The 99,471-nt window shown below is 66.4% G+C and carries 86 protein-coding genes, 3 tRNA genes and 2 rRNA genes (1 of these 91 cut by a window edge); 46 read left to right on the top strand and 45 right to left on the bottom strand.

Features of this window, described 5'->3' with window-relative positions; genetic code table 11:
- Nucleotides 1-96: 96 nt before the first annotated feature.
- The 5 genes from AC13F7_RS14955 to tyrS form a co-directional block, all read right to left on the bottom strand.
- Nucleotides 97-2,975 (bottom strand): 23S ribosomal RNA (locus AC13F7_RS14955).
- A 230-nt stretch (nt 2,976-3,205) separates the two neighbouring features.
- A tRNA-Ile gene (locus tag AC13F7_RS14950) sits at nt 3,206-3,282 on the bottom strand.
- Between the two features lie 47 nt (nt 3,283-3,329).
- Nucleotides 3,330-3,405 (bottom strand) — tRNA-Ala (locus AC13F7_RS14945).
- A gap of 95 nt (nt 3,406-3,500) precedes the next feature.
- Nucleotides 3,501-5,047, bottom strand: a 16S ribosomal RNA gene (locus tag AC13F7_RS14940).
- Together the 16S and 23S rRNA genes with 2 tRNA genes alongside form the textbook arrangement of a ribosomal RNA operon.
- 573 nt (nt 5,048-5,620) lie before the next feature.
- Nucleotides 5,621-6,832 (bottom strand): tyrosine--tRNA ligase, encoded by a 1,212-nt coding sequence (gene tyrS, locus AC13F7_RS14935; protein ID WP_346471450.1) that lies wholly within the window; start codon nt 6,830-6,832, stop codon nt 5,621-5,623.
- A 168-nt stretch (nt 6,833-7,000) separates the two neighbouring features.
- On the opposite strand from tyrS, the gene AC13F7_RS14930 reads away from it, so the two are divergent.
- On the top strand, nt 7,001-8,464 hold the full coding sequence (locus AC13F7_RS14930) for a M23 family metallopeptidase (protein ID WP_259260450.1): 1,464 nt from the start codon (nt 7,001-7,003) through the stop codon (nt 8,462-8,464).
- 66 nt (nt 8,465-8,530) lie between these two features.
- Nucleotides 8,531-9,658 carry an anhydro-N-acetylmuramic acid kinase gene (locus AC13F7_RS14925; protein ID WP_483001777.1) on the top strand — a complete coding sequence of 376 codons (1,128 nt, stop codon included), beginning with the start codon at nt 8,531-8,533 and terminating at the stop codon, nt 9,656-9,658.
- A gap of 66 nt (nt 9,659-9,724) precedes the next feature.
- Here the strand turns inward: AC13F7_RS14925 and AC13F7_RS14920 are convergent, their stop codons facing one another.
- The 3 genes from AC13F7_RS14920 to AC13F7_RS14910 form a co-directional block, all read right to left on the bottom strand.
- Nucleotides 9,725-9,952 carry a hypothetical protein gene (locus AC13F7_RS14920; RefSeq protein WP_259260452.1) on the bottom strand — a complete coding sequence of 76 codons (228 nt, stop codon included), beginning with the start codon at nt 9,950-9,952 and terminating at the stop codon, nt 9,725-9,727.
- An 81-nt stretch (nt 9,953-10,033) separates the two neighbouring features.
- On the bottom strand, nt 10,034-11,329 hold the full coding sequence (locus AC13F7_RS14915) for an AmpG family muropeptide MFS transporter (RefSeq protein ID WP_346471453.1): 1,296 nt from the start codon (nt 11,327-11,329) through the stop codon (nt 10,034-10,036).
- Entirely contained in the window at nt 11,326-12,126 is an 801-nt protein-coding gene (locus tag AC13F7_RS14910; RefSeq protein ID WP_019183958.1) for an exodeoxyribonuclease III, read from the bottom strand. The genes AC13F7_RS14915 and AC13F7_RS14910 overlap by 4 nt, the downstream gene beginning before the upstream one ends.
- 207 nt (nt 12,127-12,333) lie before the next feature.
- On the opposite strand from AC13F7_RS14910, the gene pyrE reads away from it, so the two are divergent.
- From pyrE to AC13F7_RS14870, 8 genes are all read left to right on the top strand, one after another.
- Nucleotides 12,334-12,993 (top strand): orotate phosphoribosyltransferase, encoded by a 660-nt coding sequence (pyrE, locus tag AC13F7_RS14905; RefSeq protein ID WP_046272987.1) that lies wholly within the window; start codon nt 12,334-12,336, stop codon nt 12,991-12,993.
- 18 nt (nt 12,994-13,011) lie between these two features.
- Nucleotides 13,012-13,674, top strand: a complete 663-nt coding sequence (locus AC13F7_RS14900) for a hypothetical protein (protein WP_483001774.1) — start codon at nt 13,012-13,014, stop codon at nt 13,672-13,674.
- Nucleotides 13,675-14,286: 612 nt separating this feature from the next.
- Nucleotides 14,287-14,379, top strand: a complete 93-nt coding sequence (locus AC13F7_RS14895) for a potassium-transporting ATPase subunit F (protein WP_019183961.1) — start codon at nt 14,287-14,289, stop codon at nt 14,377-14,379.
- 12 nt (nt 14,380-14,391) lie between these two features.
- Nucleotides 14,392-16,110: a potassium-transporting ATPase subunit KdpA gene (kdpA, locus tag AC13F7_RS14890; protein WP_483001772.1), complete on the top strand. Its 1,719-nt coding sequence runs from the start codon at nt 14,392-14,394 to the stop codon at nt 16,108-16,110.
- A gap of 11 nt (nt 16,111-16,121) precedes the next feature.
- Nucleotides 16,122-18,173 (top strand): potassium-transporting ATPase subunit KdpB, encoded by a 2,052-nt coding sequence (gene kdpB / locus AC13F7_RS14885; RefSeq protein ID WP_483001770.1) that lies wholly within the window; start codon nt 16,122-16,124, stop codon nt 18,171-18,173.
- Complete coding sequence (gene kdpC / locus AC13F7_RS14880; RefSeq protein WP_483001768.1) at nt 18,170-18,814, top strand: potassium-transporting ATPase subunit KdpC; 645 nt, start codon at nt 18,170-18,172, stop codon at nt 18,812-18,814. Before kdpB ends, kdpC begins: the two co-directional genes overlap by 4 nt.
- Before the next feature lie 37 nt (nt 18,815-18,851).
- A complete protein-coding gene (locus AC13F7_RS14875) occupies nt 18,852-21,512 on the top strand; it encodes an ATP-binding protein (RefSeq protein ID WP_483001766.1) in 2,661 nt (886 codons plus the stop codon).
- A complete protein-coding gene (locus tag AC13F7_RS14870; RefSeq protein WP_346471460.1) occupies nt 21,493-22,212 on the top strand; it encodes a response regulator transcription factor in 720 nt (239 codons plus the stop codon). Before AC13F7_RS14875 ends, AC13F7_RS14870 begins: the two co-directional genes overlap by 20 nt.
- Before the next feature lie 30 nt (nt 22,213-22,242).
- Here AC13F7_RS14870 and AC13F7_RS14865 read toward each other — a convergent pair whose 3' ends face one another.
- Genes AC13F7_RS14865 through coaBC form a run of 3 tightly spaced genes read right to left on the bottom strand, consistent with a single transcriptional unit; the run spans nt 22,243 to nt 26,333 of the window.
- Complete coding sequence (locus AC13F7_RS14865; protein ID WP_483001764.1) at nt 22,243-24,591, bottom strand: phosphomannomutase/phosphoglucomutase; 2,349 nt, start codon at nt 24,589-24,591, stop codon at nt 22,243-22,245.
- 12 nt (nt 24,592-24,603) lie between these two features.
- On the bottom strand, nt 24,604-25,077 hold the full coding sequence (gene dut, locus AC13F7_RS14860) for a dUTP diphosphatase (RefSeq protein WP_046272982.1): 474 nt from the start codon (nt 25,075-25,077) through the stop codon (nt 24,604-24,606).
- Complete coding sequence (gene coaBC / locus AC13F7_RS14855) at nt 25,074-26,333, bottom strand: bifunctional phosphopantothenoylcysteine decarboxylase/phosphopantothenate--cysteine ligase CoaBC (RefSeq protein ID WP_483001762.1); 1,260 nt, start codon at nt 26,331-26,333, stop codon at nt 25,074-25,076. The genes dut and coaBC overlap by 4 nt, the downstream gene beginning before the upstream one ends.
- A 194-nt stretch (nt 26,334-26,527) precedes the next feature.
- Here coaBC and radC point away from each other — a divergent pair, with 194 nt between their 5' ends.
- The 3 genes from radC to AC13F7_RS14840 all read left to right on the top strand — a co-directional run bounded on the left by radC (nt 26,528) and on the right by AC13F7_RS14840 (nt 29,892).
- Complete coding sequence (gene radC, locus AC13F7_RS14850) at nt 26,528-27,217, top strand: RadC family protein (protein WP_483001759.1); 690 nt, start codon at nt 26,528-26,530, stop codon at nt 27,215-27,217.
- 101 nt (nt 27,218-27,318) lie between these two features.
- On the top strand, nt 27,319-29,007 hold the full coding sequence (gene argS / locus AC13F7_RS14845) for an arginine--tRNA ligase (protein WP_483001757.1): 1,689 nt from the start codon (nt 27,319-27,321) through the stop codon (nt 29,005-29,007).
- A gap of 18 nt (nt 29,008-29,025) precedes the next feature.
- A complete protein-coding gene (locus AC13F7_RS14840; protein WP_481469379.1) occupies nt 29,026-29,892 on the top strand; it encodes an SPOR domain-containing protein in 867 nt (288 codons plus the stop codon).
- Between the two features lie 118 nt (nt 29,893-30,010).
- Here the strand turns inward: AC13F7_RS14840 and AC13F7_RS14835 are convergent, their stop codons facing one another.
- A complete protein-coding gene (locus AC13F7_RS14835) occupies nt 30,011-30,760 on the bottom strand; it encodes an SDR family NAD(P)-dependent oxidoreductase (RefSeq protein ID WP_483001755.1) in 750 nt (249 codons plus the stop codon).
- 97 nt (nt 30,761-30,857) lie between these two features.
- Entirely contained in the window at nt 30,858-31,343 is a 486-nt protein-coding gene (locus AC13F7_RS14830) for a hypothetical protein (protein ID WP_481469377.1), read from the bottom strand.
- A gap of 157 nt (nt 31,344-31,500) precedes the next feature.
- Between AC13F7_RS14830 and AC13F7_RS14825 the strand changes: the two genes are divergently transcribed.
- Nucleotides 31,501-31,971 (top strand): YehS family protein, encoded by a 471-nt coding sequence (locus AC13F7_RS14825; RefSeq protein WP_088432353.1) that lies wholly within the window; start codon nt 31,501-31,503, stop codon nt 31,969-31,971.
- Here the strand turns inward: AC13F7_RS14825 and AC13F7_RS14820 are convergent.
- Nucleotides 31,937-32,872, bottom strand: coding sequence for a LysR family transcriptional regulator (locus AC13F7_RS14820; RefSeq protein ID WP_483001752.1), 936 nt, complete (start codon nt 32,870-32,872; stop codon nt 31,937-31,939). The genes AC13F7_RS14825 and AC13F7_RS14820 overlap by 35 nt on opposite strands.
- Nucleotides 32,873-32,971: 99 nt before the next feature.
- On the opposite strand from AC13F7_RS14820, the gene AC13F7_RS14815 reads away from it, so the two are divergent.
- Nucleotides 32,972-34,153, top strand: coding sequence for an MFS transporter (locus tag AC13F7_RS14815; protein WP_483001749.1), 1,182 nt, complete (start codon nt 32,972-32,974; stop codon nt 34,151-34,153).
- A gap of 13 nt (nt 34,154-34,166) precedes the next feature.
- On the opposite strand, the gene AC13F7_RS14810 is transcribed toward AC13F7_RS14815, so the two are convergent.
- A complete protein-coding gene (locus AC13F7_RS14810; protein WP_483001789.1) occupies nt 34,167-34,805 on the bottom strand; it encodes a TorF family putative porin in 639 nt (212 codons plus the stop codon).
- 235 nt (nt 34,806-35,040) lie between these two features.
- Between AC13F7_RS14810 and AC13F7_RS14805 the strand changes: the two genes are divergently transcribed.
- Entirely contained in the window at nt 35,041-35,430 is a 390-nt protein-coding gene (locus AC13F7_RS14805) for a DUF6165 family protein (RefSeq protein ID WP_353085067.1), read from the top strand.
- Between the two features lie 21 nt (nt 35,431-35,451).
- On the opposite strand, the gene AC13F7_RS14800 is transcribed toward AC13F7_RS14805, so the two are convergent.
- A complete protein-coding gene (locus tag AC13F7_RS14800) occupies nt 35,452-36,195 on the bottom strand; it encodes a FadR/GntR family transcriptional regulator (RefSeq protein ID WP_088432357.1) in 744 nt (247 codons plus the stop codon).
- A gap of 90 nt (nt 36,196-36,285) precedes the next feature.
- A complete protein-coding gene (locus AC13F7_RS14795) occupies nt 36,286-39,159 on the bottom strand; it encodes a TonB-dependent receptor (RefSeq protein ID WP_483001747.1) in 2,874 nt (957 codons plus the stop codon).
- A 341-nt stretch (nt 39,160-39,500) separates the two neighbouring features.
- Between AC13F7_RS14795 and AC13F7_RS14790 the strand changes: the two genes are divergently transcribed.
- The 6 genes from AC13F7_RS14790 to AC13F7_RS14765 are packed head-to-tail and all read left to right on the top strand — an operon-like array spanning nt 39,501 to nt 48,285.
- Nucleotides 39,501-41,684, top strand: coding sequence for a polysaccharide lyase 6 family protein (locus tag AC13F7_RS14790; RefSeq protein ID WP_483001745.1), 2,184 nt, complete (start codon nt 39,501-39,503; stop codon nt 41,682-41,684).
- Nucleotides 41,681-43,885 (top strand): oligoalginate lyase, encoded by a 2,205-nt coding sequence (locus tag AC13F7_RS14785; protein ID WP_483001743.1) that lies wholly within the window; start codon nt 41,681-41,683, stop codon nt 43,883-43,885. The genes AC13F7_RS14790 and AC13F7_RS14785 overlap by 4 nt, the downstream gene beginning before the upstream one ends.
- A complete protein-coding gene (locus AC13F7_RS14780) occupies nt 43,882-45,174 on the top strand; it encodes an MFS transporter (protein ID WP_483001741.1) in 1,293 nt (430 codons plus the stop codon). Before AC13F7_RS14785 ends, AC13F7_RS14780 begins: the two co-directional genes overlap by 4 nt.
- 43 nt (nt 45,175-45,217) lie before the next feature.
- Nucleotides 45,218-45,973, top strand: coding sequence for an SDR family NAD(P)-dependent oxidoreductase (locus tag AC13F7_RS14775; RefSeq protein WP_483001739.1), 756 nt, complete (start codon nt 45,218-45,220; stop codon nt 45,971-45,973).
- 30 nt (nt 45,974-46,003) lie between these two features.
- Entirely contained in the window at nt 46,004-47,185 is a 1,182-nt protein-coding gene (locus AC13F7_RS14770; protein ID WP_483001737.1) for a GDSL-type esterase/lipase family protein, read from the top strand.
- A complete protein-coding gene (locus AC13F7_RS14765) occupies nt 47,182-48,285 on the top strand; it encodes a sugar kinase (RefSeq protein ID WP_483001735.1) in 1,104 nt (367 codons plus the stop codon). The genes AC13F7_RS14770 and AC13F7_RS14765 overlap by 4 nt, the downstream gene beginning before the upstream one ends.
- Before the next feature lie 19 nt (nt 48,286-48,304).
- On the opposite strand, the gene AC13F7_RS14760 is transcribed toward AC13F7_RS14765, so the two are convergent.
- Nucleotides 48,305-48,730: an NUDIX domain-containing protein gene (locus AC13F7_RS14760; protein ID WP_481469359.1), complete on the bottom strand. Its 426-nt coding sequence runs from the start codon at nt 48,728-48,730 to the stop codon at nt 48,305-48,307.
- A gap of 132 nt (nt 48,731-48,862) precedes the next feature.
- Nucleotides 48,863-49,435 (bottom strand): OmpO family porin, encoded by a 573-nt coding sequence (locus AC13F7_RS14755; protein WP_478056471.1) that lies wholly within the window; start codon nt 49,433-49,435, stop codon nt 48,863-48,865.
- Between the two features lie 619 nt (nt 49,436-50,054).
- On the opposite strand from AC13F7_RS14755, the gene AC13F7_RS14750 reads away from it, so the two are divergent.
- A complete protein-coding gene (locus tag AC13F7_RS14750; protein WP_483001732.1) occupies nt 50,055-50,414 on the top strand; it encodes a DUF1428 domain-containing protein in 360 nt (119 codons plus the stop codon).
- 143 nt (nt 50,415-50,557) lie between these two features.
- On the top strand, nt 50,558-52,999 hold the full coding sequence (locus AC13F7_RS14745; RefSeq protein ID WP_483001730.1) for a S9 family peptidase: 2,442 nt from the start codon (nt 50,558-50,560) through the stop codon (nt 52,997-52,999).
- 15 nt (nt 53,000-53,014) lie between these two features.
- On the opposite strand, the gene AC13F7_RS14740 is transcribed toward AC13F7_RS14745, so the two are convergent.
- A complete protein-coding gene (locus AC13F7_RS14740; protein ID WP_483001728.1) occupies nt 53,015-53,707 on the bottom strand; it encodes a hypothetical protein in 693 nt (230 codons plus the stop codon).
- 190 nt (nt 53,708-53,897) lie between these two features.
- Nucleotides 53,898-54,899, bottom strand: coding sequence for a histone (locus tag AC13F7_RS14735; protein ID WP_483001726.1), 1,002 nt, complete (start codon nt 54,897-54,899; stop codon nt 53,898-53,900).
- A gap of 567 nt (nt 54,900-55,466) precedes the next feature.
- Here AC13F7_RS14735 and AC13F7_RS14730 point away from each other — a divergent pair.
- From AC13F7_RS14730 to AC13F7_RS14685, 10 genes are all read left to right on the top strand, one after another.
- Complete coding sequence (locus tag AC13F7_RS14730; protein WP_481469352.1) at nt 55,467-56,894, top strand: Do family serine endopeptidase; 1,428 nt, start codon at nt 55,467-55,469, stop codon at nt 56,892-56,894.
- Between the two features lie 111 nt (nt 56,895-57,005).
- Nucleotides 57,006-57,371 carry a hypothetical protein gene (locus AC13F7_RS14725; protein ID WP_019185548.1) on the top strand — a complete coding sequence of 122 codons (366 nt, stop codon included), beginning with the start codon at nt 57,006-57,008 and terminating at the stop codon, nt 57,369-57,371.
- Between the two features lie 8 nt (nt 57,372-57,379).
- The gene (locus AC13F7_RS14720) at nt 57,380-57,880 is read left to right on the top strand and encodes a phage holin family protein (protein ID WP_483001724.1); all 501 of its coding nucleotides are present in this window, start codon (nt 57,380-57,382) and stop codon (nt 57,878-57,880) included.
- Complete coding sequence (locus AC13F7_RS14715) at nt 57,877-58,353, top strand: protein sip-5 (RefSeq protein WP_483001723.1); 477 nt, start codon at nt 57,877-57,879, stop codon at nt 58,351-58,353. The genes AC13F7_RS14720 and AC13F7_RS14715 overlap by 4 nt, the downstream gene beginning before the upstream one ends.
- A 136-nt stretch (nt 58,354-58,489) precedes the next feature.
- A complete protein-coding gene (locus AC13F7_RS14710) occupies nt 58,490-59,581 on the top strand; it encodes an AI-2E family transporter (protein WP_483001721.1) in 1,092 nt (363 codons plus the stop codon).
- 85 nt (nt 59,582-59,666) lie between these two features.
- Nucleotides 59,667-60,143: a hypothetical protein gene (locus AC13F7_RS14705; RefSeq protein ID WP_483001719.1), complete on the top strand. Its 477-nt coding sequence runs from the start codon at nt 59,667-59,669 to the stop codon at nt 60,141-60,143.
- A gap of 64 nt (nt 60,144-60,207) precedes the next feature.
- Nucleotides 60,208-60,918 (top strand): HAD family hydrolase, encoded by a 711-nt coding sequence (locus AC13F7_RS14700; RefSeq protein WP_481469343.1) that lies wholly within the window; start codon nt 60,208-60,210, stop codon nt 60,916-60,918.
- Nucleotides 60,919-60,946: 28 nt separating this feature from the next.
- Nucleotides 60,947-62,314 (top strand): leucyl aminopeptidase family protein, encoded by a 1,368-nt coding sequence (locus tag AC13F7_RS14695; RefSeq protein WP_483001716.1) that lies wholly within the window; start codon nt 60,947-60,949, stop codon nt 62,312-62,314.
- Nucleotides 62,315-62,482: 168 nt separating this feature from the next.
- On the top strand, nt 62,483-63,595 hold the full coding sequence (locus AC13F7_RS14690; RefSeq protein WP_483001714.1) for a catalase family peroxidase: 1,113 nt from the start codon (nt 62,483-62,485) through the stop codon (nt 63,593-63,595).
- A complete protein-coding gene (locus AC13F7_RS14685) occupies nt 63,592-64,152 on the top strand; it encodes a cytochrome b (protein WP_483001712.1) in 561 nt (186 codons plus the stop codon). The genes AC13F7_RS14690 and AC13F7_RS14685 overlap by 4 nt, the downstream gene beginning before the upstream one ends.
- A gap of 37 nt (nt 64,153-64,189) precedes the next feature.
- Here the strand turns inward: AC13F7_RS14685 and AC13F7_RS14680 are convergent, their stop codons facing one another.
- From AC13F7_RS14680 to AC13F7_RS14665, 4 genes are read right to left on the bottom strand one after another with little or no spacing between them, the layout of a single operon-like run.
- The gene (locus AC13F7_RS14680) at nt 64,190-64,792 is read right to left on the bottom strand and encodes a response regulator transcription factor (protein WP_123731154.1); all 603 of its coding nucleotides are present in this window, start codon (nt 64,790-64,792) and stop codon (nt 64,190-64,192) included.
- Nucleotides 64,789-66,024 (bottom strand): sensor histidine kinase, encoded by a 1,236-nt coding sequence (locus AC13F7_RS14675; protein ID WP_483001710.1) that lies wholly within the window; start codon nt 66,022-66,024, stop codon nt 64,789-64,791. Before AC13F7_RS14675 ends, AC13F7_RS14680 begins: the two co-directional genes overlap by 4 nt.
- A gap of 6 nt (nt 66,025-66,030) precedes the next feature.
- The gene (locus AC13F7_RS14670) at nt 66,031-66,801 is read right to left on the bottom strand and encodes an ABC transporter permease (protein ID WP_483001707.1); all 771 of its coding nucleotides are present in this window, start codon (nt 66,799-66,801) and stop codon (nt 66,031-66,033) included.
- Nucleotides 66,798-67,697, bottom strand: coding sequence for an ABC transporter ATP-binding protein (locus AC13F7_RS14665; protein ID WP_483001705.1), 900 nt, complete (start codon nt 67,695-67,697; stop codon nt 66,798-66,800). Before AC13F7_RS14665 ends, AC13F7_RS14670 begins: the two co-directional genes overlap by 4 nt.
- A gap of 205 nt (nt 67,698-67,902) precedes the next feature.
- On the opposite strand from AC13F7_RS14665, the gene AC13F7_RS14660 reads away from it, so the two are divergent.
- The 5 genes from AC13F7_RS14660 to AC13F7_RS14640 all read left to right on the top strand — a co-directional run bounded on the left by AC13F7_RS14660 (nt 67,903) and on the right by AC13F7_RS14640 (nt 75,755).
- Nucleotides 67,903-69,138 (top strand): efflux RND transporter periplasmic adaptor subunit, encoded by a 1,236-nt coding sequence (locus AC13F7_RS14660; protein ID WP_483001703.1) that lies wholly within the window; start codon nt 67,903-67,905, stop codon nt 69,136-69,138.
- Nucleotides 69,139-69,304: 166 nt separating this feature from the next.
- On the top strand, nt 69,305-69,994 hold the full coding sequence (locus tag AC13F7_RS14655) for an ABC transporter ATP-binding protein (protein ID WP_176990924.1): 690 nt from the start codon (nt 69,305-69,307) through the stop codon (nt 69,992-69,994).
- 14 nt (nt 69,995-70,008) lie between these two features.
- A complete protein-coding gene (locus AC13F7_RS14650) occupies nt 70,009-71,169 on the top strand; it encodes an ABC transporter permease (protein WP_353085098.1) in 1,161 nt (386 codons plus the stop codon).
- Between the two features lie 10 nt (nt 71,170-71,179).
- Complete coding sequence (locus tag AC13F7_RS14645; RefSeq protein ID WP_121044514.1) at nt 71,180-72,490, top strand: ABC transporter permease; 1,311 nt, start codon at nt 71,180-71,182, stop codon at nt 72,488-72,490.
- 442 nt (nt 72,491-72,932) lie between these two features.
- Nucleotides 72,933-75,755, top strand: a complete 2,823-nt coding sequence (locus AC13F7_RS14640) for a TonB-dependent receptor plug domain-containing protein (RefSeq protein ID WP_483001699.1) — start codon at nt 72,933-72,935, stop codon at nt 75,753-75,755.
- A gap of 765 nt (nt 75,756-76,520) precedes the next feature.
- Here the strand turns inward: AC13F7_RS14640 and rarD are convergent.
- Together rarD and yedA are read right to left on the bottom strand one after the other, a co-directional pair.
- Nucleotides 76,521-77,441, bottom strand: a complete 921-nt coding sequence (rarD, locus tag AC13F7_RS14635) for an EamA family transporter RarD (RefSeq protein WP_483001697.1) — start codon at nt 77,439-77,441, stop codon at nt 76,521-76,523.
- Nucleotides 77,438-78,340, bottom strand: coding sequence for a drug/metabolite exporter YedA (gene yedA, locus AC13F7_RS14630; protein ID WP_481469320.1), 903 nt, complete (start codon nt 78,338-78,340; stop codon nt 77,438-77,440). Before yedA ends, rarD begins: the two co-directional genes overlap by 4 nt.
- 144 nt (nt 78,341-78,484) lie before the next feature.
- Here yedA and AC13F7_RS14625 point away from each other — a divergent pair, with 144 nt between their 5' ends.
- On the top strand, nt 78,485-79,852 hold the full coding sequence (locus AC13F7_RS14625; protein WP_481469404.1) for an MFS transporter: 1,368 nt from the start codon (nt 78,485-78,487) through the stop codon (nt 79,850-79,852).
- Between the two features lie 161 nt (nt 79,853-80,013).
- Here AC13F7_RS14625 and AC13F7_RS14620 read toward each other — a convergent pair whose 3' ends face one another.
- The 4 genes from AC13F7_RS14620 to AC13F7_RS14605 form a co-directional block, all read right to left on the bottom strand.
- Nucleotides 80,014-81,666 carry a M28 family metallopeptidase gene (locus AC13F7_RS14620; protein ID WP_483001787.1) on the bottom strand — a complete coding sequence of 551 codons (1,653 nt, stop codon included), beginning with the start codon at nt 81,664-81,666 and terminating at the stop codon, nt 80,014-80,016.
- A 71-nt stretch (nt 81,667-81,737) separates the two neighbouring features.
- Nucleotides 81,738-82,670, bottom strand: a complete 933-nt coding sequence (locus tag AC13F7_RS14615) for an MBL fold metallo-hydrolase (protein ID WP_483001695.1) — start codon at nt 82,668-82,670, stop codon at nt 81,738-81,740.
- A 40-nt stretch (nt 82,671-82,710) separates the two neighbouring features.
- Nucleotides 82,711-83,040 (bottom strand): hypothetical protein, encoded by a 330-nt coding sequence (locus tag AC13F7_RS14610; protein WP_121044217.1) that lies wholly within the window; start codon nt 83,038-83,040, stop codon nt 82,711-82,713.
- An 81-nt stretch (nt 83,041-83,121) separates the two neighbouring features.
- A complete protein-coding gene (locus AC13F7_RS14605) occupies nt 83,122-84,411 on the bottom strand; it encodes a tryptophan--tRNA ligase (RefSeq protein WP_481469316.1) in 1,290 nt (429 codons plus the stop codon).
- Nucleotides 84,412-84,519: 108 nt separating this feature from the next.
- Here AC13F7_RS14605 and AC13F7_RS14600 point away from each other — a divergent pair, with 108 nt between their 5' ends.
- Entirely contained in the window at nt 84,520-85,323 is an 804-nt protein-coding gene (locus AC13F7_RS14600) for a hypothetical protein (RefSeq protein ID WP_481469315.1), read from the top strand.
- 101 nt (nt 85,324-85,424) lie between these two features.
- On the opposite strand, the gene AC13F7_RS14595 is transcribed toward AC13F7_RS14600, so the two are convergent.
- The 7 genes from AC13F7_RS14595 to birA all read right to left on the bottom strand — a co-directional run bounded on the left by AC13F7_RS14595 (nt 85,425) and on the right by birA (nt 89,856).
- A complete protein-coding gene (locus AC13F7_RS14595; RefSeq protein WP_483001692.1) occupies nt 85,425-85,646 on the bottom strand; it encodes a CsbD family protein in 222 nt (73 codons plus the stop codon).
- Between the two features lie 201 nt (nt 85,647-85,847).
- Nucleotides 85,848-85,985 carry an entericidin A/B family lipoprotein gene (locus AC13F7_RS14590; RefSeq protein ID WP_123731139.1) on the bottom strand — a complete coding sequence of 46 codons (138 nt, stop codon included), beginning with the start codon at nt 85,983-85,985 and terminating at the stop codon, nt 85,848-85,850.
- A gap of 191 nt (nt 85,986-86,176) precedes the next feature.
- The gene (rocF, locus tag AC13F7_RS14585) at nt 86,177-87,097 is read right to left on the bottom strand and encodes an arginase (RefSeq protein ID WP_259260502.1); all 921 of its coding nucleotides are present in this window, start codon (nt 87,095-87,097) and stop codon (nt 86,177-86,179) included.
- Nucleotides 87,098-87,190: 93 nt separating this feature from the next.
- Nucleotides 87,191-87,266, bottom strand: a tRNA-Thr gene (locus tag AC13F7_RS14580).
- A gap of 41 nt (nt 87,267-87,307) precedes the next feature.
- Nucleotides 87,308-88,147, bottom strand: coding sequence for an SPOR domain-containing protein (locus AC13F7_RS14575; protein ID WP_483001689.1), 840 nt, complete (start codon nt 88,145-88,147; stop codon nt 87,308-87,310).
- A gap of 9 nt (nt 88,148-88,156) precedes the next feature.
- On the bottom strand, nt 88,157-88,894 hold the full coding sequence (locus AC13F7_RS14570; protein ID WP_483001687.1) for a type III pantothenate kinase: 738 nt from the start codon (nt 88,892-88,894) through the stop codon (nt 88,157-88,159).
- Nucleotides 88,891-89,856, bottom strand: coding sequence for a bifunctional biotin--[acetyl-CoA-carboxylase] ligase/biotin operon repressor BirA (gene birA / locus AC13F7_RS14565; protein ID WP_483001685.1), 966 nt, complete (start codon nt 89,854-89,856; stop codon nt 88,891-88,893). Before birA ends, AC13F7_RS14570 begins: the two co-directional genes overlap by 4 nt.
- Before the next feature lie 129 nt (nt 89,857-89,985).
- On the opposite strand from birA, the gene AC13F7_RS14560 reads away from it, so the two are divergent.
- The gene (locus AC13F7_RS14560) at nt 89,986-90,261 is read left to right on the top strand and encodes a hypothetical protein (protein ID WP_481469305.1); all 276 of its coding nucleotides are present in this window, start codon (nt 89,986-89,988) and stop codon (nt 90,259-90,261) included.
- The gene (locus tag AC13F7_RS14555) at nt 90,228-91,013 is read left to right on the top strand and encodes a M90 family metallopeptidase (protein ID WP_483001683.1); all 786 of its coding nucleotides are present in this window, start codon (nt 90,228-90,230) and stop codon (nt 91,011-91,013) included. The genes AC13F7_RS14560 and AC13F7_RS14555 overlap by 34 nt, the downstream gene beginning before the upstream one ends.
- 4 nt (nt 91,014-91,017) lie before the next feature.
- Here AC13F7_RS14555 and AC13F7_RS14550 read toward each other — a convergent pair whose 3' ends face one another.
- The 5 genes from AC13F7_RS14550 to AC13F7_RS14530 all read right to left on the bottom strand — a co-directional run bounded on the left by AC13F7_RS14550 (nt 91,018) and on the right by AC13F7_RS14530 (nt 95,581).
- The gene (locus tag AC13F7_RS14550) at nt 91,018-92,442 is read right to left on the bottom strand and encodes an ATP-binding protein (protein WP_483001681.1); all 1,425 of its coding nucleotides are present in this window, start codon (nt 92,440-92,442) and stop codon (nt 91,018-91,020) included.
- 20 nt (nt 92,443-92,462) lie between these two features.
- Nucleotides 92,463-93,146 carry a response regulator transcription factor gene (locus tag AC13F7_RS14545; protein WP_019185514.1) on the bottom strand — a complete coding sequence of 228 codons (684 nt, stop codon included), beginning with the start codon at nt 93,144-93,146 and terminating at the stop codon, nt 92,463-92,465.
- A 77-nt stretch (nt 93,147-93,223) separates the two neighbouring features.
- Complete coding sequence (locus AC13F7_RS14540) at nt 93,224-93,592, bottom strand: hypothetical protein (protein WP_313208862.1); 369 nt, start codon at nt 93,590-93,592, stop codon at nt 93,224-93,226.
- A 212-nt stretch (nt 93,593-93,804) separates the two neighbouring features.
- Complete coding sequence (dusA, locus tag AC13F7_RS14535) at nt 93,805-94,824, bottom strand: tRNA dihydrouridine(20/20a) synthase DusA (RefSeq protein WP_483001678.1); 1,020 nt, start codon at nt 94,822-94,824, stop codon at nt 93,805-93,807.
- A gap of 76 nt (nt 94,825-94,900) precedes the next feature.
- Nucleotides 94,901-95,581 (bottom strand): hypothetical protein, encoded by a 681-nt coding sequence (locus tag AC13F7_RS14530; protein ID WP_483001676.1) that lies wholly within the window; start codon nt 95,579-95,581, stop codon nt 94,901-94,903.
- A 94-nt stretch (nt 95,582-95,675) separates the two neighbouring features.
- On the opposite strand from AC13F7_RS14530, the gene AC13F7_RS14525 reads away from it, so the two are divergent.
- Together AC13F7_RS14525 and AC13F7_RS14520 are read left to right on the top strand one after the other, a co-directional pair.
- Nucleotides 95,676-96,344 (top strand): Crp/Fnr family transcriptional regulator, encoded by a 669-nt coding sequence (locus tag AC13F7_RS14525; RefSeq protein ID WP_483001674.1) that lies wholly within the window; start codon nt 95,676-95,678, stop codon nt 96,342-96,344.
- Nucleotides 96,345-96,384: 40 nt separating this feature from the next.
- On the top strand, nt 96,385-97,341 hold the full coding sequence (locus AC13F7_RS14520) for a cation diffusion facilitator family transporter (RefSeq protein ID WP_483001672.1): 957 nt from the start codon (nt 96,385-96,387) through the stop codon (nt 97,339-97,341).
- A 21-nt stretch (nt 97,342-97,362) separates the two neighbouring features.
- On the opposite strand, the gene AC13F7_RS14515 is transcribed toward AC13F7_RS14520, so the two are convergent.
- A complete protein-coding gene (locus tag AC13F7_RS14515; RefSeq protein WP_483001670.1) occupies nt 97,363-98,199 on the bottom strand; it encodes an AraC family transcriptional regulator in 837 nt (278 codons plus the stop codon).
- Between the two features lie 110 nt (nt 98,200-98,309).
- Here AC13F7_RS14515 and AC13F7_RS14510 point away from each other — a divergent pair, with 110 nt between their 5' ends.
- The gene (locus AC13F7_RS14510) at nt 98,310-98,735 is read left to right on the top strand and encodes an organic hydroperoxide resistance protein (RefSeq protein ID WP_483001668.1); all 426 of its coding nucleotides are present in this window, start codon (nt 98,310-98,312) and stop codon (nt 98,733-98,735) included.
- A gap of 96 nt (nt 98,736-98,831) precedes the next feature.
- On the opposite strand, the gene mmsB is transcribed toward AC13F7_RS14510, so the two are convergent.
- Nucleotides 98,832-99,471: the 3' portion of a 3-hydroxyisobutyrate dehydrogenase gene (gene mmsB / locus AC13F7_RS14505; RefSeq protein WP_483001666.1), read on the bottom strand. Its footprint extends 251 nt past the window's final position; the window shows 640 of its 891 coding nt (coding positions 252-891); its start codon lies off the right edge, out of view; its stop codon occupies nt 98,832-98,834.

The raw sequence follows: 99,471 nt of genomic DNA, 5'->3' as shown, positions 1-99,471 counted from the left end.
AACGGATTAAGGCGCCTGCCTCTCGTAAGTCTTGTGACGTAGCGTGCACTTGGGATCTATCGACATGTCATGTCGGCCAAGGCAACTTGAGGTTATATGGTCAAGCCACACGGATCATTAGTATCAGTTAGCTCAATACATTGCTGTACTTACACACCTGACCTATCAACCACATAGTCTATATGGTTCCTTCAGGGGGCTTGTGCCCCGGGAGATCTCATCTTGAGGCGCGCTTCCCGCTTAGATGCTTTCAGCGGTTATCGCTTCCGAACATAGCTACCCGGCAATGCCACTGGCGTGACAACCGGAACACCAGAGGTTCGTCCACTCCGGTCCTCTCGTACTAGGAGCAGCCCCTCTCAAATCTCCAACGCCCATGGCAGATAGGGACCGAACTGTCTCACGACGTTCTGAACCCAGCTCGCGTACCACTTTAAATGGCGAACAGCCATACCCTTGGGACCGACTACAGCCCCAGGATGTGATGAGCCGACATCGAGGTGCCAAACACCGCCGTCGATATGAACTCTTGGGCGGTATCAGCCTGTTATCCCCGGAGTACCTTTTATCCGTTGAGCGATGGCCCTTCCATACAGAACCACCGGATCACTAAGTCCTAGTTTCCTACCTGCTTGATCCGTCGATCTTGCAGTCAAGCACGCTTATGCCTTTGCACACAGTGCGCGATGTCCGACCGCGCTGAGCGTACCTTCGAGCTCCTCCGTTACTCTTTAGGAGGAGACCGCCCCAGTCAAACTACCCACCATACACGGTCCCCGATCCAGATTATGGACCTAGGTTAGAACGTCAAGCACGACAGGGTGGTATTTCAAGGATGGCTCCACCACAGCTAGCGCCATGGTTTCATAGCCTCCCACCTATCCTACACAGACGAACTCAACGTTCAGTGTAAAGCTATAGTAAAGGTTCACGGGGTCTTTCCGTCTTGCCACGGGAACGCTGCATCTTCACAGCGATTTCAATTTCACTGAGTCTCGGGTGGAGACAGCGCCGCTGTCGTTACGCCATTCGTGCAGGTCGGAACTTACCCGACAAGGAATTTCGCTACCTTAGGACCGTTATAGTTACGGCCGCCGTTTACTGGGGCTTCGATCAAGAGCTTCGCCTTGCGGCTGACCCCATCAATTAACCTTCCAGCACCGGGCAGGCGTCACACCCTATACGTCCACTTTCGTGTTTGCAGAGTGCTGTGTTTTTGATAAACAGTCGCAGCGGCCTGGTTACTGCGGCCCTCTTCAGCTATAGCTCGCATGAGCCACCAAAAAGGGCGCACCTTCTCCCGAAGTTACGGTGCCATGTTGCCTAGTTCCTTCACCCGAGTTCTCTCAAGCGCCTGAGAATTCTCATCCTACCCACCTGTGTCGGTTTACGGTACGGTCTGCGTAAGCTGAAGCTTAGGAGCTTTTCCTGGAAGCGTGGTATCAGTGACTTCGCCTTAAAGGCTCGTCTCGGTGCTCGGTCTTAAAGGATCCCGGATTTGCCAAAGATCCAAACCTACCGCCTTTCCCCCGGACAACCAACGCCGGGTACACCTAACCTTCTCCGTCCCTCCATCGCACTTACGCGAGGTGCAGGAATATTAACCTGCTTCCCATCGACTACGACTTTCGTCCTCGCCTTAGGGGCCGACTCACCCTGCGCCGATTAACGTTGCGCAAGGAAACCTTGGGCTTTCGGCGTGCGGGTTTTTCACCCGCATTATCGTTACTCATGTCAGCATTCGCACTTCCGATACCTCCAGCAGACTTCTCAATCCACCTTCAACGGCTTACGGAACGCTCCTCTACCGCGTACATATAAATATGCACACCCCAAGCTTCGGTTCACTGCTTAGCCCCGTTAAATCTTCCCCGCAGACCGACTCGACCAGTGAGCTATTACGCTTTCTTTAAAGGGTGGCTGCTTCTAAGCCAACCTCCTGGCTGTCTGTGCCTTTCCACATGGTTTTCCACTTAGCAGTGAATTTGGGACCTTAGCTGTGGGTCTGGGTTGTTTCCCTTTTCACGACGGACGTTAGCACCCGCCGTGTGTCTCCCATACAGTCCGTCTCGGTATTCGGAGTTTGCAATGGTTTGGTAAGTCGCGATGACCCCCTAGCCATAACAGTGCTCTACCCCCGAGAGGATACATATGAGGCGCTACCTAAATAGCTTTCGAGGAGAACCAGCTATCTCCGGGTTCGATTAGCTTTTCACTCCTAATCACAGCTCATCCCCGTCTTTTGCAACAGACGTGGGTTCGGGCCTCCAGTACCTGTTACGGCACCTTCACCCTGGCCATGACTAGATCACCCGGTTTCGGGTCTACTGCCCGCGACTATGCGCCCTTATCAGACTCGGTTTCCCTTCGCCTCCCCTATACGGTTAAGCTTGCCACGAACAGTAAGTCGCTGACCCATTATACAAAAGGTACGCAGTCACTCTTTCGAGCTCCTACTGCTTGTACGCACACGGTTTCAGGATCTATTTCACTCCCCTCTCCGGGGTTCTTTTCGCCTTTCCCTCACGGTACTGGTTCACTATCGGTCGGTCAGTAGTATTTAGCCTTGGAGGATGGTCCCCCCATGTTCAGACAGGGTTTCACGTGCCCCGCCCTACTCGTCTTCACTGGAGTGGCCCTTTTAAATACAGGGCTATCACCTTCTATGGCCAGCCGTTCCAGGCTGTTTTTCTAGAACCATTCCAGCTTAAGGGCTAGTCCCCGTTCGCTCGTCGCTACTCAGGGAATCTCGGTTGATTTCTTTTCCTCTGGTTACTTAGATATTTCAGTTCACCAGGTTCGCTTCCAGCAGCTATGTATTCACTGCAGGATACCCGCAAGCGGGTGGGTTTCCCCATTCGGACATTACCGGATCAAAGCTTGTTGCCAGCTCCCCGATACTTTTCGCAGGCTGCCACGTCCTTCATCGCCTCTGACCGCCAAGGCATCCACCGTGTGCGCTTATTCGCTTGACCATATAACCGCAAGTTGCCTTGGGTTACATATATGACCTGGGGGTACAAAGCCCAGATACGAAATATAACGACTCAATTAATAAGAAGACATTTAAGTCTTCCGCCTTAGCCTCACGACACGTCTAAGATAGAATCTCAAAACGCTCGCTACGTCACAAGTTTTAAAAGAACACGTACCAGCCACAATGCTGATCCGTAATAAATTCTTTGTATGCGCTAATCATTCAGAGTGGTGGGTCTGGGTAGACTCGAACTACCGACCTCACCCTTATCAGGGGTGCGCTCTAACCACCTGAGCTACAGACCCAATGTCCGTTCAGCTCATTGCTACCGCGTCGATAAACTCGCGGCGTGTGGTGGAGCCTGTCGGGATCGAACCGACGACCCCCTGCTTGCAAAGCAGGTGCTCTCCCAGCTGAGCTAAGGCCCCATATACGGGACTATCCACACCGGCCTGGCCGGCGTGAAACTCTGAATGCAGGTTACTTGTGAAGACGCCCGACAGGACGATGCTGTCTTTGCTCAAAAGGAGGTGATCCAGCCGCACCTTCCGATACGGCTACCTTGTTACGACTTCACCCCAGTCATCGGCCACACCGTGGCAAGCGCCCTCCCGAAGGTTAAGCTACCTGCTTCTGGTGCAACAAACTCCCATGGTGTGACGGGCGGTGTGTACAAGGCCCGGGAACGTATTCACCGCAGCAATGCTGATCTGCGATTACTAGCGATTCCGACTTCATGGAGTCGAGTTGCAGACTCCAATCCGGACTGAGATAGGGTTTCTGGGATTGGCTTGCCCTCGCGGGTTTGCAGCCCTCTGTCCCTACCATTGTAGTACGTGTGTAGCCCTGGTCGTAAGGGCCATGATGACTTGACGTCATCCCCACCTTCCTCCGGTTTGTCACCGGCGGTCTCCTTAGAGTTCCCACCATTACGTGCTGGCAACTAAGGACAAGGGTTGCGCTCGTTGCGGGACTTAACCCAACATCTCACGACACGAGCTGACGACAGCCATGCAGCACCTGTGTTCGAGTTCCCGAAGGCACCAATCCATCTCTGGAAAGTTCTCGACATGTCAAGACCAGGTAAGGTTCTTCGCGTTGCATCGAATTAAACCACATACTCCACCGCTTGTGCGGGCCCCCGTCAATTCCTTTGAGTTTCAGTCTTGCGACCGTACTCCCCAGGCGGCGAACTTAACGCGTTAGCTTCGATACTGCGTGCCAAATTGCACCCAACATCCAGTTCGCATCGTTTAGGGCGTGGACTACCAGGGTATCTAATCCTGTTTGCTCCCCACGCTTTCGTGCCTCAGTGTCAGTGTTGGTCCAGGTAGCTGCCTTCGCCATGGATGTTCCTCCCGATCTCTACGCATTTCACTGCTACACCGGGAATTCCACTACCCTCTACCACACTCTAGTCGCCCAGTATCCACTGCAATTCCCAGGTTGAGCCCAGGGCTTTCACAACAGACTTAAACAACCACCTACGCACGCTTTACGCCCAGTAATTCCGAGTAACGCTTGCACCCTTCGTATTACCGCGGCTGCTGGCACGAAGTTAGCCGGTGCTTATTCTTTGGGTACCGTCAGAACAACCGGGTATTAGCCGACTGCTTTTCTTTCCCAACAAAAGGGCTTTACAACCCGAAGGCCTTCTTCACCCACGCGGTATGGCTGGATCAGGCTTGCGCCCATTGTCCAATATTCCCCACTGCTGCCTCCCGTAGGAGTCTGGACCGTGTCTCAGTTCCAGTGTGGCTGATCATCCTCTCAGACCAGCTACGGATCGTCGCCTTGGTGGGCCTTTACCCCGCCAACTAGCTAATCCGACATCGGCTCATCTATCCGCGCAAGGCCCGAAGGTCCCCTGCTTTCACCCGAAGGTCGTATGCGGTATTAGCGTAAGTTTCCCTACGTTATCCCCCACGAAAAGGTAGATTCCGATGTATTCCTCACCCGTCCGCCACTCGCCACCCATAAGAGCAAGCTCTTACTGTGCTGCCGTTCGACTTGCATGTGTTAGGCCTACCGCCAGCGTTCACTCTGAGCCAGGATCAAACTCTTCACTTAAAAACGCATAGTCCGAGGACTAAAAATTTAAAGCTGCAGATGCTTGACCGCTGGCAACGTTTCGCTTGCTTTAAAACAATTGATATGTTGCTTGATCAAACGTCTGCAAGATGGACATACATCCTTCCTGCAGGCGCCTTCACAAGATACCTGCGCATACTGTCAAAGAACTTTGGAGTCGGCCTCAGCGCCTTCCTCCGTGTGCCCCGACGTTTCCGTCGTTGCGAGCCGCCCATTATAGCCGGCTTATCTGCTTCGTCAACACCTTTTTTCAAGGCCGTTTCACCGAAGTGAGACGTTGTTGCCGATGCCGCTTCGTCGTTCGCCTAAGAGGCTTTCGTCGTTGCGAGCCGCCTATTATGTCAGGCTTTTCGTTTCCGTCAACACCTTCTTTCGAAGAAGTTGAAGTCCTGTTCCTTCGCGGTTGCCGCCTTGCGGTGGCCCCTGCGTCGGGGGAGGGAAAGTATGTCCCTATCGGGGTCGTTTGTGAAGGGGGTAGACGACTTTTTTTCACGCCGCCTCCCTTCCATTCATGCTGGACGGGGTCCGGATCGCCCGAACCCCTTGTGCCGCTTAGGCCGCGACCAGCAACACGCGTGCGAAGGTCCGCTTGCCGACCTGCAGCAGGCCTTCAAAGCCGGGCACGAACACCTGCTGGGCATCCTCCACGACCTCGCCATCCACCTTCACCGCACGCTCTTTGAGCTTGCGGGAGGCCTCGGAGTTGCTCGGGGTGAGGCCTGCCGCCGTCAACAAGGCACCAATACGCAGGCCTTCAGCGGGGATGCTCACTTCCTGCAGCGGCAGCAGGGTCACATCGCCCTGCCCGGTCACTGCGGCATTCCAGCCGGCAATCGCCTGTTCGGCCGCTGCGGCATCATGGAAGCGGGTGGTCAGCTCACGGGCCAGGCGCAGCTTCACCTCGCGCGGGTTCAACCCGCCCGCCTCGACCTGCTCGCGCAGGGCCTTGGCCTCGGCCTGGCTGATATCAAAGGAGAGCAGCTCGATCCAGCGCCACATCAGGTCGTCGCCGATCTTCATGGTCTTGGTGACGATGTCGATGGCCGGTTCGCTGATACCAATATAGTTGTTGAGCGACTTGGACATCTTGGCCACGCCATCCAGGCCTTCCAGCAGCGGCATGGTCAGCACGATCTGCGGCTTCTGCCCGTAGTGCTCCTGCAGGCCACGGCCCATCAGCAGGTTGAACTTCTGGTCGGTACCGCCCAGTTCGACGTCCGCTTCCAGCGCGACCGAGTCATAACCCTGCACCAGCGGGTACAGGAACTCATGCAGGGCAATGGACTGCTGGGCGGCATAGCGCTTGGCGAAATCGTCGCGCTCGAGCATGCGCGCCACGGTGTGCTGGCCGGCCAGGCGGATCATGTCGGCGGCGGCCATCTTGCCGAACCACTCCGAGTTGAAGCGCACTTCGGTCTTCTCGCGATCCAGCACCTTGAAGACCTGGTCTTCATAGGTACGCGCGTTGGCCAGCACATCTTCCTTGGTGAGCGGCTTGCGGGTGACGTTCTTGCCCGAGGGGTCGCCGATCATCCCGGTGAAGTCGCCGATCAGGAAAATCACCTGGTGGCCGAGGTCCTGGAACTGGCGCAGCTTGTTGAGCAGCACGGTATGGCCCAGGTGCAGGTCCGGTGCAGTGGGGTCGAAGCCGGCCTTGACCCGCAGCGGACGGCCGCTTTCCAGACGCTGGCGCAGTTCGTCGGATTTGAGGATCTCATCGGCGCCTCGCCCGATCAGGGCAATGGCTTCTTCAATCGAGGACACGTGACAACTCCCGGCAATGCCTTATTTATATGAATGGCGTTAAGTACAAGTTAACCGCAGGTGCTTCACAAAATCCAATAGGCACAAGGGTTTGACGCGGTATTTATACCTGTCTATGTTACCGACGTTTGGGCCCGCGCTCCCGGGCCAGCCAGGAACAGACCGACGATGCTCAATTCCGATCAAGGCCGCGCGCGCAAGCAGCGCTTCAAGGAACGTCTCCACGTTCTCCACGACACCGCCCTCCATCGGAAGCTCAAACAGCATCTTCCCGCGGCCTTCAACCAGCGCTGGACCCGTCGCCACTGGATGCACGCCAGCCTGTTCGCCACCATCGGCGCCCTGGTGGCCACGATCGTCCCGGGCTTCTCGCACACCATCGACTCGCCCTACTCGGTCAGCCATTCGACCCTGGCGCTGCCGTTGCCGCCGCTGTCGCTGGAACGCCAGCAGCAGACCCCTGGCGACAGCTGGCAGGTGCTGCGCGTCCAGCGCGGCCAGACCCTGAGCAACCTCTTCGACCAGGCCGGCATCCCGGCCACGGTGATGCACCAGGTGCTGGAGCACCCCGGTGTGCGCGAGTCGCTGACCAAGCTGCGCCCCGGTGCGGAAATCGCCTTCGACCTGCCGCTGTCCGGTGAGCTGCGCACGATCCGCTTCGACCGCGATGCCGACAACCGTGTGGAGCTGTCCCTGGCCGGCGACAAGATCACCGAGACGGTGAGCAAGCGCGAGAGTTCGACCCGCCGCGTGGTCGCCAGTGGCGAGATCACCAGCTCGCTGTATGCCGCCGCGCGCAAGGCGGGGTTGTCGCCCTCGGCGATCGCGACGATGACCGACGAGATCTTCAAGTACGACATCGACTTCTCCAAGGACCTGCAGCCGGGCGACCGCTTCAGCGTGGTGCTGGATGAAACCTGGCGCGAAGGCGAGAAGGTGGACACCAGCAAGATCCTCGCGGCGACCTTCAGCTCGGGCGGCAAGACCTACAGCGGCTTCCGCTTCGACCGCAACGGCAAGTCCGAGTATTTCGATGCCAGCGGCCGGCCGCTGAAGAAGAGCTTCATCCGCATGCCGATCCAGTTCGCGCGCTTGAGCTCGAGCTTCGGCGCACGCAAGCACCCGGTGCTGGGCAAGATGCGCATGCACAAGGGCGTGGACTACGCCGCGCGCACCGGCACCCCGATCATGGCCGCCGGCGATGCCCGCGTGCAGTTCGCCGGGACCCAGCGCGGCTACGGCAACGTCGTGATCCTGGACCACGGCCGCGGCCACACCACCCTGTACGGGCACATGTCCCGCTTCGGCAAGATCAAGACCGGCCAGCGCGTGGCCCAGGGCACGGTGATCGGCTATGTCGGCTCGACCGGCCTGGCGACCGGCCCGCACCTGCACTACGAATTCCGCGTCAACGGCGTGCACCGCAACCCGCTGTCGGTGACGATGCCGCCGCCGGAGCCGCTGCAGGGCGCCGAACTGGCCGCCTTCCGGGCACAGACGGCCCCGGCGCTGGCCCGCATCCAGGGCATGGAAAAGCTGATCTACGCCGATGCCAGCCCGGCACCGGATGCCAAGGCCGCCGATACGGCGACGGCGAAGGCCGGCAAGCCGGTCAAATCCAACCGCGGCTGATCGCTGCGATTGACGGCGGCAACGGGTTGCGCGGAAGCTGCACGCAACCCGTTGGACCGCCTGGCCATGACCTCTGCTGTTGATCCCACCACCCCGCTCTACCTGGGCCTGATGTCCGGCACCAGCGCCGACGGCGTCGATGCCGCGCTGGTGCAGTTCCCCGCCGGGGGCGGCTGCCGCTTCATCCATGGCCTGACCCACGACTGGGATCCGGCGGTCCGTGCCGAGCTGATCGCGCTGGGCGAAGGCGGCACCATCACCTCGCTTGATGCACTGGGGCGCCTCGATGCCCAGGTCGGGATCACGTTCGCCGACGCCGCCAACCGCCTGCTGGACAGCGCGCGCATCGACCGCGCCCAGGTGCAGGCGATCGGCTCGCACGGGCAGACCGTGCGCCACCGGCCGCTGGCCGATCCCGCCTTCACGATGCAGATCGGCGACGCCAACCGCATCGCCGAGCTGACCGGCATCACCACCGTGGCCGATTTTCGTCGGCGCGATGTCGCCGCCGGCGGCCATGGCGCGCCGCTGATGCCGGCGTTCCACCTGGCGATGCTGGGCGACAGCGATGAAGACCGCGCGGTGCTCAACCTGGGCGGCATCGGCAATCTCACCCTGATCCCGCGCGAGGGCACGCCGCGCGGTTTCGATACCGGCCCGGCCAACGCGCTGATGGATGCCTGGTGCCAGCGCCATCGCGGCGAACCGTTCGATGCCGACGGTGCGTTCGCGGCCAGCGGCCAGGTGGATGCCGCACTGCTGGCGCGCTGGCTGGCCGATCCGTGGTTTGCGCTGCCGCCGCCCAAGAGCACCGGGCGCGAGCAGTTCCACTTGGACTGGGCGCAGGCGCAGCTGGGTGAGGGGCAAGTGTCGGGCGCGGATGTGCAGGCGACGCTGCTGGAACTGACGGCCGCCACCGTGGCCGATGCGCTGCTGGCCCACCTGCCGGGCGCGAAACGGGTGCTGGTGTGCGGCGGTGGCGTGCGCAATCCGCAGTTGCTGCGGCGCCTGCGTACGCGGCTGCCGGGCGTGGTGATCGAATCCAGCGCGGTGCACGGGCTGGACCCGGACTATCTGGAGGCGATGGGGTTCGCCTGGTTGGCGCAGCGCACGCTGGCCGGGTTGCCGGGCAATCTGCCGAGCGTTAGTGCCGCACGGGGGCCGCGGATTCTCGGGGCGATCCACCCGGCCTGAGAGGCCACGGCGGCGGGCGCTGCGTGCGGCGGTCATCGCCGATGCGCGGTTCGGTGCGTGCCGCCGTTACAGCCCCTGCGCGTCCGGCAGCGCCTGCAGGGCGGCGATCGCGTCGGCGAGCGCATCGACTTCGGGATCGTGGAAGCCGCTGCGGACCTCCAGTTCGCTGGCGAACAGGCCTTGTTCCAACAGCGCCACGCAGGTCTCCTCGCGGGTCCAGCCCCGCGCGACCGCGATCCGGCGGATACGTTCCAGCAACAGCGGGTCCACCTCCCGCAGCAGTAGATCAGCCATCGTTCTCCCCGTTGGCGCGCCGCCATACCCGCGGCCGTTGTGCCGGCATGATCCATCAGGCCCTGCCGGCACGCAAACCACTCAGGCCGTGCTGCGGTCCCGGATCCGTGGCCACAGCCAGATCAGCAGCAGCAGGGTCGGGATGACCGTGGTGGCGCTGAGGATGAAGAAGGTGCTGTAGGAGCTCGCCTCCACGATATAGCCGGAGACGCCGCCGACGAACTTGCCCGGGAGGTTGGCCAGCGACACCAGCAGTGCGTACTGGGTAGCGGTGAAGTTGCGGTCGGTCAGCGAGGACATGAAGGCGACCAGCACCGTGCCGGCAAAGCCCTGGAACAGGTTGTCCGCGCTCAGCGCCGCGTAGAACGCCCACAGCTGGCCCGGGTTGTGCGCCATCAGCAGGAACGCCAGGTTGGACAGCGCCACGCCCAGCGCGGCGACCAGCAACATGCGGCGGAAGCCGAACGCGGCCACCGCGATGCCACCGAGGAAGGCACCGCCGATGCCCATCCACACCCCGAACAGCTTGGAGACGGTGGCGATATCGGCCTTGGTGAAGCCCGAATCCAGATAGAACGGACCGGCCATCACCCCGATCACCTGATCCGGGAACTTGTAGAGCCCGACGAAGGCCAGCAGCACCAGCGCCAGCACCACGCCGTTGGTGCTGAAGAAGCTGGCGATCGGCTGCCAGAACGCACCGAAGAAATCGATCCGGCGCTGGATGCGCACCTCGGGCTGCTCCGGCTCGCGGCACAGCAGCGTGGTGATGATCGGCAGGATCATCAATGCGGCCATGGCCAGGTAGGCCACGATCCAGCTCTCGAACTGGGCCAGGTACAACGCGCCCGCACCCGCCAGGATCAGACCAATGCGATAGCCCAGCGTGTAGGTCGCAGCGAGTGCCGCCTGGGCGCTCTCCGGCGCGATCTCGATGCGGTAGGCATCGACCACCGAATCCTGGGTGGCACCGGCGAACGAAGCTACCAGCACCCACAGGACCAGCGGGGTGACGCCGAGTTCGGGGCGGACGAAGGCCAGCGCGAACAACCCGCCGGTGACCGCGATCTGCGAGGCCAGCAGCCAGGAACGGCGGCGCCCGAGGAAGCCGATCAGCGGAAACGCATAGCGGTCGATCAGCGGCGCCCAGACGAACTTCATCAGATAGAAGAAGCTGGCCAGGCTGATCAAACCGATGCTGCCCAGATCCAGGCCGACATCGCGCAGACGGGTGGAGAGGGTCTGGGAGGCGATCAGCAGAAACGGCAGGCCGCTACCGAAACCCAGGAAGGCCATCGTCAGCGCCGACGGCGTGCCGAAGGCGCGCTTAATCCCGGCCCAGCCCTTGTAGGACACCGGCTCGACCGCTTCACTCATGGGGCGTAGTCCACCGTGAACGGCGCATGGTCGGAGAAGCGCTCATCGCGGTAGACCGAGCAGCTGCGCAGGCGATCGCGCAGGCCCGGGCTGACGAACTGGTAATCGATGCGCCAGCCGACGTTGTTGGCGCGCGCTTGGCCGCGGTTGCTCCACCAGGTGTAGTCCTCGCCCTGCGGGTGCAGCAGGCGGTAGGCATCGGTCCAGCCCTGGCCGGCGGCGATGTCCAGCGCCTGGTCGGCGTCCACGCACTGGCCGTTGAGCCAGTCGCGCTCGGGCGGCAGGCAGCCGGAGTTCTTCTGGTTGGATTTCCAGTTCTTGATGTCCAGCGCGGACCGCACGATGTTCCAGTCGCCGCACAGGACGTAGTCGCGGCCGCTGGCCAGCCACCCGGCCAGGATCGGGCGCAGCCACTCCATCACTTCGTACTTGAAGCCCTGGCGCAGATCGCCCGAGCTCCCCGAGGGGATATAGAAGGAGACCACGCTGAGGTTGCCGTAGCGGGCCTCGATGTAACGGCCTTCATCGTCGAACGGGGCCCAGCCCAGCGAGGTGATCACCTGGTCCGGCTCGCGCTTGCTGTAGATCGCCACGCCGCTGTAACCCTTCTTGGTGATGGCGTCGCGGTAGAAGCAATGGTGGCCGTCCGGGCGGAACATCGGGTCGGTCAGCTGGTCTTCCTGGGCCTTGGTCTCCTGGATGCACAGGACGTCGGCGTCCTGGGCGCGGAACCACTCCAGGAAGCCCTTGGTGGCGGCGGAACGGATGCCGTTGGCGTTGAAACTGATGATGCGCATGCTGACCCGGGTCTGGAACGATACCCGCAAGAGCATACCGTTTCGGCCCTTGCAGGGGCTGGCTGGAAACGGACGCGATTGCCGGGAATCGGGGCTCTCGCAGTTCGTCTCGCCACCCTGTGCGACACCGGGCCGCCGGGACCGGCGAGCGGAAAAGTGCGGGCATGCATTAGGATTTGCGCTCCAAATGAATTGAATTGAGTCTTGATGAGCGACCATCGCCACCGTTTCCTGCAACTGGCCCTGACCGCCGATGCCCTGCGTTTCGGCCAGTTCACCCTGAAGTCCGGCCGTCTGAGCCCCTACTTTTTCAATGCCGGCCGGTTTGATTCCGGCGCGCGCATGTCCCAGCTGGCGGCCTGCTACGCCGATGCCGTGGAAGCCACCGGCCTGAAGTTCGATGTCGTGTTCGGCCCGGCCTACAAGGGCATTCCGCTGGCCACGGCGACCGCCTGTGAATTCGCCCAGCGCGGCCGCGACCTGCCGCTGTCGTTCAACCGCAAGGAAGCCAAGGACCACGGCGAAGGCGGCAACCTGATCGGCGCCGACATGAATGGCAAGCGCGTGCTGATCGTCGATGACGTGATCACCGCCGGCACCGCGATCCGCGAGGCACTGGCGATCATCAAGGGTGCTGGTGGCACCCCGGCCGGCATCGTGGTGGCACTGGACCGCCAGGAGATCGCCTCGGAAACCGACCGCCGTTCGGCCGCCCAGGCCGTGGCCGAAGAAGCCGGTATTCCGGTGGTGGCCGTGGCCACGCTGGCCGACCTGCTTGATTTTGCCTCCGGAAATCCGGAACTTGTCGGCTACCGGCAGCCGCTGGAGGACTATCGTTCCCGCTACGGCAGCCGTCCTACGCGTTGAGAGCAGGGGGCTTTCACCATGTCCAGGTTTGCCACGTTCACCGTTGTCGGCCTGTTGCTGGCCGTGCCGCTGCTGCCTGCCCAGGCGCAGAAGCGCGCGGCCGATGCGACGCCGAAGAAGCTGTACTGCTGGAACAAGGGCAGCGAGCGCATCTGCAGTGATGCGCTGCCCCAGGAGGCGGTGAACAACGCGCGCGAGGAGTTCAATCTTCGCAGCGGCATGCGCAGTGGCGAAGTGCAGCGCGCGATGACCGACGAGGAACGCGCTGCGGCGGCGGCGCAGGCCACGCAGCAGCGCCTGGACCTGGCGGCCGAGCAGACCCGCCAGCGCACCGAGCAGGCGATGCTGGCCACGTATGAAAGCGAGGATGAGCTGCGCCGGGTGTTCGCCGAGCGCAGCGGGATCCTGGACAACAACATCCATACCGCCAGTTACAACGTGGCCAGTGTGCGTGATGCGCTGGTGACCCTGCTGGCCACTGCGGGCAATCGCGAGCTGGATGGGCAGCCGGTACCGGAAAAGCAGGCCGCGCGCATCCGCGAGCGGCATGCCGAGCTGGTGGCGCAGCGGCGGATGCAGGCGTCGTTCGAGCAGCAGCGCCAGGCGCTGGATGTGGAGATCGAGAGCACGCTGCAGCGTTATCGGTTGCTGAAGAGTGTGGGGAGCGATCCGCGCGGGTAAGGGTGGATGTGCGATAGCGTTGAAACGAAGGCGGCCTATTGGGCCGCCTTTTTTGGTTTTTCTACGCTCCGCGTCGCGGGCATGAAGCTTGCTGTGAACTGTTCCGGACGCGGGGGCGGTGGATTGGTCGGGCGGCGGGCCACGATGCCCTTGTCGGCGAATGTCCCCCGGCGACGGCCTGTGGCCGTCCCCTCCTCCTTGATTTCGCCCACAAGGGCATCGCGACCCGCGTATCCAGACCACTGGCGCCCCAGGGCAAGCTCTGGTGTGCCTTCGGCCTACTGCACGCCGAGCTCCGTAGCGGCCGGTAGGTCCCTGGGCAAAATCAAGGAGGAGGCTGTCGCCGTCAGGCGACGGCCGGGGGACATTTGCCGAGGGGCCTGCCGGTCGCTGCGGGGCGTAACGTTCGCACCAAAGACGCACCTTTTTATGCACTTTTTACGGGAGTCCCGGGTTTCGGGCGTGGAGCGTTTATGCCGGGCAGGCGGACCATGAGCGCCTGACGTGGAGTGGTTCCACCTGGACGTCCCATGAGCCCGTATCTGCCTGTGTTCCCTGCCGCCGGTGCGCCCCGCACCGCCGCCCTTCTTTCCCGCGTTTGAGGCCACAACCATGTCTGCCTGGCTTTCCCTGCTGTGCGGCGTGCTCGTGCTCGTTGCCGCCGCCTACCTGCTGTACGTCGTGCTTCGGCCCGAAACCTTCTGACCGGAGCCGACCATGACCGAGATCCTGTTGATCCTGCTGGCCAGCATCGTGCTGGCCTTTCCGCTTGGGCTGTACCTGGCCCGGGTGATGCGCGGTGGCCCGATGCGCGGCGACGCGCTGTTCGGGTGGATTGAAAAACCGCTGTACCGGCTGCTCGGGGTGAACCCGGCGCGCGGCATGTCCTGGCGCGGCTACGTCGGCGCCTTCCTGCTCAGCAACGTGGTGATCGCGGTGCTGGTGCAGGTGGTCTTCATGACCCAGGCCTGGCTGCCGTTCAATCCCGACCAGATCCCCAACCTGCGCTGGGACACCGCGCTGCACACGATGGTGTCCTTCCTGACCAACACCAACCAGCAGCACTATTCCGGCCAGGCGCAGCTGTCCTACTTCTCGCAGATGACCGCGATCACCGGCCTGCAGGTGGTGACGCCGATGATGGGCCTGGCGCTGGTGGTGGCTACGCTGCGTGCGCTGTTCGGTGCGCGCCCAGAGGATGTGCCGGCCGACCAGGCCGCGCTGCTCAGCGCGGACCGCCGCGTCGATGTGGGTAATTACTACGCCGACGTGGTGCGCGCGTGCGTGCGCTTCATGCTGCCGCTGTGCCTGCTGTGGGCGGTGCTGCTGACCAGCCAGGGGGTGCCTGCCACGCTCGCCGGTGGTCCGCAGGCCACGCCGGTCGATGCCGCGGCCGGCATGGCGTCGCAGAAGCTGCCGCTGGGCCCGGTCGCGGCAATGGTCGCGGCCAAGCAGCTGGGCACCAATGGCGGTGGCTGGTATGGCCCCAACAGCGCGATGCCGCTGGAGAACCCGACGCCGCTGTCCAACGCGCTGGAACTGATCGGCATCCTGCTGATCCCGATCGCGGTGATCTTCATGCTCGGCGCGTTCACCGGGCGCAAGCGCCTGGCCGGGCTGGTGTTCGGCTGCATGCTGGCGATGTCCAGCGTGTCGATTGCCGCCACGGTGTGGCTGGAGGGTCATTCGGCCACGGCGGCCAGCCCGCTGCTGATGGAGGGCAAGGAAGTGCGCTTCGGTGCCGATGGCACGGGGCTGTGGGCCGCGATCACCACCCAGGTGTCCAACGGTTCGGTCAACGGCATGCATGACTCGCTCAGCCCGCTGGCCGGGGCTGTGCCGATGGTCAACATGCTGGTCAATGCGATCTGGGGTGGCATCGGCTGCGGCCTGCAGCAGTTCATCGTGTACCTGCTGCTGGGCGTGTTCCTGGCCGGGCTGATGACCGGTCGCACCCCGGAACTGTTCGGCCGCAAGCTGGAAACGCCGCAGGTGCGCCTGCTCGCGCTGCTGGTGTTGCTGCAGCCGATCACCATCCTGGGCTTTACCGCGTTGACCCTGGCGATTCCCTCGATCACCGGCGCCTCCAACCCCGGCTTCCACGGCATCAGCCAGGTGTTCTACGAGTACACCTCGGCGTTCGCCAACAACGGCTCGGGCTTTGAAGGCCTCGGCGATGCCACGGTGTGGTGGAACGTGAGCTGCACCCTGGTGCTGCTGCTGGGCCGCTACCCGGTGCTGGTGATCCCGTTGATCGTGGCCGCGCAGCTGGCGGCCAAGCGGCGTGCGCCGGAATCGGCCGGCACGCTGCAGATTGAGACCCCGACCTTCGCGCTGACCCTGATCGCGCTGATCGTCATCCTGACCGTATTGCAGTTCATGCCGGCGCTGGTGCTGGGCCCGGTCGCCGACCACCTGTCGCTGACGCAGCACTGAGACCTCTTTCCATGAGTACGTATCCGTTGAACGTTTCTTCCCACCGCCGCCAGCGCCTGCTCGATGGCGCCGGCTGGCGCCGCGCCCTGCGCGATGCGGTGATCAAGCTTTCGCCGCGGCATCTGCTGCACAGCCCGGTGATGGCCGTGGTGATGGTCGGCACGGTGGTCAGCGCGCTGGTCACGCTGACCGGCAATGCACCGCTGGGCTTCGGCCTGGCGGTCACCGCGATCCTGCTGCTGACCGTGCTGTTCGGCAACTTCGCCGAGGCCGTCGCCGAAGCGCGTGGCCGTGGCCAGGCCGCCTCGCTGCGGCGGGCCCGCCAGGACCTCAGCGCGCGTCGTCTGGCCGCCGCGCATGCCGGCGCCAGCGAGACCCAGGTCCCGGCGGCCGAACTGCGCCCGGGCGATCATGTGATCGTCAGTGCCGGTGAGTTGATCCCGGCCGATGGCGAGATCGTGCAGGGCCTGGCGACCATCAACGAAGCGGCGGTGACCGGTGAATCGGCGCCCGTGCTGCGCGAGGCCGGCACCGACCGCAGTGGTGTGATCGGCGGTACCAAGGTGCTTTCCGACCAGATCATCGTGCGCATCACCGCCGAGCCGGGGCACAGCTTCCTGGACCGGATGATCGCGCTGGTGGAAGGCGCCAACCGCCAGAAGACCCCGAACGAGGTCGCTCTGACCCTGCTGCTGGCGGCGATGACGCTGACCTTCCTGGTGGTGGTGGCCACGCTGCCGGCGATCGGGGCGTTCGTTGGCGTGCAGGTCGATCCGCTGTTGCTGATCGCGCTGCTGGTATGCCTGATCCCGACCACCATCGGCGGCCTCCTGCCCGCCATCGGCATCGCCGGCATGAACCGTGCGCTCGCCGCCAACGTGCTGGCCAAGTCCGGCAAGGCGGTGGAAGTGGCCGGCGACGTGGACGTGCTGCTGCTCGACAAGACCGGCACCATCACCTACGGCGACCGCCAGGCCACGCATTTCCACGCCCTGGCCGGTATCGATGCCAGCCAGCTGCGTGAAGCGGCCCTGCTGTCCTCGCTGGCCGACCCGACCCCGGAAGGCAAATCGGTGGTGCGGCTGGCACGTGAGCAGGGCTGCACCACGGCCGAGCCGGACCGTGCGGACTATCTGGCCTTCAGCGCGCAGACCCGCATGTCCGGCGTGGATCTGGACGGTGGCCGCCGCATCCGCAAAGGCGCCTCGGATGCGATCACTGCGTATGTGCGTGAGCTGGGCGGCACCGTGCCGTCGGAGCTGCCGGGCCGCGTGGAGCAGGTGGCGCGCAACGGTGCCACGCCGCTGGTGGTCTGCGAAGGCCGCCATGTGCTGGGCGTGATCGAGCTCTCGGACGTGGTCAAGCACGGCATGCGCGAGAAGTTCGCGCAGCTGCGCGCGATGGGCATCCGCACGGTGATGATCACCGGCGACAACCCGCTGACCGCTGCGGCGATCGCGGCCGAGGCCGGCGTGGACGATTACATCGCCGAGGCGCGCCCGGAAGACAAGCTGGCCCGCATTCGTGCCGAGCAGGCCGGTGGGCGGCTGGTGGCGATGGTCGGCGACGGCACCAACGATGCCCCGGCACTGGCCCAGGCCGATATCGGGCTGGCCATGAACTCCGGTACGCAGGCCGCCAAGGAGGCCGGCAACATGGTCGATCTGGATTCGGATCCGGCCAAGCTGCTGGCGGTGGTGGAAGTGGGCAAGCAGCAGCTGATCACGCGTGGTGCGCTGACCACCTTCTCGCTGGCCAACGATGTCTCCAAGTACTTCGCGATCCTGCCGGCGCTGTTCGCCTCCACCCTGCCGGCGATGGCGGCGTTGAACGTGATGCACCTGTCCAGCCCGCGCAATGCGGTGCTGGCGGCGCTGATCTTCAATGCCCTGGTGATTCCGGCGCTGATCCCGCTGGCATTGCGCGGAGTACGTTTCCGTCCGGCCACGGCCACCGCGCTGCTGCGCCGGAACATGCTGGTGTACGGCCTGGGTGGCGTGCTGCTGCCGTTCGCGGCCATCAAAGTGATCGACCTCTTCCTTGTCTCGGTGTTCGGCGTATGAACCGCTCGCTTGCAACTTCCGTTCCCCGCGCGGCGCGCAGCCGCGCTGCCGCCTCCACCGAGCTGCAGCAGGACAGCGCCTGGCGCCCGGCCCTCGTGCTCGGCGTGAGCAGCCTGCTGCTGCTCGGCCTGACCTACGCCGTGGCCACCACCAGCGTGAGCCGGCTGCTGTTTCCGGCGCAGGCCGATGGCAGCCTGCTGATCCGCGATGGGCAGGTGCGCGGCTCGCAGCTGATCGCCCAGCCGTTCGTCGGCAATGGCTACTTCCAGGCGCGGCCGTCGGCGGCCAGCTATGACCCGATGGCGGCGGCAGGCAGCAACATGGCGCGCAGCAACCCGGCATTGCAGGAGCGCGTGCAGGCCGCCATCGCCGCCACGGCCGCGCGCGAAGGCGTACCCGCTGCGCAGGTGCCCGGGGATCTGGTGACCCAGTCCGGTGCCGGCATGGACCCGGAGATCTCGCCGGCCGCCGCGCAGGTGCAGATCGCCCGGGTGGCGCGGAGCCGTAGCCTGCCGGTGGCGCGCGTCGCCGCGTTGGTGCAGGCCAATACCCTGGGCCCGCAATGGGGCGTGTTCGGCCAGCCGCGGGTCAACGTGATGACGTTGAACCTGGCGCTGGATGATCTCAAGGAACGGCCGTGATGCGGGGATCGCGCGAACCGGCGCACAATCCCCGCCCATGAGCGACTCCCGTACCCGCCAGGCCGACGCCCTGGTCGACACCCTGCAACGCGAAGCCGGCGGCAAACTCACCGTATTCCTGGGTGCGGCCCCCGGCGTGGGGAAGACCTTCAGCATGCTCACCCGCGCGCACGAGCAACTGCGCCGCGGCGTGGACGTGGTGATCGGACTGGTGGAAACCCACGGCCGCGCCGAGACCTCGGCGCTGCTGGCAGGCCTGCCGCAGGTGCCGTTGCTGCAGCGCGAGTATCAACAGCACGCGCTGCAGGAAATGGACCTGGATGCGGTGCTGGCGCGTCGCCCCGCATTGGTGCTGGTCGACGAACTGGCCCATCGCAACGTGCCCGGCAGTCGCCACGAGCGGCGCTGGCAGGACGTGATGGAGCTGCTGGATGCGGGCATCGATGTGTGGACCACGGTCAACATCCAGCATCTGGAGAGTCTCAATGATGTGGTCATGCGCATCACCGGCGTGCGGGTCAGTGAGACCGTGCCCGATGCGGTGCTCGACCGTCTGCATGACATCGTGCTGGTGGACCTGCCCCCGCGCGAACTGATCGAGCGCCTGCAGCAGGGCAAGGTGTATGTGCCCGAACAGGCGGCGCAGGCGTTGCAGGCGTTCTTCTCGCCGGCCAACCTGACCGCGCTGCGCGAGCTGGCGATGCAGGAGGCTGCCGACCGCGTGGACAGCAGCCTGCGCGAGACCCGCGCCGCGCGCGGTGAAGGCAACCTGCCGCTGCGCCGGCGGGTGCTGGTGGCGATCGATGGCGGCGGCCAGAGCGAGTACCTGGTGCGGGTCGGCCGGCGTATCGCCGAGCGGCGCGATGCGCCGTGGACGGTGGTGACGGTACAGGCGCGCGCGCATGACGAGCAGACCCGACGCGAGATCGATGCCGCCTTCGCCCTCGCCCGCCGTCTCGGTGGCGAGGCCGAGCTGTTGCACGGCTCCAGCATCGCCGATGCACTGCTTGACCATGCCGCACACAACGGCGTGTCCACGCTGGTGCTCGGCCGGACGCGCGAGCGGCCGCTGGCGCGCATGCTCAACCGCACGTTGACCCAGCAGCTGATCCGGCGTGGCGCGCACTTCGAGATCACCATCATCGGCACGCCGCAGGCACGCGCGCGGGCGCGCCGCACCGGGCTGTCGATGCCCAGCCGCAGTGCCGGCAAGGATGCGCTGCTGGCGCTGGGCGCCACCGCGGCCGCCTGCCTGGTGGCGCTGGTCGCCGAGCGATGGATCGGACTGTACGACCTCTCGATGGTGTTCATCGTGGCGGTGGTGATGGTCGCCGCACGCAGCCGTACCAGCGCGGCCGTCATCGCGGCAGCGTTGTGCTTCCTGGCGTACAACTTCTTCTTCATCGCGCCGCGTTTCACCTTCGCGATCAGCGCGCGCCAGGGCGTGATCACGGTCTTCCTGTTCCTGGCCGCCGCCCTGGTGGCTGGGCGGTTGGCCTCGCGCCTGCGCATGCAGGTGGTGGCGTTGCGCGCGGCCAATCGGCACGCGCATGCGCGCCAGGCACTGGGCCGGCAACTGGCCAGTGCGCCCAGCAACGAGCAGGTCGCGCAGGCCGGCCGCGAGGCGCTGGAACAGGCAATGGATGCCCCGGCGTGGCTGCGCATCGGGCAGTACACCAGCGCCAGTGGCAGCGCCGCGCCGGGCGATACCGATCTGGCTGCGGCCGACTGGGCCCACCGGCACGGCCAGCCCAGCGGGCGCTTCACCGATACGCTGGCCGGCGCAGGCTGGTGGTTCCTGCCGCTGCTGGATGGCGATGACCGGGCGATCGGCGTGGCCGGCATGCGTTTTCCGCGCGAGGCCCCGCGGTTGACGCCGGAGCAGCGCCAGCTGGCCGAGGCGATGGTGGACGACATTGCCCAGGCCGCGCTGCGCACCCAGCTGGTGGCCGATCTGGAAAAGGCGCACGTGAGCAACGAGACCGAGCGGCTGCGCTCGGCCTTGCTGTCCTCGGTGTCACATGACCTGCGCTCGCCGCTGGCGGCGATGATCGGCTCGGCCGACAGCCTCTCCAGCTACGCCGATGCGATGGATGCCAGCGACCGGCGCGCCCTGCTGGACACCATCCTGGTCGAAGGCGAGCGCCTGGACCGCTACATCCAGAACCTGCTGGACATGACCCGGCTCGGCCATGACGGCCTGCAGATCAACCGCGACTGGATCGGCGTGGACGAGCTGGTCGGTTCGGCCGCGCGCCGCCTGCAGCGCTATCAGCCCGACGTGCTGCTCAAGTTGGATATTCCCGCTGAACTGGCCCCGATCTGGGTGCACCCGGCGCTGGTCGAACAGGCGGTGTTCAACGTGATGGAGAACGCGGCCAAGTTCTCTCCGCCGGGTGCGGCGGTGGAGGTGCAGGCGCGGTTGGTGGAGGGCGAGCTGCGCATCGACGTGCTCGATGCCGGCCCCGGTATTCCCGACGAGGAGCGCGCACGCATCTTCGATATGTTCTACAGCGTGGAGCGTGGCGATCGTGGCCGGCATGGCACGGGCCTGGGCCTGACCATCTGCCAAGGGATGATCGGCGCGCACGGCGGCAGCGTGCAGGCGCTGCCGGGCCGCGACGGACGCGGTACCCTGATCCGCATCACCCTGCCCCTGCTGCAGCCCCACCCTGCCGATGACAACGACGATTCCTGAGGCTTCCCACGGCGTGCCCCCAGCACGCGTGCTGGTGATCGACGATGAAGCGCAGATCCGGCGCTTCCTGGAGATCAGCCTGCGCGCGCAGGGCTACCGCGTGTCCCAGGCCGCCACCGGCCAGGCCGGGCTGGAAGCGCTGGTCGGCGAAGGCGCGGATCTGGTGATCCTGGATATCGGCCTGCCGGACATGGAAGGCCATGACGTGCTGGGCGAGCTGCGCCAGTGGAGCCAGGTGCCGGTGATCATGCTGACCGTGCGTGCCAGCGAGACCGAGAAAGTGCGGGCGCTGGATGCTGGTGCGAACGACTACGTGACCAAGCCGTTCGGCACGCAGGAGCTGATGGCGCGCGTACGGGCGCTGCTGCGCTCGCGCACGGTCTCCAGCGAGGGCGTGCTGCCGCAGTTCGATGATGGGCACCTGCATATCGACCTGGTGCGGCGCGAGGTGATGCTGGACGGTGCGCCGGTGGCGCTGACGCGCAAGGAGTACGCGCTGTTGTCACTGCTGCTGCGCAATGCCGGGCGGGTGGTGACCCAGCCGCAGATCCTGCAGGAGATCTGGGGGCCGACGCATCAGCACGACACGCATTACCTTCGCATCCTGGTCGGCAAGCTGCGCCACAAGCTCGGCGATTCGGCGCTGGATTCGCGCTATCTGTTCACCGAGCCGGGCGTCGGGCTGCGGTTCAAGGGGTAGGTACCGACCGTTGGTCGGTACCCGTCCAGATCAGAAGCCCAGATCCACACCCGGCAGCAACGGTTGCAGCTGCGCGCGGAACAGCGCTTTGATGCGCTCCAGCGCCGCCTCGTCATCGGCCTCGAAACGCAGCACCAGCACCGGCGTCGTGTTGGACGCGCGCACCAGGCCCCAGCCATCGGGGAAGTCGGCACGCAGGCCGTCGATGGTGGACAGGCGCGCACCGGCGAACGGCGAGTCCTCCAACTGCACCGAGGAGACGAACAACGACACCAGCGCGTGCGGGGTGCCCGCATCGACCGCTACCTTCAGCTCCGGGGTGGAGACGCTGTCGGGCAGTTCATCGAGCACCTCCGACGGGGCTTCGTCGCGCTGCGCCAGGATCTCCAGCAGGCGCGCGGCAGCGTAGAGGCCGTCGTCGAAACCGAACCAGCGCTCCTTGAAGAAGAAGTGCCCGCTCATCTCGCCCGCCAGTTCGGCGTCGGTCTCGCGCATCTTCGCCTTCATCAGCGAATGGCCGGTCTTCCACATCAGCGGGCTGCCACCGTTGCGCAGCACGTAGTCGGAGAGCTTGCCGCTGCACTTCACGTCGTAGATCACCAGCGCGCCCGGGTTGCGCATCAGCACATCGGCGGCGAACAGCATCAGCAGGCGGTCGGCGTAGATGATCTTCCCTTCGCGGGTGACCACCCCGAGACGGTCGCCATCGCCATCGAAGGCCAGGCCGATATCCGCATCGAAGCGCTTCACGGTCTGGATCAGGTCTTCCAGATTGTGCGGATCGCTGGGATCGGGATGGTGGTTCGGGAAAGTGCCGTCCACATCGCAGTACAGCGGAATGACCTCGGCACCGATCGCTTCCAGCAGCGGCTGGGCAAGCTCGCCGGCCACACCATTGCCAGCATCGGCGACCACCTTGAGCGGGCGGTCCAACTGCACGTCATCGGCGATGCGCTGGATGTAATCCGCATTGACCTCGCGGGTCTGGAAACTGCCCGGCTCGGGCGCCACGTGCAGCTGGCCATCGCGGATGCGGTGGTACAGCTCGGTGATCGCATCGCCGGACAGCGTTTCGCCGCCGACCACGATCTTGAAGCCGTTGTAGTCCGGCGGGTTGTGGCTGCCGGTGACCGCCACGCAGCTGCCGGCGCGCAGGTGGTAGCTGGCGAAGTAGACCACCGGCGTCGGCGCCAGGCCGATATCGGTAACGTTGCAGCCAGCGCGGCGCAGGCCTTCGATCAGGCCGGCGGTCAGCTCGGGGCCGGAAAGACGGCCATCGCGGCCCACCACGATGTCGCGCAGGCCCTGGACCTGCAGCACCGAGCCGATCGCCTGACCGATCAGGGCGGCGACTTTGGGGGTCAGCTCGCGGCCGACGATGCCGCGGATGTCGTAGGCGCGGAAGATCTCGGCCGCGACGGTCTCACCCGGCACGGACGGCGGCGGCGAGGTCGCTGCCGCCTCGTCGAGGGTCTCGACGGCCGCCACCGCGAGCGGTGCCTGGGCCAGGCTTTCGCTCAGGGTCGGGCCGGCGTCGGCGCCGTTGTCGGCAGCACCGCGGCGGCGCGGCAACGGCACCTTGCCTTTGCCCAGCACCAGCAGCACTGCGATCAGCAGGAGCAACACGGCCACGATGGCGCTGGAGATCGCGCCCAGTCCCAGCGGACCCGGCTCGATGTCCGGCACCGCCGCCGACAGACGCAGACCGCTGTGGCCGATGGGGCGCGCCAGTGCTTCAGCGCCACCGGACAGCCCTCGGCTGCCCTGTTCGACGACGTTGTGGCTGCCCTGGCGCAGCGCGAGATAACCATCACCCGGCACGGCGACCTGGTCGAATATGCCGGTCAAGCGCAGCAGCGGCTGGCGCACGTAGACCACGGCCTCCCCCTGCGGGCCAAGCTCCACCGCTGCGGCCAGGCCGAGGCGCTGTCCGCCGGCATCGCGCACCACGCGACCGACAGGTTTGTCATCGGCAATGGCCGCTTCGAGCAGCGCCAGGCGCGAGTAACCGAAGGCTTTCGGATCGGCGTAGGCCGCATCAAGATCGGCGGTGAGGATCTGGACGTCTTCCACGCCCGGCCAGCCTTCGCGGATGGCGACAGCGGCGCCTTGTGCATTGCCACTGGCCAGTGCAGTGGCAACGCGCTCGGTCTTGAGCACCTTGCCGAGCTTGCCGAGCTGACCGGTCAGCGCCGTCTGCAGGCCTTCGACCACGCGGTCGCGCGACTGCTCCAGCGCGTCACCGACCGCAGCCTGGCGCCATTGGCGCACGCCGCTCCAACCGAACCATATCGCCAACAGCACCAGCAGCGCGGCCAACAGCGGCACCGAGCGCCCTGTGGTCAACCGCGGCCGTCCTTCCGCCTTCGCCTTGCTCATGACGCTCCCCTGTCAGCGCACCCCGGTATGGCCGAATCCACCCGTTCCCCTGGCGCTGTCGGTGAAAGTATCCACTACCTGAAGGGCCACGCGTGCAATCGGCAGCACGACCAGTTGGGCGATGCGGTCGCCGGGCTGAAGGGTGAAGGGTTCGCGCCCGCGATTCCAGGCGCTGATCAGCAGCGGACCCTGGTAATCGGCGTCGATCAGGCCGGTGCCGTTGCCCAGCACGATGCCATGGCGGTGGCCCAGGCCGGAGCGCGGCAGCACCACGGCGGCCAGGTTCGGATCGGCGATATGGATGGCGATACCACTGGGAATCAGCGCGGTGTCGCCGGGCTGCAGGGTGAGTTCGGTCTCCAGCGCCGCGCGCAGATCGAGCCCGGCGCTGTGTTCGGTGGCGTAGGCCGGCAGCGGCCATTCGTCGCCGAAACGCGGGTCGAGCAGCTTGACCTGCAACGGCTGCAGGGAGGAATCGATGGTCATGCGTGCAACCTCTGGGCAATCAGGGACAACAGTTGTTCGGCCAACACGGTCTTGGAGGTGCCGGGGAACGCCTGTTCGCCGCCCTGCCAATAGGCCGTGGCCGCGTTTTCATCGCTTTCGAAACCGCCGGTGCTGATCCCGACCTGGTTGGCGATCACCAGGTCCAGGCGCTTGTCGACCAGCTTGCCGCGCGCGTATTTCTCCACATCGTGGGTTTCGGCGGCGAAGCCGACCACCAGCTTGAGCGCGTTGGTCTGCGTGGCCACTTCGGCCAGGATATCCGGCGTGCGCACCAACTCCAGGGTCAGGCTCTGGGTGTCGGCGGTCTTCTTGAGTTTCTGCGGAGCAATCTGGCGGGGGGTGTAATCGGACACGGCAGCCGCGCCGATATAGATGTCGGCCGGCAACGCCCCCAGCACGGCTTCGCGCATCTGTACGGCCGAGCGCACATCGATGCGCTGCACCCCGGCGGGCGTGGCCAGCTGGACCGGGCCACTGACCAGCACCACCTGCGCGCCCAGGCGGGCGGCCGCGGCGGCCAGGGCATAGCCCATCTTGCCGCTGCTGCGGTTGCCGACGTAGCGCACCGGGTCGATATCTTCATAGGTGGGGCCGGCGCTGATCAGCACGCGCAGACCCTTCAGTTCACTGCTCGCCGGTGGCTCGGCGGGGGCCGGCGCGTGCAGCCGGGCCAGCGCGGCCACGATCGCGTGCGGTTCGGTGAGCCGACCGGGGCCGGACTCGCCTTCGGCCAGCGGCCCGTCTTCCGGCCCGATCACCTGGGCGCCGCGCTCGCGCAGCAGGCCGATGTTGGCCTGGGTGGCCGGGTGCAGCCACATGCGGTGGTTCATCGCCGGGCACACGGTCAGCGGCGCGGTAGTGGCCAGGCACAGGGTGGTGACCAGGTCATCGGCGTGGCCGTTGGCCAGGCGCGCGAGCAGATCGGCCGTGGCCGGGGCGACCACGATGCGGTCGGCCCAGCGGGCGAGCTCGATGTGGCCCATGGCCTGCTCGGCCGCGCTGTCCCACAGGGTCGTGCGGGTCGGCTGACCGGACAGCGCCTGGAAGCTCAGCGGGGTGACGAACTGCTGGGCCCCGGCGGTCATCGCGACCTGCACCTGCGCCCCGGCATCGCGCAGGCGACGCACCAGTTCCAGCGACTTGTAGGCAGCGATCCCGCCACCAACGCACAACAACAGCTTCTGGCCTTCCAACGGGCGCGCGGCCGCCGGAGAAGCCTGGGGGGAGTCAGCCACCTTGGGTGTTCCTGTCGAACCGAGGCGATTAGCTTACCCGATGGTCCGCAAGCCGCCTGATGCGCCAGCGGCATAAGCAGGCAGATTTTCGTCATAAGCAATTGCCGGACTTGGCACGATGCTCTGTATTTACCGACACGATGCTGCCCGGTTCACCGATGGTGGCCTGCTCGGCACCGAGGGAGACTGAGGCCATGTCGATCCGAGACTGGCCCAGCGCCGAGCGTCCCCGCGAAAAGCTGCTCGCCCAAGGCGCCGGCGCCCTGTCCGATGCCGAGCTGCTGGCGATCTTCCTGGGGTCGGGCCTGCGCGGCCGCGACGCGGTCGAAACCGCCCGCGACCTGCTGCAGGCCCACGGCCCCCTGCGCAACCTGCTCGACCTGCCGGCCCCAGCGTTGGCGGCCCTGCCCGGGCTTGGGCCGGCCCGCAGCTGCAAGCTGGTGGCCGGGCTGGAGCTGGCGCATCGCCATCTGGCGGCCGAGCTGGCCCGCGGCGAGAGCCTGCGTGACCCGGCCGCCGCCGGGCGCTACTTCAAGCAGCGGCTGCGGGCGCGGCCCAACGAGGTATTCGCCGCGTTGTTCCTGGACAACCAGCACCGCACGCTGGCCTGCGAGGAGCTGTTCAGCGGCACGGTGGATGCCGCGGCGGTCTACCCGCGTGAAGTGGTCCGCCGCGCCTTGCTGCACAACGCGGCTGCGGTAATCGTCAGCCACAACCACCCTTCCGGCAGTGCCGAGCCCTCGCTGGAGGACCGCCGGATCACCGCGCTGCTGCAGCAGGCCCTGGCCCTGGTGGATATCCGCCTGCTCGACCATGTCGTGATCGGCGACGGAGCCCCGGTATCGATGGCCGCGCGCGGGTGGATAGCCGCGGGAACGGCCTGATCCAGTACGCCAAGCGCCCCGCTCGGCCCCGGTTCAATGGATCGGGGTGGCTTCTGGGCTAAAATTGCCGATTCCGCCGCTCCAGTCCCAAAGCAGGCCTTGTGAAAAATCTCCTCCGCGCCCTGATCAGCCAAGGCATCGAAGCCTTGCGCGCCAACGGCACTCTGCCGGCCGATACCCTGACCCCGGAATTCGTGGTGGAACGCCCGAAGACCCGTGAGCACGGCGATTTCGCCACCAATGCCGCGATGCTGCTGGCCAAGCCGGCGCGCAGCAATCCGCGCGCCCTGGCCCAGGCACTGCTCGATGCGCTGCCCAAGAGCAATGATGTGCTGCGCGTCGAGATCGCCGGCCCAGGCTTCATCAATTTCCACCTCGCCCCCAGCGCGTACCAGCGCGAAGCGGCCAGCGTGCTCAAGGAAGGCGCCGATTACGGCCACAACCTGAGCGGCAACGGCCGTACCGTGGGCGTGGAATACGTGTCGGCCAACCCGACCGGTCCGCTGCATGTCGGCCACGGCCGCGCGGCGGCGATCGGTGACTGCCTGGCGCGCCTGCTGGAAGTGAACGGCTGGAACGCCAAGCGCGAGTTCTACTACAACGACGCCGGCGTGCAGATCGAGAACCTGGCGCTGTCCACCCAGGCACGTGCGAAGGGTCTCAAGCCCGACGACGCCGGCTGGCCGGAAGCCGGTTACCGCGGTGATTACATCGAGGATGTGGCCAAGGCGTACCTGGCCGGCGCCACGGTGGAGCTGGAAGGCCACTCGGTGGTCGGCGAGCGCGACCCGGACAACCTCGATGCGATCCGTCGCTTCGCGGTGGCCTACCTGCGCAACGAGCAGAACCAGGACCTGGCCGCATTCGGCGTGGATTTCGATATCTACTTCCTGGAAAGCTCGCTGTACAAGGACGGCAAGGTCGAAGAGACCGTCGCCCAGCTCAACGCGGCCGGCCATACGTATGAGGAAGGCGGCGCGCTGTGGCTGCGCTCGACCGACTTCGGTGACGACAAGGACCGCGTGATGCGCAAGTCCGACGGCACCTACACCTACTTCCTGCCGGATGTGGCCTATCACCTCTCCAAGTGGCAGCGCGGCTACGAGCGCGCGATCACCGAGCTGGGCGCCGACCACCACGGTTCGCTGGCGCGTGTGCGTGCCGGCCTGCAGGCGCTGGACGTCGGCATCCCGAAGGGCTGGCCGGAATACGTGCTGCACCAGATGGTGACGGTGATGCGCGGCGGCGAGGAAGTGAAGCTCTCCAAGCGTGCCGGCAGCTACCTGACCCTGCGTGACCTGATCGAAGAAGCCGGCCGCGATGCCACCCGCTGGTTCCTGATCGCGCGCAAGCCCGATTCGCAGCTGACCTTCGATATCGATCTGGCCCGCCAGCAGAGCAACGACAATCCGGTGTTCTACGTGCAGTACGCGCACGCCCGGGTGTGCAGCCTGCTGCGCCAGGCGCAGGAAAAGAAGCTGAGCTACACGCCGGCCGAAGGTCTGACCGGGCTGTCGTCACTGGACGATGAGGCATCGCTGTGGCTGATGGTGGAAATGTCGCGCTTCCCGGAAGTCGTTGAAGCGGCCGGCCTCGGGCTGGAACCGCACCTGATCGCGCAGTACCTGCGTGAATTGGCGCACGCCTTCCACACGTGGTATCACGGCACGCAGGTCCTGGTGGCCGACGAAAGCGAACGCAACGCCAAGCTGACGCTGGCCTGTGCCGCGCGCCAGGTCCTGGCCAATGGTCTGAACATCCTGGGCGTTTCCGCCCCGGAAAAAATGTAAGCAGTGGAGAAGCAGTAAATGGCAGCACGACGCGGCAAGAGCCAGGCACGGCGCAACAGCAACCAGGGCACCCCGGGATGGGTGTGGCTGGTCGCGGGTGTGGCGATTGCGGCCGTGGTGTTCCTGGCGGCACCGAACCTGTTCAAGAACGACGGTGATGGCTTCCTGCGGGTCGGCCCGCAGCCGGACCCGAACGCCCAGCCGGCGCCGGTGAGCGACGCCGAGACCGACGTGGGCACCGAGCTGCCCAAGCCCGGCGCCGCCAAGCCTGCCGAACCGGCCAAGCCGGCGGCGACGCAGTACGACTTCTACACCCTGCTGCCCGGCAAGGAAGTGGAGATGTCCGATGCCGAGCTGGCCGCCAGCGCACGCGCCGAAGACCAGCGTCGTGCCAAGGCCGATGCGCAGCGCGCGCAGGCGGCACTGGAAGGGCGGCCGTTGCCGCCCGCACCGGCACCGACCAGCACCGCCGCGACCACGACGCCTGCGCCGGTCAGTACCGCGGCGTTGCCGGCGCCGGTGAATGAACGTCCAACCGCCACGCCGGCACCGGCGGCATCAGCCCCGGCCACGGTGGCCACCGCGCCGAAACCGGATGCACCTGCGGCCACCGCGCCGGCTGCCGCTGCAGCCGCCGATCCGGCCGCGGGCAACGTGCGTTACATCCTGCAGGCCGGTGCGTTCGGTGCCTCCGGCGACGCCGAAGCGACCAAGGCCAAGCTGGCGATGATCGGCCTGGCCGCGCGCGTGGAATCGGCGCAGATCAACGGCAAGACGGTGTACCGCGTGCGCATGGGGCCGTATGGCAGCGCGGGCGAACTGGCCGAAGCCAAGCAGAAGCTGGATGGGACCGGGCTTCAGGCGATGGCGATCAAGGCGCAGTAGGCGCGCCCCCTTGCACTCCAAGGGGGCTGTTGCTCCAGATGCACCCCGAATGCCGACCCTTGGGTCGGCGTTCTTGTTTCAGGTAGCACCCCTCGCGGGCAGCTAACGGCGCCTGCGATCAGTCGCGCGCGACCTGGAAGCCGGCGAACGACTGGCTGACCGGCATCACTTCGAGGCGATTGATGTTCAGGTGCGCCGGCAGCGAGGCGACCCAGAAGATCTGCTCGGCGATGTCATCGGCGGTCATCGGGTTGGCACCGGTGTAGAGCTTGTCCGAAGCGGCCTGGTCGCCATGGGTGCGGACCACGGTGAACTCGGTTTCGGCCATGCCCGGCTCGATCGTGGTCACGCGCACGCCACTGCCGTGCAGGTCCGAGCGCAGGCCCAGCGAGAACTGGCTGACGAAGGCCTTGGTGCCGCCGTAGGCGTTGCCGCCCGGGTACGGGTACACACCGGCCACCGAGCTGATGTTGATGATCGCGCCCTTGCGCGCAACCAGCTGCGGCAACAGGCGGTGGGTCAACGTCACCAGGGCGGTAACGTTGGTGTCGATCATGGTGCGCCAGTCTTCCAGCGAGGCGCTCTGGGCCGGGGCGGTGCCCTGGGCCAGGCCGGCGTTGTTGACCAGCAGGTCGATGTCGGCGAACCCGGGCGGCAGGGCGGCCAGTGCCGCCTCCATTGCCGCGCTGTCGCGCACGTCGAACACCGCCGCGTGCACGCGCTCGGGACCGTAGGCATCGACCAGCGGCTGCAGGCGCTCGGCACGGCGCCCGGTGGCGATCACGCGCCAGCCGGCCTGCGCGAAACGGTGGACAGCGGCGGCGCCAAAGCCGGAGGTGGCGCCGGTAATCAGAGCGGTACGGGTCATCGAGGTACTCCGTGGAGATCCCGACCATTTTCGCACCGATGCCCGCCCGGTGCAGGGCCCGGCGCTGCTCCGCTACCCGGTGTTGCGAGCCGTCGCGTCAGCGGATGCGGAACACCCGTGCCTTGGGCAGGTCTTCATCCACCTGCAGGAACCAGCGGCCGGCAATGCCCGGCACCACGACAATCTCGGGGTTGCTGCGGGCGGTCTTGAGCGTCATCTCGCCCTTGAGCACCTGCCATTGCTGGCCGTTATCGAGGGTGAACACCGTGCCGGGGGCCCAGCCGCTCACCTGGCCGGTGACCTTGGCGGTGATGGGGCCGTCGTCCAGCCCGGGGAACATCGGGGCCGGTGTCGGCACGCCCGGGCCTGCGGCAGGGGCCGCCGCGACGGCGACTGGTGCCGGGGTCTCGGCCTCGGCCTGGCGCAGCAGGCGGTTCAGCGTCTGCAGCTGGGCCGGGGTCAGCCCGACCTCGGCCAGCGCCTGCGGATCCAGCCGCTGCTCCAGCGCCACATACGGGACCTGCGCCCCTGCCTGGCCTGCCATCAACATGCCCACACACCCGAGTACCTGCCACCTGCGCATTGCCTGCTCCACTACCTGTCGATGCCTGATCGCGGCACTGTGCTTCACTTTCATGGCAGCCAGATGACAGCGACCACCGGTCGCAGCCGGCCACGCGTCCGCCACGGGGTAAAATGGCCGCCAGCCGCGCAGCCGCGCCGGCGGTATTGGACGTCCCATGATCAACAACGATGTACTGCGCAGCATCCGCTACATGCTCGACCTCAGCGACGGCATGATCGCCGACACCTGTGCCCTGGCCGATCCGGCCTTCGTGGTCGACAAGGCCGATGTGGCCGGCTGGCTGCGCAAGGAAGACGAAGAAGGCTTCGTGCCCTGCGACGACCGCACCCTGGCGCATTTCCTGGATGGCCTGATCGTGCATTTCCGTGGCCGCGACGAGAGCCAGCCGGTGCGCCCGGTGGAAAAGCGCATCACCAACAACCTGGTGCTGAAGAAGCTGCGCGTCGCCTTCCAGCTGAAGGACGTGGACATGCACGAAGTGTTCGACGCCGCCGGGTTCTCGGTCTCCAAGCCGGAACTGTCCGCACTGTTCCGTCAGCCGGACCACAAGAACTACCGCGCCTGCGGTGATCAGATGCTGCGCAATTTCCTCAAGGGCCTGACCCTGCGTGTGCGCGGCGCCTGAGTGAGGCCGTGGTGCGTGGCTCCGGTGCCGGGGCCACGTGCTGCAGCAGTACCTCAACGAAGGCCCGCGCCGCCGGCGTGGGAAGGTGTGACCAGACCGCATGCACGCGCCGCGTCGGTGCGCCCTGGATCGCCACACAGGCAACATCGCTGAAGCCGGCCGCGATGGCCTGCGGCACGATGCCCACCGCCAACCCTTGCTGTACAAAGCGCTCGACCAGCGCCATGTGATTGATCTCGAACGGCACCCGATGGGGCAGTCCGGCGGCGGCGAAGGCTTCATCGGTCTGCCGGCGCGCACCGCTCCCGTGCGGGAAGTCCACCAGAGGCAGCTCGGCCAGCGTCGCCAGCGAGAGCCGTTTACGCCTCGCCAAGGCATGGTCCGGGGGCAGCACGGCCACCATCGCCTCCTCGGCCAGCAATCGGTGCTGGGCGCCCTCGATCGGGGTGCCCGGTGACAGCCCGACCAGCGCCACATCCAGCCGCCGCTCGCGCACGTCGGCCATCAGCACTTCGCTCTTGTCCATGCGCAGGCGGAACTCGACCTGCGGATAGCGCTGGTGAAAGGCCGCAAGGCAAGCGACCAGATCCACGGCGGTCAACGAGGTGATCTGGCCGATGTGCAGGATGCCGCGCACCTGGCCACCGACGGCGGCAACGTCATCGCGCAGATGCCGCAGCGAGGCAAGCACCTGCCGTGCGTGCGTCAAAAGTGCTTCACCGGCGGGCGTTACTCTGACCTGACGCGGCAGGCGCTCGAACAGCGTGGCCTGCAGTTCGTCTTCGAGATGGGCGATCTGGTGGCTCAGCGCCGACTGCACGACGTGGCAGCGCTGCGCGGCACGGGTGAAGTTGCCTTCCTCGGCCAGCGCCACCGCGAACTCGAGCTGCTTGAGGTTCATTGCGCCATCTCATTTTCAGATGGATTGGATGATAACTATTCATTTCCCTCATTTTCCGATCGGGCGGACACTGGCGCCCCTTCTCTCCTGGAGCCCGTCATGACCCACGACGTGCCCTCGCCACTCAGCCGCTGGCAGGTTCTGCTGATGGCCTTCGCCACTGGTGTGGCCGTGGCCAGCAACTATTACGCGCAGCCGCTGCTGCACACCATCGCCGGGCAGTTCGGGGTGTCCTTCGCGCGTGCCGGCACGGTGGTGACCGTGGCCCAGCTGAGCTATGCGGCGGGCCTGATCCTGCTGGTGCCGCTGGGCGATCTGTTCGAACGGCGCCGGCTGATCGTGGTGATGTCGCTGCTGTCGGCGGCGGGGCTGGTGCTGAGCGCGCTCAGCCATCAGTTCGTCTGGCTGCTGGTGGGCACCGCGCTGACCGGCCTGTTCTCGGTGGTGGCACAGGTGCTGGTGCCGTTCGCGGCGACGCTGGCGCGGCCGGAAGAGCGCGGCCAGGTGGTCGGCACGGTGATGAGCGGCCTGCTGCTCGGCATCCTGCTGGCACGCACCGTGGCCGGCGCGCTCTCCTCGCTGGGCGACTGGCGCACCGTGTACTGGATCGCCGCCGCAGCGCTGGTGCTGACCACGGGCATGTTGTATCGGCATCTGCCGCGCTTCCATCAGACTGCCGGCCTGGGCTATCTGCAGCTGCTGCGCTCGATCGGCACGCTGTTCGCGCAGGAGCCGGTGTTCCGGCTGCGTACGGTGCTGGGTGCGCTGAGCTTTGCGATGTTCGCGATCTTCTGGACACCGCTGGCGTTCCTGCTCGCGGCCGAACCGTATGGCTACAGCGATGCAACGATAGGCCTGTTCGGGCTGGTGGGTGCGGCCGGCACGCTGGCCGCCGGGGTGGCCGGGCGCATGGCCGACCGTGGCAAGGCTGCGTTGGCGACGACCGTGGCGCTGGTGCTGCTGGCCGCGTCATGGCTCCCGCTGGGCTTCTCCACGCACTCGCTGATCGCACTGGTGCTGGGCGTGATCGTGCTCGATCTGGCTGCGCAGCTGTTGCATGTGAGCAACCAGAACGTGGTGTATGCACTGCGCCCGGAAGCACGCAACCGGCTCAATGCCGGCTACATGACGGGCTATTTCATCGGTGGCTCGCTGGGCTCACTGGTCTCGGCGCAGGTCTTTGATCGCTTTGGCTGGACCGGTGTGTGCGTCACCGGTGCGGGCGTTGCGCTGGTGGCGATGGGCATCTGGGCGGTGTCGCAGGCAAAGCGGCGGGCGTAGGTGCCCGCCCGCCTCAGAAAGCGGTTTGTACCGCGACCTCGACGCGCGATCCCGCATTGCCCGGAAACAACTGTTTCGCGGCACCGTCGGTGTCGTGCCCGGTCACCCGCAGCTCCCACGGTCCGTGCACACGCCACACCACGCTGAGCTGGCCGTGCAGGTAATCATCGGCCTGCGCGCTGTCCAGCCAGTAGTGGCCTACCGCGCCCTCGACACGCCACTGCCCGCCCAGCGGCAGACGCGCACCGAGCTGCGCATAGGTGCCGCCGTGGCCGCCGGCCAGCGCGTTGTCGGAGACGCCGACCTGCAGCCAGGCGCGTTGCCGCCAGGTCACCGTGCCGTTGAGCTCGGTCCAGTCCAGATCGACGGTGGTCGAGGGATAGAGGTAGCGGGTCAGGTTGACGTCCACGCTCCAGTCCGGCGCCACCGCACCGCTCCAGCCGGCGACGAGATCGAATTCGCTGCGCGCGCCGTTGTCCGGCGTGAACGAGACGCCCGAGCCCCAGGCCGAGGCATACCAGCCGTTGGCCGCGCTGAACTTCACGCCGGCCTGCACGGCCGGATCGCCGTCGCTCTGGGAGCTGCCGCGCCAGACGTAATCCGAGGTCAGCGTCGCCGTGCCTTCCACAGCGGCCGCTGCCGCACCACTCATGACCAGCCCAACCAGCACCGCGCCGCAGCGCAGGCGCTGTTTCAAAGGTTTACCCACCACGTGTCCCACTCCAGATGACAGCCGCGCCGTCGAGAGCGACAGTGTCCTCAGGACCGGCGTAAAGCCGCCATGGCGTGGCCACCCGATCGGCGCAACGTTTCTGTAAATCCTGCGTCAGGGTGGTGCCCGGGGGTGCGCGGTATCATGGCCGCTCTGACCTGTTGCGAGTAATGGCGTGGACGCGATCCTGACCCCGGTATCGATTGGCGAGCTGATCGACAAGATCACCATCCTGGAAATCAAGGCCGAACGCATTGCCGATGCCGGCAAGAACGCCAACGTCCGCAAGGAACTCGATGGCCTGTGGCCGCTGTGGCAGCAGCAGGTAAGCGCTCAGCCGGGGCTGGAAGCACTGAAGACGCAGCTCAAGGCAATCAACGAGCGCATGTGGGAGATCCAGGATCAGCTGCGCGACAAGGAAGCGGCGCAGGTGTTCGACGATGCCTTCATCCAGCTGGCGCGCGGTGTCTATGGCACCAATGGCGAGCGGGTCAAAGTGAAGAACGAAATCAACCGCATCGCCGGCTCGCAGCTGGTCGAAGAAAAGCAGTACCAGGGCGAATAAGCCCGCCGATACGCGCCGGGCTCAGTGCCCGGTCGCGGCCATGAAGCGTTCGCGGTCCTGCTGGGTGCGCCGGCGGATTTCAGCCAGCGCTTCATTCTCGGTAGCTTCCAGCATCGATTCGAACAGCCGCTGGAAGTGGTTGCGCATGGCCGACCGCGCCGCTGCCGGGTCGCGCTGGCGCAGTGCATCCAGAATCCGGGTATGTTCCTCGTCGCGGGTGTCATCGTCGTTGTGGCAGACGTTGGCGTAGACCTGCTTGACCCGCGGCAGCTCGTTGCGCATCCGCCAGATCAGCTGCACGCAGTGCTCCACCACCGGGTTGCCGGCGATCCGCGCGATCGACAGGTGGAACTGGCGATCGGCCTCGCTGGCCGCCGCCTCACCCGAATTCGGGTCGACCATGGCGGCGATCAGGCCGGCCAGGTCCTCCAGTTCGGCATCGGTGATGCGGCTGGCCGCCATCGCGGCCGCCTCGGCCTCGATCACCGCACGTGCCGCGGTCAGGTCGAACGCCGAGACGTCGGGCAGTGCGCCCGGCGCCTGTGATGGCTTGGCCTTCACATACACGCCCGAGCCGGTCTTGATGGTGATCAGGCCCTGCGCTTCCAGCGCGATTTCCGCCTCGCGCACCGTCACCCGGCTCACGCCCAGGCGTTCGGCCAGGTCGCGTTCGCCCGGCAGGCGGGAGCCCGGCGGGAATTCGCCCTTCTCGATCAGCGCGACGATTTCGGCAGCAATGGACTGGTACAGACGGGGTTCGGACATCATCAAAGGCCTGGCTGACAGGTGGCTGGGGACCGACACGCGACCGCGCCTTCAGAGAGCGGCGCGGTCGGAAAAACCGCGCCACTGACCTCAGAAGCGGTAGCGCACCCCCAGATAATACCGCCGCCCGTACGTGGTGTACTCGCGGAAGCTACCGAGGATGGGCATATCCGACACCCGCGGCTCATCGGTGAGGTTGCTGGCCGACAGCGACAACGACAGGTGCTTGTTCACTTTGTAGGTGGCGCGGAAGTCCAGCGAGCCATTGTCCCGCACATAGCGGTTCTGCGACGGGTCACCGACAAACTGCTGGTAATAGTCGGAGCGGTATTTGTAGATCGCCTGCAGATCGAGCTTGCCCAGGCCCCAGTACACCTGCGCCGAGGCCACATGCTTGGACAGACCGAAGATGTTGGCCGGCTCGACGATGCCCGGCGTCACCACACCGGTGGCCGGGTCGGTGGACTCGCCCAGGCGCAGGTCTTCGGTCCTGAAGTTGGAATCGGCGTAGTTGTAGCTGGCCTTCACGCCCAACCCGGAGAAGATCCCCGGCAGGTAGGAGAAGCTGTGCGAAGCGGTGAACTCCACGCCGAACAGATCGCTCTTCTGGTCGCTGGTGGCCAGCTGCTCCACCGGCACGGTCACGCTCTGACCATCGATATCGAAGGTCTCGTTGACGATCACCGGCATCGAGCCGCCGTTGAACTGCTTGTAGTACAGCGCACCGGACAACATGGTGTCTTCGTTGGCGTACCACTCCAGCGAGAGATCGCCATTCCATGACATCAACGGCTTGGCGCGCGGGTTGCCGGTGGCCGTGATGCTGCGCAGCGCATCGCCCACGCTGTTGAACTCGGTATCCACCTCGCCCAGGTTGAAGGTGCGGCCATAGCCTTCAGCGGCCAGATCCGGACGCGACATCGCCCGATAGCCGCCGACGCGCAGCAGCAGGTCCGGGCGCAGTTCGAAGGCGGCGTTGAAGCTGGGCAGCCATTCGGTATTGCTTGACTTGAGCACCTGCGAGGTGAAATCGCCGGTCGGCTCCAGGGTCACGGTGCCGTCGGGATTGTTGATCACATCCAGGCCGCTGCGCAGGCCGACCGAGCGCACCTCGGTCCGCACGCCACGCACGCCGATGTTGCCGGTCACCGGCAGGCCAAACCATTCGGCGCTGTAATCGCCCATCAGGTACAGCGCGCTGGTTTTCTCGGTCACATCGTTGTTGGCCGGGTTGCGCAGGTCCGCGCTCAGGCCGGTGTCGTCCGCGCCGGTGAAGGCCTTGAACAGGCAACGGCTGTCGAAGCTGGCCCACTGGTCGATGGTGTTGCCACTGGCATTGGCCAGGAAATCGTCCTGCGGGAAGGCCTGGCGGCAGGCCAGGTTGGCGGCGCGGATCGCCGCGACGCTCGTGGTGGTCACATCCACGGTGTCGGTGTAATCGGTGTAGGTCGCCTCGGAGCGGCGCAGGCCACCCTTGATCGCGGTGAAGAAGCCGCTTTCCGGGGTGAACGTGGCATCGAAGCGGCCGGCACGGATGGTGTGCTCGCGATGCTGCTGGCGACGACGCACCAGCGCCGAATCGGTGAAGTTGTCCGGGTTGTTCACGTCGAACGCCGGATCCAGATAGATGCTCGGAACGTCACCGCTGTAGTCATAGGTGTAATCGACGTAGCGGGTGTTCTTGATGCCGCCGACCGGCCTGCCGTTGACGTCGGTGCGACCGGCGCGCAGGCGGGTGCTGCGTTCGATCTGATCGCGCTCGGTATTGGAATAGGACAGGTCGGTGGACAGCGTCCAAGCCGGGCTCGGCCGGAAAATCACGTTGAGCCCGCCGCCGGTGTATTCCTCCTGGCGCTCCAGGAAATTGCCGGTGGAATCGACCGTGGTGCTGCCGGTGTGGTGCAGCAGCGCGCCATCGTCAGTGACCACGCGGTTGTTGAGGTTGCGCATCATCGAAGACAGCGACAGATCCGAGCGGTCTTCGGTGTAGTCGCGCTTGGAGTGCTGGTAATCCAGGTTCACTTCCACCGTATCGCTGGGCCGCCACTGCAGCGCGGCGAACTGCGAATCGCGCTTGTCGTGCTCGATGAACTGGCGGTAGATGCGGCTGCTGGGCACCAGGTAGTACGGCACGCCGTCGGCCACCTGGTTGCCATTTACCTGGGTGCAGTTGCGCGTCGCGCCAACCACCTCACGGCCATCGCAGGCCACCCAGGTGGAGCTGCTGGAGAACATCTCTTCCGGGTTGCTGCCTTCCAGCGCCTGCACACCGATGGAGACACCGAGCTTGCCGGCGTTGCCCATGTCGAACTGGTCGATGTAGCTGGCGGTACCGCGCCAGCCGACGCCGTCCTTGTCCTTGAGGCGGTCATCGTAGTCCTGCCAAGTGCCACGGCCATCGAGCTGGAACGTGCGTTTGCCGTACTCCAGTGGTTTGACCGTCTCCATGTTGATCGTGCCGGCCACGCCACCTTCGACGAAGTCGGCACGCTGGGTCTTGTAGATCGCCACCGTGTTGATCAACTCGGACGGGAACTGGTTGAAGTTCACCGAGCGGTCGCCACTGCCATTGGTGGCCTCGCGGCCATTGAAGGTGGACGAACCGAGGAACGGCCCCAGGCCACGGATCGAGATTTCCGACGCACCGCCCTTCTCGCGATGGGTGGAGGCACCGGTGATCGTTTCGATCGCTTCACCGATCGACAGCGCCGGCAGATCACCAATGTCGTCGGCGGCCAGCACATCGGAGACCACGGTCTCCTCGCGCTTCTTGTCGATCGAGGTCTGGATGGTGCCGCGGATGCCGGTCACCTGGACCTGATCCAGCGTGGTGGCTTGCCCCGGCGGCGAGGCGGGTGTTTCGGCATCCTGTGCGTGGGCAAGCGGCAGTGCCGCGGTGGCGCACAGGGCATAGAACAGCGCGCTGTGCAGCGCGGTGCGGCGGAGGCCTCGTGGTGAGGCCATACGGTGGTCATGCAACATCGTGATCTCCCTCCCAGGATGGATCGTCCGATTACACGGATTCGATGCGGAAGATTCACGACTGATGAACCAATGTCAATGAATTGGTACTAAAGTCTACCCCGCACCACCGCCCAGACCACTTTGCGTGGAATTAATGTGCGGACGCAGCAAAAAAATGCGCAAACCACAGACCACATGCACCTAACGTGGTATGCGATTGTGGTTGACGTGCGCGCCGGGCAACCTGTTAGGATCGTGTCTCGCGTCAGTCGCCACGGTTCATCTGGGAGGGTAAGCCCGTGACTTTGCAACACTCGCATGCGCCGTTGGCGCGGCGTCCCATGGCCAAGGGCTTGCTGTTGAGCCTGTCCCTGGCGGCATTCCCTGCCGTGGCGGCCGATTATCTGGTGCGCGACGCTGCTGCCTATGCCACCGCCGTACGCGCCCTCGCCCCCGGCGATACAGTGATCCTGGCGGACGGCGTCTGGCGCGATGTAGACCTGCTTTTTCAGGGCAACGGCAAAATTGGTCAACCAATTAAATTAACGGCGCAGACCCCCGGCAAGGTAATTCTCAGCGGCCAGTCCCAGCTGCGTCTGGCCGGTGAGCACCTGGAGGTTTCCAACCTTGTCTTCCGCGATGGTTGGGCGCCGGGTGGCGAAGTGGTTTCATTCCGGCGGTCCGCCAGTGAGTGGGCCAACCACAGCCGGGTGACCGGGATCGTCATCGACCGCTACAACAAACCCGACCGCCAGCAGTCCGATCACTGGGTGGCGCTGTACGGCCAGCACAACCGCTTCGACCACAACCAGCTGGTCGGCAAGACCAATGCGGGCACCACCCTGGTGGTAGTGCGCAACGCTACCAGTGGCCTGGACAACCAGCACCGCATCGACCACAACTGGTTCGGCCCGCGCCCCAACCTGGGCGCCAATGGCGGCGAGACGATGCGCATCGGCACCAGCCATGATTCGCAGTCGGACTCGCGCACCTTGGTGGAGAACAACTGGTTCGAGCAGTGCGATGGCGAGGTGGAGATCGTCTCCAACAAGTCCGGCGGCAACACCTACCGCGGCAACGTCTTCCAGGACTCGCGCGGCTCGCTGGTGCTGCGCCACGGCCACGGCAATCGGGTCGAGCGCAATGTGTTCCTCGGCCATGGCAAGGCGCATACCGGCGGCGTGCGCGTGATCAACCGCAATCAGACGGTGCGCGACAATTACTTCGAAGGCATCGCCGGCGACAACTTCGCCGCGGCGTTGAGTGTAATGGCCGGTACCCACGACGCGCCGTTGAACCGTTACGAGCAGATCGATCAGGCGGTGATCGAACGCAACAGCTTCATCCAGGTCGGCACCCTGTTACTGGGCGCGGGGCTGGATGAAGAGCGCAACGCGATGCCGGTGAACAGCCGCATCGCCGGCAACGTGTTCATCGGCGATGGACACCGCGAGCTGCTGCGCACGCAGGGCGATCTCTCCGGCATCACGTTCGCGGGCAATGTGCAGAGCCCTGCCGCGTCTGCCGGCTTCCCTGGCGGTGTCAGCGGCCAGACCCTGACCCTGCAGCGCGCGGCCAACGGTCTGCTCTACCCCACCGCCGCCATCGATGCCGGCGCCCCGCGCGACCTGGCCCCGATCCCACGCGACCAGGTCGGCGTGGACTGGTATCCCAAGACCCTGCCGGCCACCGCACTGGACAGCGGCGCGGTGCGCACGGTCGCACCGGGCGAGGACACCCTTACCGCCGCCGTGGCCGCCAGTGCGCCAGGCGACCGCCTGCAGCTGCAGCGTGGCCGCTACACCGTCAGCCAGGTGCTGGCGGTGGACCATCCGCTCAGCGTGGTCGGCCCCGCCCGTGGCCAGGCCAGCGTGCAGTTCTCGCGGCCGAGCCTGTTCGAGATCGGCGCACGCGGTTCGCTGCGCCTGGCGCGGCTGGACATCGACGGCGCGCTCGCCCCGGATGCCGCCGGCAACGCGGTGATCCGCGTGCCGCCCGGCAGCCAGGCGTTCAACTACACGCTGCGCATCGAAGACAGCCGCGTACACGGGCTGACCGCCAACAAGGCCTTCGATGTGATCGCCACCGGCAAAGGCAGCCTGGCCGCGCGGATCGCACTGGCCCACGTCACGGTGGAGGACATCACCGGCAGCGTGATCGCCGCAGCCGCCGAGACCGACGATCTGGGCACCTACAACGCCGAGCAGGTGGATCTGCTGGACTCCACGTTCCGCCGCATCGGCGGGCCGGTGGTGAGCCTGTATCGCGGCGGCACCGACGAGAGCACCTTCGGTCCGGCGCTGCAGGTGCACGGCAACCAGTTCGAGCAGGCCGGGGTGGCCGATGACGCCAGCCTGCGCCTGCATGGCGTGCAGTTCGCCAGCATCCGCGACAACCGCTTTGACCGCAGCGGCCGCATCCGTTTCAGCCATCGCGTCGGGGAACCGACCCTGCGCATGGGCGACAACCCGCTGACGGCCACCGCGCCGTTGCTGTCCGATACCCCTGTTGAGGCCCTGCCATGAATCACGCCCCGCCCCTGATGCTGCTGCTCGCCGCCACGCTTGGCGGGGCCGCGCTGCCCGCGGCGTCCGCCACCGCGCCGGTGCTGGTCACCGCCGCGCAGTGGACGCAGATGCGTACCGAGGGTGCGCGCTCGCCGCTGTTCGCCAAGGAACAGCAGCGCGCCGAACAGCGCGTGCGCGCGATGATGAAGGCCGGCATTGACGTGCCGGCGCCCAAGGACAAGGGCGGCGGTTACACCCACGAACAGCACAAGCGCAATTACCAGGCCATCCAGGCCGCCGGCGCGCTGTATCGGCTGACCGGCGACAAGGCCTATGCCGCCTTCGCCCGCGACCTGCTGCTGGGTTACGCCAAGCTCTACCCGGGCCTGGGCGCGCACCCGCAGGGCCGCGGCCAGATTCCCGGCCGGCTGTTCTGGCAGACCCTCAACGATTCGGTCTGGCTGGTCAGCGCCGCGCAGGGCTACGACGCGATCCGCGACACGCTCAGTGACGCCGACCGCACGATGATCGACGACAACGTGTTCCGCGCGATGGCCGATTTCCTGTCCGGCACGCCGGAGAACTTCGACAAGATCCACAACCACGCTACCTGGGCGGTCGCTGCCGTGGGCATGACCGGCTACGTGCTGCGCGATGCCGGCTACGTCGACAAGGCCCTGCAGGGCAGCAGACGCGATGGCAGCGCCGGCTTCCTCAAGCAGGTCGATCAGCTGTTCTCGCCGGACGGGTATTACGAAGAAGGCCCGTACTACCAGCGCTACGCGCTGGCCCCGTTCATCCTGTTCGCCAACGCCATCGAGCGCAACGAACCGCAACGCGGCATCTTCAAGCGCCGCGACGGCGTGCTGCTCAAGGCGGTCGATGCGCTGGTGCAGAGCAGCTACGGCGGCTACTTCTTCCCGATCAACGATGCCATCCTCGACAAGGGCCTGGACACCGAGGAACTGGTGGCCGGTATCGACATCGCCTACGCGCAGACCGGTGATGCCCGCCTGCTGTCCGTCGCCAGAACACAGAAGCGCGTGCTGCTCTCCCCCGAAGGCCTGCAGGTGGCCCAGGCGCTGGCGGAGAACAAGGCCAAGCCGTTCGCCTTCGTACCGACCCTGCTGCGTGATGGCCCGGACGGCACCGAAGGCGCACTGGCGATCCTGCGCATGGGCGGCGAGAGCGGCCAAGCGCTGGTGATGAAGAACACCAAGCAGGGCATGGGCCACGGCCACTTCGACAAGCTCAACTGGCTGTTCTACGACAACGGCCAGCGCGTGGTCACCGATTACGGCGCGGCGCGCTTCCTCAACATCGAGGCCAAGGCCGGTGGCATCTACCTGCCGGAGAACAGCAGCTGGGCCCGGCAGACCATCGCGCACAACACGCTGGTGGTGAACGAACAGAGCCACTTCGGCAGCGACTGGAAGAAGGGCCAGCCGCTGGCGCCGACGCCGCTGCTGTTCGCGGTCAGCGACGATACCCAGATCGCCTCGGCACGGATGGAGGGTGCCTACGAAGGGGTCAGCTTCACCCGTACCCAGGCGCTGCTCTCGCACCCCTCGCTCGGCGAGCCGGTGGTACTGGATCTGCTGCGTGTCAGCGGCAGCAAGGCCGCACGCTATGACCTGCCGCTGCACTTCAACGGGCACATCATGGACGTGGGCTTCAAGACGCAGTCCGCGGTCGCCGCACGTCCGGTGCTGGGCAAGGCCAACGGTTATCAGCATGTGTGGATCGATGCGGCCAGCGAGCCGACCACCGACGCGCGCAGCCTGACCTGGCTGCTGGACGGCCGCTTCTATACCTACCGCTTCGCCAGCACCGCGCCCTCGCGCGCCCTGATCGGCGAGAGCGGTGCGAATGATCCTTCGTTCAACCTGCGCCGTGAGCCACTGCTGCTGCAGCGGGTGGATGGGCAGGCTGCCACCACGTTCTACGGTGTGCTCGAACCGCACGGCCAGTACGACGGCACCGCCGAAACCGTGCGCGGCGCCAACAGCCGCATCGACCGCCTCACCCACTACCGCGGCAAGGATGCTGACGTGCTGGTGCTCGACCTGGCCGGCGGCAAGCAGCTCGCCGTGGGCATCGCCGATGATCCGGCCAAGGGCGGATCGCATGAAGTGAGCGGCGGCGGACACAGCTGGCGCTGGGACGGTGGCTGGAAGCGCTTCGACACCGGCACCCGCACCGGCAAGGACGGCAAATGAAGGTCACCACACAGGCCCGCACCTATGTCCGTTGGCTGATCGTGGCGCTGATCGCCGTGGCCACCGTGATCAACTACATCGACCGCAATGCGTTGGCCGTGATGTGGCCGCAGATTTCCAAGGACGTCGGCGCGACCAAGGAAGATTACGCGCTGCTGGTCACGGTGTTCATGCTGTTCTATGCCGCCGGCCAGTTCGTGTTCGGCCGCCTGTTCGACATCATCGGTACACGCCTGGGCTTTGCGCTGTCGATCGCGGTGTGGTCGATCTCGATCGCGCTGCATTCGGTCACCCACTCCATCCTGTCCTTCAGTATCGTGCGCGCCATGCTCGGCATCAGCGAAGCCGGCGCGTGGCCGGGTGCGGTCAAGGCCAATGCCGAGTGGTTCCCGGCGCGCGAGCGTGCGCTGGCACAGGGCGTGTTCAATGCGGGTGCTTCGATCGGCGCGATCGTGTCGGCACCGCTGATCGCCGTGTTGTTCCTGTGGCTGGGCTGGCGCGGCACCTTCATCCTGATCGGTGCGATCGGCTTCATCTGGCTGCTGCCGTGGCTGATCATCTACCGCGCCGGCCCGGACAAGCACCCGTGGGTGAGCGCGGCCGAGCGCGCGTTGATCCTGGATGCACCCACCGAACAACCCGCCGTGCCGGTCCCCGAGTACGTGCCCAGCATGCGCCAGCTGCTGGGCCATCGGCAGACCTGGGGCATCCTGATCTCGCGGTTCTTCCTGGACCCGATCTGGTGGCTGTTCGTGTCCTGGCTGCCGCTCTACCTGGCCGACACCTTCGGCTTCGACATCAAGCAGATCGGCATCTTCGCCTGGGTGCCGTATGTCGGCGCGATGATCGGCAGCCTCGGCGGCGGCTGGCTCTCCGGCCGCCTGATCGGCGCCGGCTGGAGCGTGGACAAGGCCCGCAAGGTGGTGATCACCCTGGGCGGGGCGATCATGGCCCCGGCACTGCTGGGCGCGGTGCTGGCCACCGATCCGGTCTGGGCCGTGGTGACCATCGCCTTCGTACTGTTCGGCTTCCAGATCGCCATCGGCAACATCCAGACCCTGCCCGGCGACATCTTCAGCGGCAAATCAGTCGGCTCGGTCGCTGGCCTCGGCGGCATGGCCGCGGTGGCCGGCACGCTGATCACCACCTGGCTGGTGCCGGCGATGACCCACGACTCCTACGCACCCATTTTCATCCTGGTGGCGGCCCTGGTGCCGGCCTCCCTGCTGGCGCTGTGGCTGGTCACCGGTCGCGTGGAAAAACTCCACGGCCCGGTCGAGCGCCGCTGAGCCCTGTTCTTCCCTTTCCCCCAACGCATCACAGGAGTGTTTCATGACCCAATTCAAGGACAAGGTGGCCATCGTCACCGGTGGCGGCCGTGACATCGGCCGCGAGATCTCGCTCAAGCTGGCCGCGGCCGGTGCCAAGGTCTGCATCAACTACGCCAACGACGAAGCCAGCGCGCAGGAGACCCTCAGGCAGGTCGAAGCCGCCGGCGGTACCGCGATCGTGCATCGCGCCGATGTCACCGATGCCAAGGCCGTGGCGGCGATGGTCGCTGCAACCCAGGCCGCGTTCGGTCCGCAGATCGATGTGCTGGTGAACGTCGCCGGTGGCATGGTCCAGCGCCGTCCGCTGGCCGAGATCGATGAGGCGTTCTTCCACAAGGTGATGGACCTCAACATGAGCTCGGTCTACCTGACCACGCATGCGGTGGTGCCGCACATGCCCGAAGGCGGCGCGATCGTGAACTTCGCCTCCCAGGCCGGGCGCGATGGCGGTGGCCCGGGCGCGGCGATCTACGCCACGGCCAAGGCTGCCGTGATGACCTTCACCCGCGCCATGGCCAAGGAACTGGGCCCGCGCGGCATCCGCGTCAACGCGCTGTGCTGCGGCATGATCGCCACCCGCTTCCATGACGAATTCACCAAGCCGGAAGTGCGCACCGCGGTGGCCGGCAATACGCCGTTGCGCCGGCAGGGCCGACCGCAGGAAGCCGCCGATACCGCGGTGTACCTGGCCTCCGACGCGGCCGGTTTCATCACCGGTGCCAACGTCGACGTCAACGGCGGCACCTACTTCTCCTGATTGACCCGCTGACCGCCTGGGAGGGCCGCCATGCTGCGCTGGATCACTGCATTCTCTCTTGCACTTGCCACCAGCGCCGCGGCGCTGCCCGCCCAGGCCCAGGTCTGGGTGCCGGCCTGGACCGCCTCGCCGGCACCGGACCGTCTTGATGGTACCCCCGAGGCCCCGGTGCAGTTCGCCAACCAGACCGTGCGCCAGGACATGCGCCTGGCCAGTTCGGCACGCGCCCTGCGCTTCCGCGTCAGCAATGAACTCGGCCAGGCCCCGCTGCATATCGGCGGGGCCTCGGCCCACCTCACCGGCACCGCCACCGCGGCCAAGCCGGTCACCTTCAATGGTCGCGGCGAGATCGTGGTGCCGGTCGGCGCCGCGCTGCTCAGCGATCCGGTCGCGATCACCGCGCCGGCGCTGGCCGACGTCTCGCTCACCGTGTACTTCCCCGATGCCACCCGCCCGGCCGTGCGCCGCACCGCGCTGCGCATCGCCGATGGCCGCGCAGCCACCGTGGGCGACGCGGTCAAGCTCGCCTACCGCCAGAACGTGGTCTCTGCCGTGCTGGCCGAACGCGCCAGCAAGCCGGTGGTGGTGGTCGCCCTGGGCGACTCCATCACCGAAGGCGCCACCGCCACCCGTGGCAGCAATGGCGACTGGCCGGCGCTGCTGTCCGCCCGCCTGCAGCAGGCATGCCCGGACCAGGTGGTGGTGGTCAACGCCGGCATCAGCGGCAACAAGGTCATGGATCACGGCCGCAGCCACAGCGCGCTGGCGCGGCTGGACCGCGATGTGATCGCGCTGCCGAACGTGGACCGCGTGATCCTGTTCGAAGGCATCAACGACATCCGCCATGATGGCGGCACCCCGCCCGTGGCCGGCCGCAACGCCGAGGACATGGTGCTGGGCTACCGGCAGATCGCCGAACGGCTGCACAGCCACGGCATCCGCCCGATTGCCGCCACGATCACGCCCTTCGGTGGCTCGGACCGCTACGAGCCCATCGCGGCCGCCACCCGCACCACCCTCAACACCTGGATGCGCGGCGGCCGCAGCGGCTTCGATGGCCTCATCGACTTCGACCAGATCCTGCGCGATCCGTCCAACCCGGAGCACCTGCCCGAGGCGATCACCCGCGACCACCTGCATCCCAACGACGAGGGCTACCGGCGCATGGCCGCGGGCATCGATCTGGCGCTGCTCGGGTGCCCGGCGCGATGAGTGCCCAGACCTTCGTCGTGGCACCCGACACGGGGCAGCGCTGGGACGCACTGGCACTTGGAGAGGTGATGCTGCGCTTGGATCCCGGCGAAGGCCGGATCCGCAGCGCGCGCCAGTTCAATGTGTGGGAGGGTGGTGGCGAGTACAACGTCGCCCGCGGCCTGTGCAGCACCTTCGCCCATCGCACCGGGGTGCTCACCGCTCTGCCGCGCAACGAGCTGGGGCTGCTTGCCCAACAGCTGATCCAGGCCGGTGGGGTGGATGCCAGCCAGATCGTGTGGCGCGACTACGATGGCATCGGCCGCAACACCCGGATGGGCCTGAACTTCACCGAGCGTGGTTTCGGGGTGCGTGCGCCGCTGGGTATGTCCGATCGCGCGTACTCGGCGGCCTCGCAGCTGCAGCCGCAGGCGTTGGACTGGGATGCGCTGTTCGGGCAGCACGGCGTGCGCTGGCTGCACACCGGCGGGATCTTCGCCGCGCTGTCCGAGCACAGCGCGCAGACCGCGATCACCGCGGTGCGGGCCGCGCGCCGACACGGCGTGGCGGTCTCCTACGATCTCAACTACCGCGCCAGCCTCTGGAACAGCCACCCCGACCCGGATGCCGCGCGCCACGCCAACTGCGCCATCGCGGCCGAGTGCGACCTGTTGATCGGCGATGAGTATTCCTTCGCAGCGTGCCTGGGCATGGACCTGAGCGATCTCGGGCGCCGCCACACGCCGATGGATGTCGGTCCGGCGGAGGCGGCCGCCGTGCGCGCGATGACGCAGTTTCCGGCGCTGCAGGCCGTGGCGTTCACGCTGCGCGACGCCGCCAACGCCGCCCGCCACGGCTGGGCCGGTGCGCTGCGCACGCGGTCGCAACTGTATGTCTCCGCCGCACGCGAAGTAGACCTGCTCGACCGTGTCGGCGGTGGCGATGCCTTCGTGGCCGGCGTGGTGCATGCGCTGCTCAGCGGCAAGGGCGAGCAGGCAGCGGTGGACCTGGGCGCGGCACATGGCGCGGTGGCGATGTCCACGCCGGGCGACTACGCCATCACAAGCCTGGCCGAAGTGGAGGCCGTGGCGCGGGGAGAGGGCGCCGCCGCACGACGCTGAGCGCCCTGCGCGCGAGGAGTCAGTGCGCGATCGAGAGGTGTTCCAGGGCCTTGCGCGTAGAGAGCGTCAGCGGCGCGGGCAGCGCATCCGCGGTGAACCAACCCAGCCCGAGCAGTGCCTCGGGCTCCTGCACGGACGCGATTGTGGTGTCCTGCGCCCGCACCAGATACACCGGGGCGACCCAGTGCTGGCCAAGCGCCGGCTCGAAATGATCGACCACGCACAACAGGCGTTCCACCGTCACCTGGAGTGCGGTCTCCTCTTCCACCTCACGGATCACCGCGTGTTCGACGGCTTCCATCCAGTCGACCTTGCCACCGGGTAGTCCCCAATGCCCCTGCTCGGGCGGGCGCCCGCGCTGGACCAGCAGGATCGCGCCATCGGCGCGCTGGATGACGGCACCACAGCCGAGGCGTGGCTGCTGCAGATCGGTGGATGGGGACATCGGGCATCTCCATGAAAGTGACTCATTATCCCTCGGGCCCCGTGCCTGGATCGCGCCCACGAAAAAGGCCCGGCGATGCCGGGCCTTTCCTGCCACGCCGATCAGGCACGTGGCGATGCGGTCACGCTGGGATTACCAGCTGAAGCGCGGGCCGACCGACCATTCCTTGTCACCGTGGCGATCCATCTTGATGTCGCCGTTGATGCCCCAGTTCTGGTTCAACTTCACCTGGCCACCCAGGCGGCCGTAGAACTGGCCATCCGGATTGACGCCGTGCTTCTTGCTGTAATCCTCGTAGCCGGCCATGGCATAGACTTCGGCGTGCTGGCCGAACGCGGTACGGATACCGGCTTCAGCGCTGTAGCCGTTGAAATCCAGGCCTTCCTTCGGGTCGAACTTGTTGTAGGCAACGCGGCCCACGAAGTCGGTGCTGTTGCCGATTTCCTGGTTGTAGCCGACACCCACGCGCCACTGGTCAACCTTGAAGTTGCCGATGTCGGTCTTCTGCTGGTTGTACTCGCCGAAGGCGTGGAAGTTCGGGTGGAAGGCGTAGGAACCCTTCACGCCCCAACCATCGGCCTTGCCGCCATCTGCGTCGGTCTTGACGTAGTCGGCTTCAGCGTAGTTGTAGGACAGGCCTTCAGCCGCCGAAGCGGTGAACGGGAGGGCGGCAGCCAGGGCCAGAGCAATCAACGAGGTCTTCATGGGGGTACACCTTTATGTCTTGGACTACTTGCACCCGGTTTGAGCCGGACTGCATCGGAAATGTAAATTCTCCGTTATTCGACACAACCCGCCCTGAAGTTGACCCGCTGCACAAACGTGAATTTTGGGGCGCCGTTCAGACGGGCTCTGGCATACGCGCGTGGCATTTCTTCAGGCGACGAAGGCGTGAACGTCCGTACTGCCCGACCATCACGCGGGCTGCTGAGAAGAAGCGTGGAAGGCCACGCACGGGAACCGTGCGGGGAAAGGACTCTGGTCACGACGGTGCCCTTGCGGGGCGTCACGCGCTGGGGAAGCCGCTCTTGGGGAGTAATCGGCTAACGCGTCCATCCTCCTGAATACACCGAGGTCCATGCCGTGGGCGTTGGACCGCAGGGCGCCGTGGGGCGTCCTGCCCGGCATCGCCATCATGTGCTGGATGCGTCAGCTGCAACATCAGGAAGTTCCTCACTCTGATTCAGAGTTTTCTGACCCAAGGCCCCGGACCAGAGGCGTTCACCCACCGCGAAGGGCCGTCGGCGCACTGTCGATCTTCCGCCCCCTGATTCGTCGTATGCCTTGAAGGCGCCCATTCCGGCGCGTCATCTGGAGCTCTGCCATGGCGTATATCGATGGTTTCGTACTGGCTGTCCCGACCGCGAACAAAGAGGCCTTCCTCAAGCACGCCCGGATGGGCGATGCGATCTGCATCCAGCACGGCGCCCTGCGCGTGGTGGAGTGCTGGGGTGATGATGTCCCGCACGGCAAGCAGACCGACTTCCATCGCGCGGTGGAAGCCAAGGAGGACGAGACCGTGCTGTTCTCCTGGATCGAGTGGCCGGACAAGGCCACGCGCGATGCCGGCATGCAGAAGATGATGGACGATCCGCGGATGGATCCAGAGAGCAATCCGATGCCGTTCGATGGCAAGCGGATGATCTACGGCGGCTTCGTTCCGGTAGTTGAGCTGACGTCCTGAGCGGCCCAGCAGCGGCGCACGTACTGCCGCAGTGCTGCTTGAGTGCGCGCTGGAGCACCGGCATGCTCGGTGCTCCAGGCTGGCAGGGAGCGCGCCACGATGACGATGCGCCCGCCGGACCGCGACATCAAGGAGCGATAGGCATGGCTGGAGCACGTTCGAGGATGGTCCGTTGTCTGCTCGTTCTGGGGTTGGGGGTCGGCGCCTGGGCAAGCCCGTCGGCCCAGGCTGTGGGGCCCGGCCTTGCGCAGTACCAGCGTGCCGAACGCGTGCTGGACCAGCAGCTGCGCGGCAAAGTGCGCAATGCGGCCGTCGCACCGCGATGGCTCGCCGACGGCCGCTTCTGGTATCCCCGCCAGCAGGAAGATGGCCGCACGACCCACATCCTGGTCGATCCGGCGACGACCACGCGTACGGCACTGTTCGACGACGATATGATGCATGCGGCACTGCTCGCTGCCGGGATCGCTGATCCAGGCCAAGTGATGCAGCAGGTAGACCGCGTTGCCCAAAGCGGGCATGGCCTGGAGATCACCCTTCGCGTAGACGCGCAGCAGGCGGTCGTCTGCACGCTGCCGATGCCGTGCGAGGTCCAATCGTTACCGGTTGCCGATCCCCGTGATCTGCCGTCACCTGACGGTCGGCACAGCGTGCGGGTCGAGCAGGACAACCTCTGGCTGCGCAGTGGCTCCGAGGGTGCGCGCCGGGCGCTCACCATGGATGGCGAGCCCTCTCACGGCTATGGCGTACTGCCCGATTTCGCCCTGCGCGGCATTCCGCGGCGGGCGGGCAAGATGCATATGCCGCCTTTCGCGGTCACCTGGTCGCCCGACAGCAAACGCCTGTTCGGCGTCCGCTATGACGAGCGTCAGGTGCTGCCTTACCCGTACCTGGCGACCGCCCCGACGGATGGCTTCCGCCCGGTGGTGCATGAAGTGCGGTTGGGCCTTCTGGGCGACGCCGAGCAGGTGCGCGATGCCTGGTTCGTCACTGAAGCGGATGGTAGCGGCACGCAGCATATCGCCGTTCCCGAAGGCTGGTACACCTTGACCGAAGCCGGCGTGCTGGGCTGGTCGGCCGGTGCGGACAAGGTCTATGCGGCGATCGTGCGCTACGACCACCCGGCACGACTGCGCCTGGTCGAGGTGGATGTGCGGACCGGTAGCGTGCGCACCGTGCGGGAAGAGCGCAGCGATACCCGCGTGCAGCTCAACAGCTACCCCTACAACCGGCCGGCCGTGCACGTACTGCAGCACGGCAACGGCATCGTCTGGTTCTCCCAGCAGGATGGCTGGGGTCATCTGTATCTGATCGATCGCCGCGATGGCCACATCATCCGTCAGCTGACCCGGGGCGAATGGCTGGTGCGCGATGTGGTCGGCGTCGATGAAGCGCGCGGCCAGGTGCTGTTCACCGCCGGTGGGCGCGAGCCGGGTGATCCCTACCAGCGGCGCCTTTATCGGGTCTCACTGGACGGCGGCACCCCGGTCCTGCTCACACCGGAAGCGGCCGATCATGCGATCGATGCTGGCGCCGGGCTGTTGATGGGTGGGCGTGCCTCCCACCTGCTGTCACCCTCGGCGGCGTACGTGGTCGACAGTTACTCGCGGGTGGACCAAGCACCGGTCAGCGTACTGCGCTCGACGACTGATGGACGCGTGGTGCTGCCGCTGGAACGTGCCGATGATCGTGCCGTGCGCGCGGCTGGCTGGGTCCCGCCACAGCGGGTCACTGTCCTGGCGGCCGACGGCCGGACCGGCCTGCAGGCCACGGTCTACCTGCCGCCCGGCTACCACGATGACGGACGGCATCCGGTGATTGATGCGATGTACGGCGGACCCCACATCACCAATGCGCCGGTCGGTTTTGTCGACGCCACCGCGACGATGAATCCGGTGGCGCGCTCAAGTCTGGCCCAACTCGGCTTCGTGGTGGTGAGCATCGATGCGCGCGGTACGCCTGGTCGCTCCAAAGCCTTCCACGATGCCAGCTTCCTGACCGCCGCCGATCTGCAGCTGGACGATCATGTCGCGGCGATCCGCGAACTGGCGGAACGCTATCGCGGCATGGACCTGACGCGGGTCGGCATCTACGGACATTCTTTCGGCGGCTACAGCGCAGCGCGTGCCCTGCTGCGTTACCCGGCGTTCTACACGGTCGGCGTGGCCTCGGCCGGCAGCCACAGTTTCCAGGGCATGTACGGCGGCGCGATCCACGGCATGGACCGCCTGGTCGGCGGCCAGCCGGTCTATGCCGACGGCACCCGCGTGCGTCCGCAACCAGGTGCGGTGCCGCCGTTGTTCCAGCCGTTGGCCAACGATGCACTGGCCGACCGCCTGCAGGGCCGGCTGATGCTGGTCTACGGCGACCTGGACGAGAACGCGATGCCGGCGCTCACCCTGCAGTTGGCGCGTGCCCTCACGCTGGCCAACAAGGACTACGACCTGCTGTACCTGCCCAACCAGGACCACGAGCTGTTCCGCAACGACGATTACTACATGCGCCGGATGTGGGACTACTTCGTCACCCATCTGATGGGCGCAACGCCGCCGTCGTACCGGATCGGGGCAGGGGCCTCGCCATGAGGTGAGGCGGCCCGCTCAGCGGTGGGCATCGGCGGTGTCGTCCGCCGCTCCCCCCATAGCACCACCGCCCATTCCTCCCATACCACCGCCTCCGCCGCCGCCTTTGCCGCCGCCCTTGTCACCGCCCTTGTCACCCGCATCGCCCCTGCCTTTCGCACCGGTCGAGGGCCGTGCCGGGCCTTGCCGCGGAATGGTGACCGAGGCCGGAATCGGATCCAGGTCCAACGCCTGACGGATGAAATCGCGTAGCGACACCACCAGGTCGGCCGTGGGAACGACGCGGCCCTGGGCCATCTCGTTGGCCGCGTGTGCGGCAAGCCGCACCTGCTCATCGGTGCCCAGCAGGATGATGTCCGACAGGGCTGCTTCGACTGCATCACGGATGCGGCGCGCGCGTTCGCCCCCGCTCTCTCCCTCTGCCGGCAGGTGCAGCACATCGCCCTGTTCGCTCCCGTCGGGCAGTGCGCGGACATCACGGCGATGGCGTGGGTCGACGTCGAGCGTACCGGTGAACGATCCGCCAAGGACTTTGTAGGCGGCGATCAGCGTGCGCAGCCGCTCGTTGATCTGCCGGTTCTCGCGCTCGCGGCGCTGCTGCATGGTCTGCATGACCATCAGCCGGATGCCGACGCCGATCAAGGTGATGACCGCCAACCCGACCAGGGTGGAGAGCATGGCCTGCCAGGAACTGAAGTCGAGACCGCGCATTGCGTCTTTCCGTGAACGTCTGCCGATCAGGTTAGCAAGAGACGCAGGAAGGTAATGGTGAGGGCAGAGTCCGGGACTCTGATCGCACGTGACGCGATGCGCTCGACCGGGGATGCCGACAGCGGGCGGGCAAAGGCCGACCCCACCATGCCGCTCCCGCCCTCAGGCAGGAGCAGCACGTTACAACGCCTTACTTGCGGGCGCGCTTGGCCGGTGCCTTGCGGGCAACCGGCTTGGCGGCAGCACGCTTGGCCGGGGCGGCCTTGCGGGCCGGGGCCTTCTTGGCCACAGCCTTCTTGGCGGTAGCGGCCTTCTTGCCGACGGTCTTCTTGGCGGCCGCGGTCTTCTTGGTCACGGCCTTCTTGGCGGTGGCGACCTTCTTGCCAACCGACTTGCGGGCGACGGCGGTCTTCTTGCCGGCCACCTTCTTGGCGGTCGCGGTCTTCCTGGTCACGGTCTTCTTGGCGGTGGCCGACTTCTTGGCAACGGCCTTCTTGGCCGTGGCGACCTTCTTGCCGACGGTCTTCTTGGCGACGGCGGTCTTCTTGCCAGCCACCTTCTTGGCCGCTGCGGTCTTCTTGGTCACGGCCTTCTTGGCGGTCGCCGACTTCCTGGCAACAGCGGTCTTGGCAGCGGCGACCTTCTTGCCAACGGTCTTCTTGGCGGCGGCGGTCTTCTTGGTCACGGCCTTCTTGGCGGTCGCGGTCTTCTTGGCGACAGCCTTCTTGGCGGTGGCGACCTTCTTGGTCACGGTCTTCTTGGCAGCGGCAGCCTTCTTGGTCACGGCCTTCTTGGCAGTCGTGGCTTTCTTGCCGGCAGCCTTGGTGGTCTTGGTCACAGCCTTTTCAGCGGCGGCCTTCTTCTTGGCGACCTGCTTCTTGATCGCGGTGGCTTCGGCCTTGGCATTCTTCTTGGCCGCTTCCAGCTTCTGCTTGGCGGTGGCCAGGGTCTTGCCGACCGACTTGGCGGCCTTGTCAGCCTTCTTGGCGACGGTCTTCTCGACCTTGGTCACGGCCTTCTTGACCTTGGCGACCTGGGTGGCGGCCTTGCGTGCGCGCTTGGCGGTCTTCTTCACCGAAGCGACTGCATCTTCCGCAACGTGTGCGATGGTCTCGCCCACATTGGTGGCGGTTTCTTTTGCATCTTCGACGGTCTGCGAGAGAACCGTGGTCACACCATTACCGTTGCTCATTGAGTGCCTCCTAAGGGGCCTGGTTAGTCAAATCGCTGGCGATGCTATACCGGCGCGGTCCATCGTGGAACGGTCTTGATGCGATGCTCGTGCCAAGCCGACAGTAGCACTGTCATCGTCGGCAGCAAGCAACGCACCGGTCGCGTGCACGAAACCCCTTGAAAACAGCAGTGGCGTTCCAGAACGTGACGCGCACGATATGCCTCGATGCGCATGCGGGGTGCATCCAACGAACCGATGATTGGTCGCCGCACTCGATCCATTCCTCACCCTCGCACGCCGTTTTTGCGCTGGTTTCGATGACGCGGGCATGCCCTGAAGAGGCATGATCAAGGGGCGATGTGGCTGCGCCGGATACACCGCAGCGCCCTCCCTGGCGCCCTCCCTGGTGCCCCACCATGTGCCGCATCGGCACCGCCGCGCGCGCCTGGGCAACCCCACCGCGAAGCCGAGGACGTAGTGAATTTCATCCGGGGTTTAACCGGGTGCGGACACACTCATTCAGGTTGAATTACCGTATACGTGTTTCCCCTGCCCCCGCCCTCTCCGACACGGAACCGCCGGACCATGCGACCGCTCCCGACCCTGCTCACGCTCGCCCTCGCCGCTGCCTTCGGCGGGTTCACCGCCACGGCCATCAACGCGCACCTGGACAACCGTGCCGAAGCGGCGCCGGCCGCGTACACGATTCCCAGCGCGGCCGCGCTGCCCGCAGCCGTCGCCGGGCAACCTGTGCCCTCGCTGGCGCCGATGCTGGACCGTGTGATGCCGGCGGTGGTCAGCGTCAACACCAAGCAGGTGGTGCGCGTGCGCAACCCCTATTTCAACGACCCGTTCTTCCGCCGCCTGTTCCCGGAAGTGCCGCAGGAACGCATCAACGAATCGCTGGGCTCGGGGGTGATCATCGATGCCGCCGAAGGCCTGGTGCTGACCAACCACCACGTCATCGACAACGCCGACGACGTGCAGGTGACCCTGGCCGACGGGCGGACGGTCAAGGCGGAATTCATCGGCTCCGATGCCGATACCGATGTCGCGTTGATCCGCATTCCGACCGGCAACTTGACCGAGATCAAGCTCGGTGACAGCGCGCAGCTGCGCGTGGGCGACTTCGTGGTGGCGATCGGCAACCCGTTCGGTTTCAGCCAGACGGTCACCTCCGGCATCGTCTCGGCGGTAGGCCGCAGCGGCATCCGCGGGCTGGGCTACCAGAACTTCATCCAGACCGATGCCTCGATCAACCCGGGCAACTCCGGCGGTGCGCTGGTCAATCTGCAGGGGCAGCTGGTTGGCATCAACACCGCCAGTTTCAATCCGCAGGGCAGCATGGCCGGCAACATCGGCCTGGGCCTGGCGATTCCCTCCAACCTGGCACGCGACGTGGTCGACCAACTGGTCAAGCACGGGGTGGTGGTGCGGGGCACGCTCGGCATCGAGAGCCAGAACCTCACCCAACAGATCGCGCAGGGTTTGGGCCTGACCGAGACACGCGGCGCGCTGGTCACCCGCGTGCTGGCCGGGTCCAGTGCAGCCGCTGCCGGGTTGAAGCCGGGCGATGTGGTGGTGTCGGCCAACGGCCAGCGCGTGGACAGCGCGCAGGCGCTGCACAACGTGGAAGGCCTGCAGCCGGTCGGCAGTACGCTGACCCTGGACGTGCGCCGCGAGGGCAAGCCGCTGCAGATCAAGGCCACGCTGAAGGAGCAGGCGCGCGCGGTCACCGGGGAGTCGCTGGACCCGCGCCTGGGCGGCGCCACATTTGTCGATCTGCCCGAGTCGCTGCGCCAGGCCGGCGTCAGTGGCGTGCTGGTCAGTGAGGTCAAGCGCGGCAGCCGTGCGGCCAACTCCGGTCTTGCGCAGGGTGACGTGATCACCGCGGCAACGGCGGGTGAGTTTGCCGATCTCGCCAGCTGGCGCGCCAACTTCCAGCAGCGCCCGGCACAGCTGGTGGTAAGGATCATCCGTGGAAACACCGGGGGCCAGCTGGTCATGCGCTGAACGCGCGAGCAGCCGTAACGTCGCTTACACCCGGCCGGTGCTATTACCTTGTGTTCGTTGCCGTCGGATCGTCCGCGGTCACCTTCCCCATCGCACAGCAGGAGATACACGATGAGCCCCACCAATACCGAGAACCTGAAGGAACACCTGGGCGAAGCCGGCTCGCACCTGAAGTCGGCCGCCACCGCTGCCGGCGGTGCCATCAAGGGCGCCACCGGTGCTGCCGGTGACGAGCTGCGCATCGGCAAGGCCAACGTCAAGGCCGAGCTGTCCGATACCGCGCTGTCCGGCCTGGCCGCAGCCGAGTTCGGTGGTGCCGCCGCCAAGGAACAGGTTGATGCACTGATGGACAAGGGCAAGGACCTGGTCGACAGCGCCGCCGAGCTGATCCGTGAGCGTCCGCTGGCCTCCTTCGGCGTGGCCTTCGCGGCTGGCTGGATCATCGCCAAGCTGGCCCGCAGCGGCGGCGACAAGTAAGCAGCGGCGTGAGCGATCAAGCCCAGTCGACCGCCTCCGGTGGCGCGGATACCCCGCCACCGGACAGCGGTGAAAAAGCACCCCGCCTGGACGAGAGCATCCGCCAGGTCGGTGAGGCCGGCCGTGAGACGGTCGATTCGGCCAAGCACACGCTGCGCTCACTGCGGCGGTTGGCCTCGGCCGACTTCGCACTGGCGCGCAGCGCGTTTGGTCGGGCGCTGGCCTGGGCCGGGGTGGCGATCGTATTCGGTGCATCGGCCTGGTTGCTGCTGGCCGGTACGCTGATCGCGTTGATGCAGCGCTGGGGCCTGTCCTGGTTCCATTCGTTGCTGATCACCTCGATCGTCAGCCTGCTGGTGACCGGCTATTCGATGTGGCGGGTGTCGTTCTTCTTCCGCCATACCGGCATGCATGCCACCCGCCGCCAGTTGTCGCGGTTGGGCCTGTATGACGAACCCAGCGAAGAAGATCCTGATGCCGACGTGGATACCACCGGGGTGAAGCGATGAACTTCGAAGCCTTGCGTCAACGTGTCCAGCGTGCGGAGTTGGTGGTGGCGGTGCGGGTGGAGAAAACCCGCAGCAGCTGGTCTACCCTCAGCACTGTCTGGCGTACTGGCTGGACACCGCTGCGTATCATTACCGTGGGTCTGGCCGGCGGCTTCCTGGCCGGCAAACTGGAACCGACCGGTCTCGGCGCGAAAGTGCAGGGCGCGCGTTGGTTGCAGATGATCGGCTCTGTGTCCAATCTGGTTGCCAGTACCCAGGCGGCATTTGCCTCGATGCAGGCCAGTGAAGCGGCCGATACCGCCGAACAGGCCGCCGACAAAGTGGATGACGCGGCCGATGAAGTGCCCCGTCAGGCTGCGCCGGCAGCAGCGGGCCCAGCAACCCCGCGGCTCAGCCCGCAACGGCGCGCCGAATCCGCGTCGCCAAACCAGCCGCAGCCTGCCGAGGCCGCCACGGACCTGTCCGAACGCTGATCGCATCGCGGTCACACGCATCTTCTGAAGGCCCTGCGGCGCACGCCATGGGGCCTTTCTTCATCTGCACGCCCCCCACACGCCACGCGCACCCGGCTTGCCCAATAATGGCGCTCCTTTCCCACCTGCGACCCGCATGAGCGTTCCGGTTCCTCCTTCCGCCGAAGCCGTCGTCGCACCGCCCCCGCCGCGTCCGCGCGCCCCGATGTCGCTGGTGATCCTGGCCACACTGGCCGTGGCCTTCACCTTGTGGGCCGCGCAGGACGTGGTGCTGCCGATTCTGCTGGCGATGTTCTTCGCGCTGGTCGGCAACCCGATCCTGCGGATGCTGCAGAAAATCTGGATTCCCCGCTTCCTTGGCGCGGTACTGGTGCTTGGCATTGGCTTGAGTGGCGCCGCCGCATTGGGTGTGCAGCTGGTCGGCCCGGCAATGGAGTGGGCCCAGGAAGCACCGCAGCAGCTGCGCAAGGTCGCCCGCCAAGTGCAGAACCTGACCAAGCCCGTGCAGCGGGCCAACCAGGCGGCCGAGAATTTCGCGCGCGTGGCCGGTGGCGAAGGCAGCCGCCGGGTGCAGATCGTGCGCACCCAGCTTGATGATCCCTACAAGGTACTGACCCGGGCGCCCCGGTTGGCCGCCTCGGTGCTGGCGGTGGTGCTGTTGACCCTGTTCTTCATGATCTACGGGCAGAGCCTGCAGAAGCACGCCATCGCGTTGTTCCCCAGCCGTCAGCAGCAACGGTTCACCACGGACATCCTGCGCTCGATCGAGCGCGAGGTGTCCCGCTATGTCCTGACCATCACGGTGATCAACACGCTGGTCGGCCTGGTGTTCTCCGGAATCCTGCTGCTGCTTGGCATCTCGCTGCAGGAGGCGCTGCTGTGGGGCACCGTGGCCGCGCTGCTGAACTTCGCGCCCTATGTGGGCCCGCTGATCGGCGTGGCGCTGATGCTGCTGATGGGCTTCGTGGAGTTCAGTGATCCCTTCAAGGCACTGCTGCCGGCGGCCTGCTATCTCGCGCTGCATACCATCGAGGGCCAGGTGGTGACGCCGATCGTGCTTGGCCGGCAGATGGCGATCTCGCCGCTGATCCTGATCCTGGCGCTGATGGTGTTCGGCTGGCTGTGGGGCATGATCGGCCTGCTGCTGGCGGTGCCGCTGCTGGTCTGCATCAAGCTGGTGCTGGCGCGGCTGGATGGCACCCAGGGCTGGGCCAAGCTGCTGGAATAAGCAGTTCAGGGCAAGGAGACGGCTGGCCGCGCGATCCCCGGTGCTGCCAGAATACCGGCACCTTTTCGGATGGATCCCGGCCCTGATGTCTTCCTTCGCTAGCCGTTGCCTCGCCCTCGCCGGCCTTGTCACCCTCGCTGCCCCGACGTTGGCCGCCCCCCCGCCCAGCGCCGAGGTGGCCAGCCGCCAGCTGATCGAGGCGGTCACCTGCAAACGTCACCTGACGCCTGCGCAGTTCGCCGCGCTGGCGAAGGTGCTCAAGCCGACCGAGCTGCAGGCGTATGGCGAACTGTCCGATGGCGAGTATGCGCTGACCACGCCACTGTCCGTGCTGGGCCAGCCGGTGAACCGCCTGCACCTGTATGACGGCGCCAGCGGTGAGGACGGCATTGACAGCTACACCGCGTACTTCAGTACGGCCGGTATCGACCAGATCACAGCGCTGGCGAAGATCCCGCGCAACGAAGCCGGCGATTACACCCTGGAGGTGGGCCGCCATGACCTCAGCGTGCGGGAGGACGAGGGCCAGGCAGCCATCACCTGTTCCTACGACCTGCGCTGAAGCACTGCCCTGCGCTGCCTGCGCGCACCATGAAAGCCCGCGCGCGCAGGCGTAGAATGGCGGGGTGAATTTCCCCGTCCAAGCCATCACCCTCGACCTCGACGACACCTTGTGGCCGTTCGCCCCCATCGGCGCCCGCATCGACCAGGTGTTGTACGAGTGGATGCTCCAGCACAGCCCCGCCACTGCCGCGATGTACCCGGTGGCGGCGATGCGCGAACTGCGCGAGCGCTCCTTCCATGACAACCCGCACCTGCACTACGACCTGAGCGCGCTGCGCCGGTTGACGCTGAGCGAGGCGCTGGAGAAAAGCGGCGCCGATCCGGCGCTGCTGGAGCCGGCCTACGAGGCGTTCTACGCCGCGCGCAACCAGGTCGAGTTCTACCCGGATGCGATGGAGGCGCTGGCCCGGATCGCCGCACGCGTGCCGGTCGCCGCCCTCAGCAACGGCAATGCCGACCTGCAGCGGATCGGCGTGTCCCACCACTTTACCTTCCAGCTCGGCTCGCGCGAGCACGGTGCCGCCAAGCCGGCCGCCAGCATCTTTCATGCCGCCTGCGACCGCCTCGGCGTCGCGCCTGCCCAGGTCCTGCACGTCGGTGACCACGCCGAGATGGACGTGGTCGGGGCGATGCAGGCCGGCCTGCGCGGCTGCTGGATCAACCGCGAAGAGCACACCTGGAACCACCCCTCACTGCAGCCCGATCTGCAGTTCGACACCCTGACCGGGCTGGCCGACTGGCTGGATGCGAACGCATCCGCCCAGCACGCGTAAGCCGCCGCCCAAGGAGCATTCGAGTCCCATGTCCCAGATCAACGGTTTCACTTCCGAGACGCGCAACGCCCTGCCGCTGCACGTGATGACCCGCGAGCAATACGCCGGCTGGCGCGCGCAGCAGTCCGACGCGCTGGGCGCATGGCTGGATGCGCAGCGCTTCAACGGCAGCGGTGGCAGTGTGGTCCTGCTGCCGGGCGAGCACGGCCTGGCCGGCGCCATCGTCGGCGTGGGTGACCCGGGGGATGTCTACAGCTACGCGCATGCGCCATTCGCGCTGCCGGAAGGCACCGTCTGGACGCTGGCGGATGCACTGCCACCGGAGATCGAGACCCTGCTGCAGCTCGGCTGGGGCCTGGGCAGCTACCGCTTCGCGCGGTATCGCACACCGAACCGTGCGCCGGCCCAGCTGGCCGCCACGCCCTCGGCTGAAGTGCGCGACGTGATCGCCGCCAGCCTGCGCGTGCGTGACTGGGTCAACACCCCGACCGAAGACATGGGTCCGCAGCAGCTGGAAGACGCCGCGCGCGAACTGGCCAGCGCCCATGGCGCGCAGATCGAGGTGATCACCGGCGATGCGCTGCTGGAGCAGAACTTCCCGTCCATCCACGCGGTGGGCCGCGCCTCGCATCGCGCGCCGCGCCTGATCGTGCTGCGCTGGGGCACTGCAGGCCAGCCGCATGTGGCGCTGGTCGGCAAGGGCGTGTGCTTCGATACCGGCGGACTGGACATCAAGCCGGGCGATGGCATGCGCAACATGAAGAAGGACATGGGCGGCGCCGCGCACGCGCTGGGCCTGGCCGGGCTGATCATGGCCCAGCAGTTGCCGGTGCAGCTGACCCTGCTGATCCCGGCGGTGGAAAACGCGATCGGTCCGGATGCGTTCCGCCCGGGCGAAGTGATCGCCACCCGCAAGGGCCTGAGCATCGAGATCGACAACACCGACGCCGAAGGACGCGTGATTCTCGCCGATGTACTGACCTATGCCAGCGAGCAGCAGCCGGAGATCGTCCTCGATTTCGCCACCCTGACCGGCGCGGCCCGCATCGCGCTCGGCCCGGACCTGCCGGCGCTCTTCAGCAACGATGACACCCTGGCCCAGCAGTGGCTGCAGGCCGGTGAATCGGTGCGCGATCCGGTCTGGCGCATGCCGCTGTGGCGCCCGTACCTGCGCTACCTGCACAGCAACATCGCGGATCTGGCCAACGCCGGTTCGCGCATGGCCGGCTCGGTCACCGCCGCGCTGTACCTGGAGCGCTTCATCGCCGAAGGCCAGACCTGGGCACACCTGGACGTATACGCCTGGAACGACGGCGAGCGCCCGGGCCGCCCGGCCGGTGGCGAAGCGCTGGCGCTGCGTTCGGCGTGGGCGATGCTGAAGACGCGTTACGCCTGAGGCTGCACCGGGTAGTACCCGGCATCCGCTATTCCCCACGATCCCCGCCCCGGCGGGGATCGTCGTTTTTGAAGAGTTGTCGAAAATGTGAATATCGGCTTGCGCCGTGTTCTGCGACGATGCCCGCTGTCGCCCACCCACACGCATCGTGAAGGCAGGAATCCGGACATGTCGCTTTTCGGCTATACCCGCGCTGGTCGCGAACCGGGCGGCCCACGCCCTCCCTCACCGTTGCTGTGGATCGCGCTGATCGCCCTGATCGCCGGCGGCCTGGTGCTGGCCTTCGCCTGGCTGGCCGGCTGGATCGGCCGCGACCGCGTCACCGCGCAGACCTTCACCGATGCCATCGAGGCGACGGGGCCACCGCAGCCCGGCTTCCGTCGCGCCCACACCAAGGGCGTCTGCGTCAGTGGTGTGTTCCAGGGCACGCCGGAAGGCGCGGCACTGAGCTCGGCACGCGTGTTCCGCCAGCGCCAGGTACCGGTACTGGGCCGCCTATCGATCGGCGGCGGTGACCCGCATGGCGCCGACAACAAGGCCCGCGTGCGCAGCATGGCGCTGCAGCTGGTCAGCGACGATGGCCAGGAATGGCGCATGGCGATGAACAGTTTCCCGTTCTTCGCGGTGCCCACCGCCGAGGCCTTCCTGGAGCAGACCCGCGCCGGCGCGCCGGACCCGGCCACCGGCAAACCGGACCCGGCGAAGATGGCCGCCGTGCTGGAAAAGTACCCGTCCGCGCGGGCCTTCCAGCAGTGGGCCAAGACGGCACCGTGGTCGAACAGCTGGGCCAACACCGCCTACAACGGCGTCAACAGTTTCCGCTTCACCGCCGCCGATGGCAGCCATCGCTTCGTGCGCTGGAGCATGCGCCCGCAGGCGCCGTTCGAAGACATGACGCCGGAGCAGCGCGCGCAGTCCGACGATGATTTCCTCAGCGAGGAGTTTGCGCAGCGGCTGGCACAGGGCCCGGTGCGCTGGGACATGTGGGTGACCATCGCCAACGACGGCGACCCGATCAATGATCCCTCGCAGGTGTGGGCGGAGGATCGCCGCCAGGTAAAGGCCGGCACGCTGACCCTGACCAGCATGCAGCCGCAGGCCACGGGTGCCTGCCGCGACCTCAACTACGATCCGCTGATCCTGCCCAGCGGCGTGGCCGGCACGGATGACCCCATCCTGGCCGCACGCTCGGCGGTGTATTCGCAATCGTTCAATCGCCGCGAGCGTGAGATCGCCAGCGGCAAAGCGCCCGCCGCCACGGGCAAGGAAGGTGCGCGATGAACCGTGACGCTGGCCATTTCAATCTCCTCGCACGCGTCCTGCACTGGCTGATGGCGGCGATGATCCTGACCATGCTGTTCGTCGGCGTGACCATGGTCGCGTCGCTGCACTGGCGGCCGATGCTGATCGATCTGCATCGACCACTGGGCATCGCGATCCTGCTGCTGGTGCTGGTGCGCCTGTACAACCGCCTGCGGCATCGCCCACCGCCGTTGCCGGCCGACCTGCCCGCCTGGCAGGCCGCGGCCGCGCATGCCTCGCACTGGGTGCTGTACGGGCTGATGCTGGCCATGCCGCTGGTGGGGTGGGGCATGCTCTCTGCCGGCGGCTACCCGATCGTGATGGGCGGCGGCTTGCACCTGCCCGCGATCCTGCCGCACAACCCGGCGCTGTATGCCGCCCTGCGCAATGCACACAGCCTGCTCGCCTATGTGCTGTTCGCCACGGTGGTGATGCACCTGTCGGCGGCGCTGTTCCACCTGTGGGTGCGCCGCGATGGGGTGTTCCAGGCGATGGCGAAGGGGCCGCAGAAAGGGCGCAACGACGATGCCGGATGAAGCAGGCTGCCTGGCGTCCCGGTAGCCACCGACCGCGTCACAACCAGCCTTTCTGCCGCGCCAGCCGATACGCTTCGATGCGGTTGGCCACGCCGAGCTTGCCGATGCACTCGGACAGGTAGTTGCGCACCGTGCCGTGCGACAGCCCCAACTGCGTGGCGATCTCGCTGGCCGAGCGGCCGTCACCGGACAGGCGCAGCACCTGACGCTCGCGGTCGTTGAGTGGATCGGCCTGCGACCACGCATCCAGCGCAAGTTGCGGGTCGATCGCGCGACCACCGTGCTGCACCTGGCGCAGCGCATCGGCCAGGCGTTCGGCCGGGGCATCCTTGAGCAGATACCCGCAGACACCCGCATCCAGCGCACGGCGCAGGAAGCCCGAGCGCGCGAACGTGGTGACGATCACCACCTTGATCGGCAGGCCCTGGCGGGCGATCCGCTGCGCCAGTTCCAGCCCGGACAGCCCGGGCATTTCGATATCAGTGACCAGTATGTCCGGCTGCAACTGCTGCAGCATCCGCCACGCGGCCTCGCCGTCGGCTGCACTGCCCAGCACCTCGATATCCGGTTCCAGCCCGAGCAGCGCTGACAACGCGCCACGTACCATCGCCTGGTCTTCGGCGAGCACGATGCGGATCATGGCGCGCCTCCGGCAGGCACCGTCGGCGCTGCAGGCATCTGCCCGGGCGCCGCCACGGCGATGGTCGCGGCAGGCAAGGTGACCCGCACCGTCACGCAGGTGCCCTCCCCTTTCGCCGACTGCAGCGCCAGGGTGCCGCGCAGTGCAGCGACGCGTTCGCGCATGCCGGTCAGTCCGTTCCCATCAACGTGGACGCCGCCGCGCCCGTCGTCACGGATCTGCATCAACAGACTGCGCCCGTCCTGCTCGAAGGTGATCCACGCCTGCCGCGCCTGCGCATGGCGGGCGACATTGGTGACCGCCTCGCGCAGGACCAGTGACAGCGCACGCTCGGTATCGACCGGCATCGGTGGCGGCGGCGCGTAATGCAGGTGCACGTGCTGGTACTCCAGCAGCAGCCGGGCCGAGGCGAGTTCGGCCGCCAGATCGCTCGCGCGGATACCGGTAACGGCGCTGCGCACTTCCGCCAAGGCCTGCCGCGCGATCGTTTCAGCCTCGTCCACTTCGCGGCGCGAGCCGGCTGGATCGCGGTCGGCCAGCTTGCGCGAGAGTTCCAGCTTCAACGTGATCAACGACAATGTATGCCCCAACAGATCGTGCAGATCGCGGCCGATGCGCTCGCGTTCGGCGGTCGCCGCCAGCCGACGCACTTCATCCTGCGACAGCTGCAGCGCCGCATCCTGTTCATGACTGGCGGTTTCGAAATTGACCACCAGGCTGATGATCATCGCCATGCTCGGGATCCAGATCAGCGCCTGCCACGGATAGTGGGCGAACAAACCCACCACCACGAACAACGCGTTCAACCCCACCAGTTGCAGCAGATAGCGCCCATAGCCACTGCGGCGCGAGACGCGCAGGGTGACGCAGCCGAAAATGAAGTAACTGACCGCCGAGGGGTACCACGCCAGCGGCACCAGCCCCAGCACCACCATGGACAGCGCATAGCGCGGTGCGCGGCAACGCGGGGCGAGCAGCACACCGGCGTAAAGCGCGAGGAACACCGGGTAGGTCAGCAGGGTCAGGGCCGCCCAACGCCAGGTGTAGCCACTGCCGAACAGCGGTGTCAGGAACACCCATAGCGTCCACAGCAGGTGGATCGCGTCCACCCACGGCGATTTGCCGCGCCGCAGGTTCTCGGCCACGGCCGAATCCGGCGCAGGGCGCAGCAAGTGGGCGAGCCGACTGAAGGACACGGACAATTCCAAGGCAGAGCGAACAGGCGCGATCATGCCACTTCAGCCGATCCGCCGCAGACGGCGGCGTGCCAGCCCAAGCGCCACCACGGTGATGCCGAGCAGCACGGCGATATGCACCCAGGCACTGCCTTGCGCTGACTGACCGACCGCTGGCAGCGCCAGCTGGGCCAGGTGCCAGGTCGGCCACAGCGGCGCCAGGGTGCCGAACAGCGGCGGCAGCATCGACAGCGGCAGCCACAACCCGGACAGCAAGGCCAACGGCAGATAGACCAGGTTGACCACCGCCGGGGCCGCGTTGGCACTGACATGACTACCGATCAGCAGGCCGATCGCGCCCAGCGGCAGCGCGGCGAATGCCGCAACCGCCAGCAGATGCAATGCAGCGCTCGGAGTGACGGCCACACCTGCGCCAGTCGCCACCGCGATCAGCAGCATCGCCACCAGCACCGCGAACAGAACGGCCATCAACAGGCGCGCGAGCAAGGGTGCCAGCGGCGGCATCGGCAACGCGCGCTTGAGCGTGAGCAGGCCGCCCTCACGATCCAGCGCCAACTGCACGCCGAAGCCGAACAGCGCCGGGGCCATCGCACCGAAGACGCAGTAGGTGGCGAGCAGATAGACCGGGGCCTGGCCGCGACCGAGCAGCACACCGAACAAAGAATAGAACAACACCGGGAACAGCAGCGACGGCAGCACGAAGCCCGGGTAGCGCCAGGCTCGGCGCAGTTCGCACACGATCTCGGCACGGTAGATCGGCCAGGCGGGCGCGCGGGCGGGCATGGCGGATACGGTTTCCGTCACGGTGTTCATGCAGCCTCCCGGGTCAGTTCAACAAAGGCGTCGGCCAAGCCGCCGCCATGCACTTCCAGTTCCTGCAGGTGCGGGTCTTCGGCGAGCAGGCGCGCAACCACCGGCTCGGCCGGTTCGGCCAGCAGCTGCAGGCGCAGGCCATCGCGGACCGCCTCGCGCACGCCCGGCCAGGTCTTCAACGCCTCCACCTCCAGCGCGCTGCGGCAGCGGATGCGACGCGGCGCCAGTTGCTGGCGGAACTGCGCCAGCGGACCATCGGCCAGCACCCGGCCCTGTTCGATCACCACCACGCGCTGGGCGAGCGCCTCGGCTTCTTCCAGATAATGCGTGGTCAGCAGGACACCGCAGCCTTCAGCCGCCAGCTGCCGGATCGCCTGCCAGAGCTGCTGCCGCGCCTGGATGTCCAGGCCGGTGGTCGGCTCATCGAGAAACAACAGCTGCGGCCGGCCGCAGACCGCGATGGCGAACTGCACGCGGCGCTGCTGACCGCCAGACAGCTTCCCATACCGACGCCGGGCAAGATCGGTCAGCCCGCTCAGCGCAAGGCAGTCCTCCAGCGAGCGCGGATCGGCATAGCAGGTGCGCGCCAGATCGATCAGCTCCCGTACCTGCAGCACCGGTGGCAACGCGGTGGCCTGCAGCATCACCCCGATGCCGCCGCGACGGTCCCGGTCCTGCGGGTCGCCGCCAAGCAGTTCGACGCGGCCCGCATCGGCACGACGCAGGCCCAGCAGCAGGGAGATGGCGGTGCTCTTGCCGGCACCGTTGCGACCGAGCAGCGCCAGTACTTCGCCGCGGTGCAGCGAGAAACTCACGCCCTGCAGGGCGGCGACATCACCGTAGTGGGCCTGGACGTCGTGCAGACTGGCCAGGGGCGAAGCGGTGGGTTCGGTCATGACGGACTCCCGGAGAGGACACCGACAGCGTCTACTGCTGGCCGCGGCCGCCCCAGTGCCCGTCGTCAGCCCATGCAGGTGACAGCTGTCACTGCCGCCGCGCCAAGCCGCCGGGCATGCTGTGCACCACCCCGGCCACCGCGCTGGTTTGCCCCTCGGCCGCCGATGCGGTCACACTCGGCCCGATTCCCCGTCCAGACTCACGATGAACGCATCCGCTGAACTGCTCAAGGAACTCCGCATCGACCGCAAGGCCGGTTCGCCGCCCCCGTCGCCCCCGCGACGTGGCCGCTGGATCGTGCTGGCGATCGTCCTTCTCATTGTGTTGGCCGGCTTGGCCTGGTTCGTGCTCGGTCGCGAGCGCCCGATCGCCGTGACCACCGCGCCCGTGGTGGCGATCCAGCAGGGCGGCGCCAGCAGCTCGGTGCTCGACGCCAGCGGCTACGTGGTCGCCCGGCGCATGGCCACCGTCTCGGCCAAGATCACCGGCAAGGTGCGGGAGGTGATGATCGAGGAAGGCATGCGCGTGGAAGAGGGTCAGGTGATGGCCACGCTCGACCCGATCGATGCCAACGCCCAGCGCAGCCTCTCGGCCTCGCAACTGGAGGCGGCGCGCAGCCAGTTGGCCGGTCTGCAGGCACAGGTCGTCCAGGCCGATGCCGAAGCCGGTCGCCTGCAGGCACTGGTCGGCCAGCAGCTGGTCTCGCGCTCGCAGTACGACCAGGCCATCGCCCAGCGCGACAGCCTGCGCGCGCAGCTGCGCACCGCCCAGCGCAACACCACCGTGGCCAGCGATTCGCTGGCGATCGCCGACCTCGGCGTGGACAACAACATCGTGCGCGCGCCGTTCTCCGGCGTGGTCACCGCCAAGGCCGCGCAGCCGGGCGAAATCGTCTCGCCATTGTCGGCGGGCGGTGGGTTCACCCGGACCGGCATCGGCACCATCGTGGACATGGATTCGCTGGAGATCGAAGTCGAGGTCGGCGAATCCTTCATCGGCCGTGTGCAGCCGAAGATGCCGGTCGAAGCCACCCTCAATGCCTACCCGGACTGGAAGATTCCGGCCGAGGTGATCGCGATCATCCCCACCGCCGACCGCGGGAAGGCCACCGTGAAAGTGCGCGTGGCGCTGAAGACCAAGGACCCGCGCATCGTTCCCGAGATGGGCGTGCGGGTCAGCTTCCTGGAAAGTGCCCAGCCCGCCGAAGCCGCCAAACCGCAGGGCGTGCGCGTACCGGCTTCGGCGATCGTGGAGCGCGAGCAGAAGACCGTCGCCTTCGTGGTCAAGGACGATGCGCGGGTGGAACAGCGCGCGATCACCGTGGGCACCACGCTCAACAACGACCGCCAGGTCACCCGGGGCCTGAGTGCCGGCGAGGTCGTCGTGACCACACCACCGGCCGAGCTGCGCGACGGCAGCAAGGTTACCGAAACCCCCTGACGGGGCAGGAACTGCAGTACGCGAGCCACGCTGATGCTCGCGGCAAGTGCGATGTCCTCGTGCCATCACGGCGCGCACGGTGGCCGCTGCCCGTCACCGCGACACCCCGGGGCCTTCGCCCGGGCGCGCCGTATGCCCCTTCTTACCGATCCACGGAGAACCACCCATGTCCACCCTGGTTTCGCTCCGCAACATCACCAAGACCTACCAGCGCGGCCCCGAGAAAGTGCAGGTGCTGCACGGCATCGATCTGGACATCCAGTCCGGCGATTTCGTCGCCTTGATGGGCCCGTCCGGCTCGGGCAAGACCACCCTGCTGAACCTGATCGGCGGGTTGGACACGCCCACGGGCGGTGAGATCGAGATCGAAGGCGAGCGCATCGACCGCATGAGCGGCGGCCAGCTGTCGACCTGGCGCAGCCACCACGTCGGCTTCGTGTTCCAGTTCTACAACCTGATGCCGATGCTGACCGCGCAGAAGAACGTGGAGCTGCCGCTGCTGCTCACCCACCTGGGCGCAGCGCAGCGCAAGCGCAATGCGGAGATCGCGCTGACCCTGGTCGGCCTGGCCGACCGCCGCAGCCACCGCCCGAATGAACTCTCCGGTGGCCAGCAGCAGCGCGTGGCGATCGCACGTGCGATCGTTTCCGATCCGACCTTCCTGATCTGCGATGAGCCCACCGGCGATCTGGACCGCCAGTCCGCCGAGGAGATCCTGGGGCTGCTGCAGCAGCTCAACCGCGAACACGGCAAGACCATCATCATGGTCACCCATGATCCCAAGGCCGCCGAGTACGCCACGCACACGGTGCACCTGGACAAGGGCGAACTGGCCGACGCGCCAGCGGCCCACTGACGGAGGATGCGGCGATGAAATACTTCTCGCTGGTCTGGGCACAGCTGTTCCGCAGCAAGACCCGCACCCTGCTGACGTTGTTGTCGGTGGTGGCGGCCTTCCTGCTGTTCGGCATGCTCGATTCGGTCCGGGTGGCGTTCAACTCCGGCGGTGACACCATCGAAGGCGCCAAGCGGCTGGTGGTCTCCTCCAAGCTCTCGATCACCCAGAGCCTGCCCCTGCGGCTGCTGCGCGATATCGAAGCCACCCCGGGCGTGCGCAAGGTCAACTACGCCATGTGGTTCGGCGGCATCTACCAGGACCAGAAGAACTTCTTCCCGAGCTTCTCGGTCTCGGACAACTACATGGACCTGTACCCCGAGTTCGAGCTGCCGCCCGAGCAGGCCGAGGCATTCAAGAACACCCGCACCGGTGCACTGGTCGGTGAAGCCCTGGCCACCCGTTTCGGCTGGAAGGTGGGCGACACCATTCCGATGCAGGCCACGATCTTCCCGCGCAAGGGCAGCAACGACTGGCCGCTGGAACTGAGCGGCATCTACCGGGCCAAGGACCGCAACAACGCCGGTGCGGAGAATCAGCTGCTGCTGCACTGGAGCTACTTCGACGAATCCAACGATTACATCAAGAACCAGGTCAGCTTCTACACCGTGCAGCTGGAGAATCCCGCGCACGCTTCGCGCGTGGCCCAGGCGATCGATGCGCTGTCGCTGAACTCCGATCACGAAACCAAGTCGCAGACCGAGGCTTCGTTCTCACAGGCCTTCGCCAAGCAGTTCGCCGATATCGGCCTGATCGTCACCGGCATCATGGCCGCGGTGTTCTTCACCCTCGTGCTGCTGACCGGCAACACCATGGCCCAGGCGGTGCGCGAGCGCATCCCGGAGCTGGCAATCCTCAAGACACTGGGCTTCAAGGACGGCACCGTGCTGGTGCTGGTGATGGTCGAATCGGTGCTGCTGATCGTGCTCGGCGGGCTGATCGGCATGGGTCTGGCCTCGATCGTGATGCCGGTGATCAGCGCCAGCAGCCAGGGCATGATCAGCCTGCCCGGCGTGCCGGCGCAGACGTGGGTAGTGGCGCTGTGCCTGATGGCGGTGATCGGGATCGTGGTGGGCCTGCTGCCGGCATTGCGCGCGCAGCGGTTGAAGATCGTCGATGCACTGGCCGGGCGCTGAGGAGACCCCCATGAAAACGCACTGGATGTGGAACGTATTGACCGTGGTGGCGCTGCTGGTCGCCCTGGTGGTGTGGATCGTGCTGCCGTGGTGGATGGTGCTGGCGATCGCCGTGCTGCTGGCCGCGTGGCTGGTGCTCACCCGCAGCGGCCGCTTGTCGCTGGCAGCCGCACGGATCGGCATCGCCAGCCTGCCGCAGCGCTGGGGCGCCTCCTCGGTGATCGTGGTCGGCATCGCCGGCGTGGTCGGCGTGCTGGTGGCGATGCTGGCCATGGGCGATGGCTTCAAGGCCACCCTGGAGCGCAGCGGCAGCGATGACGTGGCGATCGTGCTGCGCGGTGGCTCGCAGGCGGAAACCAACTCGGTGATCATGCGCGACCAGGTGCCGCTGATCGAGAACCTGCCCGGCGTGGCCCGCGGCAGCGACGGCAAGCCGCTGATCTCCGCCGAACTGTCGCAGGTGATCAGCCTCCTCTCGCGCAGCGACCACAGCGATACCAACGTGCAGTTCCGCGGCGTCGGCGAGCAGGCGTGGGCCGTGCGCGACAACGTGCGCATCATCGCCGGCCGCAGGTTCAAACCCGGCCTGCGCGAGATCGTGGTCGGCAAGGGCGCGCAGGCGCAGTTCGAGGGGCTGGAGATCGGCAAGACCCTGCAGCTGGGCAAGCAGGAATGGACGGTGGTGGGCGTGTTCGCCTCCAACGATGTGCATGAGTCGGAGTTATGGTCGGACACCCAGACGTTGTCCACCACCTACAACCGCAGTGCGTATCAGTCGGTCAACGTGCGCACCGAAGGGGCGGCGGGCTTCAAGCAGTTCAAGGACGCCATGGAGGCCGACCCGCGCCTGAAGCTGGACGTGGAGACCACCCGTGACTACTACCGCAAGCAGTCCGGCGGCCTGAGCAAGCTGATCAGCATCCTGGGCACGGTGATCGGCGCGATCATGGCGATCGGCGCGGTGTTCGGTGCGCTCAACACCATGTATGCGGCCGTGGCGACACGGGCGCGCGAGATCGCGACGATGCGGGCGATCGGCTTCCGCGGCGTGCCGGTGGTGACCGCGGTGATGCTGGAGACGATGCTGCTGGCGTTGCTCGGCGGCCTGCTCGGTGGATTGGTGGCGTGGCTGGTGTTCAACAACTACACCGTCTCCACGCTGGGCAACAACTTCAGCCAGGTGGTGTTCCAGTTCCAGGTGTCGCCGCAGCTGCTGTGGACGGGCCTGAAGTGGGCGCTCGGCATCGGCCTGGTCGGTGGTCTGTTCCCGGCGCTGCGCGCGGCGCGGCTGCCGATCACCACGGCGTTGCGTGAGACCTGAGCGATACGTTTGAACAACGCGCGTGCGCGTGGTCGCGCACGCGAAATAGCAACTCCGGAACCGCATTCGCAAGAGTGCGGTTCTTCTTTTGCCTGCAGTATTCATTGCGCGTTTAGTTGTAGCGTGCGTACGCAAAGGCGCAGCTGTACGCACGCTGCGACACGATCACGCACGCGCTCAAGTTGCCGCGCGCCTCGCCGCTATCGGTGCCTCTGCCCAACACAGCGCGACGTTTTTTCGTGTGCCGCATGACGAAGTGAAAAAGGTTTGCTCTGAATGCGCGTTTTTGTCAGCCATCATTCATTTACAGCCCTTTTTTCGCTTTCAAATGAAAGTAAAAAATTTGAAAAGTCATTAGACTCCCGCCCCCCACGTCGTGGTGTGTTGTTCCCCACGCCGCCCGAACGGGCGAATGTTTTTACAGAGAAAGAGAAACGCACGGATGTATTTGAAGACCAATCCGCTGCGCAACGCGATCGCCATCGCGCTTGTCGCCAGCTGCAGTGCCCCCGCCTTCGCACAGAGTGCCGATGACGGCACCACCAACCTCGATCGCATCGAGATCACCGGCTCGCGCATCCGCCAGGCCAGCGTTGAATCGGCCCAGCCGGTCGTCGCGCTGAACCGCGCCGAGATCGAGAAGAAGGGCTACGTCAACGTCGCCGACATCCTGCAGGACGTCACCGCCGCCGGTTCGCCGAGCATGAGCCGCGCTTCCTCGCTGGAATCGGGCCGTGACTTCGGTGGCATGTACGTGAGCCTGCGCAACCTGGGCCCGGAACGCAGCCTGGTGCTGATCGACGGCCGCCGCATGGGCGTCAGCGCCGGTGGTTACTCCGATCTGGCCTCGATCCCGTCCTCGATCGTTGAGCGCGTGGAAGTGCTGACCGACGGTGCCTCGGCCCTGTATGGCTCGGACGCCATCGCCGGCGTGGTCAACATCATCACCCGCAAGAACTTCGACGGTGCCGAAGTCAGCGCCTACGTCGGCCAGTACAGCGAAGGCGACGGCCAGAAGACCGCCTACAGCGCGACCTTCGGCAAGACCTTCGACCGTGGCTGGGTCACCGTGGGTGGCGAGTACACCGACGAAGATCCGGTCCTGGGCGGCGCACGTGAGTTCACTGCGTACCCGAACGGTCCGCGCCACACCGCCGACGGCCTGAGCGGCGTCACCCCGTGGGGCTATGCGACCGTCAACGGCAGCAACCTCAGCGTGGGCCCAGGCGGCGATCCGACCCAGCTGGGCAACTTCAAGCCGGCCGACAAGGCCAACGACGCCAACACCAAGACCAACATGAGCCTGCTCACCGGTCTGCAGCGCAAGTCGGTGTTCGCCAACGGTGGCTTCTCGATCACCGATGACCTGCGCCTGGTCGCCGATGCGCTGTACAGCGAGCGCGAGTCCAGCAAGCAGCTGGCCGGCTACCCGTACCAGAGCACCGGTTCGCGTGCGCTGCTGTCCAAGGACAGCGCGTTCAATCCGTTCGGTCGTGACGTTGCCTTTGCGCACCGCACCGAGGAGCTGCCGCGCGGCACCGAAAACAACCTGACCACCAAGCGCGCCAGCCTGGGCCTGGAAGGCAGCTTCGACACCGGTTCGCGGTACTGGGACTGGAACGTCAGCTACATGTACAACCGCAATGAAGGCGAGCGCATCGGCACGGGCAGCATGTACCAGCCGAACGTGAACCAGTCGGTTGGCCCGTCGTTCCTGGATGCCAACAACGTCGCCCATTGCGGCAGCGTCGGCAGCGTGATCGCCGGCTGCACCCCGTGGAACCCGCTGGCCCCGATGGGCTACACCGGCCCGGGTTCGCTGAGCAACCAGGACGTGCAGGACTTCCTGTTCACCCGCTTCACCGACAAGATGCAGAGCACCACCAAGGTGGCCAGCGCGAACATCTCCGGCTCGCTGTTCAGCCTGCCGGCCGGTGACATCCTCGGCGCACTGGGCGTCGAACACCGCAGCGAAGAAGCCAGCTACTCGCCGGACCTGATGGTCCGCAACGGCCAGATCGCCGGCACCACCGGCCAGCCGACCCAGGGCGACTACTCGCTCAACGAGGTCTACCTGGAACTGCAGGTTCCGCTGCTGGCCGACATGGCCTTCGCGCGTGAGCTGTCGCTGGACATGGCCGGTCGCTATTCGGACTACAACAACTTCGGCTCGACCACGAACACCAAGTTCGGCCTGAAGTGGAAGCCGATCGACAGCCTGCTGGTGCGCGCCACCTACGGCACCGGCTTCCGTGCACCGACCGTGGAAGATCTGTACGGCGGCACCACCAGCACGCGCGATTCGTACACCGATCCGTGCGACACCAGCTTCGGCGCGGCCGCCAACAACCCGCAGGTGCTGGCACGCTGCCTGGCCAACGGTGTCCCGGCCAACTTCCGCCAGCTCGCCGCAGACGGCACTGCCGCAACGGTGCCGGGCCAGCAGGGTGGCACGGACTTCAGCTCGGGCTCCAATCCGGAACTGAAGCCGGAAACCGCGAAGACCTGGACCGTGGGCGTGGTGTACAGCCCGGAGTTCGTCTCGGGTCTGGACCTGAGCCTGGACTGGTGGAAGATCCGCATCAACGACGTGATCGTCGGTGAGTCGGCCACGGACATGCTCAACCAGTGCTACGTGCTGGGTGTGGACGCTGCGTGCGACCGCTTCACGCGCGCCCGTTCGGGCCGCACGATCGGTCAGGTCAACGGTCTGGACCGCACGCTGTTGAACGCGGGCTACCAGGAAACGGCCGGCTACGATCTCTCCGTGCGTTACCGCCTGCCGGAGCTGGCGATCGGCAAGTTCGCGGTCTCCTGGAACACCACGTACGTGGATTACCTGGAGCGCAAGAACGACAACGTCGACACCACGCCGGTGCGTCAGTACACGGGTTGGGAAGGCAATTTCCGCGTGCGGTCGAACCTCAATGTGGATTATCAGTTCGGCAACTTCGGCCTGGGCTGGACGGCGCGTTACTACTCCAGCATGAAGGAGAACTGTGCGTACGCGACGGAGTGCAGCAATCCGGGCTTCAGTTCGGCGTACACGGGCCGCCAGGGCATCAACAAGGTGGGTTCGAACACGTTCCACGATATCCAGGTGCGTTATGTGCTGCCGTGGAATGGCACGGTTTCGATGGGTGTGAACAATGTGTTCGACCATCAGGGTCCGATCATGTACAGCCAGCCGAACAGCAGTTTCACGTACTACGGTGGGTTCGATATCGGCCGTTACATGTACATGAAGTATCAGCAGCGTTTCTGATCGGGTTCGCCTGATCATCCTTTTCTGATCTGCGGCTTACTCTCTCCAAGCCGCTGAGTGGAAGTGAGACGGCGCCTTCGGGCGCCGTCTTTTTTTTGCGTTGCCGTTTTGAAGCGACGGCTTCTAGATCGATGGCTTTTAGAGCAACAGCTCTTTGGAGCAACAGCGCTTGGAGCAACTGCCTTTAGTGTTGGATTCGCCCTGGCTTGGGCGTGCACGGGTGGGTTGGCGGGACCCGCCGCAAGTACGTCCATGTAGGCTCGTATGCCGCCATCCATGGCGGCATACGGTCCCGCCAACCCACCCGTGCCCACCCTTTGACAGTGGGCTGGTGCGCAATGGAAATGCGGCACCCCGGCTGCGGGGTTTGATCTGCCCGGCGTTGATCCGCCCAGCTTGATGGGCTCGGCGTTGCTTTGCTTCGCCTCACAGACTCCGCTCCAAGTCGCTCGACCTGCTTGGCTGCGCTCCGTCTTGGCTGCGCTTCGACCGGCGATGCTTCCACCGGATCAATACGCTCGGCGCTGCAGCAATGGCGCCGCAGCGCCGTGCCGCCTTTCGCTTTGGCCTTGGCCTTGGCCACCAGCCCACTGTCGGAGGCGGGGTGTGGGTGGGTGTGCGGGACCATATGCCGCCATGGATGGCGGCATATGAGCCCCCATGGATGGGTTCACGGCGGGTCCCGCGCACCCACCCACACCCCGCCTGGCCAAGCAGCCCAGCAAACCAAGGCTCCCGCTTTCAGGCGTTTCAGCCTTCAAGACTTCAACGCTTCAACGCACCACCGGCCCGCGACCGCCACACACTGTCGCCGATGAACAGCAGCAGCCCGGTCCAGATCGCCGCGAAACCCACCGCCTTGGCCGTATCGAACGGCTCGCGGAAAAAGAACACGCCCAACAGCAACCCGATACTCGGCGCGATGTACTGCAGAATCCCCACCAGCGACAACGGAATCCGCTTCACCCCGTACGCAAACCCGATCAACGGCAACGCCGTCACCGCACCACCGAAGATCAACAGCGCATCGTTGCGCCAGCCCCAACCACTGAAGAACCCCCCGCCGTGCCCGTTCTCGCTCCACAGCGCAAACCCGATCGCCGGCAGGAACAGATACAGACTCTCCATCCCAAGCCCCGCCACCGGGTCCACCGAAATCATCTTGCGCAGCAGCCCGTACAGCCCGAACGAACAGGCCAGCCCCAGCGCGATCCACGGTGGCGTTCCGGCATCGAAGGTCAGCCATGCCACACCCAGGGCCGCGCAGCCCACGGCGAGCCACTGCAGGCGGCGCAGGCGCTCTTTGAGCACCACCACGCCGAGTACCACGCTCACCAGCGGATTGATGAAGTAGCCCAGGCTGGTCTCGATCACATGCCCGGCGTTGATCGCCCAGATGTACAGGCCCCAGTTGAACGCAATCGCCACGCTGCTCAGCGCCAGCGTCGGCAGCGCGCGGGGCTGGGCCGCGATCGCCTTCCACCAGCCCAGGCCGTTGCTCAGCAGCAGCCAGGCCACCACCAGCACGGTGCTCCAGATGATGCGGTGCGCGATGATCTGCTGCGACGGCACGGCCTTGAGCAGGTGCCAGTAGACCGGCACCAGGCCCCACAGGGTGAAGGTGAAGGCAGTGATCGCCAGGCCGCGGCGCTGTTCCTGCAGGCTGTGTTGTGCAGGCAGGCTCACTTCGTGCGCGTCCGGGCCAGGGTCAGCACCACCACGCCGGCCAGGATCACCGCCATCGCCAGCAGGTCACGCCCACCGAAATGCTCGTTGCCGATGATCACGCCCAGGATCACCGCGATCACCGGATTGACGTAGGCGTAGCTGGCCACCAGCGCCGGGCGCACGTTGTGCAGCAGCCACACGTACGCGGTGAAGGCGACGATCGAGCCGAACATGCACAGGTAGGCCACCGCCAGCAGTCCATTCATGCTGGGCCAGGTGGTCGGCCGTTCGCCGCTGAGCAGGCCGAGCACGATCAGCATCGCGCCGCCGCACAGCATCTGTCCGGCAGCGGTCATGAACGGGCTGGGCAAATCCAGTCCGCGCGCCCAGATCGAGCCGAACGCCCAGCCGATCGGAGCGATCAGCAGCAGGATCAGGCCCTGCGGCGAGGCGGTCAGGCTGCTGCCGGCGTTGAGCCAGACCACGCCGAGGAAGCCGATCGCGATGCCCAGCCACTCACCGCGGCTGGCGTTCTGCCCGCGCATCGCGCTGAACAGGGCCATCCACAGCGGCACCGAGGCCACCGCGGTGGCCGCCAACCCCGAAGACACCGTGCGCTCGGCCAGCACCACCATGCCATTGCCCAGCACCAGCATGGTCAGGCCCATGATCGCCAGGTTGCGCCACTGGCGTCTGGTGGGGGCAGGCGAGCCGCGCCAGCGCAGCACGGCGTACATCAGCGAGCCGGCGATGATGAAGCGGCCCCCGGAGACCATCGTCAGCGGCAGTGCGCCACCCTCCAGCGCCAGCCGGATCCCGAGATAGGTGGACCCCCAGACCACGTACACCAGCAGCAGCGCCAGGATGACCATGCCGCTGCGGGGAGCGACCGACGGGGATTCGGGTAGGACGGCCATGGGCCACCACGGTGCGGGGGAACACGAATTCTAGGCCGTTGCCGATGGCGCGGCACGCGTCGAGGTGGCACGCTGTTTTCATCGGGCCGCATCGTGATCCGTGACACGCACCGGTTTTTGACGTGCGGTAAGGTAACAAGAGCAATCAACGCTTCCCCGCCAGGACCCCTACCCTGTATGAGTACATCCGTCCCCGCCACCGCGGCACCCTCCGACCGGGCCGCCCTGCGGCGTTCCATCTCCAATACACTGAAAGGCTCCGCCGGCAATCTGGTCGAGTGGTATGACGTCTACGTCTACTCGGTCTTCGCGGTCTACTTCGAATCCCAGTTCTTCTCGGCCGCCGACAAGAACTCCACCATGTACGTGTGGGCGATCTTCGCTGCCACCTTCCTGATGCGTCCGATCGGTGCCTGGTACTTCGGCCGCTTCGCCGACCGCTACGGCCGCCGGCTGGCCCTGACGGTCTCGGTCACGATGATGGCCGCCTGTTCGTTCATGATCGCGATCACCCCCACCGCGTCGCAGATCGGCATCTGGGCGGCGGTGATCCTGTTGTTCGCGCGCCTGCTGCAGGGCTTCGCCACCGGTGGTGAGTACGGCACCAGCGCCACGTACATGTCCGAGGCCGCCATTCCCGGGCGTCGCGGCTTCCTGTCCTCGTTCCATTACGTCACCCTCGTCGGTGGCCATGTGCTCGCGCAGTTGACCCTGCTGTGCATGCTGACCTTCTGGGACAAGCCGGAGATTTCCGCGTGGGGCTGGCGCGTGGCGTTCGGCATCGGCGGCATCGGTGCGATCGTCGTGTTCTGGCTGCGCCGGACCATGGACGAATCCCTGCAGTCCGATTCCATCGAAGCGGCACGCGATGGCCGTGCCAAGGCCTCCGGCTCGATGCGTGAGCTGTTCGTCAACCAGTGGCGTCCGCTGCTGCTGTGCTTCCTGATCACCGCCGGCGGCACCGTCGCGTTCTACACCTACTCGGTCAATGGGCCGAAGATGATCCAGAGTGCGTTCGCGGGCAATGACGTCATGACCGGCACGCTCATCAACCTCGGCGTGCTGACCTTCCTGATGGTGCTGCAGCCGATCGGCGGCTGGCTGTCGGACATGGTCGGGCGCAAGAGCCTGCTGGTGTTCTTCGGCGTCGGCGGTGTGCTGTACAGCTGGTACCTGATCACCGAGCTGCCCAACCAGCACGATCCGTTCATGGCCTTCCTGGTGCTGGGCATCGGCTTCGTGATCCTGACCGGCTACACCTCGATCAACGCCGTCGTCAAAGCCGAGTTGTTCCCGACCCATGTTCGCGCACTGGGCGTGGGCTTCGGCTATGCGATGGCCAACTCGCTGTTCGGGGGTACTGCACCGCTGCTGTACCAGGGCGCGCTGAAGACCGGCCAGGTGAACCTGTTCGCGGTGTATGTCACCGCGATCATCGCGGTGTCGTTGGTGGTCTACATGTTCTTCCTGACCAACAAGGGCCCGAACTGGCTCGATGGCACGCGCAAGTAGGGGCCGCGTCATCGCATACGCGCTGACGCCCCACGCTTTGCTGCGCAAACCGCGGGCCCTTCTTACCAGCACCCAGACCCCCGCCGCTACGCGGCCGCCCCCTGACTCAGGGGGCTTTGGTTCTGCTGGCGGATGCGGCAATCCCGCAATCCACCCCTGCATCAGCGGCGCGCGGACTCGCTCTTCTCGCGCTCGGCGCGGAACTCCGAGCCTTCTTCCCACTGCGGCCAGCGACGGCTGTTGGCCAGCTCCGCGCCCAGGTCGTAGACCAGCAGGGTATCGGCGGCGTGGCCGCTCGGGTCCCAGCTCGGGGTCCAGGCATCGCAGGCCTGGTGGTAGCAGGCGGCGAAATACGCATCGCGCAGTTCACGGCCCTTCTCGACCCCACCCTCGCGCATGTCCAGCCCCGGCCCGATGGTGATCGCCGGCACGCCGAGACGGGCGAAGGCGAAGTGGTCGGCGCGGTAGAAGAAGCCCGCCTCCAGATTCGGATCCGGCGAGTAGGTGCGGCCGCGTGCCTTGGCCACGCGCTCCAGGTCGCCTTCCAGCGAGACCCGGCCCTTGCCCCACGAGGCGATATCACGGGTCGGGCCGTCCGGGCTGAACATCTCGATGTTCAACACCGCAGCGGTCTTGTCCAACGGGGCGAGCGGGTGCGCGGCGTAATAGCTGGCGCCGAGCAGGCCCTTTTCTTCGGCGGTCAGCGCCACGAAGTACAGCGTGCGCTGTGGCTGCGGGCCGGCGGCGAAGACGCGGCCCAGCTCCAGCACGGTAGCCACGCCGGTGGCGTTGTCGATCGCACCGCGACGGATGCGGTCGCCCTTGGCATCGGGCTGGCCGATACCGAAGGCATCCCAATGCGCGGAGAAGATCACCGCTTCATCGGCGTGCGCGCCGCCCGGCAGCTTGGCCACCACGTTGCGGGTGATCACCTGCTCACGCTTGAGCTTGAAGTCCACCGAGAGCTGCGCATCGCCCAGGGCCACCGGCTTGAAGGCCGGGGTCATCGCGCGGCGCTTCTCGGCCTCGAAATCCAGGCCCGCGTCGCGGAACAGCTGCTCGGCCAGGCTGCGCTGCATCCAGCCACGCACCGGCACGTGCTGGGCCAGGGCCTGCTCGCGGGTACGTTCGATATCAAACAGCGGCGAGGTACCCGAGCTCTTCACCGTGGCCCAGCCATACGCGGCCGGGGCGGTCTCGTGCACGATCAGCACGCCCTGCGCACCGCGGCGCGCGGCTTCTTCGAATTTGTAGGTCCAGCGGCCGTAGTAGGTCACCGCCTTGCCATCGAACGCGCCCGGCTGGTCGGCCTCGAAATCGGCATCGTTGATCAGCACCACGGCGATCTTGCCGTGCAGGTCGACGTCCTTGTAATCGTTCCAGTGGCGTTCGGGAGCATCGATGCCGTAGCCCACGAACACCAGCGGGGCGTTCTTGATCGCCACCGCCTCCTGCGGACGCAGGCTCTGCAGGGTCACGTCCTCGCCATTGGCCAGCGCGCGTTGCTTGCCCTTCTGGCGCAGCTGCGCACGCACCGGGCCATCAACCTGTGCGCGCACCATCGGCACCGGCTGCACCCAGCCGCCATCAACGCCGCCAGGCTGCAGGCCGTACTTCTTGAACTCTTCGATCAGGTACTGGACCGTACGCTCTTCGCCGGGTGTGGCCGGGGCGCGGCCTTCGAACTCGTCCGAGGCGAGGATGCGCACATGCCGCGACAGGGCCTGCGGGTCGATGCCGCCACCGGGCAGGTCATTGGCGGCGTGGGCCAGGCCGCCCACGAACAGGCAGGACGACAGCAGCAGCATGCGCATCGGATTCACGGCAGACACCAGGACAGAAAACGGGACACCAGAGTGTAACGTGACACCCTCGTGACCGTGCACTAGCGGCGGTCGCGATCCAGCCAGCAGGCCAGGCCCTGGGCGTTGAGCTCGATGTCCATCGCCAGCACCCGGGTCACCGCCTCATCGTCGACCGGGCAGCCGTGGGCCTGCGCACGCTCAAGGTAGAGCGCGGTCAGCGCTGCGACCAGACAGCGATGCCGATCCGGCCGACCATCGCATTGGCGACCGATCTCGACCATCGCATCGATCTGCTCGACGAGATCGTCAGCCAGCTTCCGCGGCGGTGCCACGCGCCCGTAGTGGGTCAGGTACATGGCCTGTGGATCGTAGGCCAGCATCTTCGCGATCGACTGCTTCAGCGGCTCGGGATCGAACTGCACCGGCGAGGAGGTCGGCACGATGAAGGCCCCCTGCGCGCTGTCCAGCTCGCGGTACGACAGCCCGAAGGTGTCGCCGGTGAACCAGCTGCGGCTGCGTGCATCCCACACACACAGGTGGTGCCGCGCGTGCCCGGGCGTATCCACGCACAGCAGCGGGCGGCCGGCCAGATCCACGGTGTGCCCATCCTCGGCGATCACGACCCGGTCGGCGGCGACCGGCAGGATCGGCCCATAGCTGCGCGCGATTTCCGCTTCGCCATAGACCTCGGTGGCACCGGCGATCAGCCGCGTTGGATCAACCATGTGCGGCGCGCCGCGCGGATGCACGACCAGGGTGGCGTTGGGCAACTGCTGCATCAGCAGGCCGGCACCGCCGGCATGATCCAGGTGCACGTGGGTGAGGATCAGCCAGTCGACCTGTTCCGGCGTGCAGCCGGCGCGCGTCAACGCGGCGAGCATCGCCGGCACGGCCAGACCGGTACCGCAATCGATGAAGGCCGCCCGGCCGTTCTCGACGATCAGGTAGGCGGCATCGAAGTCATCGCGCTGGAACGCGGTGTCGATCGTATGAATGCTGGGGTCGACGTGCATCACCACCTCCCTGGCGCGAAACGCCTCCATCTTACGTCGATCAGTGCAGCGGCTTCGATGCGGCTTTGGTCGCAGTCGCGCTCAGCAGTGGCCCACGCAGCAGCACCGCGGCCACCATCACCGCCAGGAACGCACCGTACGCGTACAGCACCGCGAGCACTTGTCGCCAGATGGGTCCGGCATCGTTCTGGACCACGCCGATGTGATGGCCCCACAGCATCGCCAGGATGCTCAGCACGAAGGCCAGCACCAGCGCGGCACCGTCGAACAGGCGGCGCGCGGTGCCACGCGGCTGGCGGGGAAACAGCCAGTACAGCGTGCCCAGCAGCACGAACCAGGGCAGGAACAACAACAACGACAACCAGGCCATCGCAGTCTCCCGTGCAGGAACACGCCCCTGCGGCGTGCAGGGGCATCATGCCATAGCCCGGTCGTCGGCCAGCGGCGGGGGTTACTCGCGCAGTGCCTGCAATGCGGCGAGCACGACATCCACCTCGGCCTCGAGCTTGAACAATTCGCTCTGCAGTCCGTCGCCATGCTCGGTCTGCTTGAGCACGCCAATCAGCTGGCCGGCATCACGCGGCGAATCGAAGCCCTCGCTCTGGATCAACAGCGTGCCGTCGCTGGCCTGCAGCTTGAAGTAGAAGCGGCCATCCTGTTCACGGTACTGCTTGAACAGCGGCGGTGCAGCGCGTGCGGCCCCGCTTTCTTCACTGGGCACGTCACCGGCGGTGGACAGATCGCGCAGGCCCACCGCGTGACGCAGCTGCTTGAGCAACGGCACGGCCAACTGTTCGCGCAGCTGCTGGCCACGACGACGAAGCAGCGCCTCGATTTTTTCCGGCTCGGCCATCAACGCGTCATAGCGCTCGCGCAGCGGGGTGATCTCGCTGTCGATGCGCTCGAACAGCTGCTGTTTGGCATCGCCCCAGCTGATGCCGTCGGCGAAGGCCTGCGCGAAGGCCGCGGTCTGCTCCGGCGTGGCAAACGCCTGGTACATCTGGAACAGGGCCGAACCCTCGGTGCTCTTGGGCTCGCCCGGTGCACGCGAATCGGTCAGGATCGAGAACACCAGCTTCTTCAGCTCCGCGCGCGGGGCGAACAGCGGAATGGTGTTGTGGTAGCTCTTGCTCATCTTGCGGCCATCCAGCCCGGCCAGCGTGGCGACCTGCTCATCGATCACCACCTCCGGCAGCGGGAAGAACGCCTGGCCGTAGACGTGGTTGAAGCGCTGCGCGAAATCGCGCGCCATTTCGATGTGCTGGATCTGGTCGCGACCGACCGGCACGCGGTTGGCCTTGAAGATCAGGATGTCAGCCGCCATCAGCACCGGGTACATGAACAATCCCGCGCTGACCCCGGCGTCGTCATCCAACTGCTCCTCGCGGTTCTTGTCCACGGCGGCCTTGTAGGCGTGCGCGCGGTTGAGGATGCCCTTGCTGGCGATCACGGTCAGGAACCACATCAGCTCGGTGGTTTCCGGGATGTCGCTCTGCCGGTAGAACCACACCTTGTCCGGGTCCAGCCCACAGGCCAGCCAGCTTGCCGCGATCTCCAGCGTGGAGCGCTGGGTGCGCTCAGGCTCCTGCGCCTTGATCAGGCTGTGCAGGTCGGCCAGGAAGAAGAAGCTCTCGATGTCCGAGGCCTGGCTGGCGGCGATCGCCGGGCGGATGGCGCCGACGTAGTTGCCCAGATGGGGCGTGCCGGAGGGGGTGATGCCAGTAAGAACGCGGGTCGTCATGGGGGAATCAGTGCTGACAAATGAACCGCCCCAGTTTACCTGCCCACGCTCAACCCCGTTTGCCTGGGCCGTGCGTTTGATACTGCACCTGCCCTGCGGAGCCCTGCCATGAAGCGTCTGATCCTGCCCCTGCTGGCCGTGCTGGCCCTGTGCGGCTTCAAACCCGGGCTCCCCCTGCGCTACGACACCGGTCCGGTCCACCTGACGGTGATCGACCGCGACAGCGGCAAGGCCCTGACCCAGTATCGCCAGGGCCCACAGCGCTGGGTGGCTGGGCAACAGGGGCACCGTTACAGCGTGCGCCTGCGCAACGGCAGCGCCGAGCGCGTGCTGGTGGTGCTCTCGGTGGATGGGCTCAATGCCATCAGCGGTGAAGTGGCCGCACCCGGCCAGACCGGCTACGTCCTCAACCCCTGGCAGACCACGGACATCCATGGCTGGCGCAAGTCGTCGGAGGAGGTCGCCCAGTTCGTGTTCACCGATCCGGAGCGCAGTTACGCCGGCCGCACCGGGCGCCCGGACAACATTGGCGTGATCGGTGTGGCGGTCTTCCATGAGGCCGGGCGGGTGTCCATGGCAGTCGCCCCGGCGGGAGCGGGATCGGCCGATGCCAAGGCACGCCCACAGGCACGCTCGTCCTCACTGGAAAGCGTGCGTGTCACCGGCTCCTCCGCACCGGCACCCCAGCTCGGCACCGGTCATGGCGAGCGTGAGGCATCGCGCGTGCGCAACACCGCTTTTGAGCGCGACACCCCCTACCCGGCGCAGCAGGTGCAGGTCCGCTACGACAGCGAGCGCAATCTGATCGCGCGCGGCATCATTCCGCGGCAGCCGGCGCCCGCCCGGAATGAACCGCAGGCGTTCCCCAACCGCTACGTGCCCGATCCGCCGCCGCTGCGTGGCGAGCGTTGAGCGCCGCCTATACCGGGCAGGACACAAGAAAAAACGGGCCGCTATCGCGGCCCGTTCCGGTTTCAACCCCCGACGGCTGATCCGTCGTACTGGATCACCACTCAGTGGTAATCCGGATAATCCTTGCGCATGGCCGCTTCGAAGTCGCGGACCTCGGTTTCAGCACGGTCACGCGCCCAGCCATAGCGTTCTTGCAGACGCCCTGCCAGATATTCGGCATTGCCTTCGGCCACCTTGAAATCGTCGTCGGTCAGGTCGCCCCACTTGGCCTGCGCCTTGCCCTTGAGCTGCGTCCACTGGCCGGAAATGATGTCTTTGTTCATGGGTTCGCATCCTTGATTGCAACGGCCATCTCGCCGTGGGATCAGAATGCGACAGTGCACGTTGGCATGCGGTCAAGCGGCGATGAAACACACGCTCACGAGCTTGAATGGATTCACTACGACCTCGTCCACCCTGCGATCGCGCGAACATGAAAAAGGCCGGGAATTCCCGACCTTTTCCGTTGACTGCTGATCCGCGGATCAGTTGCCCTTGGCAGCGTCTTCGACCGATTCACCGGCCTTCTGCACATCCTTGCCTGCACCAGCAACGGTGTTGCAGCCGGACAGCATGGCCACCGAGAACATCGACAACAGCATCAGTGCGATAACACGCTTCATGGGGTTCTCCTGGTTGTTCAAATTCAATACCGAAATCCGGTCCCGCCTGTCAGGAGAGCACGCCAGCGCAGCCCCCCTTCCTGACCTGCAGCGCCGTGGGTCGAAACACACAGCGCCGCGTGACGTGCAATCTGGCTGGAGAGGCGTGCAGCGGATGTGAACGCAGGAAAATGCGGTTCAGCCAAGCGCTCTCAATCGCGCATCAGCGTCGATTTCCCGAACAGGCTTTCGACCAGATCGACGGCCAGTTCGGCCGTCGCATTGCGGTTGTCCAGCAGCGGATTGAGCTCGACGATGTCCAGCGACCCCATGCGCCCGGTGTCGGCGATCATCTCCATCACCAGCTGCGCTTCTCGGTAATTGACCCCGCCCGGCACGGTGGTGCCGACGCCGGGTGCAATGCTGGGATCCAGGAAATCCACGTCGAAGCTGACGTGCAGGTGCGTGTTGGCATCGATGCCGGCCAGCGCTGCCTCCATCGTGCGCTTCATGCCGGCTTCGTCGATGTAGCGCATGTCATAGACATCCACCTGGTGCTGCTTGATCAGGCGCTTCTCTTCCTGGTCCACCGAACGGATGCCGATCTGGTGCACCTGCTGCGGGCGGATCGCCGGGGCATCGCCACCCAGCCGGGTCAATGCGTCCGGGCCGAGCCCGCACAGGCAGGCCACCGGCATGCCGTGGACGTTGCCCGACGGGGTGACCTCGCTGGTGTTGAAATCCGAATGCGCATCCAGCCACAGCACGCGCAGGTCCTTGCCCTGCTCGCGGCACCAGCGCGCGACCGCGGTGATCGAGCCGATCCCCAGGCAATGGTCGCCGCCCAGCATGATCGGCATGCGCCCGGCCTGAAGCTCGGCGTAGGTGGCCTCCATCAGCGCACGGTTCCAGGCCACCACTTCGTCCAGATGGCGGTAGCCCTGCACCGGTGCCGTCCACGGGTTGCGCGGACCGGCCAGGTTACCGAGGTCGCGTACGTCCACGCCGCGCGCGGTGAGCGCATCACCCAGGCCCGCGATGCGCAGGGCGTCCGGTCCCAGACCCGCACCACGGTGGCCTGCGCCAACATCGGTGGGCACGCCAATCAGGGAAACCGGGGAATACATCGCCATCGCTGTTGCCTCCATTGCAAAGAGGACCAGCATAGCCAGCGCGGCGGCATACGACTCGCGGCGCTGCAGCAGTCGTCATCGACCGTGCATCAATGGTGCCGGCACCCGGATTCGAACTGGGGACCTACCGCTTACAAGGCGGTTGCTCTACCAACTGAGCTATGCCGGCATGGGCATCGCAGCGGGATGACCCGCCGCGGAGCCGGGATTCTAGCGCAAGCGCGCGCATTCCAGCGAGCGGTGCTGAGCTGCGCCGCTGCGCTGGCGGGCCACGGCGGGGTCGGTTCCATCGGCAAGGGTCGCATCCAGCCACCACTGCGCGCTGCCATCGCCCCCGCTGGCGACCATGGTCGCCTTGAAACCGGCGGCGCTCAGGGCGGCCAGGCGGCGATCGGCGCCTTCGCGATTGCGGTACTGGCCCAGCGCGATGGCGTTGGTGTCCTCGCCCTGGGCAATGATGTAGTAGTCGCTCACCCCGGCCGCGACGATGCGCTTGACCGTGGCCTGCGCCTCCTCACGGCTGGCGGCGGGCGGCAGCAGCACGCGGTAGCGGGTGGCGCCGGCATCGGCGACCTCACGCAGCTTGGCGCCACGCAGGGCACCCCCGGCGCGCGACTGGGCGGCCTGGGCCGTTGCGCGGTCCGCGAAGGGCCCCAGGCTTACGCATTGGGCGGGAGTGGGTGTCGCGGTGACGGGTGCGGGTGCGGCGGCCGGTGTGGGCGCTGTGGCCACCGGGGGCGGTGCAGGGACGCTGGCAGCGGGCGTTGGCGCAGGCGTGTCGGCCAGGGCGGTGGCCGGCGTGGCGGTGGTCACCGGCGGCTGTGTCACAGGCGCGGGCGCGGAGGCGGGCGTGACGTCCTGCAGTGCCGGCGCAGGAGTCAGCGGCGTCGCCGTGGCCGGCGGCGCCTGCGTGCTCGGCAGCACTTCCAACTGCGCCACACCGACGGGCGATGCCGGCGGTGCGCTGGCCGGTTCGCCGCGCAGCAGCCACCACAGCGCGACACCGAGGTTGAGGATGACCAGGACGACGATCAGGGCACGGGTAAGCATCGGCTGATCCTAGCCTGCCGACGGCGGTTGATGCACGGCCCAACGGGCCAGCCCATCGAGCACCAGTGCGGGCTGGAATTCGGCATCGCCGAGCAGCGGCAGCAGGGCCGGCGCACCGCCGCCGTGCACCAGCAGATGCGGCAACGCGCCGAGCCGCTCGCCGCCCTGCACACGACTGCGTTCGATCAGGGCCACCGCCGCCCCATCGCAGCCGGAGGCCAGCGCATCGGCCGTGTCATTGGCAAACTCGCTGTACTCGCCGCCCGCCGCCGGCAACTGCACGGCACGTGCATGCAAGGCTTCGCGCATGGTCGTGGGCGACGCCGAGATACGCCCGCCGTGATGCTGGCCCTCGGCATCCAGCAGATCGATGGTCAGTGCGGTGCCCACACCGGCAATCAGCACGGCCTGGCCACGCGCGGCCACGGCCAGCAGCGCCAGGTAGCGGTCCACGCCGAAGCGGGTGGGATCGGCATAGGCGATCCGCACACCGGCGTAGTCGGCTTCGGTGCGCGCCACCCGGACATGGCGGAAGCGCGCCTGCAGTACATCCAGCATGGCGGCGGTCAACGAGCGTGCGGCAACGCTGGCAACGTAAGCGGTGTCGCCCGACGGCAGCGCATCCAGTGCTGCCGCCGGCATCGCTTCAGCACCATGCGGCCACGCCTGCACATCGCCTGCGCGCATGCCTTGCAGCGGCGCGAACTTGAAGCGCGAATTGCCCAGATCAAACAACCAGTCGCTCATTGCGCCCTCACGCTGACTTCGCCCGCATGGAAAACCCGTTCGCTGCCGTCGATGCGCACACGCAGCGCGCCGTCGTCGGCCAGACCCAGCGCCGTGCCGGCAAACAGCACGCCGCCTTCTTCCACCTGCACCTCGCGTCCGGCCAGGCTGTCCAGCGCGGCATACCGCGCGAGGAACGGCGCGAGGCCGTCCTGCTCAAAGGCGTCCAGTGCGGGCAGCAGGGCGGCAATGATGTGCGCGACCACCGCGTTGCGCGAGGTCTGTGCGCCGGAGAGCGTGTCCAGATCGGTCCAGGGCTGGGTGATCTCCGCCGCGAACGCAGCGGGCATCCGGACGTTGACGCCCAGGCCGATCACCGCGCGCGCCGGGCCGGCGAATTCACCGCCGCCTTCGATCAGCAAACCACCGAGCTTGTGCCCATCAACGATGAGATCGTTCGGCCACTTCAGCGCCACACCGGGGTAGCCGGCCTCGCGCAGCGCCTCGGCCACCGCAACCCCGGCGACCAGGCTCAGCCCGCCCAGCCGCGAGAGACCACCGGCAAACCCGCGCAGCACCGAAAGGTAGATATGCGCCGCCAGCGGCGAGGCCCAGACCCGCCCGCGGCGACCGCGGCCACGGGTCTGGCGCTCGGCCAGCAGGGCCATCGCCCCGCGCTCCGGCGCGCTGCAGCGCAGCAATTCACTGTTCGTTGACGCGACCGACCAGGCCACCTGCAGGGAGGTCAACTGGCCGCCGACAGCGGCCGGCAGCGCGGCCTGGATCGTCTCGGCGTCGAGCAGATCCAGCGGCTGCTGCAACTGGTAGCCGTCACCGGCGCGGCCGTCGATCTCGACGCCTGCCGCCCTAAGTCCTTGAATCCGCTTCCAAATCGCGGCGCGGGTCTGGCCCAGCTCACGCGCCAGCGCGTCGCCGGACAGGCGCCCGGCGCCCAGTTTGGCCAGCAGTTGGCGGTCGTCCACGGCAGCTTCCATCGGGTAAACGGGAAAAGTATGCGGGAAAGCCGCCGCCAGCGCCCGCCCGGGGGCCTTCCAATCCCCCGGCCGAATCGGGCTAGAATCGAGAACTTGACCCGCCGCTGGATGTTGACGATGCGCCCGTTCGCCCATTGCCTGCTCCTCCTGATGGCCCCGCTGGCCGCGCATGCTTCCGATGCGCTCACCCCGGCGGGCCGCGGCGCGTGTGTCTACTCGGCCAACGAGAACGAGCGCAGCGCACCGGCATCGGCTTCGGCGGCTGCGGCACCGGCCACGGTGAAGCCCAGCGCCAGCAGCGGTACCAGCACCGGCGGTGGTGGCGATGACGACGTGCTGCCGCGCCTGCGCGCACCGAAGTGGCACAGCTTCCTGCCGGGTATGTTCCGCTGATCGAACAACTGTTGGGCTGGCTGCGCCGCACGCCACGCGAGATCGACCCTACCCTCTGGGACACCACCTGCCGCCGCGCCGCCTGGCTGCAGCAGCTGGACCCTGCCCGCCGCGAACGCCTGCGTGCCCTGGCGGCTCGCTTCCTGCACGAGAAAACCATCAGCCCAGCCGCCGAGCTGCAGCTGGAGGACGCCGATGGCGTGTTGCTGGCCGCGCTCTGCTGCCTGCCACTGCTGGAACTGGGCGAGATCGGCCTGCGCGGCTGGTCGCAGCTGATCGTGTATCCCGAGGCGTTCCGCGTGCATCGCAGCCAGGTGGATGCGGCCGGCGTGCTGCACGAATGGGACGATGCGCTGATCGGCGAATCCTGGGACAGCGGTCCGCTGATTCTGTCGTGGGCCGATATCCAGGCCGACATCGCCGATCCGGAGGCCGGGTTCTGCGTGGCGGTGCATGAAATGGCGCACAAGATCGATGCGCTGGACGGGGCGATCGACGGCACACCGCCCTTGCCGCGCGCGTGGCAGAAACAATGGGCGGCGGATTTCCAGCAGGCCTATGACGCCTTCTGCGCCGAGGTGGATCAGGGCCGCGAGACGCTGATCGATCCGTACGCCTCCGAGGCGCCAGAGGAGTTTTTTGCCGTGGTCAGCGAGTACCACTTCTCCGCACCGGCACTGCTCGCGCGCGAGATGCCGGCGGTGGCCGGGCATCTGCAGCGGTTCTATGGTCCGTCACCGCTGATGCGGTGACGCGTTACGGCCCCGGCGGCAGCTTCACTTCGAAGCGTGCACCACCCAGCTCCGGCGAACGCTTCACCTGCAGTTCGCCGCGGTAATCCTTGATCAGGTCCTGCACGATCGACAGGCCGATGCCGTGACCCTGCACGCGCTCATCGCCACGCACGCCACGCTGCAGCACCTTGGCGATGTCTTCCGGTGCGATGCCCGGGCCATCGTCATCCACCGACAGCACCAGCCCCGCGCGACGCGCACCGGGTGCCGGCAACGGATGCGCGGTCAGCAGCACGCGGCGCCTGGCCCACTTGAAGGCGTTCTCCAGCAGGTTGCCGAGCAGTTCCTGCAGATCGCCAGGCTCACCGTGGAAACGCGCGGCCGGGTCGATATCGAATTCACACAGCACGCCCTTGGAGGCGTAGACCTTCTCCAGGCCCCGCACGATTTCTTCGGCGTTGGATTCGATCGGCAGCGGGGCGGAGAACAGCTTGTGCCCGGACGAAGCCGCGCGCGCCAGCTGGTAGGACACCAGGTTGTTCATGCGCCGCAGCTGGACGTCGAACTCTTCGCGCAGATCCTCATCGCGTGCGCCGCTGTCGAGCTGCGTGCGCAACACCGCCAGCGGCGTTTTCAGGCTGTGCGCGAGATCGGCCAAGGTGTTGCGCTGGCGTTCGAGGTTCTCGCGCTCGCTCTCGATGAAGGCGTTGATGCTGTCGGTCAGTGGCTCCAGCTCGCGCGGATGGCGTTCGCTCATGCGCTCGGTTTCACCGCGCTGGACCTTGGTCAGCTCATTGATCACGCGCCGCATCGGGCGCAGGCTCCACTGCAGAATGACCGTCTGCAGCAGCAGCAGGATCAGACCGATGCCGCCAAGGTAGAACCACACGCGCCCGCGGAACACGCGCAGCTGTGCGCCGAGCGCGCGCGAGTCTTCGAGCACGTAGATCGTGTACGGGAATTCGGTGGCGGGGTCGGCGTCGGCATCCCAGACCAGACCCATGCCATAGCGGTAGGCCGAGCCCTCGCTGCCATCGATCTGGATCATCGGCAACGGGCCTTCGAAGACTTCCTGGCGCGGGGCCAGCATGCCGCCGCCCACGGTGGGCAGCATCGGGCCCTCGGCGGACATGGAGTTGCCCTTGCCGTCCGGCATTACGACCTGCAGGTAGAGGCCACTGCCCGGGACGTCAAAACGCGGATCCGGTGGCTGCTCGCGGATGTACAGCGAGCGGTCACGGGTGAAGTCGATGCCGGCCGCATACGCGGTGGCGTAGTTCTTCAGCCGCTCGCGCAGATTCGCTTTCGCGGTATCGGCGAAGGCCGCGTCCAGCGCGTAGCCGGCCAGGGCCAGGAAGGCCACCAGGCCCACCGAGGCGGCCAACAGCTGGCGCGCCTGCAGTGAGCGCGGCCGCCAGCGTTTAAAGAACCACAGACGGCCGGACATCATCTATCGCCAGCCGCAGCTCAGCCTTCGTTGCGCGGAATGGCGAAACGGTAACCGCGGCCACGCACGGTTTCGATCGGCTTGAGTTCGCCGTCGGCATCAAGCTTCTTGCGCAGGCGGCCGATGAAGACCTCCAGCACGTTGGAGTCGCGGTCGAAGTCCTGCTGATAGATGTGCTCGGTGAGGTCGGCCTTGGAGACCAGTTCACCGGCATGCATCATCAGGTATTCGAGCACTTTGTACTCGTAGCTGGTGAGATCCACGTTGCTGCCGTTGACGCTGACCGTCTGCGCAGCGAGATCGAGCGCGACCGGGCCGCACTCCAGCGTCGGCTTGCTCCAACCGGCGGCACGGCGCAGCAGCGCATTGACGCGGGCCAGCAGCTCTTCCACATGGAACGGCTTGACGAGGTAATCGTCGGCGCCCTGCTTGAGGCCCTCGACCTTGTCCTGCCAGCTCGAACGCGCGGTCAGGATGAGCACCGGGAATTTCTTGCCCTCGTCGCGCAGGGCCTTGATGAGCTCCATGCCCGACATCTTGGGCAGGCCAAGATCGATGATGCCGACATCAAACGGAACCTCGCGGCCCATGTACAGACCTTCCTCACCGTCCTGCGCAGCATCGACGGCAAAGCCTTCGCGCTTGAGCCGGGCTGCCAGTGTTTCCCGCAGCGGGGCTTCGTCTTCGACCAGAAGGATACGCATGAACTCTCCCTAGTGTCCTGGGTATGGCCCCATGGGGCCAGTGGGTAATGCAGATGACTGCGGACAACTATCCCTGTTCAGGGGTTATCGCCGCGTAGTGATGACATATCCGAGCGCGGCGTGCGGGGCTGTGAACGCGATGTCGCCGGATCGTCCATATAGCGGACGCGACCGCGATCATCCATGTACTTCACCCGGTTGATATCGCGCCCATCGAAGGGCACGCGCTCGGCGCCGAGGATGTGTCCACCGGTAGTCCGCTGCACGCGACGCACCGCATCGGACAGCGAGCGCTCCTGCGGACCGCCGCGTTCGGCCGTACGCATCATCTCGGCACGGGCCGCTTCCGGCGGCGGCATCTGCGCCCACGCACTGGTGGAGGCAGCTGCGCCCGTCGCCAGAAGGGCGAAGGCGGCAATGCGGCGGTGGCGGGTCACGGAGAACATCGGTCTGATCCTAGCGGAGCGCGGCTAAACGTTCAAAAGTTGTGAATCGGCAACCGCCAGCCCGGGCCGGCGCTTTACGAATCTTTAGCGAATTCTTGGTTTTAGCCAGTGAATCCGGTCTGAACTTTTCCGCCTGCCTCCCCGCTTTGTTCATCTAAGTGAACATTGGCGGCTAAACCGGGGTCCTTGTCAAGCTGACAAGGTGACGCGGCTCACGCCGCGACGCGCTCCGCCTGGGCACGGGTCACCGCCAGCGCCTGCTCGATCAGGCTCCAGTCGGCGCCAACCCGGTGCGAGCCTTCGCTCAGGATCTGGCGGAACGCACGGCCGCCCGGCTGGCCGTGGAACAGGCCCAGCAGATGGCGGGTGATGTGCTTGAGCGCCAGCCCACGGGCCAGCTGGGCTTCGATATAGGGCTGCATGGCACGCAGCAGCGCCTCGCGCGATTGCAGCGGGGCACCGGTCTGGGCGGCCTCCAGCTGATGCAGCACGTAGGGGTCGTGGTAGGCGGCGCGGCCCAGCATCACCCCGTCCAGCGCCGGCAACTGGGCCTGCGCGGCCTCGACCGTGGCCAAGCCGCCGTTGAGGACGATCTGCAGCTGCGGACGGTCGGTCTTGAGACGGTGCGCCCAGTCGTAACGCAGCGGCGGCACTTCGCGGTTTTCCTTCGGCGAGAGGCCCTTCAGCCACGCATTGCGGGCATGCACCACGAACATCGCGCTTCCGGCGTTGGCCGATTGATCGACGAAGTTCAAGAACGTTTCGTAGTCGTTGTCGTCATCCACGCCCAAGCGGCACTTCACCGTGACCGGGATGTCCACCGCAGCGACCATCGCGCCCACGCACTCGGCGACCAGCGCAGGTTCGCGCATCAGGCAGGCACCGAAGCGCCCGGCCTGGACGCGATCGGAGGGGCAGCCGCAGTTGAGGTTGACCTCGTCATAGCCCCATTCCTGCGCGATGCGCGCGGCCTGGGCCAGCAGGGCCGGATCGCTGCCACCGAGCTGCAGGGCCAGCGGATGCTCGCTGCCGTCGAAGCCCAGCAGGCGCTCACGGTCGCCGTGGATCACCGCGTTGGCGTGCACCATCTCCGTGTACAGCCGCGCGCCCGGTGCCAGCAGCCGGTGCAAGTACCGGCAATGGCGGTCCGTCCAGTCCATCATCGGGGCGACGGACAGGCGCAGGGAGGCGGCGTAACGCGCGGCGGCGTCGGTGGCGGGCTGGAGGGTCATCGGCTGCAGGTGCATCTGGATTCACTGGCATTGCCAGCGCAATCAATAGTTTACCCGCTTCCGATGAATACTGCCCTTAGTGCGCTCCGGCACCCTTTCGCTCTGCCTTGTTGATCAGCCACGTCAACAAGGCACCGGGAATCACGAACCCGGAAGTGACCAGCGCGCCGTGAACAAGCGTGGCAGACGGCTGGCCCAGCGTGGCGACATGCTTCATGGGCGACAACCACGGCGAGAGGTTGATGAAAGCGAGCACCATCACCACCATCGGCCAGCGCAGGTCGACGCCCCGGCGCATGCTCGACAGGTACGCATAGCCGGCAAGTACCGCGACGAACAGCCCTTCGATGATCCAGGACATCGTGCCCAGCTTCCCCCACATCCCCATGCCCAGATGCATGGTCGAGAAGGGATAGAGGGCCAGATCGGCGTTATGCATCGGCCAATCCGCGAGGAAATGCGAGAAGCACGCTACGAAGGCGAATGCAGCGACCCGCTTGTCGTTGAGGAAAAACGCGCCCCAGACGCAGGACCACAACAGCGCGGCGGCGAGCGAATGGTCCCAGTCGATGAAGGTCAGATCAAAGAACAGATAGGGGCCGGCCAGCAGGTTGGGCGTTACGTGGTTCCAGCCGAGAATGATGAAGAGGCCATCGAGGATGTCCAGGAATCCCACCCCCATCAGCAAGGGCAGCGTGGGGATCTTTGGAAATCGCGCCTTCAAGGCTAAACCAATCGCGAAATGGCCCACGTACATGAATCACCTCCTGCGCTATCCGATGCGCAGATGATGCTCGCCAGGCGTGGTCTAAACTGTAAATCTTGAACAATTGGCCGACCGGATTCCAACGATGCAAGCCGATGGCACTCTCCCCAGCCACATCGCCGAGCGGTTCAAAGCCGCATCGGTAGTGCGAAGACTGAAGGACGGGCAGCCACTGTTCGAGCAGGGCTCCCGCCCGGCCGCCATGTTCGGCGTTCTTGAGGGATGCGTCCGCGTCGGTGTTGAAGGTGAGGCGATGGATCACCGGCTGGTCGCCGTTCTGGGACCCTCCCAGTGGTTTGGCGAGGCACCGCTTCTGGATGCGAAGGCCCGCGCCTTTACCGCCGTCGCTCATGGCGAATGCCGCATTGCGACCGTTACGGCAACTGCATTTCATGCCTTGATACGGTCGGATAACGAGGCACTTCTTGCCGTCTGCCAACTCGTCTGCACGCGCTATCGCCAGACGATTGAATGGATCGAGGACACCACCCTTCGATCCTTCGAGTGCCGGCTGGCACGCACCGTGATCGGCCACTTTCCCCACTCCGGGTCCAGCGCGCTGCGCCTTTCTCAGGAAATGCTGGCGATGCAGCTCGGCGTATCCAGGCCAACGGTGAACCGGCAGCTTGCGCAGTGGTCGCGGCAAGGCCTGATCCGCGTTGGATACGGCAGAATCGACATTGTGGATCTGGCGGGGCTTGAACAGCTCGCCCGCGCGCGAAAGCCCGCGCGACGTACACACGTGCAACCATGACAGTAGACAATGCAGCTCTGCACGTCCCTCCCAAGCATCCATGCCCTCGTTCCGCCTGCCCAGTTTCGACCCCACCACCGAACAAGGCGTCCTGCGCCTGTCGATCGCCGCGTCGCTGGCGATGGCGGCCGCGGCGGTGGCCTTCGGTCTGCTCGCCAACTCTTCGCTGATCATCTTCGACGGCATCTACGGCCTGATCGACGTGGTGATGACCTGGCTGTCGCTGCTGGTGGTGCGCCTGATCAGCCTGTCGACTCACGTCGATACCCTGCAGTCGCGCTTGAACCAGCGCTTCACCATGGGCTTCTGGCATCTGGAGCCGATCGTGCTCGGGGTCAGCGGCACGTTGATGATTGGCGCGGCCTTGTATGCCGCGGTCAATGCGGTGGATGCACTGATGTCCGGCGGGCGCGAGATCGCGCTCGGGCCGGCCATCCTGTTCGCGGTGATCTCGATCGTGGCCGAAACCGGGCTGGCACTGTTCGTACGCCGCGCGAACCGGTCGATCGGCTCGGACTTCATCGCACTCGATGCGAAGAACTGGGTGGTCGCGGCCAGCATGTCAGCCGCGTACCTGGTCGCCTTCGTCGGCGGCTATGTGCTGGGCGGCACGCAGTGGGCGTGGCTGGTGCCGTACATCGATCCGGCGATCCTGCTGGTGGTTTGCCTGTTCGTGGTCGTCGCGCCGATGGGCACGGTGCGCCAGGCACTGTCGGACATTTTGCTGATCACGCCGCTGGATCTGCAGACGCATGTGGACGAAGTCGCGCGCGACATCGTGGCCAGGCACGGCTTCCTGGAATTCCGCAGCTACGTGGCCAAGGTCGGGCGCGGTGAGCAGATCGAGCTGTTCTTCGTGGTGCGCGCCGATGATCCGCCGCGGGCGCTGATCGAGTGGGATCGGTTGCGCGATGAGATCGGCGAGGCGCTGGGCGAGGAGTCGCCGGATCGGTGGCTGACGATCATGTTCACGACGGATCGGGAGTGGGCGATCTGAGCGATGCCGACGCGCATCGCGTTATTGCTCGGTCGCCACGTTGCCCTGTTTCCACTGCCGCGGCGACTGCCCGGTCTGCGCCTTGAACGCGCGCGACAACGCCGCTTCACTTCCGTAGCCCACATCGATCGCGATGCGCTTGAGCGGATGGCCACGGCGCAGCGCCTGCTGGACCAGACGGGTGCGCCAGCCCTGCAGGTAGTGCCCGGGCGTGCTGCCGATGGTGTCGCGGAAGCTGTCGGCGAAGGCGCTGCGTGACATGCCGGCGCGCTGTGCGAGCGACTCCAGCGTCCACTCGGCGGCGGGTGCTTCATGCATGGCCACCAGCGCGTGGCGCAGACGCGGATGGGCCATGCCGGCGAGCAGGCCGACGCGGATCTGGCCGCTTTCCATCAGCGCGCGCAGGATCTGGATGAGCACGACTTCGAACAGCCGATCCAGCAGGGCCTGGCGGCCACAGCGCTGCGCGAAGGCTTCTTCGAACAGCAGCGACAGCACCGGCTGGCCGCCGTACAAGCCCTCCAGCGGCAGGCAGACGATCGGCGGCAAGGCAGCGGCGACCGGGTTGTTGGCGCCGCCTTCGAACTGCAGGTTGGCGCAGGCGAAATCCGCGCCCCGCGTGGCATCGGTGACGAAGCGGTGCGCAAGCGGGCGCGGGTAGAGCAGCACGCTGGGGGTGGTGATCTGCAGCGTGCTGCCGTCCGGGTGCTCGACGCGCACATGGCCCTCGCGGATCAGATGCAGCTGGCCACGCTCGCCATCGCCCGGCAGATCGTTGATGCCGCACAGCGCGCCGGCGTGGAAGACTTCGGCAGAGACCGCGAAACGGTCCAGCAGAGATTGCAGTCGGTCGACCATGGCGGACTCCAGATCAAGGTTTCTGGACGAAATGTTGCCACAAGTACGGTCCAGGCGCGCAAAGTACACCTGCCATCTGGCCCACCCCTTTCACTCCGCAGGAGATTCCCATGTCCATTGCCAACGTTCTGTATACCGCCCAGGCCACTGCCAACGGCGGCCGCGACGGCCGCGCCGTCTCTTCCGACAACGTGCTGGACATCCAGCTCTCCACCCCGCGCGAACTGGGCGGTGCGGGCGGCCCGGGCACCAACCCGGAGCAGCTGTTCGCCGCCGGCTACTCGGCCTGCTTCCTGGGCGCGCTGAAGTATGTGGCCGGCCAGGCCAAGGTCGCTCTGCCGGCTGAGACCGCGATCACCGGCAAGGTCGGCATCGGCCAGATCCCGACCGGCTTCGGCATCGAAGTCACCCTGGAAATCTCGGTCCCGGGCCTGCCGCGCGAGCAGGTCGAAGCGCTGGTGCAGAAGGCGCACATCGTGTGCCCGTACTCCAACGCGACCCGCGGCAACATCGACGTGACGCTGACGGTGGTCTAAAAAAAATGGGCGGCTGCCGGACGTGATTCGTCTGGCAACCGCCCATCCCACCGCGGTGGATCCCGTGAGTGAGCCCACGGGATGCATCTTGTTCCCTTACTTGTCGTGCGTGATCAGCTGCACCACGCTGGAGAAATCCAGCTTGCCGCGACCGGCCTGGTGATTCATCGAATACAGGTTGCGCGCCAGCTCGCCCAGCGGGATCGAGGCACCGACACTCATCGCTGCTTCCACCGCCAGGCCCATGTCCTTGAGCATCAGGTCGCTGCCGAAACCGCCGCTGTAGCCACGCGAGGCCGGGGCGTTTTCGAGCACGCCGGGCCACGGGTTGCACACTTCGGTCGCCCAGCTGCGGCCGGTGCTGACCGCCATCATCTGCGAAAGCACCTTCGGGTCCAGCCCGTGCGCGACGCCCAGCGCGATCGATTCACCGGTCACCGCCATGATCACGCCCAGCGCCATGTTGTTGCACAGCTTGGCCACCTGACCGGCACCGCTGGCACCAACGTGGAAGATGTTTTTGCCCATCGCCTGCAGCAGCGGGCGCGCACGCTCCAGTGCCTCGGCTTCGCCACCGACGATGAAGGTCAGCGTGCCGGCCTGTGCACCCGCGGTGCCGCCGGAGACCGGGGCATCCAGCATCTGCAGGCCACGCGCGGCGGCCGCTTCGGCGACCTTGCGGGCAGTGGCCGGGGCGATGGTGCTGCAATCGATGACCAGTGCGCCACCCGGGATA

It is taken from the genome of Stenotrophomonas sp. K-6 (assembly GCF_056861555.1).
The sequence above is the reverse complement of the archived record's forward strand: the minus strand, read 5'-3'. Positions and strand labels throughout refer to the sequence as shown.

Coding starts and splice junctions, on each gene's coding strand:
- radC (WP_483001759.1), top strand. CDS start 26,528: ATGTCGATCCGAGACTGGCCCAGCGCCGAGCGTCCCCGCGAAAAGCTG.
- AC13F7_RS14705 (WP_483001719.1), top strand. CDS start 59,667: ATGTCTTCCTTCGCTAGCCGTTGCCTCGCCCTCGCCGGCCTTGTCACC.
- AC13F7_RS14735 (WP_483001726.1), bottom strand. CDS start 54,899: ATGAGCAACGGTAATGGTGTGACCACGGTTCTCTCGCAGACCGTCGAA.
- AC13F7_RS14745 (WP_483001730.1), top strand. CDS start 50,558: ATGGCTGGAGCACGTTCGAGGATGGTCCGTTGTCTGCTCGTTCTGGGG.
- AC13F7_RS14925 (WP_483001777.1), top strand. CDS start 8,531: ATGACCTCTGCTGTTGATCCCACCACCCCGCTCTACCTGGGCCTGATG.
- AC13F7_RS14525 (WP_483001674.1), top strand. CDS start 95,676: ATGCAAGCCGATGGCACTCTCCCCAGCCACATCGCCGAGCGGTTCAAA.
- AC13F7_RS14815 (WP_483001749.1), top strand. CDS start 32,972: ATGACCCACGACGTGCCCTCGCCACTCAGCCGCTGGCAGGTTCTGCTG.
- yedA (WP_481469320.1), bottom strand. CDS start 78,340: ATGGCCGTCCTACCCGAATCCCCGTCGGTCGCTCCCCGCAGCGGCATG.
- AC13F7_RS14820 (WP_483001752.1), bottom strand. CDS start 32,872: ATGAACCTCAAGCAGCTCGAGTTCGCGGTGGCGCTGGCCGAGGAAGGC.
- AC13F7_RS14785 (WP_483001743.1), top strand. CDS start 41,681: ATGAATCACGCCCCGCCCCTGATGCTGCTGCTCGCCGCCACGCTTGGC.
- AC13F7_RS14870 (WP_346471460.1), top strand. CDS start 21,493: ATGACAACGACGATTCCTGAGGCTTCCCACGGCGTGCCCCCAGCACGC.
- AC13F7_RS14770 (WP_483001737.1), top strand. CDS start 46,004: ATGCTGCGCTGGATCACTGCATTCTCTCTTGCACTTGCCACCAGCGCC.
- AC13F7_RS14730 (WP_481469352.1), top strand. CDS start 55,467: ATGCGACCGCTCCCGACCCTGCTCACGCTCGCCCTCGCCGCTGCCTTC.
- AC13F7_RS14900 (WP_483001774.1), top strand. CDS start 13,012: ATGTCCAGGTTTGCCACGTTCACCGTTGTCGGCCTGTTGCTGGCCGTG.
- AC13F7_RS14810 (WP_483001789.1), bottom strand. CDS start 34,805: ATGAGTGGTGCGGCAGCGGCCGCTGTGGAAGGCACGGCGACGCTGACC.
- AC13F7_RS14920 (WP_259260452.1), bottom strand. CDS start 9,952: ATGGCTGATCTACTGCTGCGGGAGGTGGACCCGCTGTTGCTGGAACGT.
- AC13F7_RS14690 (WP_483001714.1), top strand. CDS start 62,483: ATGTCGCTTTTCGGCTATACCCGCGCTGGTCGCGAACCGGGCGGCCCA.
- AC13F7_RS14775 (WP_483001739.1), top strand. CDS start 45,218: ATGACCCAATTCAAGGACAAGGTGGCCATCGTCACCGGTGGCGGCCGT.
- AC13F7_RS14560 (WP_481469305.1), top strand. CDS start 89,986: ATGCGCCCGTTCGCCCATTGCCTGCTCCTCCTGATGGCCCCGCTGGCC.
- pyrE (WP_046272987.1), top strand. CDS start 12,334: ATGAGCGACCATCGCCACCGTTTCCTGCAACTGGCCCTGACCGCCGAT.
- AC13F7_RS14800 (WP_088432357.1), bottom strand. CDS start 36,195: ATGTCCGAACCCCGTCTGTACCAGTCCATTGCTGCCGAAATCGTCGCG.
- AC13F7_RS14645 (WP_121044514.1), top strand. CDS start 71,180: ATGAAAACGCACTGGATGTGGAACGTATTGACCGTGGTGGCGCTGCTG.
- AC13F7_RS14570 (WP_483001687.1), bottom strand. CDS start 88,894: ATGAGCGACTGGTTGTTTGATCTGGGCAATTCGCGCTTCAAGTTCGCG.
- AC13F7_RS14835 (WP_483001755.1), bottom strand. CDS start 30,760: ATGACCCGTACCGCTCTGATTACCGGCGCCACCTCCGGCTTTGGCGCC.
- AC13F7_RS14790 (WP_483001745.1), top strand. CDS start 39,501: ATGGCCAAGGGCTTGCTGTTGAGCCTGTCCCTGGCGGCATTCCCTGCC.
- AC13F7_RS14830 (WP_481469377.1), bottom strand. CDS start 31,343: ATGCGCAGGTGGCAGGTACTCGGGTGTGTGGGCATGTTGATGGCAGGC.
- AC13F7_RS14685 (WP_483001712.1), top strand. CDS start 63,592: ATGAACCGTGACGCTGGCCATTTCAATCTCCTCGCACGCGTCCTGCAC.
- AC13F7_RS14895 (WP_019183961.1), top strand. CDS start 14,287: ATGTCTGCCTGGCTTTCCCTGCTGTGCGGCGTGCTCGTGCTCGTTGCC.
- AC13F7_RS14655 (WP_176990924.1), top strand. CDS start 69,305: ATGTCCACCCTGGTTTCGCTCCGCAACATCACCAAGACCTACCAGCGC.
- AC13F7_RS14795 (WP_483001747.1), bottom strand. CDS start 39,159: ATGGCCTCACCACGAGGCCTCCGCCGCACCGCGCTGCACAGCGCGCTG.
- AC13F7_RS14910 (WP_019183958.1), bottom strand. CDS start 12,126: ATGCGCATCATCAGTTTCAACGCCAACGGCATCCGTTCCGCCGCCACC.
- AC13F7_RS14520 (WP_483001672.1), top strand. CDS start 96,385: ATGCCCTCGTTCCGCCTGCCCAGTTTCGACCCCACCACCGAACAAGGC.
- kdpA (WP_483001772.1), top strand. CDS start 14,392: ATGACCGAGATCCTGTTGATCCTGCTGGCCAGCATCGTGCTGGCCTTT.
- AC13F7_RS14750 (WP_483001732.1), top strand. CDS start 50,055: ATGGCGTATATCGATGGTTTCGTACTGGCTGTCCCGACCGCGAACAAA.
- AC13F7_RS14510 (WP_483001668.1), top strand. CDS start 98,310: ATGTCCATTGCCAACGTTCTGTATACCGCCCAGGCCACTGCCAACGGC.
- dusA (WP_483001678.1), bottom strand. CDS start 94,824: ATGACCCTCCAGCCCGCCACCGACGCCGCCGCGCGTTACGCCGCCTCC.
- AC13F7_RS14640 (WP_483001699.1), top strand. CDS start 72,933: ATGTATTTGAAGACCAATCCGCTGCGCAACGCGATCGCCATCGCGCTT.
- AC13F7_RS14765 (WP_483001735.1), top strand. CDS start 47,182: ATGAGTGCCCAGACCTTCGTCGTGGCACCCGACACGGGGCAGCGCTGG.
- AC13F7_RS14670 (WP_483001707.1), bottom strand. CDS start 66,801: ATGAACACCGTGACGGAAACCGTATCCGCCATGCCCGCCCGCGCGCCC.
- AC13F7_RS14760 (WP_481469359.1), bottom strand. CDS start 48,730: ATGTCCCCATCCACCGATCTGCAGCAGCCACGCCTCGGCTGTGGTGCC.
- AC13F7_RS14725 (WP_019185548.1), top strand. CDS start 57,006: ATGAGCCCCACCAATACCGAGAACCTGAAGGAACACCTGGGCGAAGCC.
- kdpB (WP_483001770.1), top strand. CDS start 16,122: ATGAGTACGTATCCGTTGAACGTTTCTTCCCACCGCCGCCAGCGCCTG.
- AC13F7_RS14530 (WP_483001676.1), bottom strand. CDS start 95,581: ATGTACGTGGGCCATTTCGCGATTGGTTTAGCCTTGAAGGCGCGATTT.
- AC13F7_RS14590 (WP_123731139.1), bottom strand. CDS start 85,985: ATGAAGCGTGTTATCGCACTGATGCTGTTGTCGATGTTCTCGGTGGCC.
- AC13F7_RS14915 (WP_346471453.1), bottom strand. CDS start 11,329: ATGAGTGAAGCGGTCGAGCCGGTGTCCTACAAGGGCTGGGCCGGGATT.
- AC13F7_RS14650 (WP_353085098.1), top strand. CDS start 70,009: ATGAAATACTTCTCGCTGGTCTGGGCACAGCTGTTCCGCAGCAAGACC.
- AC13F7_RS14550 (WP_483001681.1), bottom strand. CDS start 92,442: ATGTCCGGCCGTCTGTGGTTCTTTAAACGCTGGCGGCCGCGCTCACTG.
- AC13F7_RS14620 (WP_483001787.1), bottom strand. CDS start 81,666: ATGCGCATGCTGCTGCTGTCGTCCTGCCTGTTCGTGGGCGGCCTGGCC.
- kdpC (WP_483001768.1), top strand. CDS start 18,170: ATGAACCGCTCGCTTGCAACTTCCGTTCCCCGCGCGGCGCGCAGCCGC.
- AC13F7_RS14865 (WP_483001764.1), bottom strand. CDS start 24,591: ATGAGCAAGGCGAAGGCGGAAGGACGGCCGCGGTTGACCACAGGGCGC.
- AC13F7_RS14605 (WP_481469316.1), bottom strand. CDS start 84,411: ATGACGACCCGCGTTCTTACTGGCATCACCCCCTCCGGCACGCCCCAT.
- AC13F7_RS14675 (WP_483001710.1), bottom strand. CDS start 66,024: ATGATCGCGCCTGTTCGCTCTGCCTTGGAATTGTCCGTGTCCTTCAGT.
- AC13F7_RS14540 (WP_313208862.1), bottom strand. CDS start 93,592: ATGTTCTCCGTGACCCGCCACCGCCGCATTGCCGCCTTCGCCCTTCTG.
- dut (WP_046272982.1), bottom strand. CDS start 25,077: ATGACCATCGATTCCTCCCTGCAGCCGTTGCAGGTCAAGCTGCTCGAC.
- AC13F7_RS14600 (WP_481469315.1), top strand. CDS start 84,520: ATGAAGCGTCTGATCCTGCCCCTGCTGGCCGTGCTGGCCCTGTGCGGC.
- rocF (WP_259260502.1), bottom strand. CDS start 87,097: ATGGCGATGTATTCCCCGGTTTCCCTGATTGGCGTGCCCACCGATGTT.
- AC13F7_RS14825 (WP_088432353.1), top strand. CDS start 31,501: ATGATCAACAACGATGTACTGCGCAGCATCCGCTACATGCTCGACCTC.
- AC13F7_RS14930 (WP_259260450.1), top strand. CDS start 7,001: ATGCTCAATTCCGATCAAGGCCGCGCGCGCAAGCAGCGCTTCAAGGAA.
- AC13F7_RS14665 (WP_483001705.1), bottom strand. CDS start 67,697: ATGACCGAACCCACCGCTTCGCCCCTGGCCAGTCTGCACGACGTCCAG.
- AC13F7_RS14695 (WP_483001716.1), top strand. CDS start 60,947: ATGTCCCAGATCAACGGTTTCACTTCCGAGACGCGCAACGCCCTGCCG.
- AC13F7_RS14545 (WP_019185514.1), bottom strand. CDS start 93,146: ATGCGTATCCTTCTGGTCGAAGACGAAGCCCCGCTGCGGGAAACACTG.
- AC13F7_RS14610 (WP_121044217.1), bottom strand. CDS start 83,040: ATGGCCTGGTTGTCGTTGTTGTTGTTCCTGCCCTGGTTCGTGCTGCTG.
- AC13F7_RS14660 (WP_483001703.1), top strand. CDS start 67,903: ATGAACGCATCCGCTGAACTGCTCAAGGAACTCCGCATCGACCGCAAG.
- AC13F7_RS14840 (WP_481469379.1), top strand. CDS start 29,026: ATGGCAGCACGACGCGGCAAGAGCCAGGCACGGCGCAACAGCAACCAG.
- AC13F7_RS14755 (WP_478056471.1), bottom strand. CDS start 49,435: ATGAAGACCTCGTTGATTGCTCTGGCCCTGGCTGCCGCCCTCCCGTTC.
- AC13F7_RS14680 (WP_123731154.1), bottom strand. CDS start 64,792: ATGATCCGCATCGTGCTCGCCGAAGACCAGGCGATGGTACGTGGCGCG.
- AC13F7_RS14575 (WP_483001689.1), bottom strand. CDS start 88,147: ATGCTTACCCGTGCCCTGATCGTCGTCCTGGTCATCCTCAACCTCGGT.
- AC13F7_RS14595 (WP_483001692.1), bottom strand. CDS start 85,646: ATGAACAAAGACATCATTTCCGGCCAGTGGACGCAGCTCAAGGGCAAG.
- AC13F7_RS14740 (WP_483001728.1), bottom strand. CDS start 53,707: ATGCGCGGTCTCGACTTCAGTTCCTGGCAGGCCATGCTCTCCACCCTG.
- AC13F7_RS14710 (WP_483001721.1), top strand. CDS start 58,490: ATGAGCGTTCCGGTTCCTCCTTCCGCCGAAGCCGTCGTCGCACCGCCC.
- AC13F7_RS14715 (WP_483001723.1), top strand. CDS start 57,877: ATGAACTTCGAAGCCTTGCGTCAACGTGTCCAGCGTGCGGAGTTGGTG.
- AC13F7_RS14615 (WP_483001695.1), bottom strand. CDS start 82,670: ATGCACGTCGACCCCAGCATTCATACGATCGACACCGCGTTCCAGCGC.
- AC13F7_RS14780 (WP_483001741.1), top strand. CDS start 43,882: ATGAAGGTCACCACACAGGCCCGCACCTATGTCCGTTGGCTGATCGTG.
- AC13F7_RS14875 (WP_483001766.1), top strand. CDS start 18,852: ATGAGCGACTCCCGTACCCGCCAGGCCGACGCCCTGGTCGACACCCTG.
- AC13F7_RS14515 (WP_483001670.1), bottom strand. CDS start 98,199: ATGGTCGACCGACTGCAATCTCTGCTGGACCGTTTCGCGGTCTCTGCC.